The organism is Streptomyces sp. NPDC047108 (assembly GCF_040643575.1).
Taxonomy (GTDB): Bacteria; Actinomycetota; Actinomycetes; order Streptomycetales; family Streptomycetaceae; genus Streptomyces.
On the sequence record NZ_JBEYUP010000003.1, the window covers coordinates 1 to 115,343 of the forward strand.

Here is a 115,343-nt window from a genome sequence, read left to right on the forward strand (position 1 = left end):
GGTTGATAGGCCAGATATGGAAGCGCCGTGAGGTGTGGAGTTGACTGGTACTAATAGGCCGAGGGCTTGTCCTCAGATGCTCGCGTCCACTGTGTTGGTTCTGAAACAACGACCCCGGCCCCACCCGTGTGTGGGGTGACGGTGATGGTTGTGTGTTTCATAGTGTTTCGGTGGTCATTGCGTTAGGGAAACGCCCGGTTACATTTCGAACCCGGAAGCTAAGCCTTTCAGCGCCGATGGTACTGCAGGGGGGACCCTGTGGGAGAGTAGGACGCCGCCGAACAATCGTTGCAGAGAGCCCTGTCGGGAACTTCGGTTCCCGACAGGGCTCTCTTGCGTTTGGGGCGTTTTCTCTCCGCCGTAAAGGCAGTTCCGAATACGTGTGACAGCGGAGTGGAGCCAGGGCGTCGTCGTCAGAGCCGGCCTGCGGCCTTGAGCGACAGATAGGTGTCGGCGAGCGCGGGAGCCAGGTCGCCCGGAGTCTCGTCGACCACGGTCACGCCGTGACGGCGCAAGCGGTCCGCCGTACGGAGACGCTCCGCTTGAGCGCGGGCCCCCGCCGCCGCTTCGTAGACGCTGTCGAGCGTGCCGCGGGACCGGGTCATCTCCTCGACGCGCGGATCGGCCACGGAGGCCAGGAGCACCGTGTGGCGATGCGTAAGTCCAGGGAGGACGGGCAGCAGGCCCTCTTCGACGGCTGCGGCGTCGAGACCGGTGAGCAGCACGATCAGCGACTGTCGCGGCGCGGAGCGCAGGGCGGTCGCGGCGAGTCCCCGGGCGTCCGTTTCGACGAGCTCCGGCTCGAGTGTTGCCAATGCGTTGACCAGGGCAGGGAGAACATCTCCGGCCGCCCGGCCCTGCACGGAGGCGCGGAGGCGTCGGTCGTACGCGAGCAGGTCGACTCGGTCTCCGGCGCGTGTGGCCAGGGCCGCGAGGAGCAGCGCGGCGTCCATGGAGGCGTCGAGGCGCGGAGCGTCGCCGACGCGTCCGGCCGAGGTGCGGCCGGTGTCGAGCACCAGCAGGATGCGGCGGTCGCGTTCAGGGCGCCAGGTGCGGACGGCGACGGCGGACTGACGTGCTGTCGCGCGCCAGTCGATGGATCGGGTGTCGTCGCCGGGGACGTACTCCCGGAGGCTGTCGAACTCGGTGCCCTCACCGCGGGTCAGGACGCTGGTCCGGCCGTCGAGTTCGCGGAGGCGGGCCAGCTTGGCAGGCAGGTGTTTGCGGCTGGTGAAGGGCGGGAGGACGCGGACGGTCCAGGGGACGTTGTGGTGGCCTTGGCGGGCGGCCAGCCCGAGGGGGCCGTGCGAGCGGACCGTGACGCGCTCGGACCTGCGGTCTCCGCGGCGTGTGGGCCGCAGAGCCGTTGTGAGCCTTCTGCGCTCGCCCGGCGGGACCGTGAGCCGGTGGCGGGACGCGGCGGGTCCGGTGGGAGCCGGCCAGCTGCTGGGAGGCCAGGCGTCACGGAGGTGCGCCCGCAGGGGACGGCTCGACGGGTTCTCCAGCACGAGCTGCACGTGTGCTACTTCTCCGAGTCGAACGGATGTGTCACCGGATCGGGTGAAACGAAGGCTTCGCACTGGTGCGGCCAGTGCCAGATCGCACAGAATTGCGAGTGCGAGGAGGGAGTTGAGGGCGAGGAAGCCGGTCCGGTGGGGGGCGAGGAGACCGGTGAGGAGAGCGCCGAGTGCGGCGATCAGGGCGGTCCGTCCGGTGAGAGCCAAGGTCTTGTTCCTGTCGCCTCAGCGCGGCACGGGCACGTTGGCCAGGACCGACGTGATGACGGAGTCGGCGGTGACGCCTTCCATCTCCGCTTCGGGGCGGAGCTGGATCCTGTGGCGGAGTGTGGGCAGGGCGAGTGCCTTCACATCGTCAGGAGTCACGTAGTCGCGGCCTGTCAGCCAGGCCCAGGCTCGTGACGTGGCGAGGAGAGCGGTGGCTCCGCGGGGGGAGGCGCCGAGAGAGAGCGAGGGGGATTCGCGGGTGGCACGACAGATATCGACGACGTAGCCGGCGATCTCGGGGGAGACCGATGTCTTGGCGACGGCTTCCCGGGCGGCCGCCAGGTCCTCGGGTCCTGCTACGGGGCGCAGCCCGGCTGCTGCGAGGTCCCGGGGGTCGAAGCCCTCGGCGTGCCGGGTGAGGACGTCGACCTCGTCCTCACGGGAGGGCAGAGGCACCGTCAGCTTGAGCAGGAATCGGTCGAGTTGGGCTTCGGGGAGGGGGTAGGTGCCCTCGTACTCGACCGGGTTCTGTGTGGCGGCGACGAGGAACGGGTCCGGGAGTGACCGGGGCGTCCCGTCGACCGAGACCTGACGTTCTTCCATGGCTTCGAGCAGCGATGCCTGCGTCTTCGGAGGCGTGCGGTTGATCTCGTCGGCGAGCAGCAGATTGGTGAAGACCGGTCCGGGCTGGAAGGAGAACTCGGCTGTGCGCGCGTCGTAGATCAGCGAGCCGGTGACGTCACTCGGCATCAGGTCCGGGGTGAACTGCACGCGCTTCGTCTCCAGTTGGAGCGATGCGGCCAGGGCGCGGACGAGCAGCGTCTTGGCGACTCCCGGGACGCCCTCCAGGAGGACGTGACCACGGCACAGCAGAGCGACGACGAGGCCGGTGACCGCGGGGTCCTGGCCGACCACGGCCTTGGAGATCTCGTTTCTCAGGGCCTCGAGCGAAGCACGGGCGCTGTCGGGGGTCGGGGCGCTCACGGAGTGCGGTCCCTTTCGATCGGGGGTGATGCGGGGTGCGGGGCTGACGCGGAGTCGGCGTGGCGGGTGCTGCTCGACGTGATGCGGTGCTCCAGCTCGTCGAGTTCGTCGGCGAGACGGACCAGAGCGGGGTCGTCCGCGGGCGCCGGGCCGAACAGCAGGGCGTCGATGTCCGGTGGCGGGAGTTGTGCTGCGACTGCCGGCACGAGGTCCTGGCGGCTGTGGGCCGTCGCGGCCGGCACGCCGACGAGTGGAGCGAGCCGGGTACGCGTGGCGGAACGCAGGGCCTCGGCGGCACGATCGCGGGCGTTCGCCTGCCGGTAGAGCCGGGCACGGCCCTCGGTGGCCTCCGATGCCCGGATGACGACGGGCAGCCGTTCGGCGACCAGCGGGCCGAGCCTGCGGGCGCGCCAGAGGGCTGCGAGTGCCGCGGCCACGGCGAGTTGGAGCACGGCCCAGTGCCAGCCGTCGGGGATGAGATCGATGAAGCTGCGGTCGCCTTCACCGGCGCCCGCATCGGAGACCGAGGGGAGGTACCAGACGAGATGGTCGCGGGAACCGAGCAGCTGGAGCGCGAGGGAGGCGTTGCCTTCCTTCGCCAGGCGGTCGTTGAGGAGGAGGTCGGGGGAGCCGAGGAGGACGGTGTCGCCGCCGTTCGCCCCTGGCACGCGGAGCAGGGTGGGGAGTCCGCCGCTGCGGTAGCAGGCGTCGGAGCCACGGCCGGTGAAGTGGTAGCGGACACCGCCCAGTTCGACGGCCCCGGCCCGGCGGGCAGCGGGCAGGTCGCAGCCCGGGGAGCGGGTACCGACGTCCACGGGTTCGGCGACGCGTACGCCCGGGGCGAGGGTTTCGGCGGAGGATTCACCGGCGCCGACGAGCACGGCGCGGCCGCCGGACTTCGCCAGGGCGGCGTGCAGCTTCCGTTGCCGGCTATCGGTGAGGCGGTCGGGCTCCGCGATGAGGACGGTCGTGCCGGGGCGGGCGGCTGCGGTGGCGGCGTCGGCGGTCGTGACGACCTCGGTGGAGACGCCGCGGTCGGCGAGGAGTTCGGCGACGGCGCGGCTGCCGTACCGGTCCGCGGAGCGGGGGTCCAGAAGGCCGCGCTGCTCGCCGGAGCGGAACACGGCCAGGATGACACCCGCGACGACGAGGATGGCGAGGCCCAGCAGCAGTCCGCGGGAGCGGGTCCACATCTGGCGTGCGGTGGGGGAGCCGGACGTGGCGACGGTGGCGGACGCGGTCATCGCGCGCCTCCCGCCGTGGCGTTGTCGAAGCGGGGCCTGCTGCGCTGGACGGCGGTGTCGAGTTCGACGAGGCGTGCGTACGCGTCGGGGCTGGAGTGGCGGCCGCCGTACGTGACGTCGTCGAAGGCGCGGGCGGCGGACTTCAGGGCTTCGGCGTGGTCGGGAAGGGAGCGGCCCGCCTCGGTCGCGGCTTCGTCCGCGGTGCGGCCCGGGCGCGGGTCGAGCAGGGCGCGTTCCTCCAGGGAGCGGACGACGGCTCGCATGCGTTCCTGGACGGCCTGGTCCCAGTGGCTCTCGGCCGCGTGGCGTTCGGCCGCCGCACGGTGCTCGGCGGCGCTGCGGGGGCGGTCGTCGAAGAGCGTGCTCCCGGTGGTGGGGGTGCGGCGCAATGCCCCGAGCCTCAGGCGCAGGGCGACCACGAGCAGGAGGACGGCTACGACGATGACGACGACGCCGACTGTACCGCCGGGAGTGGCCCCGGAGGCAGCGTTGAGCAGATCGCCGACGCGTTCCCAGAACCAGTCCAGGGCCCGCTGGAACAGGCCCGGTTCGTGCTCCTGGTACATCGACTTGGAGAGTTCGCGTTCCGCCGCCTCCCGGGCGGGGACGCGCGGGATCGTCACCGGTCCCTCGTCGCCGGCCCGCACGAGGAAGCGCGTCAGTGCGGCCGTGCCCCCCGTCGAGATCACCGCATCAGCTCCCCGGTGCGGTGTCGTGGGTCGGCGAGGCGCTGGGCTCCGGCTCGCCGTAGCCGGGGACCCCGGCGGCACGGGCGAGTTCGAGGTCCAGCGCTTCGCGGCGGATGCGCTGGTCCATGTAGAGGAGGGCCGTGACGCCGGCGCTGATGGGCAGGGTGATCGTGGAGCTGATCACCGCGCCGACGCCCATGACGATCAGGAACGGCCAGGTGGCGACCGTGGATTCACCGGACACCCAGTCCATGGCGCCCTCGCCGCCGGCGAACACGCCGACGATGCCCACCGGCACCTCGATGACCGCCGCGACGACGGTGATCAGGATGACCGTGAGGAGCTGGATGCCGAACACCCGCCACCAGGCGCGGCGTACGAGCTTGGCGGAGCGGCGCATCGAGGCGACCACGCCTTGCTTCTCGAGCATGAGGGCGGCGGCCGAGAGGCTGTAGCGGATCCACAGCCAGATGGCGGCGACCATCCCGGCCAGGCCCCCGATCAGTGCGAGGGCCGCTCCCGCGCGAGTGCTGCCGGCCTGGGAGAGGATCAGTCCAGGTGCGACACCGACCGCGGCGACGCCGAGGATGAGCAGCGGGATCAGGAACAACAGGCCGAAGAGACGCGGCAGTTGGGACTTGGAGCCCTGCCATGCCTCGGAGGTGGACACGGAACGTCCCAGGACGGCACGGCTCACGACGATGGTCAGCATGGCGGTGGCGATGATCGTGCCGAGCATGTTGATCAGCCAGGTCACGCCGGTGCTGGCCATGGTGGAGCCGAGGGCGTCGAGGGTCTCGTTCAGCGTGGGATTCGGGTTGTTCTCCAGGCCCTCGAGGCTGGCCGTGTCGCGGAACCAGAGCCCGGTCGCGAGGGTCGAGACGCCCTGGGTCAGGACGGCGACGACGAGGGAGATGCCCAGCACCGTGCGCCAGTGGGCGCGCATGGTGGACACCGCGCCGTCGAGGATCTCGCCCACACCGAGGGGGCGGAGCGGAATGATGCCGGGCTTGGCCGCCGGGGGCTGTGCCCAGCCCGAACCCCAGCCGCCCTGGCCGCCCCAGCCTCCGGGGTCGCCCTGGCCACCCCAGCCGCCCGGGCCGCCTTGACCGCCCCAACCACTCTGGCCGCCCCAGGCAGGGCCGCCGCCAGGACCGGGAGGAGGTCCGGGAGGAGGAGGGGTGGATCCGGACTTCTCCCGCCCCGGATCGTCCGAGGGGGAGGACCCGGGCGAAGCCCAGCCCGGAGAGTCGTTCATCATCGCTCCTTCACGGTGCCCGTCCGCGGAGTCGGCTGGGCTCCGGTGACGGGGCGACAGCCCCGGGAGAACCACAGCAGCGGCCGGTTGGCTGCCATCGTGCCACGGGCCGTCGGCGTTCGTACCTGGCCCTCTACCCTCGCCGCACCTTCAAATACCTGTGCCGGAGCGTGCAGACTGGGCGAATGGCTGATCAGGACGCGGTACCTCCGGTGGCCGGAGGGCCACCCGCAGTTCCTTCACTCCGCTGGGACGAACCGCCTGAGGGCCCCATGGTGGTGCTCCTCGACCAGACCCGACTGCCCGCCGAGGAGGTGGAGCTGGCCTGCACCGACGTACCGGCGCTGGTCGAAGCGATCCGTACGCTGGCCGTCCGCGGGGCGCCGCTGCTGGGTATCGCCGGTGCCTACGGCGTCGCGCTCGCCGCCGCACGCGGCTACGACGTGGACGAGGCCGTCGAGCTGCTGTCGAACGCGCGGCCCACCGCCGTGAACCTCGGCTACGGCGTGGGACGGGCCCTGGGTGCGTACATCCGGGCCACCGAGGAAGGGGCCGGCCCGGAGCAGGCAGCGGCCGCCGCGCTCGCCGAGGCGCGCGCACTGCACCGGGAGGACGCGGAGGCGAGCGCGCGCATGGCGGAGCACGGTCTCGCGTTGCTCGGCGAGCTGCTTCCCGGCGGCGGTCACCGGATTCTCACCCACTGCAACACCGGCACCCTGGTCTCGGGCGGCGAGGGCACGGCGTTCGCGGTGGCGAGGTCCGCGCACCGCGCCGGTGAGCTGCGGCGGCTGTGGGTCGACGAGACGCGCCCGCTGCTGCAGGGGGCCAGGCTGACGGCGTACGAGGCGGCGCGGAGCGGCATGCCGTACACGCTGCTCGCCGACAACGCGGCGGGCTCGCTGTTCGCCGCGGGCGAGGTCGACGCCGTGCTGATCGGGGCGGACCGGATCGCCGCCGACGGCTCGGTGGCGAACAAGGTCGGCAGCTACCCGCTGGCGGTGCTGGCGCGCTACCACCATGTGCCGTTCGTCGTCGTCGCGCCGGTCACGACCGTGGACCTGTCGACCCCGGACGGGGCGTCGATAGAGGTGGAGCAGAGGCCCGGGCACGAGGTGACGGAGATCGCGGCGCCGTCCGCGCCGGGAGCGGCGGGGGAGCCGGGGGCCGGGATACCGGTGGCGCCGCTGGGGACCCAGGCGTACAACCCCGCCTTCGACGTCACGCCGCCGGATCTGGTGACGGCGATCGTCACCGAGGCCGGGGTGCTGTCGCCGGTCACGGGCGCGGGGCTCAAGGAGCTGTGTGCCAGGTCACGCCAGGTAACGATTAGCTAATGGGATGATGTCGATTATGAAAGGACGCGTCCTGGTCGTCGACGACGACACCGCACTGGCGGAGATGCTCGGCATCGTGCTGCGCGGAGAAGGCTTTGAACCGTCGTTCGTCTCGGACGGTGACAAGGCCCTCGCCGCATTTCGCGAGGTCAAGCCCGATCTGGTGCTGCTCGATCTGATGCTGCCCGGCAGGGACGGCATCGAGGTGTGCCGGCTCATCCGGGCTGAGTCCGGCGTACCGATCGTCATGCTGACCGCGAAGAGTGACACGGTCGACGTGGTGGTCGGGCTGGAGTCCGGTGCCGACGATTACATCGTCAAGCCGTTCAAGCCGAAGGAGCTGGTCGCGCGGATCCGCGCGCGGCTGCGCCGTTCCGAGGAGCCGGCGCCCGAGCAACTCGCCATCGGCGATCTGGTCATCGATGTCGCGGGTCACTCCGTGAAGCGGGACGGTCAGTCGATCGCGCTGACCCCGCTCGAGTTCGACCTGCTCGTCGCGCTGGCCCGCAAGCCGTGGCAGGTGTTCACGCGCGAGGTGCTGCTCGAGCAGGTCTGGGGTTACCGCCACGCGGCGGACACCCGGCTGGTCAATGTGCACGTCCAGCGGCTCCGCTCGAAGGTCGAGAGGGACCCCGAGCGCCCGGAGATCGTGGTGACCGTGCGCGGCGTCGGTTACAAGGCCGGGCCCAGCTGACATGTCCGGGAACGGTGCTGCTCCGGAGGCCGGAGCTCTGGGGGCCGAGCCCTCGGGGGGATCGCGTTCGGGGCGGCCCGTCGACCCGGTGGGCAAGATCTCGTTGTTCGAACGGTTCTGGCAGGGCGGGAATCTGCTGCAGGACGGTGCCCCCGGCGGCCCCGTCCATCCCGTGCTGCGCCTGTTGTGGCGGTGGTTCCGCAGGCCGATGCTGCCGGCGGTGCGGCTGTGGCGGCGCAACATCCAGCTCCGCGTCGTCGCCACCACGCTCCTCATGTCCCTCGGTGTCGTGCTGCTGCTCGGCATCGTCGTCATCGGCCAGGTCCGCAACGGCCTGCAGGACGCCAAGCAGGGCGCGGCGCAGAGCCAGGCCGTCGGCGGCTTCAACGTGGCCCGCGAGAAGGCGGACTCCGACGTCCGCGGCCAGGACGGCCAGGTCCGTGCCCGCGGCGCGCGGAACTCCAGCGAGTGGCTGACCGATCTGGTCGAGCAACTCGCCAGTGGCGGACAGGGCGTCTACTCGGTGGTGGCGCTCAGCTCCGAGACCGAGCAGGCACTGGTCGACGACAGCCGCGGTACGCGGGGGCCGCGCGCCTCCGGCTTCGTGGATCCGGAGAAGAGCGTTCCGGACGAGCTGCGGACGGCGGTCGACGCGGAGCCGGGGACCCACGAGCAGCACACCAGGATCTTCCGCGAGGGAAGCGACTCCGGGGAGCCCGGCCTTGCCATCGGCCGGCAGCTCAACGACGTCAACGGCCACGCGTACCAGCTCTACTACCTTTTCCCGTTCACCCAGGAGGAGAAGTCGCTGAGCCTGGTCAAGGGCACGCTGGCGACCGCCGGCGTGTTCGTGGTGGTGCTGCTCGGCGCCATCGCCTGGCTCGTGGTCCGGCAGGTCGTCACCCCCGTACGGATGGCGGCCGGGATCTCCGAGCGGCTGGCGGCCGGGCGGCTGCAGGAGCGTATGAAGGTCACCGGCGAGGACGACATCGCACGTCTCGGTGAGTCCTTCAACAAGATGGCGCAGAACCTGCAGGTGAAGATCCAGCAGCTCGAGGAGCTGTCGCGGATGCAGCGGCGCTTCGTCTCGGACGTGTCGCACGAGCTGCGCACCCCGCTGACGACCGTACGTATGGCCGCCGATGTCATCCATGAGGCCCGGGAGGACTTCGATCCGGCGACCGCGCGGTCGGCGGAGCTGCTGCGCGGCCAGCTCGACCGCTTCGAGTCGCTGCTGTCGGACCTCCTGGAGATCAGCCGGTTCGACGCCGGCGCGGCGGCCCTGGAGGCGGCCCCGGTCGACCTGCGGGACATCGTCCACCGGGTGATCGAGGGCGCCGAACCGCTCGCGGAGCGCAAGGGCAGCTACATCCAGGTCCGCGGCGACGAGCACCCGGTGATCGTCGAGGCGGACGCGCGCCGCCTCGAGCGGGTGCTGCGCAATCTGGTGGTCAACGCCGTGGAGCACGGCGAGGGCCGTGATCTCGTCGTGCGGCTCGCGACCGCGGGCGGCGCCGCGGCGGTGGCCGTACGCGACTACGGCGTGGGGCTGAAGCCCGGCGAGGCGACGCGGGTGTTCAACCGCTTCTGGCGGGCTGACCCGGCCCGGGCGCGGACGACGGGCGGTACGGGCCTCGGCCTGTCGATCGCCGTCGAGGACGCGCGGCTGCACGGCGGCTGGCTGCAGGCCTGGGGTGAGCCGGGCGGCGGCTCGCAGTTCCGGCTGACCCTGCCGTGCACGGCGGGCGAGTCGCTGCGCGGGTCGCCGATCCCGCTCGAGCCGGAGGACTCGCGGCGCAACCGCGGGCTGATCGACGCGGGTCTGCCGCACGGCCGCCGGATGGCCGCCGTGCCGCCGCAGCCGCGTACCGCGCCGCAGGCGGAGGCGGCGTCGTCGGCGGACGAGGACCGGGAACCGGAGCGGAAGGGCGGGCCGCGTGGGCTCTGACCGGCACACACATCGTCGAGCGAGCTCACTGCGGGGGGCGGTCGTGCTCGGCTCGGCAGCCCTGCTGGTGGCGGGCTGCGCCTCGATGCCGGACAGCGGCGAGGTGAGCCGGGTCGATGCCTCGCCGCGCGCGGAGGCCGAGAGCCAGGTACGGGTCTACGGGGTACCGCCGAGGGCGGGCGAGGGGCCGAACGACATCGTGCGCGGCTTCCTCGAGGCCGTGACCAGCGAGGAAGCGGACTTCAAGACCGCCCAGCTGTACCTCACGGAAGCGGCGTCCAAGAGCTGGCAGCCGTTCTCGCAGACCACGGTGCTCGAGGACGCGCCGAATCCCACCATGGACGGGCCCATCCGGGACCCCGAGCAGAAGACCGCCGTCGCGGAGGTCAGCGGCCACCGAATAGCCACGGTGGACCGGAAGCAGGCGTACAACCCCGCCGAGGGCTCGTACCGGACGACGGTCCACCTGACCAAGGCCAGCGGTGAGTGGCGTATCGACATCCCGCCCACGGGGCTCGTGCTCGGCAAGTCGGACTTCGACCGCCTCTACCGCTCGGCCAACACGTACTACTTCGCGTCGTCGGACCGTGACGACCGGGCCGCGGGGGCGCAGAAGCACGTCCTCGTCGCGGATCCGGTCTATCTGCGGCGCGGGATCGACTCGATCACCTCCAGCGTGAAGGCTCTGCTCCAGGGGCCCACGAGCTGGATGGAGAGCGTGGTGGACTCGCAGTTCCCGACCGGGACCCGGCTCCTCGACTCCTCGCTCTCCCTGGACGACTCGGACGGGCTGAAGGTCCGGCTCAGCGGCAGGGCGTCGCACCTCGGCGGGGTGCAGTGCACACGCATGGCGGCCCAGCTCCTCCACACCGTGCAGGACCAGGCGTCGGCCAAGATCAGCCGCGTGGTGCTGGCCGGCCGGGACGGCTCCGAGCTGTGTTCGCTGACCCCGGGGGAGGCGGCTGTGTACGCGCCCGCGGGGCTGCGCAAGCACACCGAGCGGCAGTACTTCATCGACGGCGAGCACCGGCTGGCCAGCCTCTCCGACGCCAGCGACGAGCCGAGCAGGGTGGAGGGCCCGTTCGGGGACGGCACCGTGCAGCTGGGGTCGGTCGGCGTCGACCGCGCGGAGCGCCAGGCCGCAGGGGTCTCCCTGGACGGACGGTCGCTGTACGTGGCGCCGATGAGCTCGGGCGCGGAGCGCGGGGACGCCAAGCTCCGGTCCCGCGCCAAGAGCGAGAAGGACGCCCTCACCGCCCCGAGCTGGGACGGTGACGGCAACCTGTGGATCGCCGACCGGGACCCCAAGCGGCCGCGGCTGCTGCGGCTCGCGGCGGGCACGGACGAGGCGCAGGAGGTCGACGTGCCGTCGCTCGGCGACGGGCGGATCGAGGGCCTGCGCGTGTCGTCGGACGGCGTGCGGATCGCGCTGCTGGTCACGCGGGACGGGCGGACGTCGCTGGAGCTGGGGCGTGTGGAGCGGTCTGACACCGGTGCGGGGAAGACGCCGCTGGTGGTGAACGATCTACTGTCGGTGGCGCCGCAGCTGGAACATGTGGAGTCCGCGTCGTGGGCGGGCACCAGCCGGCTGGTGGTCGTGGGCCGGGAGCCCGGCGGGGTGCAGCAGCTCCAGTACGTGGAGACCGACGGTTCGTCGTCGAAGACGCCGACGTTGCCGGGTATCAGCGGCGTCGAGGCGGTCGCGGCCTCGGAGGACGAGAGCAAGCCGCTGGTCGCGCACTCCGACGACGGGATCGTGCGGCTGCCGGTCGACGCGAACTGGCGGCTGGTGGCCGAGAAGGGCACGGCTCCCGTCTACCCGGGCTGACACCCGCCGGTGCGCCGCTGACCAGGTCGTACGTGGAGTGGTGCGGCGGGGAGTACGTCGTGCCGTACGGGCCGCCCGGCAGCGTCCGCGAGGCGTTGTCCACAGGGCTGGTGGCCCGCGGCCGCGGGCGGCAGAGTGGCCGTCATGCGGGGGATCCAGAGGTGGTGGCAGGAGATCGCGGGGCTCGTCCTGCCGGTCGGGTGCGCGGGGTGCGGTCGGCCACGGAGCGTGCTGTGCGACCGGTGCCGTGCGGCGCTGAGCGGGGAGGGACCGCGTCGGGTGCGTCCGAGTCCGGAGCCCGCGGGCCTGCCGCCCGTCCATGCCGCGGCGCCGTACGGGGGCGAGGTGCGGGACGTGTTGCTCGCCCACAAGGAGCGCGGGGCCCTGGCGCTGGCCGGGCCCCTGGGCGAGGCCCTGGCCGGTGCGATACGTGCGTGCACGGGCGGGCGGGGCGGGCTGCTGCTGGTGCCGGTTCCGTCGGCGCGGCGGGCGGTGGCGGCACGGGGGCATGATCCGACACGGAGAGTCGCCCGGTCCGCGGCCGCGGGGCTCAGACGCGAGGGCCGGCCGGCGAGGGTGCTCCCGGTACTGCGGCAGCAGCGGGCCGTGGCGGACCAGTCCGGGCTGACCGCTCCGCAGCGTCTCGCGAACCTCTCCGGGGCCCTGGCGGTCCGCGAGCGCGCCGCCGGGCTGCTCGGCGGCGGTGAGGCAGGGCCGGAGAGCGCCTCGGTGGTGCTGGTGGACGATCTGATGACGACGGGGGCGTCGCTCGTGGAGGGGGCGAGGGCGGTGAGGGAGGCCGGTGGCCGGGTCGCGGGCGCGGCGGTGGTCGCCGCTCCGCCGACGGCGTTCTGACCCGCATCGTGCACCGGCTGACCCGGACGTGGTGCCGGGTGGCCAGGAGGCTGATTCCGGGAGGTGAGGACCGTGCTGCGCCGGATCATCTCTGTGCTGAACGGAGAGGGAACTGGCGTGAATCGATCGTCGTTGCTCGTGATGTGAGGGGAAGGAGTTCCGAAGCCCAAGTACGCGCCGGTAGGGGGTGCCGACACCCATCCGGTCGAGCTATGTTCGGTTGTGAGGAAGTGGCGGACCTTTTGCCATGAATGTCGGACAAGCGTGCTTCGGGACTTTTCGCCGTCTCTGAAGTCGATGGGGTTGTGATCTTGTCGACTGGGGAGGAGGACGTGAAAGTCGCAACGCCGCGACTCCGGACGACGCCCGGGTGCGTGGCGATGCAGCAGACGCAGTGCCGGACGGGCCGGCGCCGGAGGAGAAGGCGAGCCCGACCGGTCTCAGGGCAAGTTGGGATGCGCTCCGTGCTCAGCGGAGCCGTCCGGGAACGGAGTTCTGCGTGGACATCGTCGTCAAGGGCCGCAAGACCGAGGTGCCTGAGCGCTTCCGTAAGCACGTGGCCGAGAAGCTGAAGCTGGACAAGATCCAGAAGATCGACGGCAAGGTGATCAGCCTCGACGTCGAGGTGTCCAAGGAACACAATCCCCGTCAGGCCGACCGTTGCGACCGAGTGGAGATCACGCTCCGCACCCGTGGACCCGTCATCAGGGCGGAAGCCTCGGCCGCAGACGCCTACGCCGCACTCGACGCGGCCACCGCCAGGCTCGAAGCGCAACTGCGCAAGCAGGCCGACAAGCGCCGGGTCCACCGGGGCGGCAGCCGGACGCCGACCAGCGTCGCGGCCGCCACCGCGCCGCTCGCCGCACGTCTCAACGGAGACATCGCAGCGTCCGAGACGCGGGTGGAGGAGACCATCCCCACCAAGAAGATCGGTTCCCTCGAAATCCAGGGCGACGGACCGCTGGTGGTCCGGGAGAAGACCCACGCCGCCGCCCCGATGACGCTCGACCAGGCCCTCTACGAGATGGAGCTGGTCGGACACGACTTCTACCTGTTCATCGACTCCGAGACCAAGGCACCCAGCGTGGTCTACCGCCGCCACGCCTACGACTACGGCGTGATCCACCTGGAGTCCGACCCCATGGTCGAGGTGGCCCCGCACGGCGCGGGCGGAGCGCTCGGCGGCTGACGCCGGGCTCACGAAGCCCGCGAAGCCCGTGAGGTCCGCACAGCCGGCGAAGCTTACGGAGGAAGGGCGGCCAGCCGCCGGAAATCGCTGAACAGAGGCCGGATTCGGTGCCCTCGGGAGCGCGGAAGGCGCTCCCGAGGGCACCATTGTGCGACCACGAGGGCCGCGCGGCGGCGTCCGGTCATGGAATCATGGCGGCGCAGCCAACCCGCGCTCTCTTCAGACCGGTTGGCCCGGCAGGCAACCCAGGGCCATGGACTTCAGGGGGAGGAACGATGGCGGACAGCTTCGGGCCCCGACCCGGCGGGTACGACGCGTGCGTCGACCCGGCCGGTGCGGATACGGCCCGGCCACGGAAGGAGCCCATCCGGGTCCTCGTGGTGGACGACCATGCCCTCTTCCGGCGCGGCCTCGAGATCGTCCTCGCTCAGGAGGAGGACATCCAGGTCGTGGGCGAGGCGGGGGACGGCGCGGAGGCCGTGGACAAGGCCGCCGACCTGCTGCCCGACATCGTGCTGATGGACGTCCGGATGCCCAAGCGGGGCGGGATCGAGGCGTGCACGTCCATCAAGGAAGTGGCCCCCAGCGCGAAGATCATCATGCTGACGATCAGCGACGAGGAGGCCGACCTCTACGACGCGATCAAGGCCGGCGCCACCGGCTACCTCCTCAAGGAGATCTCGACCGACGAGGTGGCCACGGCGATCCGTGCGGTCGCCGACGGGCAGTCCCAGATCAGCCCCTCGATGGCGTCGAAGCTCCTCACCGAGTTCAAGTCGATGATCCAGCGCACCGATGAGCGCCGTCTGGTGCCCGCCCCCCGGCTGACCGACCGGGAGCTGGAGGTCCTCAAGCTCGTCGCGACGGGGATGAACAACCGTGACATCGCCAAGGAGTTGTTCATCAGCGAGAACACGGTCAAGAACCACGTCCGCAACATCCTGGAGAAGCTGCAGCTCCACTCCCGGATGGAGGCCGTGGTCTACGCGATGCGCGAAAAGATCCTCGAGATCAGATAGCGGGCGGATGGTGCGGCCGTCCGGATCCCGGCCGCCAGGGCCCGGGGCGCGCACGCCCTGTCCGGCCCCTTACCAGACGCACCAGCCCGAACCAGCAGTACCGGCCGTATCCGAGCGCCTCCCTTGCACCGGCCGTGCCGCCTGGCGACCGGCCCGCGCGGGAGCTGCGGCAGCCTCGGAGGTCCGGCAGCTTCGGAGTCCGGCAACCTCGTAGCCCGGCCGCACCGGAGCCCCGGCCGCCTCGGATCCGCTCGATCCGATCCGGCCAACTGCCCGCTCCTTGACGGCCGTTCCCCAGCTGCCGATTCACATGAAACCTCCCGGGGTCGGCACGTCTCAGCCGTCGGCCAGCGCCTCCGTCAGCGCGACCGTGAGCTCCGGCTGCATCACCCGCTCCACGCGCACCGATGTGCAGTCCACCCACGCCGCGGCCTCCCGCAACGCATACGCCATCGGCCGAACCGCCTTCCGCCCGTCCAGCGACACCTGCCGCGCCACGAGCGTCCTTCCCTCCCGCGCGGGGTCGACGCGGCCCATCAGCCGCCCGCCGGAGAGCAGTGGCATCGCGAAGTAGCCGTGTATGCGCTTGGGCTTCGGTACGTACGCCTCGAGCCGGTGGGTGAAGCCGAAGATCCGCTCCGTGCGCGGCCGGTCCCAGATCAGGGAGTCGAACGGTGACAGCAGCGTCGTACGGTGCCGCCCGCGCGGCTCGGACGCGAGAGCCTCCGGATCCGCCCACGCGGGCTTGCCCCACCCCTCGACCTCGACGGGGACCAGACCCGAGTCGGCGATCACCGCGTCGACCTGCTCGCCCTTGAGCCGGTGGTAGTCAGCGATGTCCGCCCGCGTCCCGATCCCCAGCGACTGCCCGGCCAGCCGCACGAGCCGCCGCACGCACTCGGCGTCGTCCAGCTCGTCGTGCAGCAGCGCACCGGGGACGGCACGTTCGGCGAGGTCGTACACCCTCTTCCAGCCACGTCGCTCGGTGCAGACCACCTCGCCGTACATCAGCGCCCGTTCGACGGCGACCTTCGTCTCCGACCAGTCCCACCACTCGCCGCCGTTCTTGGCGCCGCCCAGCTCGGTGGCGGTCAGCGGCCCCTCCGCGCGCAGTTGCTGGATCACGGCGTCGTACGCGCTGTCGGGCAGGTCGTGGTGCCAGTGCGGCCGGTCACGGTACGCACGGCGACGGAAGGCGAAATGCGGCCATTCCTCGATGGGCAGGATGCAGGCCGCGTGGGACCAGTACTCGAAGGCGTGCGTCCCGGTCCAGTACGCCGACTCGACCGAGGGGCGCCCGACGGGTCCCAGGCGCGCGTACGGCACGAGCTCATGGGACCGGGCCAGTACCGAGATCGTGTCCAGCTGCACCGCACCGAGATGACGCAGCACCCCGCGCGCCCCGCCGCGCCGGTCCGGGGCGCCGAGCAGGCCCTGGGCGCGCAGAGCCGTCCGCCGCGCCTCGTCGGCGGAGAGTGCGGTCACTGGCCGTGGCGTCGGAGTCGGCATCGTCGTCATGCGCGGCACCCTAGACCCGGGCACTGACAATGACCCGGGCCCGGACGACCCGTCCCGGCACCGGAGGGGGCCATCGCCCGCCGCCACCGCCTCCCCCGGCGGCGCGCCACCACCGCCACCCGGCGCCCCGGGTCGCGGCCCCGGCGAGCTGTCCCTCCACGGTCTCCGGACCGGTGATCCGGAAACCATCCGCGCCGGTCGCCCGTTCTCCTGAGGGTGACACCGGTCCTTCGTACCCACGGACCTCCCGGCACGGAGGTGTCCTGACTTACGATGGCCGTTGCGGTGGGGGCTGACCCCGCCGTGCCCGCGCACCCCGACCGTGCCAGGCCCGACCGGCAAGGAGACCAACCTACGTGTCCGTCTTCAACAAGCTCATGCGTGCAGGCGAAGGCAAGATCCTGCGCAAACTGCACCGCATCGCGGGCCAGGTCAACTCCATCGAAGAGGACTTCGTCAACCTCTCCGACGCCGAGCTGCGGGCGCTCACCGACGAGTACAAGGAGCGGTACGCCGACGGTGAGAGCCTGGACGACCTGCTCCCCGAGGCCTTCGCCACCGTCCGTGAGGGCGCCAAGCGCGTGCTCGGTCAGCGCCACTACGACGTCCAGCTGATGGGCGGCGCGGCCCTCCACATGGGGTATGTGGCCGAAATGCGCACCGGTGAGGGCAAGACCCTCGTCGGCACCCTGCCCGCCTACCTCAACGCACTCTCCGGCAAGGGCGTCCACCTGATCACGGTGAACGACTACCTGGCCGAGCGTGACTCCGAGTGGATGGGCCGCGTCCACAAGTTCCTCGGTCTCGATGTCGGCTGCATCCTCGCCAACATGACCCCGGCGCAGCGCCGCGAGCAGTACGCCTGCGACATCACGTACGGCACGAACAACGAGTTCGGCTTCGACTACCTCCGCGACAACATGGCCTGGTCGCAGGACGAACTCGTCCAGCGCGGCCACAACTTCGCGATCGTCGACGAGGTCGACTCGATCCTCATCGACGAGGCGCGCACCCCGCTGATCATCTCCGGTCCGGCCGACCAGGCCACCAAGTGGTACGGCGACTTCGCCAAGCTGGTCACCCGCCTGACCAAGGGCGAGGCCGCCAACCCGCAGAAGGGTCTGGACGAGACCGGCGACTACGAGGTCGACGAGAAGAAGCGGACCGTGGCCATCCATGAGTCCGGCGTCACCAAGGTCGAGGACTGGCTGGGCATCGACAACCTCTACGAGTCGGTGAACACCCCGCTCGTCGGCTACCTCAACAACGCGATCAAGGCCAAGGAGCTGTTCAAGAACGACAAGGACTACGTCGTCATGGACGGCGAAGTCATGATCGTCGACGAGCACACCGGCCGTATCCTCGCGGGCCGCCGCTACAACGAGGGCATGCACCAGGCCATCGAGGCCAAGGAAGCCGTCGAGATCAAGGACGAGAACCAGACACTCGCCACGATCACCCTGCAGAACTTCTTCCGCCTCTACGGCAAGCTCTCCGGCATGACCGGTACGGCCATGACCGAGGCGGCCGAGTTCCACCAGATCTACAAGCTCGGCGTCGTCCCGATCCCGACGCACCGCCCGGTCGCCCGCGTCGACCAGTCCGACCTGATCTACCGCACCGAGCCCGCGAAGTTCGACGCGGTCGTCGAGGACATCGTCGAGAAGAACCGCAAGGGCCAGCCGGTCCTGGTCGGCACCACCTCCGTCGAGAAGTCCGAGTACCTCTCGCAGCAGCTCAGCAAGCGCGGCGTCCGGCACGAGGTCCTCAACGCCAAGCAGCACGACCGTGAGGCGCAGATCGTCTCCGAGGCGGGCCGCAAGGGCGCGGTCACGGTCGCCACGAACATGGCCGGCCGTGGTACGGACATCAAGCTCGGCGGCAACCCGGACGAGCTGGCCGAGGCCGAGCTGCGCGGACGCGGCCTGGACCCGGCCGAGCACCCCGAGGAGTGGGCGGCGTCCCTGCCCGCGGCGCTGGAGAAGGCCGAGGCTGCGGTCAAGGCCGAGTTCGAGGAGGTCAAGTCCCTCGGCGGCCTCTATGTGCTGGGCACCGAGCGGCACGAGTCGCGCCGGATCGACAACCAGCTCCGCGGTCGTGGCGGCCGTCAGGGCGACCCGGGCGAGTCCCGCTTCTATCTGTCGCTGGGCGACGACCTGATGCGTCTGTTCAAGGCGGCCATGGTCGAGCGCGTCATGGCGATGGCCAACGTCCCCGACGACGTGCCGATCGAGAACAAGATGGTCACCCGCGCCATCGCCTCCGCCCAGTCGCAGGTCGAGCAGCAGAACTTCGAGACGCGTAAGAACGTCCTGAAGTACGACGAGGTCCTCAATCGGCAGCGCGAGGTCATCTACGGCGAGCGCCGCCGCGTCCTGGAGGGCGAGGACCTGCACGAGCAGGTGCGCCACTTCATGGACGACACGATCGACGCGTACGTCCAGGCCGAGACGGTCGAGGGCTTCGCCGAGGAGTGGGACCTCGACCGTCTGTGGGGCGCGTTCAAGCAGCTCTACCCGACCAAGGTCACCATCGAGGAGCTGGAGGACGCGGCGGGCGACCGTGCCGGGATCACCGCCGAGTTCATCAGCGAGTCGATCAAGGACGACATCCACGAGCAGTACGACGCGCGCGAGAAGCAGCTCGGCTCGGACATCATGCGTGAGCTGGAGCGGCGCGTGGTCCTGTCGGTCCTGGACCGCAAGTGGCGCGAGCACCTCTACGAGATGGACTACCTCCAGGAGGGCATCGGCCTCCGCGCGATGGCCCAGAAGGACCCGCTGGTCGAGTACCAGCGCGAGGGCTTCGACATGTTCACGGCCATGATGGAGGGCATCAAGGAGGAGTCGGTCGGCTACTTGTTCAACCTGGAGGTCCAGGTCGAGCAGCAGGTCGAGGAGGTCCCGGTCTCCGAGCCCGCCGAGAAGGCCAGCCTGGAGAAGGCCCCGCAGGACGCCGTCCCGGCCGCGGCCGGAGGCCGCCCGGAGATCCGCGCCAAGGGCCTGGAGGCCCCGCAGCGCCCGGATCGGCTGCACTTCTCCGCGCCCAAGGTGGACGGTGAGGGCGGCATCGTCGAGGGCGACTTCACCACCGACGGCGTACCCGCCCGCTCCGAGGCGGACGGGATGACCCGGGCCGAGCGTCGCAAGGCGCAGAAGTCCGCGGGGCGCCGCCGCAAGAAGTAGCGCGAGCGTCGCGCGCGACGCAGCCCACCGCGTAACGGGCCGGGCCACCTCGGGGAGGTGGCCCGGTCCGTTGTGTCGGTCCCGGCTGTTTGCGCGGGCACCCCGGTGCGGGCGCGGTCGGCTCGGCGGGGGCCCGTCCGCCGCGCCGGCGGGTCGCCGTACGGCTGACTGACGGGCGGCCGCTGCACGGCCGGGCCGCGCCGGTCCGCCTGGCCATGCCGTGCCGTGCCGTGCCGGAGCCGCTGGGCGGTGACGGCCGCGCGTTGCGGTCTCCTACGGACAGGCGTGCACTGCCGCCGTCTGCAGGGGGAGTGGTGCCGGCCCGGACCGTCGTGCCGCTCCGGCCGACCGTCGCGCTGCGCCGGGGCTGTCGTACGGCCCGGCCGCGTATGTAGGGCCAGAGCTGCGGCAGGCCTCCGCCCGGGCGCTCGTCACGCACCCTGGGGCGGTTGCAGGCCGGAGGCCGCCCGCCGGGCCGCCCGCATGCCGGGCCACCCGCATGCGTGCCGGGCCGCCCGCATGCCGTGCCGGGCGACCCAGCACGCCGCCGCTGGGTTCAGTACAGCGGACGGCTGCGTGCCGGGGGCGGCCGCGCAGAGTTGGGCTGCCCCGCCGGGCCCCGACCGTCATGCCGCACCGGAGCCGCCGTAGGGCCGGAGGCCACGTCGGGCCGCCGTACGACCGGAGCCGTGTCAGGTGGTCCGTCACGCCGGGCCAGGGGCGCCGTACGGCGGCCCCGAGGCGCCGGGCCGTCCGCATGGCGCGGCGGCCCGTAGGCGACCGAGCACCGGTGCCGTCGCAGAAGCCGGAGTCGTGCCGGGTCCGGCCGTCGTGCCGCGCCCGAGCCGTCGTAACGGCCGGAGCCGCCCCCGTCCCCGCCCTCACTCGCGCCGGGGCCCCGTCGTGTGTCCCCAGTGCCCGCCCGGCCAGCCGCGGCCCTGTCCGCGCACCACGCCTGTCAGGCGCGTTGGCAGGTTCCGCTCGGCTGCGTGGGCGGGCCGCCCAGTTCCACGGCTGAGCAGCGCCAGCGTTCGTCCCGCCCGCGCTCCAGCCGGAAGGCCACGGCACGCAGCCGGTCGCCGGACCGGACGCGGGCGAAGGCCTCGATGACCCCCGGTGCCGGCCGGTACTCGCCGCAGCCGGTCACCACGGGTGTCGCCGAGCGCCCGCCCGGACCGGTTGTCGGGCGCAGGGGCATGAGCGGCGCGAGCTGTACGAGCTGGTCGTACGCGGCGCCGAGTGTGTGCCCCAGCATCCAGTGGACCGGCTTCGCGCCGCTCAGTACGAGCAGCAGCCGGTGGGCGAACCAGTAGCGCGGCTGCCGGTCCCGCTCGCGCCTGCGCAGCGCGGCCGCCGCCCCGCCGGACGGCGGCCCGCCGCCCGGGCCCGGGCGGCCCGGTGGTCGTACCGCATCGCCCCGCCTCGGCGGTGCGACTCCGGCACCCGTGACCGGCCCGCGGCCCGGTCCCGCGAGGGGCCCGCGGCCCGGGCCCTGCCGACCGGCGGCGCGGCGGCTCTCGGTACGGCTCTCGGTACGGCGGTCGGTCGCGCGGCCCGGCGGCCGCCTCCTGGTGTGGTCCATGATCATGCCCCCGCGGTCTCGGCCGGTTCCAGGTTCGGTACCGGGCAGTAACTTCGCTGCGCAGACTTCTACGGGGGCGGGCCATCGGCGTGCAACGACCGCACCCCTCGCCGGGAGCCCTTCGACAGGTTCACCTATCCGGGTGACGGTCCGGGCGGAAAGCCCCTCGGACCGGGCCCGTAGGCCGAAATGGCGCCGGAGGAGCGGGCGTTGGCGGACGTCCGGAGCGGCGCCGGCGTGGGCCCGCTTCACCCCGAAGGGGGACCCGGGCCCCGTATGCTGCAGCCATGCGCGTCTACGTCCCCACGACACTTCCCGGTCTCGCAGCGATCTCCAAGGCGGGCGAGCTGGGGCCCGGCCCGTTGGACGCCTTCGCCGTCACCCCGGCCCTGCGCGAGTGGTACGTCTCCGACAACATCGAGGAGCTGGAGTACGCGGCGCTGACCCGCGCCGCCCAGGCCTCGCTGCGCATGCTCGCGGGAGACCCGCAGTCCCCGCGCCGCAGGGTCGTCGTCGCCGTGGACGTGCCCGACGGGACCGCGCCGGCCGACCCGGACCGCGGGCTGGACGCCTCCTCGCTGGGTGCCGTGCGCATAGCGCGTCCGGTGCCGTTCTCCCGGATCGCGGCCGTGCATGTGGACGCAGGCGACGCCGAGGCGGATGTGGCGGCCGCCGCGGCCGCGCTGGGCGCCGCGGACGTCGGCGACGACGACGCGCAGTTCACCGTCGACGGCGCGGACGACCACGAACTGCTCTGGTACGCGACGCAGGAGATCCCGAACCTCGTCGGCGGAGACGCCTGAGAGCCGCCCTGTCGTACCCACTGGGTACGGTCTCTCCATGGGGACGCACGCTGCTCGCGGGACGCACATCGTCTGGGACTGGAACGGGACGCTGTTCCACGACATCCACGCGGTGATCGAGGCGACCAATGCCTCGTTCGCCGAGATCGGCCTGGCGCCGATCACGCTCGACCGCTACCGCGAGCTGTACTGCGTTCCCGTGCCCCGGTTCTACGAGCGCCTGCTGGGGCGGCTGCCCACGGAGGAGGAGTGGGAGGCCATGGACGAGACCTTCCACCGCCACTACTGGATGCGGGCCGAGACCGCCGCGCTGACCGACGGCGCCAGACAGCTGCTCGCCGACCGGCAGGACGCCGGGCTCACCCAGTCCCTGTGCTCACTGGCCCCGCACGACCGCCTGCTCCCGATCGTGCGGACCCACGGCATCGAGCAGCACTTCATCCGGGTCGACGGGCGGATCGGGCCCTCCGACACCGGAAAGGCCGCGCACATGGCCCGCCATCTGACCGCCCTCGACGGAGCCGCCGTCCCGGACCGCGTCGTGGTCATCGGTGACGCGGTGGACGACGCGGTCGCGGCGGCCCACGTCGGGGCACGGGCCGTGCTCTACACGGGCGGCTCGCACAGCCGCGCCAGCCTGGAGACGGCCGGGGTGCCGGTGGTCGACAGCCTGGCCGAGGCCGTCGAGGCGGCCGAGGACCTCTACGGCGGCGGAGCCTGACCCGTACGGCGACGCAACGGCCCGTACGCCACCCGCACCCGTACCCAACCCGCACCGGCCCCCGGCACCCGTACGCAAACCCGCTCCCGCTCCGTCCGCTCGCCCTCGCCTACGCGCCCCGCGTACCGGCCCCATGCACCCGAGCGCCCGCACCGCCCCCTGCGCCCCGTGCGGCACTCCCGTGGTTCCCGGGAGGCCGGGCCGTCCCGACCCGTCAGGCCAGCGGGGCCTTGTCCCGCAGCACCGTGAGGAATTCGCGCATCCACGCCGGGTGGTCCGGCCAGGCCCGGGACGAGACCAGCGACCCGTCGACCACGACCTCCGCGTCCCGGTACGAGGCGCCCGCCGCCTGCATGTCCAGTTCCAGCGCCGGATACGCCGTCACCCGCCGCCCGCTGAGCCCGTCGATCGCCGCCGTCATCAGCGGGCCGTGGCAGATCTGCGCGACCGGCTTGTCGGAGTCGAAGAACGACTTGAGGACCTTCCGCAGCTCGGGGTCGTTGCGCAGATACTCCGGAGCCCGCCCGCCGGGGATCACCAGGGCCACGTACTGCCCCGGGTCGACATCCGCGATGGCCAGGTCGGCGGGCCAGGTGTAGCCGGCCTTCTCGGTGTACGTGTCGAAGCCGTCCACGAAGTCGTGGACCACGAACTGCAGCTTCTTCCGGCTGGGGGCGGCGATGTGCACCTCGTAGCCCTCTTCGCGCAGCCGCTGGTAAGGGTAGAGCACCTCCAGCGACTCCGCGGCGTCCCCGGTCACCATCAAGATCTTGGGCGCCATCGCTCCCACCTCCGCAGTGTCCGATTTGTACCCCCAAGGCCAACCAACACCGCGTATCCCGGTTTGCCAAGAGCCGCCGCGTCGCTGTCCAGAACGTCAAACTTCCAGGCCAGGTTTTGTACGCGGATGGCCCATGACGACCCCGGGGGAGGGGGCGATAGCCTTGTCCCGTGATCAGCGCGATACGTCGCGGGGGCGCCGAGGCCCCTGCCCTGCGCCCGGAGAGCCGTACGGCCCCGGACGTCGCTGGTCCCTCGCTCCGGGAGCTGACGGCCAACACGCCCGTGGACGCCCCGGCCATCTCTCATCGAGGCATAACGTCGACTACGACCGGAGATCCCGCGTCACGGCCCACTGCCGCCTTCATCACCACCATCACCACCGACGTCACGCAACGGCGCGCGACAGGAGCTAGAGGACATGCAGACCAAGCTGGACGAAGCCAAGACCGAGCTGCTCGCACGGGCGGCCCGGGTAGCTGAGAACAGCCCTGCCGGGGGGCAACATCCGGTGCAGGGCCTCGAACCGGAGGCTCTCGCGACGTTCCTCCAGCGCTACTACCTGCACACGGCACCCGAGGACCTCGCCGACCGGGACCCGGACGACATCCTGGGAGCCGCGCTCTCGCACTTCCGTCTCGCCGAGACCCGTCCCCAGGGCACGGCGAACGTGCGCGTCCACACCCCGACCGTCGAGGAGAACGGCTGGACCTGCAGCCACTCGGTCGTCGAGGTCGTGACCGACGACATGCCCTTCCTGGTCGACTCGGTCACCAATGAGCTGTCCCGGCAGGGCCGCGGCATCCACGTCGTGGTGCACCCGCAGATCGTCGTCCGCCGTGATGTCACCGGCAAGCTGATCGAGGTGCTGGCCGGGACGTCGGCCCGCGGCGGCGACCTGCCGCACGACGCGCTGGTGGAGTCCTGGATCCACGTCGAGACCGACCGCGAGACCGACCGCGCCGACCTCAAGCAGATCAACGCCGGTCTGCTCCGTGTCCTCTCCGACGTCCGCGAGGCCGTCGAGGACTGGGAGAAGATGCGCGACGCCGCGCTCCGCCTGGCAGACACCCTGCCGACCGAGACCCGCCCGGACGACCTGCCGGGCGAGGAGGTCGAGGAGGCCCGCGAGCTGCTGCGCTGGCTGAGCGACGACCACTTCACCTTCCTCGGCTACCGCGAGTATCAGCTCACGACCGAGGCGACCAACGGCGACGAGGAGGACGTGCTCACCGCCGTCCCCGGGACCGGTCTCGGAATACTGCGCTCGGACCCCTCCCACGCCGAGGCCGACGGCCACCCCGTGTCGCCGTCCTTCAACCGGCTGCCCGCCGACGCCCGCGCCAAGGCGCGTGAGCACAAGCAGCTCGTCCTGACCAAGGCCAACAGCCGTGCCACCGTGCACCGCCCCTCCTACCTCGACTACGTCGGCGTCAAGAAGTTCGACGAGCAGGGCAACGTGGTGGGCGAGCGCCGCTTCCTCGGCCTCTTCTCCTCGGCCGCGTACACCGAGTCCGTGCGCCGCGTCCCGGTCATCCGCCGCAAGGTCGGCGAGGTGCTGGCGCAGGCGGGCTTCTCGCCGGACAGCCACGACGGCCGCGACCTGCTGCAGATCCTGGAGACCTACCCGCGCGACGAGCTGTTCCAGACGCCCGTCGACAAGCTGCGCGAGACCGTCACCAGCGTGCTGTACCTCCAGGAGCGCCGCAGGCTGCGGCTCTACCTGCGCCAGGAGGAGTACGGCCGCTACTACTCGGCGCTGGTCTACCTGCCGCGGGACCGCTTCAACACCACCGTCCGGCAGCGCCTCACCACCATCCTCATGGAGGAACTGGGCGGCATCAGCGCCGACTTCACGCTCATGAGCACCGAGTCGGTGCTGACCCGGCTGCACTTCGTCGTCCGTGTCGAGCCCGGCACCGTGTTGCCCGACCTGACCGAGGCCGACGCCGAGCGCGTCGAGACCCGGCTGGCCGAGGCCGCCCGCTCATGGGAGGACGGCTTCTCCGAGGCGCTGAACGCCGAGGTCGGCGAGGAGCGGGCCGCGGAGCTGATGCGGCGCTACGCACAGGCATTCGAGGAGGGCTACAAGGCGGACTACTCGCCGCGTGCCGCCGTCTCCGACCTCCAGCACCTGGAGCTCCTCACCCCCGAGGGCGGCGAGCGTGACTTCGAGCTGAGCCTGTACGAGCCGGTGGGCGCGGCCCCCGGCGAGCGCCGCTTCAAGATCTACCGTTCCGGCGGCCAGGTCTCCCTCTCGGCCGTGCTGCCGGTCCTCACCCGGCTCGGTGTCGAAGTCGTCGACGAGCGGCCTTACGAGCTGCGGTGCAACGACCGTTCCAGCGCCTGGATCTACGACTTCGGTCTGCGCATGCCCGCGCCGACGCAGAACGGCGGCGACCTGCTCGCCGACGACGCCCGCGAGCGCTTCCAGGACGCCTTCGCCGCCGTCTGGACCGGCCAGGCCGAGAACGACAACTTCAACGTGCTGGTGCTGCGCGCCGGGCTGACCTGGCGGCAGGCCTCCGTGCTGCGCGCCTACGCCAAGTACCTGCGCCAGGCGGGCTCCACCTTCAGCCAGGACTACATGGAGGACACCCTCCGCGACAACGTCCACACCACCCGGCTGCTGGTGAACCTCTTCGAGGCCCGGATGTCCCCGGCGCGCCAGGGCGCGGGCGTCGAGCTGACCGACGCGCTGCTGGAGGAGGTGGACGCGGCGCTGGACCAGGTGGCCAGCCTGGACGAGGACCGCATCCTGCGCTCCTTCCTCACCGTCATCACCGCCACCCTGCGCACCAACTACTTCCAGCGCGACGCGGACGGCCGTCCGCACGGCTACCTCTCGATGAAGCTGGACCCGCAGGCCATCCCCGACCTCCCGGCGCCCCGCCCGGCGTACGAGATCTGGGTGTACTCGCCCCGCGTCGAGGGCGTCCACCTGCGCTTCGGCAAGGTCGCGCGCGGCGGTCTGCGCTGGTCCGACCGGCGTGAGGACTTCCGTACGGAGATCCTCGGCCTGGTCAAGGCGCAGATGGTCAAGAACACCGTGATCGTGCCGGTCGGCGCGAAGGGCGGGTTCGTCGGCAAGCGGCTGCCGGACCCGAGCGTGGACCGCGACGCGTGGCTGGCCGAGGGCATCGCCTGCTACAAGACGTTCATCTCGGGTCTGCTCGACATCACCGACAATCTGGTCGGCGGCGAGGTCGTGCACCCGGGGGACGTCGTCCGGCACGACGAGGACGACACCTACCTCGTCGTCGCCGCGGACAAGGGCACCGCGACCTTCTCCGACATCGCCAACGAGGTCGCCACGGCGTACGGGTTCTGGCTCGGGGACGCCTTCGCCTCCGGCGGCTCGGCGGGCTACGACCACAAGGGCATGGGCATCACCGCCCGCGGCGCGTGGGAGTCGGTCAAGCGCCACTTCCGCGAACTGGGCCACGACAGCCAGACCCAGGACTTCACGGCGGTCGGCGTCGGCGACATGTCCGGTGACGTGTTCGGCAACGGCATGCTGCTCTCCGAGCACATCCGTCTGGTGGCCGCCTTCGACCACCGCCACATCTTCATCGACCCGAATCCGGAGGCGGCCGTCTCGTACGCCGAGCGCCGCCGGCTCTTCGAGCTGCCGCGCAGCTCCTGGGAGGACTACGACACCTCGCTCCTCTCGCAGGGCGGCGGCATCTTCCCGCGCTCGGCCAAGGCGATCCAGATCAACGCGCAGATGCGGACGGCCCTCGGGCTGGAGGCCAAGGTCACCAAGATGACCCCGGCCGACCTGATGAAGGCCATCCTCCAGGCGCCGGTCGACCTGCTGTGGAACGGCGGCATCGGTACGTACGTCAAGGCGTCGACCGAGACGCACGCCGAGGTCGGGGACAAGGCCAACGACGCGATCCGCGTGGACGGCCAGGACCTGCGGGCCAAGGTCGTCGGCGAGGGCGGCAACCTGGGCCTGACCCAGCTCGGCCGGATCGAGTTCGCCTCCCACGGCGGCAAGATCAATACCGATGCGATCGACAACAGCGCCGGTGTCGACACCTCCGACCACGAGGTGAACATCAAGATTCTCCTCAACAAGGTCGTCGAGGACGGCGACATGACCGTCAAGCAGCGCAACAAGCTGCTCGCTGAGATGACGGACGAGGTCGGCGCGCTCGTCCTGCGCAACAACTACGCGCAGAACGTGGCCCTGGCCAACGCCGTCGCCCAGGCGCCCAGCCTGCTCCACGCCCACCAGCGCTACATCCGCCGCCTGGAGCGCGACGGCCGCCTCGACCGTGACCTGGAGTTCCTGCCCTCCGACCGGCAGATCCGCGAACGGCTCAGTGCCGGGCGCGGGCTGTCCCAGCCCGAACTGGCCGTCCTCCTGGCCTACTTGAAGATCACGGTCGCCGAGGAGCTGATCGAGACCGATCTGCCGGACGACCCGTACCTCCAGCGGCTGTTGCACGCGTACTTCCCGAGCGCGCTCAACGAGCAGTTCATGGAGCACATCGACAACCACGCGCTGCGCCGGGAGATCGTGACCACGGTCCTCGTCAACGACACGGTCAACAGCGCCGGTACGACCTTCCTGCACCGCATGCGCGAAGAGACCGGGGCCTCCACCGAGGAGGTCGTGCGTGCCCAGACCGCGGCTCGAGCGATCTTCAAGCTGGGCGACGTCTGGGACGAGGTCGAGTCCCTCGACACCAAGGCCGCCGCCGACGTCCAGACCCGGATCCGGCTGCACTCCCGGCGTCTGGTCGAGCGCGCCACGCGCTGGCTGCTGGGCAACCGGCCGCAGCCGCTGGGGCTCGCCGAGAACATCGAGTTCTTCGGAGAGCGGGTCGCCGAGGTCTGGGCCCAGCTGCCGAAACTGCTCAAGGGCGGCGACCTGGAGTGGTACCAGAACATCTACGACGAGCTGACCGAGGCGGGCGTCCCGGCGGAGCTGGCCCAGCGCGTCGCGGGCTTCTCCTCCGCCTTCCCGACGCTCGACGTGGTCGCGATCGCGGACCGTACGGGCAAGACCCCGCTGGAGGTCGCCGAGGTCTACTTCGACCTCGCCGACCGGCTGAAGATCAGCCGCCTCATGGACCGCATCATCGAACTGCCGCGCACCGACCGGTGGCAGTCGATGGCGCGCGCCGCGATCCGCGAGGACCTGTTCGCCGCGCACGCGGCGCTCACCTCCGACATCCTCGCCTCGGCGAACGGCGGGGCGACGCCGGAGGAGCGGTACCGCACCTGGGAGCAGAAGAACGCGGCGATCCTGTCGCGGGCGAAGACGACGCTCGACGAGATCCAGGGGTCGGACTCCTTCGACCTGGCGAACCTGTCGGTGGCGATGCGGACGATGCGGCAGCTTCTGCGGACGCATCAGTAAGCGGCCTACCGGTACCGATTCAGATTCCGGTACCGGACCGGAGCCCGGCGGCGCGTGGCGGCCGCCGGGCTCCGGCGTGTACGGGCACTGTCCTGGCGGAGCGCCCCGTCAGTCCTTCTCGTACGGGGACCGGACCGGGAAGTACGCCGTCAGGAAGGCGCGGAGCACGCGGTCCTGTTCCTCCGGGGGGACCTCCGCCTCCGCCGAGTCACCGATGCAGAAGACCGCGTGGCTGCGGGCGGCCAGCAGGCGGCCCAGCAGCGCGTGGTGGTCGTAGCGGCCCGCGTTCACGAAGGAGCAGGAGAGCGTCGAGGGGACCGAACGCCCCGTGAGATAGCCGTAGTGATGGTGGAGCGAGGACGTCACCGACAGGTCGGTGTGCGACCGGAACCGGCTGCCCGCGGTGCGGGCGACCTCGTCCGGGAAGCGGTCGGCGATCTCCGTAAGGACGCTGCGTCGCAGCGGGTGCGGCGCGTGCAGGAAGCCGTGCGTGGCGACGCGGCCGAAGGTCTCCCTCAGCAGCTCGCGGTTGTTCTTGCCCGCCGCGATGTAGCCCTCGTCGTCCGGGGTGACGGCGGTCGGCGGGACCGCCGTGGGGGAGCGGAAGAAGCGCGCGGCGCCGTTGCTCTGGAAGAACGTGTCGGGGCGCAGCGGCTGCCCGAGGAACACGTCGTCGTTCAGGTACAGGAAGTGCTCGGCCAGGCCGTCGATCCGGTGCAACTGGCTCTCGATGGCATGGGAGTTGAAGGTCGGCAGTGCGCCGGGGTCGGCGAAGATCTCCCGGTGGTCCACCACGCGCAGCCCCGGCGCCGAGGTGTCCAGCCAGTCCGGCACCTGGTCGTCGGTGACGAGGTGGACGTTCCGGATCCAGGGCGCGTACATGGCCAGGGAGCGCAGGGAGTGGCGGAGTTCGTCGCGGTTGCGGAAGCGGACGTCGCCGCTGTCGGCGTCCCGGCCGCCGCCCGCGCGCTCCGTCCACGCCGCCCGCTTCGCGCGCCAGCGCGGGTCGCCGTCGTCCACCCAGGTGTAGACGGCGTCGACGGGGAAGTCGACGTCCCACATGAGGAGTTCGGTGAACGCCGAGGACGCCGGGTGCTCGCGCTCGCCGACGCGGAGCGTGGCGTCCGGGCGCAGTGAGGGCAGGCGCGCTCCGCGCAGGGTGGTGCCGCGCGGGGCGCGGCGCCAGCCCGCCGCCCAGGGGTCACCGTGTTCGCCCTCGTCCTCCGTCCAGAATTCGACCGTGCAGCCGTACGCGGGTCCGTAGCGCAGCGTCCTGCTCTCGGACGTCACCGGCTTGAAGACGCGCAGCCCCGCCACCTCGCCCGCTCCGCCGAGCCGTTCGGCGAGCAGGGCGCCGGGGGCCGCGCCGCGCGGGCCGATCAGCTCCGCGTACACGGGAAGGCCCTGGAGGGCGGATGCCAGGGCGCCGCACGCCCGCTCCCGGTGTTCGGCGGGGACGGCGACCCGGTGGCCGGTCCGGGTGTCGCGCAGCAGGAGGTACGGGACCGCGCCCTCCTCCAGGGCCCGTGTGGTGATCTCCAGGTTGAGGTCGGCCATGTCCCGGGCGGTGAGGTCGTCGCGCACCTCGGCGAGGCGCCCGGCGGAGCGCACCAGACGTCCCGTGCGGTCCTGGGCCTGGATCAGCACCTCGCGCGCCTTCTGCTCGTCGGCGGAGGCGGCCAGGGTGGTGGCGGGCGCGGCGACGGCGAAGCTGCGGGTGCCGCCGGCGGCGATGCGCAGGCCGGTGCGGTCCGCGCGGGCGGCGAGCCGCTCGGGGGCGTCGCGGCGGGCGGTCAGGCGCCCGAACAACTCCTCCCACAGGGCGGTGACGCGCTCGGCGGAGAACCGCTCCCGCACGCCGTCGCGGGCGGCCCGGCCGTAGGCGCACCGCGTGGCGTCGTCGCCCATCAGCTTGTCCATGGCCACGGCGAGGGAGTCGATGTCGCCGGGCGGTACGAGCAGGCCGTCGGTCCCGTGCCGGACGATCTCGGCGGGACCGGTCACGATGTCGTAGGCCACCACGGGCACGCCCGCCGCGAAGACTTCGAGGAGTACGAGCGGGAACGCCTCGTTGCGTGACGGCAGCAGGCACAGGCTCGCCGTGGCCCACTCCTGTTCCATCTCCGCGGAGCGGCCGAGCAGTTCGACCCGGTCGTGCAGGCCGTACCCCTCGACGAGGCGGCGGAGCGCGACCTCCTGCGGGCCGTCGCCGAAGATCCGCATCCGCCAGCCGGGGTGGTCGTCCGCGACGCGGGCGAACGCGGTGACGGCGTGGTCGAGTTGCTTCTCGGGCGTCATCCGGGCGGCGAGCACGATGGTCCGGCTGCCGAGGTCGGAGCGCGGACGGAAGCCGTCGGGCACGGCGTTGGGGATGACGGCCAGCTCGGGCGCGGACGGGCCGAGGGAGTCGGCGAACCAGTCGTGGGTGCGCTCGGTCAGCGAGACCAGCGCGTCGACGCGCGGCGCGTACACCAGCAGCGGCTCGCCGCTCGCGCCGCGCAACTGGGACGCTCGGTGCTCCTGGTGGACGGTCACCGTACGGGCGGGGGCCAGCTCGGCGGCGGCGGCCAGAAGTGCGGGGGTGGTGGTGACCAGGACGTCGGAGTCCAACGCGCCCAGGGCCGCGGTGAGTTCGATGTCCGAGAGCCGGTCGAAGGTGGACTCCCAGGACGGCCGGATCAGCTCGCTCGGGAGGGAGGCGAGGGTGCGGCAGGCGTCCTCGCCGAGCGCGGTGGGGCGCACCGGACGCTCGTAGGGCCCGGTCCGGTCGACCAGATAGCGGCGCGGTACGGACCGGGCGGCCGCGAAGAACGGCTCGGGCCGGGTCCGGAAGACGCTCAGCACCTCGACGTCGTGGCGCGGCGCGAGGTGGGCGGCCTGGGTGTAGGCGGCCAGCTCGGTGCCGCCCATCTCGTCGCCCCAGGTGAGCAGATACGTGATCTTCATGAGTCCTCGCCGGGTCAGGTCGGGGCGTCCGTGGGGGCCGGGGCGGTGTGCGCGTCTCCGGCCGATGTCCGCGGGGCGTTCGGGCTCTGCGGGTCGTTCGGGCTCTGCGGGGCGGTCGCGCGCTGCAGGTCGATCGAGGTCTGCGGGTCGATCGCGGCGCAGGTCACCGCGAGCGCCCCGGCCGCCGTGACGTGGGCGTGCACCCGCAGCAGGGCGCCGTCCTCCAGGGCGATCACGCGGTACGGGGTGCGGAAGACCCGGCGGGGGTGCCGTACGTCGGTCAGGCGGCGGGCCACCCTGAGCCGGGCACGGCCGGAGCGGAGCTGCACGTCCCAGGTGCGCTGGACGCGTTCGCCCCCGGCCATGGCGGCCAGCGGCAGGTCGAAGGCGAAGCCGTCGCCGTCCCACCGCAGGTCGGCCGGGAGGGCCCGGCCGGTCGCGCCGGCGCCGCGCCGTACGGCCTCTGCGGTGTACGCGGCCCGCACCAGGTGCGGCTCGCCGCCGCCGACGAGCCTGCCGCGGACCGTCACCCCGTCCCAGCGCAGGTCGAGCGCGGTCAGTTCGGCCTGGCGGCGCGGGGGCGTCACCTTGAGCATGGCGTGGCCGTCGACCGACCGTACGGGCCGGAACAGCGTGCCGCACTCCGGGCTCGGCGACCCCGGCAGGGTGGGCCCGTCGGCGGGGAGCGGTGCGGGCGCGGCGAGGGAGGCGCGCAGTTCGCGGCCGGTGCCGTCGGTCACCACGACCGCGATCCGCCACACCCCGGCGCTCAGGACCAGGCCCGGTGCACGCGGTGCAGGGGTAGGAGCCCCGGTCGTACGGGGAGCAGCCGTAAGGGGATCGGGTCTGCCGGGCCCGGGCGTGCGGGACCCCGCGCCGTACGGCGAGAGCAGGGCCGTCGTCGCGGCGAGCAGCACGCCGCCGTCCCCCTGCGCCGGGGCGGGCTCCTGCTCCAGCGGCACGGTCTCCTGGTGCCCGCCGCGCCGCAGTTCGAGCCGTGCGGCGGCGATGCCGGAGGCAGGGCGGGGGAAGGGGACGGCGGCGTTGAGGGTGCGTCCGCCGAGCACGGAGAGGTGGACGGGGACGAGCAGTGGCCGGCGCAGGCCGTGGCCGCCGAGCGCCGGGACCGTGTTCATGCGCTCCACGCGGCGGCGCACCCGTACGGCCGTGGTCCGTGCCGTCCGCGCAGCGCCGACGGCACGGGTCAGCAGGGTGCCGCTCATCGGGGGCACGTGTCCGGGCATGGCCAAAGCCACCTTTTTCCTGTCATGAGGTGATTCAGGTCACCGAGGCGATGCACAACAGATGTCGCGATTCCTCCGTCTGTCCGTTAGACGGCCGCCTCGGCGGCGGGGTTGCACGACAGATCGCAACGAGACGCAACGAGACGCAACGAGACGCCATGAGCCGGGCTTATCGCGAACTGATGCCTCAATGCGCACAACTCGGCCCCGGGGTGGTGAGTCCAACGAGATGCCGGTGGCTGACGGATCGGTTCGCGTCGATCGCGGTGGCACCGGTGGCGGTTCAGCTATGGAGGGGGAGTCGGATGCAGGGGCAGAGCATCGCCGGGCCCCGTCCGGGCGCGGCGGATCCGCGGACCGGGCGCGCCGCGACCGGACTGCCGGTCAATCCGGAGGCGTCGGCGCTGGTGTCGGCGTACCGCAGGGCCGTGCCGGTGGGGGTCCGCCGGGCCATCGCCGGGCGTTCCTCGCCCGAGCTGCGGCGCATCGTCAAACAGCGCATCGGCGCCCTCACATCGGGCCGCCCGGTGCACCGGCTGCGCGCCGCCCATCTGGCGGGCCGCCACCAGGAACTGCTGGTGGCCGCCGGGCGCACGGTCGCCCTGGTGGCGGGGCAGCCCCGGATCGCCCTCGTCGAGCGGGACCTGTCGCCCGTGCGCGCCCGTACGGGCAATCTGACCGCCGTCACCGGAGCCCTGGAGGAGGCGGGGGTCCCGTACTTCTGCGTACGGGGCCGGGCCCGCGGTGCGGCCGTCGTGGCCGTGGCGCGGGACGACCGCGACCGCGCACTGGCGGCGCTCGCCCGGCTGTGCCGCACGCTGCCCGGGTACGTGAGTGCGCTCGCGCACGGCCGCCGCGACCCCGTGCACGCCGTCCCGGGCTACGTCCCGGGCGTCTGGCGCCGGTTCGCGGGGGCGGAGGCGCTGCGCCTGACCTGGTTCCGTACGGATCCGCGGCAGCGGCAGGTGCTCGGCACGCGGTACGGCTGCGACGTGGAGTTCTGGGTCCGGGAGGACGACCGGCTGACCGCGCCGCGACGGAACGCGGTCACGGAGTCGGTGCCGGTGGACGGCGCCGCGGTGCGGGTCCCCGCTGTGCTGTTCACCACCCCGTACGGGCCCGGTGGCGCGCCCGCCGTCCCGGCGCCGGACACCGAACGACCCTGCACCGAACAGCCCGGCACCGAACAGCCCGGCACCGAAAGCACCGCCGCCCCCGTCTCCGGCACCGCACGGTCCTCCACCCCCGAACCGTGCGGTGCCGGTCCCCGTGCAGCCGTGCTGCCCGCCGCCGTGTCGCCGGCCGCGGGCCCGCTGACCGTGCGCACCCGTGAGGAGTTCACGCATCCCCTGCCCGGCGACATCGCCTTCCCCATCGACGCCGTCTACACCTGGGTCGACGGCTCCGACCCCGCCTGGCTGAGCCGCCGCGCCCGGTTCACCGACCGCGCCTACCACGACGAGGCCGCCAACGCCGCCCGCTACGCCAACCGCGACGAACTCCGCTACTCCCTGCGCGCGCTGGAGACGTACGCCCCCTGGGTGCGTCACATCTATCTCGTCACCGACGACCAGACCCCCGCCTGGCTCGACATCGCGCACCCGCGCATCACGGTCGTCGCCCACCGCGAGATCTTCCGCGACCCCCGGGTGCTGCCGACGTTCAACTCGCACGCCATCGAGAGCCAGCTCCACCACATCGAGGGCCTGTCCGAGCACTTCCTCTACTTCAACGACGACGTCTTCCTCGGTCAGGAGGCCGTGCCGGAGGACTTCTTCCTGGCCAACGGGCTGACGAAGTTCTTCCCCTCGCCCGCGCTCGTACCGTTCGGCCCGCCGTCCGAGGCGGACGTGCCCGTCTCGGTCGCCGGCAAGAACAACCGGGCGCTGATCGAGGCCCGCTTCGGCACCACGCCCGTGCAGAAGATGAAGCACGTGCCGCACGCGCTGCGGCGCAGCGTGCTGGCGGAGATCGAGGAGGAGTTCGCCGAGCAGCACCGGGCCACGGCGGGTCACCGCTTCCGCAGCCGCGCGGACATCGCCGTCCCGTCCTCGCTGCACCACTACTACGCCTTCCACACCGGGCGGGCCCTGCCCAGCGATCTCGACTACGCCTACATCGACCTCTCCCGGCCGAACGCCGCGGCCCGGCTCGACCGGCTGCTCGCCGACCGCGACCGGGCCGCCTTCTGCCTCAACGACACCCAGTCGGACGAGGCGGACATCACGGGGCAGGTGGCGCTGCTGCACCCCTTCCTCGACGCCTACTTCCCGCTGCCCGCCCCGCACGAACTGCCGGGCTGACCGGGACCGGCCCGCCGCCCCACCCCGGCGCCGTTGCTCCGGGCGCCCCGGGGCCCCGGCCTTCCGGGGTCCCGTACGGCACCCATCGAGGCGATATGTCGACTTTGCCGCGCTATGATCGGCTTTGGTCTCGGCCGATCGGAGGGGCGGATGGGCGCCACGGACACGACAGGAAAGCCGGTCACGGACACCCCGGCTCCGGCCCCCGACGTATCGGTGATCGTGATCGCCTACAACGACGCCGCCCGGCTCCCCACCGCCGTGGGCTCCGCCCTCGCCCAGACCCTGCGCTCCACCGAGATCGTGATCGTGGACGACTGCAGCACCGACGGCACGTACGAGGTCGCGCGGGAGCTGGCCGACGCCCACCCCGGCCGGGTCCGGGCCTTCCGGCTGGAGCGGAACAGCGGCGGCTGCGGGGCGCCGCGCAACCACGGCATGCAGGAGGCCCGCGGCCGCTACCTGATGTTCCTCGACAGCGACGACGAGCTGGAGCGCAACGCCTGCCGCAACATGCTGGAGGCCGCCGAGGAGACCGGCGCGGACCTCGTCTCCGGCCTCTGCGTGCGGGTCCATGTCGACAGCCGCCACCACAAGACCGTCGAGTGGTACCCGTGGCTGTACTCCGAGACCCGCACGCTCGACTCGGTCGCCGAACTCCCCGATCTCTTCGTCTACGACACGCTCTCCACCAACAAGTGCTACCGGCGGGACTTCCTGCTGCAGCAGAACCTGCTCTTCCCCGTCGGCATCCACTACGAGGACCTGCTCTTCTCCGCGAGCGCCTATCTCGCCGCAGGCCGCATCACGCTCGTCCCCAACCACGTCTACTTCTGGAACGTCCAGGAGAAGACCGCCGCCGACGGCGCGCGGTCCATCAGCAACCGCCGCCATGAGATCGCCAACTTCGCGCAGCGCATGGAGATCCACCGGCGGATCGACGAACTGCTGGAGCGGCGGCAGCTGCCCGAGCTGAAGTTCCACAAGGACGTGAAGTTCCTCAAGCACGACCTCGTCCTCCATCTGCGCGACCTGCCCCTGCTCGACGCGGAGTACCGGCGCCGCTTCGCCGAGCTGGTCGGCGGCTATCTGGAGTCGATCGGGCCCGAGGCGTACGCCGAGGCCCAGCCCATCCAGGCCATCTGCGCCTATCTGCTGGCCCGCGAGGACTGGGACAACCTCCTGCCCGCCGCCGACACCCTCACCAACCGCGACAAGATCTCCTCGCCCCTCGCCGAACGCGACGGGCGGATCTACTGGTGCGCCGAGCACCTCGACGACCCCGAGGGCCGCCGCGTCCTCGACGTCACCGCCCTCGGCTACCACACCGCCGAGCTGCGCACCCTCTTCCTGCGCAACCGCCTCACCGACTACGCGGACGACGGCCTCGGCACCATCCGCCTCTCCGGCCGCGTCGTCAATCCGCTCGGCCGGATCCGCCCGGACGCCACCGTCCGCGGGCAGCTGGAGTTCCGGGCCCGGCGCCGCAGCCTGCAGACCTTCCGCTTCCCCCTGCTCTCGCTTCGGCACGCGGGGGACCACCTGGAGTGGACGGGCGAGGCCGACCTCGGGCGGCAGCTGCGGCCGCTGGGAGTCGTCGACGCGGTGTGGGACGTACGGCTGCTGCTCGACGTGGACGGCGAGCGGCTGCGCACCCGGCTCAGCGCGGACGGCCTCGCCCTCGAACGCGCCCGGCCCCTGCACGTACGGCCCCGCCTCACCCGGCTCGTCGCCGACCGCCTCGAACCGCGGATCTCCCGGCGCGGCCACCTCTCCTTCGTCCTGGCCGCGCGGGGACCGGCGGCCGAGCGCACGCGCCGGGCCGTCGACGCGGCCGTGCGCAGCAGGGCGGGCGGCCTCGCCAAATCCGGTTTCCGCACGGCCCGCACGGTCAGGCGCAGGCTGGACTCGGGCGACACCAAGATCCGCGCCTACCATGCGGTGCTCTGCAAACTCCCCGTCCGCAAGGGCCTGGTGGTCTTCGAGAGCCACCTCGGCAAGCAGTACAGCGACAACCCGCGCGCCATCTACGAGGAGATGCGGCGCCAGGACGTCGTCTTCGAGCCCGTCTGGTCCTACGCCGGACGCAGGCCCCAGGGCTTCCCGGACAGCGCCGTGCTCGTACGCCGCTGGAGCTGGCCCTATCTGCGGGCGCTGGCGCAGGCCGAGTTCTGGATCGACAACCAGGGCTTCCCGCTGAAGCTCACCAAGCGCCCCGGCACCACGTACATCCAGACCTGGCACGGATCGGCGCTCAAGCGGATGGGGTTCGACGAGCCGGGCAAGAAGCTGATGAGCCGCACGGAGCAGGAGGAGTACGAGCGCGTGCTCGACCGCTTCGACCACTTCCTCGTCCGCTCCGAGCACGACGTCCGCACCCTGGCGCGGGCCTTGCGGCTGCGGGAGGAGGTGCTGCTGCGTACCGGCTACCCGCGCAACGACGCGATCGTCGCCGCCCGGCGGAGGGCGGAGGAGACCGGGAATCGCGAGCGCGGTCCGCTCGCCGCCGAGCTGGGCATCCCCGACGACCGGCAGGTGCTGCTGTACGCGCCCACCTTCCGCAGTTCCGCCTCCGGACGGGTACAGCGTTTCGAACTCCCCTTTGACGTGGAGGAGTTCGCGCGGCGCTTCGGCGACCGCTTCGTGCTGCTGATCCGCTCCCACTACCTCAACCACGTGGTGCTGCCGCCCTCCGTCCGCGGCGCCGTCCTCGACGTCAGCGGCCGGCACGACGTCACCCCGCTGCTCACCCTCGCCGACGCGCTGATCACCGACTATTCCTCGGTGATGTTCGACTACGCGCTGCTGGACCGGCCGATGATCTTCTACGCGTACGACTGGGACGAATACGCGGGCGAGGCCCGCGGCACCTACTTCGACCTGCGTGAGAAGGCGCCGGGGCCGGTCGTGGAGACCGAGGACGCGCTCTTCGCCGCGGTCGCCGATCTCAAGCGCGCGGACACCGAGTACGCCGACGCCCGCCGCCGCTTCGCCGCGGAGTTCGGCGAGTACGACCGGGGCGACGCGGCCCGCACCGTCGTGCGGACCTTCTTCACCACCGGAGGGGGCGCGTGATGGGCCGTATGACGAGCCGCGACATCTTCTTCGTCTCCAACAGCGTCGACGAGCTGGGCGGCGTGACGAGCTGGTCCCACCAGATGGCCCGGCTGTTCACCGAACACGGCCACCGCGTCCACGTCGTCGGCATCACCGAGCCGGACGTCCCGCAGGACCTCGGCGGCGACCTCCCGTACCCCACGACCACGCTCTACGACGCCAAGCCGCAGAAACTGCGCCCGGTGAACGGGGTGCGCGGGCGGCTCGACCCGGTGGCGGCCTGGCACCGGCGCGCCCGCGCGGCGGGCATGCGCGACCAGGCGGCGAAGCTGAGCGCGATGTTCCGCGCGGCCCGTCCCGGCGCGGTCGTCATCGTCACCCAGGTGTGGGCCATGGAGTGGGTGGTCCTCGCCGACACCGCGGGGGCGAGCGTCATCGGCATGAGCCACGAGAGCTACGAGTACACCCGCAGGACCTCCCGCTATCCGCGGGTGCTGCGGTACTACCCGGAGGCCGACCGCATGCTCGTCCTCACCCGCGAGGACGCCGACCTGTGGATCCGCCACGGCCTGGACAACACCGGCTGGATGCCGAACCCGCTGCCCTTCATGCCCGGCGAGCCCTCGCCGCGCACCGAGAAGACCGTCGCCAGCATGGGCCGGCTGACGGACCAGAAGGGCATCGACATGCTGCTCGACGCCTGGGCCGAGACCGCACCCCGCCACCCCGGCTGGACCCTGCGGATCTACGGTGCGGGGGAGGACGAGGAGGCGCTGCGCCGGCAGTGCACGGACCTCGGCCTCGACGGGTCGGTGGCCTGGATGGGGCGGACGAACGACGTGCCGGGTGCGCTGCGCCGCAGCTCGCTGTTCGTCCAGTCATCCCGCGGGGAGGGGTTTCCGCTCGCGCTGATGGAGGCGATGGCGACGGCCGTGCCGTGTGTGGCGTTCGACTGCGCTCCCGGCGTGCGCGACATCATCCGGGACGGCGAGGACGGTCTGCTGGCGCCTCCCGGCAACACCAGTGAACTGGCCCGGCGGCTCGGGCAGTTGATGGCCGACCAGCCGCTGCGTGACCGGATGGGGGAGGCGGCGCGGGTCAACGTCCAGCGGTACGTGCCCGCGGAGATCGTCCGCCGCTGGGAGGAGTTGTTCGCCTTCCTGGAGCGCTGACGCGCCGGGCGTGCCCGGGGCTTTCGAACCGACCGTGCCCGGGGCTTCCGAAGCGGCCCGGACCCGCGTACGGACTCAGGCGCGGCGGGCCTCCGGGTGGAGGCGGCACCAGCCCTCCCACGCCGAGGAGACCATGGAGCGGACGTCGTGGTGCGCCTTCCAGTCCAGCTCGCCCTTGATCCGGGAGGACGCTGCGACCACGCGCGCCGGGTCGCCCGCGCGCCGCGCGGTGACCTCGGGCGCCGGCTCGCGGTAGCCGGTGACCTCCGCGATGAGGTCGATCATCTCGCGGACCGAAACGCCTTCCCCGCGGCCGATGTTGACCGTCAGGTCACCCGTCCGCCCCGGCTCGGCCAGCCGCCGGGCCGCACTCAGATGGGCGTCGGCCAGGTCCTCGACGTGGATGTAGTCGCGGATGCAGGTGCCGTCCGGGGTCGGGTAGTCGTCGCCGAAGATCCGCGGCGCCTCACCGGCCGTCAGCCGCTCGAAGACCATGGGGACGATGTTGAACACCCCGGTGTCGGCCAGTTCGGGTGCCGCCGCGCCCGCCACGTTGAAGTAGCGCAGGCACGCGGTGGTGATGTTGTGGGCCCGGCCGACCGCCCGGACCAGCCACTCCCCGGCCAGCTTGGTCTCGCCGTACGGGTTGATCGGCACGCACGGGGTCTCCTCGGTGACCAGGTCCGCGTCCGGCATGCCGTAGACCGCGGCGGAGGAGGAGAAGACGAAGCGGGGCACGCCCTGCGCGACCACGGACGCCAGCAGCGTCTCCAGGCCGTGGACGTTCTCGCGGTAGTAGTGCAGCGGCTGTTCGACGGACTCGCCGACCTGCTTCTTCGCGGCCAGGTGCACCACACACGTCACGCCGTGCTCGGCGATCGTACGGTCCAGCAGCTCGCGGTCCAGGACCGAGCCGACGACCAGCGGGACGCCCTCGGGCAGCCGCGCCGCGTCGCCCGACGACAGGTTGTCGACCACGACGGCCCGCTCGCCCGCCTGCGTCATCGCGCGTACGACATGGGCTCCGATGTACCCGGCGCCACCTGTGATCAAGAAGGACATGCCTCTCCCCAGTCTTCCGCGTCTTCCGCATTCGTCCGTCCGCCGGCCGTGGCCGGCCGGGCTCCGGTCACCGCCCGTCGCGCCCCCGGCGGGAACCCGGCCGTCGCCGGCCGCGCGCCGCCATGCGTCGCAGCCTACGTCGCACGACGGCGGTCGCGGCGCTCGGCCCCGCGGCGACCCGCAGCGCGAGCGATCCGCCCGCGGTGGCGTACGGCTGGACGAGCACCAGGCCGCGCCGCCCGCCCGGGACGGCCGCCCGCCGCAGTCCTGGGCCGGTGGCGCGGGCCGCGGTCCACAGCGAGGATCCGTCGGAGCAGCGCAGCCGGACCCGTACGTCCCACACGTCCGGGCCCGCGCGGCCCTCCCTGCGCCCGCCCGCGAGTGCCACGGCCGGGAGATCCAGCAGGACGTCGGCCGTCCACATGCCGTCCTCCGCGACGACCTCGGCGTCACGGGCCACGCCGAGGCGGCCGTCGTCGCGGTGGCGCAGCTCCAGGTCCACGGCGACGGGACCCGCGGCGGCCAGGCGCCCGTACAACTCGTGCACGCGCACCGTCACGCGCAGCCGGGCCGGGCGGGAGGGGCGGGGATCGCGTTCGAGGCGCGGCTCGGCGTCCACCGTGACCGGCAGGCGGTGCATCGGCTTGGTGTCGAGGCCGTCGAGGACGACGGCGGGCAGGTCCGCGTCCCAGACCGGGCGCCCCGCGGCGCGGACGTACGGCGGCAGCAGCCGGGCCGGGCGGTTCGCCAGGCCGGCCATCCGCTCCAGGTCGCGGGGGCCGTCCGCGGCCGTGACGACCCGGGCGATCCAGCGTGCGGGGGCGCGGGCCGCCCGCAGCGCCGCCTCGTCGACGTCCGCCAGGTGCTCCTGGGTGAGCCGCCACCACGCGGAGCGGTACTCCGGGTCGCGGGCGGGGAGTTCGCGGGCGTACATCCGCAGATCGTCGTCGAGGAACTTCACCTGGGCGGCGTGCGTCAGCTCCTTCAGCCCGGCCTCCTCGAAGATCTCGACGGTGCGGCGGTGCGCGGCCAGCCGGCTGCGCCAGTTGCCGATGTCGCCGCGGGCGAGGGAGATCGAGGGCCGGTCCGCGCGGCGGACGTGCCAGATGTAGACGGTGTCCGGGACGAGGGCGAACCGGGGGGCCGCGGCGAGGACGCGGGCGGTGAAGACGAAGTCCTCGTAGCGGAACGCCCCGTCGGGGAAGGCGATGCCGTGCTCCTGGAGGAACGCGCGGGAGTACAGCTTGTTGACGCACACCGTGTCGTGGACCAGGCGGGGCAGCTCGGCCGGGGAGCCATGGGCGGTCTCCACCGTGAACAGCGCCCGCTGCCAGGGCACATCGCGCCCGCCGGGCAGTTCTCGCCGGACGCACCGGCCCGCGACGACCTGCGCGTCATGGCGGACGGCCCCGCGGAACAGGGCCTCGACGGCGCCCGCCTCGAGGACGTCGTCGCTGTCGAGGAACATCACGTACGGCGCGGTCGCCAGGCGCATTCCGTCGTTGCGCGGGGTGCCGCAGCCGCCGCTGTTGGTCTCGCGGCGCACCACACGGATCCGGGCGTAGCGGGCGGCCAGCTCGCGCAGCACCCCGGGCGTGGCGTCGGTCGAGGCGTCGTCCACGACGATCACCTCGGCGACCGCCGTGCCCTGGCGCAGGGCGGAGTGGACGGCGCCCGCGATGTGCTCGGCGTCGTTCCAGCCGATCACGACGATGCTGACCTGCGCGGCGGGTGACGGGGGAGGAGTCCTGGGTGTCATAGGTGACATCAGTCTATTTCTCGCCGCGAACAGTTCATAACTCCCAAAACTGTGCTTTTCATCGGAGCCGCGGAAGGCGCCGGGCCGCCCCGCCCCGGGTGCCCCCATGACCGCTGTGAACTCGCCGCGCCCCGCCTCCGCTTCACGCCGTCAATCGGCCGCCCGGCCCATGACCGGATCGGCGGCGCCGGGCGTCCCACGCGGGTGGGACGCCAGTTCAAGCCACACCTGGCTGATGCCGAACCAAGGAGCGGACAGCCGACGCCAACGACAGGAGCACGCCGATGGTCACAACCGAGGTGAAGATCCCGCTTCGGCCCGTCCCCCTGGTGCGCCGCACCCCGGTGGCGATCCTGCTGTTCCCCGCCGCCACCATGGCCCTCCTCGGGCTGTGGGACCTGGGCCGCCGCGGGATCTGGAGCGACGAGGCCGCGACCTGGAGCGCCGCCCGCCGCACCCCGTCCGAGCTGTGGCAGCTGCTCAGCAGCATCGACGCCATCCACGGCCTCTACTACCTGCTGATGCACGGCCTGCTGTCGCTGCGCCCCGACGCGTTCATGCTGCGCCTCCCCTCCGTCATCGGCATGGTGCTCGCCGCGGCCCTCGTCGCGGCGATCGGCGCGCGGCTCGCCGGGGCTCGGGTGGGCCTGGTGGCGGGGATGCTCTTCTCGGTCCTGCCGCTGGTCAGCCTGTACGCGCAGGAGGGCCGCAGCCACGCGCTGGTGGTGGGGGGCGCGACGGCCGCCACGTACTTCCTGGTCCGCGCGCTCGAGACCGGCGAGGGACGCTGGTGGCGCTGGTACGCCGTGGCCACCGCGCTCACCGTGCTGCTGCACGCCTTCGCCCTGCTGCTGCCGGCCGCGCACGCCGTCACCCTGCTCCTGTCCCGCAGCAGCGCACGCCAGTGGCGCTGCTGGAGTCTGTCGGCGGCCTTCGCCGTGGTGGCCGTGACACCGGTCGCCTGGATGGCGAGCGGACAGAAGGAGGACGCCCTCGCCTGGATCCCGGAGCCCGGCTGGGAGGCCGTGACCCGGCTCGTCCGGTCCTTCGCCGGACCCTCCGGCTGGATCGCCTGCCTGGTCCTGCTGCTCGCGGCGGCCGCGCTCGTCGCCCCGCGCCGCCCCACGCTCGACCGCCCGCCGGTCTCGGTCGTCACGGTCGCGCTGCCGCTCCTCGTGGTCCCGCCCGCGCTGCTGATCGCCGTCTCCCAGATCGACCCGGTCTACGACCAGCGGTACGTGCTGTACGCGCTGCCGGGCCTGTGCCTGCTCGCCGCCTCCGGGCTCGACCGGCTCACCGGGCTCGTGCTGTTCCGGGGAGCCATGCCGCTGGCGATGCCGGCGGCCGCCGCGCTCATGGTGTCGCTGGTGCTGGGCGGGCAGCTCGGCGCCCACCACCATGTACGGGCCGGGGAGAGCAGGCTGGACGATCTGCTGCCGATGGCGGAGATGGTCCGGCAGGAGGCGAAGCCGGGGGACGCGGTGCTGTTCCTTGCCAGTCCCCGCCGGAAGGTCGCCGTGGCCTACCCGGAGAAGTTCGCGGGGCTGCGCGATGTGGCGCTGGCGAAGTCGGCGGCCGCATCCGGCACGCTCTACGGCACCGAACTGCCGCCGCGGGAACTGAAGGAAGCGCTGTCGAAGGCCCAGCGGGTGTGGCTGCTGGACCGGGAGGACTCCGACCAGCGGCGCGTCTTCCGCAGCGCGGGGGAGCGGGCCAAGCAGGAGGTGCTGTCGGACCGGTTCCACCGTGAGGGCGTGGAGCGGCTGCACGGCGGCAGCGTGCATCTGTACGTGCACAACTGACCGACGTGCACAACTGACCGCGTACGGGCGGCAGGTGAGGGGCGGGCGTGACCGGCACGGGCGCCCGCCCCTTCGCGTACGCCCGTCCCTCCACGAGCGCGCTACTTCACCGCGCCCGCCATCACGCCCGTGACGAACTGCCGCTGGAAGGCGAAGAAGACCGCGAGCGGGATCACCATCGACACGAACGCGCCGGGCGCGAGGACGTCGATGTTGTTGCCGAACTGCCGTACCTGCTGCTGCAGGGCAACCGTGATCGGCGGTGACCCGGAGTCCGCGAAGATCAGCGCCACCAGCATGTCGTTCCAGACCCACAGGAACTGGAAGATGCCCAGCGAGGCGATCGCGGGCCCGCCGAGCGGCATCACGACCCGGGTGAACAGCCGGATCTCGTTCGCCCCGTCCAGCCGCGCCGCCTCCAGCAGTTCCCGCGGGATCTCGGCGAAGAAGTTGCGCAGCAGGAAGATGGCGAACGGGAGCCCGAAGGCCGTGTGGAAGATGACCACACCCGGCGTCGTCTCGAAGAGGCCCACGACGCCGAAGAGCTTGGCCACCGGGATCAGCGCCACCTGCACCGGCACCACCAGCAGCCCGACGACGAGCAGGAACCACCAGTCGCGGCCGGGGAAGTCCATCCAGGCGAAGGCGTATCCGGCGAGCGAGCCGATGACGACGACCAGGACCGTGGAGGGGACGGTGATGAGCAGGGTCGTGGGCAGCGACCCCGCGATCACGTCGTTGTCGAGCAGACCGGAGTAGTTGCTCGCGGTGAGCTGGGCGGGCTGGGTGAAGACCTCCCACCAGCCCGACGTCGCGATGTCGGTCGGGTCACGGAGCGAGGAGATCAGCAGCCCCAGGGTCGGCATCAGCCAGAGCAGGGCGACGAGGATCAGGAAGACCTGCACCACGCCGCCGCTCGCCCGCGCGACGAGGCGGGAGCCGAGGGACGGCCGGGCGTCCTTGGTGTCCGCCGCGGCGGTCCCGGGCGGCGGGGGTGCGGGCAGCGCGTCGGTCGACGTCGATGCGGTCATCGCCGGCCCTCCCTGCGTATGCGGCGGACGTTGACGATCATCACGGGGGTGACGAACAGCAGCAGCAACAGGGCGATCGCGCTGCCGACGCCCTGATCGCTGTCGGTGCCGAAGGAGGTGAGGTACAGCTCCAGCGCCAGCACATTGGCGTCCGCCTGCGTCGGCCCGAGCGCGATGATGTAGACGAGGTCGAAGATCTTCAGCACATTGATCATCAGCGTGACCAGGACGACGGCCAGGACCGGTGCCAGCAGCGGCACCGTCACCCGGCGGAAGACCTGCCACTCGCTCGCGCCGTCGCACCGCGCCGCCTCGAGCAGTTCGCGCGGTACGCCCGCCAGCCCCGCCGCGATGAGCACCATCGCGAAGCCCGCCCACATCCACACGTAGGAGCCGATGATGGCGGGGGTGACCAGGGAGGGTCCCAGCCAGTCGATGCCCTGGTACTGCTCGGTGAAGTTCGAGGCGGGCAGGCGGAGTTGTGCCCCGTCCGCCCGGTCGGCGGGCAGCACGTACGTGCCGTCGGGGCCCGCCTTCGCCGTGGCGACGACCTTGCCGTCCTTGACCGCCTCGATCGTGATCCCGGACAGCGCCTTCTCGCCGGGGTCGATGACGTTGGGCCGGCCGCCACCGCCCTTGACGAAGTCCAGCCAGACCGTGCCGGTGATCTTCCCGTCGGCGGTGGGCGCGGCCTTCGCGTCCGGCGCGTCCGCCGGCATGGACCCGGCCTTGACGCCGACGAGCGGCAGATTCGCGGCGTCCCCGGCGCGTACCGCGGACTGGGTGGTGAACGAGCCGCCGCCCGACTCCTTCAGACCGGACACGGGCAGCGGGTGCGCCCCCGGATAGGCCGACGCCTCCGCGAAGGTGTCGTGCACGCCCACCCAGACGGCGTTGGCCACGCCGCGCTCCGGCTCCTGCTCGTAGACCAGGCGGAAGATGATGCCCGCGGCGAGCATCGAGATCGCCATCGGCATGAAGACGATCAGCTTGAACGCGGTGCTCCAGCGCACGCGTTCGGTCAGCACCGCATAGATCAGCCCGAGCGCGGTCGAGACCGTGGGCGCGACCGCAACCCAGATCAGGTTGTTCTTGATGGCGGTGAAGGTGCCCTGGTCGGAGAAGATCTCGACGAAGTTGTCGAGTCCGACGAACGAGGTGCCGGACGCGTCGTAGAAGCTGCGCCAGACCGTGTACCCGATCGGGTAGACCACGAGCGCGCCGAGCAGCAGCAGGGCGGGCAGCAGGAAGCAGGCGGCCACCCACGGCCGGGTGCCCAGCACGCCTCTGCCACTGCTCTTCGGCGATACGGCGGGGGGCGGCGTGCCGGGCGCGGCCGCGCCCCCCGCGGTCGCTGTCGCCATCTCAGTGACGACCCGTCAGTTCTTGTACGCCTTGGCGGCCTCGGCCTCCAGCTCCCGCTGGGCGCCGGCCACGTCCTCGGGGTCCGCCAGGAAGTCCTGGAGCACCTTCCACTCGCCCGCGCCCTTGGTCCCGCCGAAGGACGCCGGTGCCTGGTCCGACATGTCGAAGCGGAAGTCGTCGCCCGCCGCGATCAGGCCCTTGGCGATGTCGCGCTGGACGTCGTTCGGGTACGCCGCGAGGTCGAGGTTCTTGTTCGGCGTGATGAAGCCGCCTGCCTCGGCCCAGATCTCGGCCGCGTCGGACGAGGCCAGATAGGTCAGCAGGGCCTGCGCGGCCTTGCTGTCCTTCATCGCCACGGCCGCGTCACCGCCGCTGACGACCGGGGACTCCTCGCCCACCGCCGGGAACGGGAAGACCTTGGCGTCCGTACCGATCTTCGCCTTGGTGTCGGTGGCGATGTTGATCGAGACGAAGTCGCCCTCGAAGACCATCGCCGCGTCCGGGGAGTCGCCGCCCGCGAAGGCCTGCGTGACGGACTTCGGGAACTCCGTCTGCAGCGCGCCCTTCTGGCCGCCCGCGATCAGCGTCTTCTTGCCGAAGAGCTCACCGAGCGTCTTCAGCGCCTCCTTGACGGAAGGATCCGTCCACTTGATCTTGTGCTGGGCGAGCTGGTCGTACTTCTCCGGGCCCGCCTGGGAGAGATAGACGTTCTCGAACCAGTCGGTGAGGGTCCAGCCGTCGGCGCCGCCGATGGCCACGGGGGCGACACCGGAGGCGGAGACCGTCTCGGCGGTCTCCAGGAACTCGTCCCAGGTCTTCGGCTCGGAGGTGCCGGCCGCCTCGAAGGCCGCCGTGTTGTACCAGACCAGCGACTTGTTGGCGGCCTTGAAGTAGACCCCGTACTGCTTGCCCTTGTGGGCGCCGAGGTCCCGCCAGCCCTTCGAGAAGTTCTTGGCGAGCTCCTTCTCCACGGTGCCGCCGACGGGCTTGATCCAGCCCTTGTCGGCGAACTGCTGGAGCACACCGACCTGGGGCATGACCGCCACGTCCGGCGGCTCACCGCCCTCGACCTTCGTCCCGAGGAACGTGGAGATGTTGTCACCGGTCGGCACGAAGGAGACATCGGCGCCGGTGCGCTTCTCGAACTCCTCGAGGACGGCATTGAAGTTCTTCTGCTCGGCGCCTGTCCAGACGGCGGCGACCTGCAGCTTCTCACCGTCCAGCTTCGGGAGCTTCACCGACGGCGCGCTGTCCTTGTCGCCGCCGGAAGCGCTCTTCCCGTCGTCGCTGCCACCGCAGCCCGCGGCGCTGAGCGCGAGGGCGCCCGCGGCGACGACCGCCAGCGAGGCTCGCGTGGTCCGGCTCCATCTGCCGGAGCCAGGTGATCGGGTGGTGTGTGTGGTGGCTGTACGCATCCCTGGGTCCTCCCCGCTGCGCCTCGACGCGGACCCGGCTTGACGGCCGCGCACAGGTGCTCCGTACGTCCCGTGCGGACAGTCCTACGCCCGGATCGTCACCACCCGCAATACCGCCATCTACCCCAATGTGGGATGTGACCGTGCTGTGATCCTGCCACTGCCACCTGCGCCGGGAGGCCACGGCGAGGGGCCACGGCGAGGGGTGCGGGGCTCCGGGGGGCCTCCGCGGGGGCGGGGGGCGAGGGTGCGTGGCCCGGGGGCGGCGAGTGCCGCGTCGCTCAGGCGGCGATGCCGTGGTCCCGGAGGATGTCGTTGAGCGCGAGCTTGTCGTGGGCGCTGCCCTCGGGCAGGCGCTTGAGCACCAGCAGGCACGGCATGCCGAACTCGCCCCCGGGGAACGTCTTCACCCGGGTCGAGCTGACGCAGACCGACCAGGCCGGGGCCTCGCCGCGCGGCAGTTCGTCACCGGTCTCGGCGTCGAAGACCCGCGTCGACCGGGTGAGGATCACTCCCGCGCCGAGCTTGGCGCCTCGGCGGACCCGGGCGCTCTCGACGACCATCGAGCGCGACCCGATGAACGCGTCGTCCTCGATCACCACCGGCGCGGCGTTCGGCGGCTCCAGGACGCCGCCGATGCCCGAGCCGCCCGCCAGGTGGACATTGCGCCCGATCTGCGCCGCGGACCCGACCGTGGCCCAGGTGTCCCCCATGGAACCGGCGTCCACGTAGCCACCGATGTTGACGAAGGACGGCATGAGCACCACCCCCGGAGCCAGATAGCTGCCCCAGCGGGCGATCGCGCCGGGAACGACGCGGACGCCGTCGAGCCGCTCCTTGAGCGGCATCCGGTCGTGGTGGTGGAACCCGCCGACCGTGCTCTCGGTCATCTCGAGCACCTTGAACGACAGCAGGATGGCTCGCTTGGCCCGCTCGTCGACCACGACCTCGTCGGTGGCGGGATCGACGGCGGCGACGCGCGCGACGCCGCTGTCCAGCAGGTCCACCGCGTCGACGACCTCGGCACGGGCTTCACGATCGGCCGGGCCGAGGGCGTCGCGTCGCTCCCACAGTTCGTCGATCCGGGGCGAAAGGGGGCTCTGCGCAAGGGTCATGGGCCGAGCCTACTGATCGTCACGATCGCTGCAGCCTGCCGGGGCCACCGCTCGTACGGGCATGGGCGGGGGGCGTGTGCGGAGACACGGGTACCGGTGCGGTGCGCGGTCGTGTCGCGCGCGTCCCGGGCGCCCGTCTTCGCGTAGCTCCGGGCGTGGGTGTCGGCGAAAGCGCGGGCGAGCGGGACCACAACTGCGCCGGGGGAACATCGAGTTGACCGCAGCCCCCCGAAGGAACACGACCTGACGCGCGCGGGCCGAGCCGTCCGTGCCGCGCGAGGTCCCGCACTGCTGACGCCGTTCACCCGGCTTCAGGACCGGCTCGGCGCGACCGCCCGACACGACCGGCCGACACGACTGCCGTACGTTCGCTCGCCGGTTGCCACGGACACGATCTCAACGGCCTCTCGATGAAAGGAAGTTCGCCTTCGCTTGCATCCAGATAGCCGCGGCAAGGGTCGACCCGGGGATTCCCCCGTCAGAGCAGCCGGAGCGGTCTGGACGGGGGAGTGGACTGTTCGGCCGCCCGCTGGAGGGCGCTCGCCAGGAGAGCGAGGTCCGTCGGCCCGTTGCCCAGCTCGCGCAGCGGTCGCCGAGCGGGCGGGTCGCCCATCCGCTCCCAGTCCAGCGTCACGACCGTAGGCCGCTGCGTCGCGGTGCGCGGGATACGGCCCGTCACCCGCCCCGCCTGGAAGACGGCCTGAGAGCCGTCGCCGCGCACCAGCCGGCCGCGGCCCGCCGACGCCTCGCCCGCGTCCGGGCCTTCGGCCCGCGCGGGCAGCAGGTCCAGGGTGATCCGCAGACCGGCGCGGGCGGCCGTCGTTGTCTCCGCCGTGCGGTCCGGGCGGCCGACCGCCGCGACGAGGTGCACCCCCAGCCGTGCGCCGTCCCGCGCCACGGCCTCCAGCGCCCGTACGACCGAACCGGCCGAGGGGCGGCCGCGGCTTCCCAGGGCGGGGTCCACCAACTCGTCGAAGTCGTCGACGAGAACGACCAACCGGGGCAGGACGTCCGCGCGCGGCGGAGCGTCCTCGGCCGCCGGCACGGCTGCCCGCAGCTTCAGCGTCCCGCTGCGCGTGGACTCCACGTCGCCGAGGTCACCGCGACGGTCCACCCCCTGCGGATCGCCCCGCTCGCCGTCCGGGCTCCGCGCATCGAGCGCGTGCCTCTCGCCCTGCGCACCGTCCGCGCCGTACGTGCCGCGCTCGGCGGAGCGCCGTGGGGCGACCAGCCGCCCCGCCACCGCCTGCCGCCGGTGCCACTCGGCGAAGTCCAGCTCGCCGAGCAGCTCCGCCCGCCGCTTCAGCTCCGTGCTGAGCGCCTGGGCGAACTCCCGCATACGGACGGGGTCCGCGGCCGCCAGATACGTCGAGACGTGCGGCAGGTCCGTACAGATGCGCAGCCCTTCGCCGCGGTCGGTGCCCCCGCCGTCGACCAGCGCCAGGGACAGCCGGTCGGGGCGGTCGGCGGCGGCCAGGGATGCGGCGAGCGACCGCAACAGCTCGGTCTTGCCCGCCCCGCGACCGCCTTCGATCAGCAGATGCGGTCCCTCGAGCGCGAGGTCCACGGAGAGCGGTCCGTGCTGCCCGGCGCCCAGAACGGCGCTCGCCCGGCCGTGCGGCGCCGCGTCCGTGTCCGCCGCCGCGGCCCAACGGGCCGTCAGGGACGCGGGCGTGGCACGGGCGAGGCCCAACTCGTCCAGCAGCCGGGCCGTACGCGGCAGGGGCGCGGCGATCCGGCGTGAACCGCCCGCGGGGGCCGCGCCCGGGACGTCCGCGGCGCGCAGCGGTGCCAGCGCCCGCGCGAAGCGCTCCGCCCACGCGGCCGACACGGCGTCGACGCTCGCCACCACGCCGTTCCCCGCCGGGCCCGACGGGGACAGTGGCGTGACGCGGAGTGCGGTCGCCACGTCGCCGCTCAGCAGACCTGCCGCGCCGCACTCGGAGAAGGGCGGGGACGCGGTGCACGCGGCGTCGAAGGTCGCGGCGAGCGGGGACGCGGGGGTGGCCGCGGGCGCTTCGGCCAGACAGAGGAGGTGGACGCCGGCCGCCGCGCCGCCCGCCGCGAGCCGCGCCGTCGTCCCGCGCAGCGCGGAGGACCCCGGGTCGCCGTCGACGATCACCAGCGTGTGCGGACCGTCGTACCGCTGGGCGGCGTCGGCCACGGCCGCGCGGTCCGCTGTGACCCAGGAGGGGCCGAGCGGGCCGTCGTCCAGCCTGCGGACGAGTTCGTCCGTACGGGCCGTGGCCTGGTCCCGGTCGTAGGCGAGCAGCAGGCGGCAGTCCTGGCCGTGGGCCGGGCGCACGTGCGGGAGCCAGCCGAGCCAGGACCACTCGGCGAGCCGCTCGGCGGCGCCGCGCGACCGGTCCGTGGAGATCAGGACGATCTCCAGGCCGTCCGCGCCGCCGGGGCCCGGGGGAGCGTGCAGCGCGGCGAGTTGGGCCACGACCGCGCGCGCGAGGCCGGACAGCCGCGCCCGCGGCCCGGCGAGTCCCAGCGAACCGGTCTCGCGCAGGCCGACGGTGACGGGGGTGTTGGGGGCGCCGGACCGGTCCGTCGTGCCGAGCCGTACGACGAGGGCATCGGGGTGTCCGGAGCCGCGCTCCCACAGACGGGGGCCGGGGCCGAGAGCGGTCAGCAGTATGTCGGCGGGGTCAGGCCATCGTTCGAAGGCCGTGGCGGCGGCGCGCGCGGCCTCGACGGAGGGGCGGAGCGCGGCGGACCCGTCGGCCACGGCGGGTCCGTCAGGGATCTCGGCGTCCCGTCCCGCGGCGAACCGCCGGGCCCAGGCGCCTATGCCGCGCCCCCACCGCGTCGGGCGTCGGGGTTCGTCGTCCACGGGGCCGTCGGCGTTCTCGTCGCCCCCGAACGGCGACGGCGGTGACGGCGGTGAGACCTGCGACGACGGTGCGGGGTGTTCGGCGCGGTAGCCGGCGCCGTGGGTCACGGCACCCGGGCCCGCCCCGGGGAACGGCCCGTCAGGAGCGGGCGCCTGGTGCGGAAGACGGAGCCCCGTCCGGCCGTCATGGGTCGGGTCGGAGGCGCCGGCCGGTCGCTGCGGCGGCACGGATCGCGGCGTACTGGACAGGCCGCCGTGCTCGCCGGCAGGGGGTGCTGCGCGGCCGGGTGAGGCCGTGGGGCCGTCCTCGTCGTCGTACGGGCCCGTGGCCCACGAGGGACGCCGGGGCGTGCCGGGCCTGTCGTGTCCGGCCCCCGGGTGTCCGGCCGTGGTCACTGCCGGTCCTGCCGGTGCTCCCGTGCCCCAGCCGTTGGTGGTGGGACCGGCATGGTCCGCGCCCGGAACGGAGTGCTGACGGTCGCTCGGGAGCACAGCGCCGAGTCGGGGCGCCGCGGTGCCCGCTGCGGCGGCGGTCCCGGTGCCCGCCGAGCCCAGATGCGCCCGGAGCGATACGCGGAGATGGCCCTCGCCGTCCGCGGCGGTCGGCAGTACGTCGTGCAGCGGGGATCCCTTCGTACCCGGCTTCGTATTCGTATCCGGCTTCGTACCGGGCCGCGCACCCGCTCCCGCCGCACCCCCCGCGCCGCGCCCGCTCGCGCCGGACGGGGCCTCTTCCGCGCCCACCAGCCGCAGCGTCGACTCGCCCAGCCGGAGCAGGGAGCCGGGAGGGAAGGGGAGAGCCCCCGTGGCGAGCGGAGCGCTGTCGAGGGAGGTGCCGTTCGTGGATCCGAGGTCGGCGATCGTCACCTGTCCGTCGTCGGCGACCGTGACCGCGCAGTGCAGGCGCGAGACGTCCGGGTCGTCGAGGGGGACGTCGGCGTCGGCGGACCGGCCGATCTGGATGCGCCCGCTGTGCAGCAGGTGGACGCCACCGGCGTCCGGACCCGAGACGACGTGGAGTTGTGCCGACGCGTCGGACGGCGCCTCCTGGGGCACACCGGGGTGACGGCCGGGATCGGCCGGGGAGTTGAGGGACAGCACGGCGCCGTCGGTCAGCGGCGGTTCCCCCAGCGCGCAGCGCTGCGGGTCGAGCCGCTCGCCGCCCGCGAAGAGCACCACCGGGCCGGTGGAGCCGCCGGGACCGCCTGACGCCGCCTCACTTCCCGGCGCGCCGGACGCACCCGGTCCCGAGGTGGAGGGTCCCGTCGGCGCGGTGCCTGCGCCCACGGAAGGGCCCGACGCGGCAGCGACGGCAGCGGCCAGCCCGCTCGCGACCGCGGCGAGCGCGGTCCCCGCGGGGGCCGTGACCAGCACGTCGCAGGCGCGCGCGGCGTGGCCGCCGCGCGGCCCGAGGACGGTCAGCCGGATCTGCATCGCCGTCAACGGTCCCTTCTGCCCCGGCCACGCTGCGGGAGAAGCCGTCAAACCCCCGCCGCGTACGGGCACTTCGGCACGTACAGGTCAGCACGTCGCGCGGGGAGTCCCCGCCCCGGCCGCTTCCGTGCTGGGAGGCATCCTCGCACCTGCGGCCGACACTTCGCCGGGAAACCACAGCTCATTGATCTTGATTGGACCGGTAACCGCACGAATAAAGACGAGAAACTTGCTGGAGGCGACCCAGTTCCGACACCGCGGTCCCCCGTACGAGTCATCCAGGGACAACTCCGAGGACCACGCGGCACCGGGACGGACACCTCGTCCGCCGCCCAGCCACGGAGCCCGTGGACGGAGCCGACGCCGCGCAGGCGCGTACGACCCTGCACGGGACGCCGTGCACGGAACGCCGCCCGCGGAACGCCGTGCGGCGAACGCCATGCACCGAACGCCGCCCGCGGAACCGCTCGGGCCGGCGCAGAAGTTGTTCCTACGCCCCCCCCGGGGCGAGAAGCCCAACGCACCCGTCTCTGTCGCGGACATGGCACACGCCCGGCCCCGGATCCCCCTGAACGGCCCATCAGGCGTCCCTCGCCGGGACCGGCCGTGTCCGTACCGGGAAAACACCGGGAAAGCAGGGTTGGCGACGGGCCGTCCGTGGGCCGCGGCGTGACCGGATCCCGGTACGCCGCGGGCGGCCCGGGGCTGTGCCGGTGTTACCGGCGGGAATGAGGCGCGGGTCACAACTGCCGTTCCCCTACGGACATCCGCTCCCCAGGGCGTATGCCCGTAGGGGAAGCTCCAGGAGGCCCCAGGAGACCCCCGGCGGATCCCTCCCCGTGGTCCACTCCGACCGGGATCCGGTGCCCGCCCCGCAACCATCCGCCCGTTGCGAGCGTCTTCCCCACGAGCCGCGGGGTGGTCCGCGATCGGCCGTCGACCCGGTGGTCCCCGAGCGTGCGCACTACAGTGGGTCGGACGGGTCCGCGTCCTTCCGGCGGCCCAGGAACACCAGGACCACGATCAGGGAGCGCATGACGTGCGGCCGGTAGGCAGCAAGTACCTCCTCGAGGAGCCGCTCGGACGAGGAGCCACGGGCACCGTGTGGCGGGCTCGCCAGCGCGAAGCCGCGGGCGCCGAGGCGGCCGTGCAGGGGCAGCCGGGCGAGACCGTCGCGATCAAGGTCCTCAAGGAGGAGCTGGCGAGCGACCCGGACGTCGTGATGCGCTTCCTGCGCGAGCGGTCCGTCCTCCTGCGGCTCACCCACCCGAACATCGTGCGGACCCGCGACCTCGTCGTGGAGGGCGACCTCCTCGCCCTGGTCATGGACCTGGTCGAAGGACCGGACCTGCACCGCCATCTGCGGGAGAACGGCCCGTTCACACCGGTCGCCGCCGCGCTCCTCACGGCCCAGATCGCGGACGCCCTCGCCGCCAGCCACGCCGACGGCGTCGTGCACCGAGACCTGAAGCCCGCCAACGTCCTGCTCGCGGGTGCGAACGACGAGCTGCACCCGATGCTGACCGACTTCGGCATCGCCCGGCTGGCCGACTCCCCGGGGCTGACGCGGACGCAGGAGTTCGTGGGCACGCCCGCGTACGTCGCGCCCGAGTCCGCCGAGGGCCGTCCGCAGACCTCGGCCGTCGACGTCTACGGCGCGGGCATCCTGATGTACGAGCTGGTCACCGGCCGTCCGCCGTTCGCCGGGGCCACGGCCCTTGAGGTCCTGCACCGGCACCTCAGCGAGGAGCCCCGCCGCCCCACGACCGTCCCCGAGCCGCTCTGGACGGTCATGGAGCGCTGTCTCCGCAAGAACCCGGACGAGCGCCCCAGCGCCGAGAACCTCGGCCGCGCCCTCCGCGTCGTCGCCCCGGGCATCGGCGTCCACGCCTCGGCCGCGCAGGCCGAGGCGGCCCTCGGCGTCGCGGCGCTGCTCGCCCCGGACCCGGCACCCGCACCCGTACCGGACACCGGCGCGGCCGCAGGGCTCGCGGGGAACGGCGACCCGACCCAGGTCCTCCCGTCCGGCGCCGGTTCCTACGACCCGAACGCCGCGACGAGCGTGATGCCCTCGACCGGGGCGCCGCAGGGCGGCGGCCCGAACGCCGACCCCACCCAGGTCATGCAGCACGGCAGCGGGCCTGGCGGAGGCCCCGACGCCGACGCGACGCGCGCCATGCCGCCCGTGCCCGGCTCCCCGCCGCAGGGTGACGGAAATCACCCGTGGCAGAACCAGCTCCGCGCGGCCCGCGACCGCAACGAGCAGACCCAGGTCCAGTACCTGGACCCGAGCCAGGACCCGCTGCGCCGCCGCCCGCAGCGCCAGGCCCCCGCGCCCCAACCGCCGTACGGGCAGCAGCAGTACGGGCCCCAGGGCGGCTACGGCTACGCCGAGCCGCAGGCTCCGCCGCCCCAGCAGCGGCCCCGGCGCCGGCAGGCCGAACGCCCGCCGCAGCGCTACGCGCCGCCGCCCCCGCCCGAGCCGGCGCCGCGCCGTGAACCGCGCCGCCGCAGCGCCAATCCCATGCGGATCCCGGGGCTGGGCTGTCTCAAGGGCTGTCTGTTCTCGATCGTGATACTGATCGTGGCCGCCTGGCTCATCTGGGAGCTGACGCCGGTGCAGGGCTGGATCGCCGACGGCAAGAGCTTCTGGGACCAGATGTCCGACTGGGCGAGCGACGTCTCGGACTGGATCTCCAAGATCGGCGACTCGACCGGCAGCGGTTCGGGCACCGGCCAGTAGCCGCCGGCGGGCACCGAGCGGAGACGCCTGGCCCCTGCCGGTAGCGCCCACCCGCCGCGCGCACCAGCCGCACCCGCGGTGGCGCGGAATCAACACCCGTACGGCCCGGAGGACTTGTCGCGCACCCGCGCGCAGGCCCCCCGGGCCGTTCGCGTCATGCCCTCTCCGGTCCGGCGCCCGGCCGCCGGTGCCTGACATCCCGGGCGGTCGAGCATCCGTTCCCAACTCCCCCCAATTCCCGGTCCCCAATTCCCCGCTCCCGCCCCCGCAGGACCCGAAAACCCATGCCAGTCTGGGGATTTGTCGACTTCTGACGGGGGATTTCCCCCGCAGAAGTGACGGTCGGCGTCGCTCGGGGCGTAGTTTTGTCGGCAACGCCAGCCCCTGGAGGCCCCTGGCAGCGCTGGGGGCACGACACGTCGGAGCAGTCTTGGCACGGAACATCGGCAGCCGGTTCACCGCCCATCAGGTCCTGGGACGCGGGTCCGTCGGCACGGTCTGGCTCGGCGAAGGGCCCGAAGGCCCCGTCGCCATCAAGCTGTTGCGCGAGGACCTGGCGTCCGACCAGGAGCTGGTCGGACGGTTCGTCCAGGAGCGGACGGCCCTGCTCGGGCTCTCGCATCCGCAGGTGGTCGCTGTCCGCGACCTCGTCGTGGACGGCAACGACCTCGCGCTCGTCATGGACCTCGTCCGCGGTACCGATCTGCGCACCCGTCTCGACCGTGAGCGCCGCCTCGCGCCCGAGGCCGCCGTCGCGATCGCCGCGGACGTCGCCGACGGCCTGGCCGCCGCGCACGCCGCCGGAATCGTCCACCGCGACGTCAAGCCGGAGAACGTCCTGCTGGACATGCAGGGCGCCCTCGGCCCCGGCGGAGCCCACCCCGCCCTGCTGACCGACTTCGGCATCGCCCGCCTCGTCGACGCCCCCAGCCGCTCCCGGGCGACGAAGATCATCGGAACGCCCGACTACCTCGCCCCGGAGATCGTCGAGGGCCTGCCGCCCCGCGCCGCCGTCGACATCTACGCCCTCGCGACCGTCCTCTACGAGCTGATGGCGGGCTTCACGCCCTTCGGCGGCGGCCACCCTGGCGCCATCCTCCGCCGCCACGTCACCGAGACCGTGGCCCCGCTCCCCGGCATCCCCGACGAGCTGTGGCAGCTCCTCGTCCAGTGCCTGGCCAAGTCGCCCGCGTCCCGGCTGCGGGCGGCCGAGCTGGCGGGCCGGCTGCGCGAGCTGCTGCCCGACCTCGCGGGCATGCCGCCCCTGGACGTGGACGGGCCCGGAGCGGAGCACGAGGAGGAGGATCCGGACCCGTACGAGGAGCAGCCGTACGGGGCCGCCCCCGCCGCTCCCCGCCGCGGCGCCGTGCCGCTGGTGCACGGCTCGGTGCCCGACTCGGGCCGGGACACCCACACGAGCATGCGCGTCCCGGCGCCGGACGAGCTGGCCGGCGGCGCCCGGGGCACGGCCCGCGTGCCGCGCCCAGCCGGCGGTCACCGGCCCGGTTCCGCCCGCCACCGCGCCGCCTCCGAGGCCGTGCGGCGCCGCAGGATCAAGCTGGGCGTCGCGGGGGTGGCCCTGGCGGCCGTGGTGGGGATCGGGGGATGGCTGGCGGCAGGCGGTGACGAGGGGGACGGGAGCAGCCCCGGCGTCGAGCAGTCGGACGGCCAGTCCGACGGGGCGTCCTCCCAGCCGTGACAGCACAGGCGGGGCTGCCCTGACGGCACCGCCGTGACTGCCGTGACGGCCGGACGTCCGTGAGACCCGCAGGGTCCTGGGGTGCGTACGGGACCGCCCTGATGTCCGTACGATTTTCAAGCACCGTGCGACCGGGACCGCGCAACCGTGTCCGCGCAGCCCTCGGAGCCGGCTGCCGGTTCGGGGACGGCTCGGCCGGCCGCGGAGGGTCCGGAGGGCGGGGGAGGGGGCTGGACGCCCGGGCTTCAGGACGGGCCAGGAGGCCCGGGGTCAGGGGAGTCCTCAGGGGAGGTAGCGTTCGGCCGCGGCCGGGCCCTTCTCCTTCAGCAGGCGCTCGGCCCATGCGAGCCGCTCGGGCGTCACATCGCGTCCGGAGACCCGCACCAGGTCTTCCGCGTCGATCGCTGTCTCGCAACCGGTGCGGAGCTGGAGCGGGCGCTTGCCTGCGATCGGCTGCTCGTCCTCGTTCTTTTCCGTCACGGCGACCCTCCTCGTCTCGGATGACCTCGGGTCCTGCCGGGGGAGTCGGTGCTCCCTGTGCCCCCATTGTGCGGCACGTCCGGGGCGGCCGCGCGCAGCCGTTACGCTGGACCCGTGGCAGTCGTCGATGTATCCGAAGAGCTGAAGTCCCTCTCCTCGACCATGGGGTCGATCGAGGCCGTCCTGGACCTCGACAAGATGAGGGCCGATGTCGCCGAACTCGAGGAGCAGGCGGCGGTCCCCTCCCTCTGGGACGATCCGGAGAACGCCCAGAAGGTCACGAGCAAGCTGTCCTATCTCCAGGGGCATCTGCGGCGTGCCGAGGAACTGCGCAGCCGTATCGACGATCTCGAGGTGCTGTTCGAGCTCGCCGATGCGGAGGGCGACGAGGACGCCCGCGCCGAGGCGGAGTCCGAGCTGACCGCGGTCCGCAAGGCCGTGGAGGAGATGGAGGTCCGTACGCTCCTCTCCGGTGAGTACGACGCCCGCGAGGCCGTGGTCAACATCCGCGCGGAGGCGGGCGGTGTGGACGCCGCCGACTTCGCCGAGCGGCTGCAGCGGATGTATCTGCGCTGGGCTGAGCGGCACGGCTACAAGACGGACGTCTACGAGACCTCGTACGCGGAGGAGGCCGGCATCAAGTCGACCACCTTCGCCGTCCAGGCCCCGTACGCCTACGGCACGCTCTCCGTCGAGCAGGGCACCCACCGGCTGGTCCGTATCTCGCCGTTCGACAACCAGGGCCGCCGCCAGACGTCGTTCGCGGGCGTCGAGGTGCTGCCGGTCGTCGAGCAGAGCGACCACGTGGAGATCGACGAGTCCGAGCTGCGGATCGACGTCTACCGCTCCTCCGGCCCCGGCGGCCAGGGCGTGAACACGACGGACTCGGCGGTGCGCATCACGCACATCCCGACCGGCATCGTCGTCTCCTGTCAGAACGAGCGCTCGCAGATCCAGAACAAGGCGACCGCGATGAACGTCCTCCAGGCGAAGCTGCTCGAGCGGCGCCGCCAGGAGGAGCAGGCGAAGATGGACGCGCTCAAGGGCGACGGCGGCAACTCCTGGGGAAACCAGATGCGTTCGTACGTCCTGCACCCGTACCAGATGGTCAAGGACCTGCGGACGGAGCACGAGGTGGGAAATCCGGACGCGGTGCTCGACGGCGACATCGACGGTTTCCTCGAGGCGGGCATCCGCTGGCGCAAGCAGCAGGAGAAGTAAAGCCCATCAAGCCCATCGCGTGGGATTACGGACAAGCTCGGACAAGGTAACTCCGTTGAAGTGAGCGGTAGTTGCCTTGTCCTTTGCAAAATTCGTCACAGTCTTTTGTTCAACCCCCGGTCAAGGGTGCACAACTCGGACATATCGTGCGCAATGACCTTGACGCTGCTGTGAATTGTGGGAAAGCTGAAGCGCAGCATGCCCATGACTGGAGATGCGCGCGAACGGGGTGGGGCGGGGCGGGACATGAAGTCCCGGTAGTGCGAACTCCCCCCATGTGGCCGCCGCTCGGAGCATGGCTGCTCACCACACGAGAACAGCTACTGGGGGTAGCAGGCAGATGACGAAGAAGATGCGGCTGCGGGTTGCGCGGATAGCCGCCGGCGCGGTGATCGCCGCCGGTGCGTCGCTGACCGCCGCCGGCGCCGCTCAGGCCGTGGGCGTCGACGTCGAGGTCGGTGGCGTCGGCGTCAAGGCGAACGCGGGCAAGAACGGCGTCGGCGTGGGTGTCGGCGTCGGCGACGACGACCCGACCGGGGACCCCACGGACATCCCGACGCCGCCCACGGGTGAGCCGACGGACATCCCGACCGAGCCCACGGACGAGCCGACGGAGCCCACGGACGAGCCGACCGAGCCGACCGACGAGCCGACGGAGCCCACGGACGAGCCGACCGAGCCCACGGACGAGCCGACGGAGCCCACGGACGAGCCGACCGAGCCCACGGACGAGCCCACCGACGGCACGGGTGGCAACAACCCGGGCCCCGACGGCGAGACCGGCACGGGCAGCGAGACCGACACCGACGCCGCCGGTTCCACCCCGGTCCAGCAGGGCGAGTCCAAGGAGGAGCTGGCCGAGACCGGTGCCTCCGAGACCGCGTTCCTGCTGGTCGGTGCCGCGACGATGATCGCCGGTGGCATCGGCTTCCGCCTGATGCCCCGCCTGATCAACCGTGGCGGTGGCGCGGCCGCCTGACGGCTGCCGCACCCCTCACGCTGAGTGAGCGAAAGGGCCCCGGAGCGTCATGCGCTCCGGGGTCCTCGTGCATGCGCCTGCAGGGGCTCAGCGGGATTCTCGGCGGTATGGAGGTGGTGCGGGGGGTACGGGCCCTGCACGCGGGCCATCAAGACCCTGGGGGGGGCTCCGGCAAGACCCTGGGGGTCCGGCGCGTACGCGAAGCGTGATCAGACGGGGGCGGGGCGTGCGCGGGCCGTGGAGGCGGCGACTACGCCGCTTGGTGAGCCAGTACGGCCACGGCGGCCAGAACGATCAGCAGGGCCAGGAGTGCCACAGGGGAGAGCCCGGAGAGCAGCCCGGCCAGGCCGCCTTCCTGGTGGAGCCGCTCCCTGCTGGCCCGGCAGACCGGGCAGCGGCCCTCGCTCACCGGGGCAGCACAGTTGGCGCACACCAGACGGTCGCATGTCATGCGATCTCCTCCTCTACCGTGGCCAACGCGGGGGGAGGGTGTTCGGTTCCGCTCTCCCCCTACCACTGTGCCAGCTTCCGTACGATTCGGCTCGTCCCGGCTGCCGGCCGCGCATCGGGCCCCGGACACCAATGCCTGGTTTGTACCTGATGGTGCCGTGAATAAACGCTCAACCCGGACCGACAACTGCGCGGTCCCTCCCGGTTCGCGTATGGTCACGCTCACTGGCGGGATCCCGGGCTCCGGGCGTCCCGCACTCCCTTACAGGTCGACCCTGGTGCATCCGTGATCCGATTCGACAACGTCTCCAAGACCTACCCCAAGCAGACGCGCCCCGCCCTGCGGGACGTCTCGCTCGAAGTCGAGAGGGGGGAGTTCGTCTTCCTCGTCGGCTCCTCGGGGTCGGGCAAGTCCACCTTCCTGCGGCTGCTGCTGCGCGAGGAGCGGGCCAGCCACGGCGCGGTGCATGTGCTGGGCAAGGACCTGGGCAAGCTCTCCAACTGGAAGGTGCCCCAGATGCGCCGCCAGTTGGGAACGGTCTTCCAGGACTTCCGGCTGCTCCCCAACAAGACGGTCGGCGAGAACGTCGCCTTCGCCCTCGAAGTGATCGGCAAGCCGCGCGGTCAGATCCGCAAGACCGTCCCCGAGGTCCTCGACCTCGTCGGACTCGGCGGCAAGGACGACCGCATGCCCGGTGAGCTGTCCGGTGGTGAGCAGCAGCGCGTGGCCATCGCGCGGGCTTTCGTCAACCGGCCCATGCTGCTGATCGCGGACGAGCCGACCGGCAACCTCGACCCCCAGACCTCCGTCGGCATCATGAAGCTGCTGGACCGGATCAACCGGACCGGCACGACCGTGGTGATGGCGACCCACGACCAGCAGATCGTCGACCAGATGCGCAAGCGCGTCATCGAGCTCGAAAAGGGCCGACTGGTGCGCGACCAGTCGCGCGGTGTGTACGGCTACCAGCACTGAGTGACCACCCGTAGCCGCTGCCCCGCACCCTGAAAGGACATCATGCGCGCCCAGTTCGTCCTGTCGGAGATCAGCGTCGGTCTCCGTCGCAATCTCACGATGACCTTCGCGGTCATCGTCTCCGTCGCCCTGTCGTTGGCCCTGTTCGGGGGTTCCCTGCTGATGCGGGAACAGGTCAACACGATGAAGGGCTACTGGTACGACAAGGTCAACGTCTCCGTCTTCCTGTGCAACAAGAACGACGCGGAGAGCGACCCCAACTGCGCCAAGGGCGCCGTGACGGCGGACCAGAAGGACGAGATCAAGACGGATCTCGACAAGATGCCGATCGTCGACCAGGTGCAGTTCGAGACGGCGGACGAGGCGTACACGCACTACAAGGAGCAGTTCGGCGACTCCCCGCTCGCCGACTCCCTGACGCCGGACCAGATGCAGGAGTCCTTCCGGATCAAGCTCAAGGACCCGGAGAAGTTCGAGGTCATCACCAGCGCCTTCTCCAGCCGTCCCGGCGTGCAGGAGGTCCAGGACCAGAAGGGCCTGCTGGAGAATCTCTTCAACCTCCTCAACGGCATGAACTACGCGGCGCTGGGCGTGATGGCGCTCATGCTGGTGGTCGCGCTGATGCTGATCGTCAACACGGTGCGGGTCTCGGCGTTCAGCCGTCGCCGTGAGACCGGGATCATGCGGCTGGTCGGCGCGTCCAGCTTCTACATCCAGATGCCGTTCATCATGGAGGCGGCGTTCGCCGGTCTGCTCGGTGCGTTCGGCGCCTGTCTCATGTTGCTCGGCGGGCGCTATTTCCTGATCGACCACGGACTGGCTCTGTCCGAGAAGATGCAGTTGATCAATTTCATCGGCTGGGACGCGGTGCTCTCCGTGCTGCCGCTGGTGCTCGCGATCGGCCTGCTCATGCCGGCGCTTGCCGCCTTCTTCGCGCTCCGCAAGTACCTCAAGGTGTGACGTATGCCCCGTGCGCCGTACGGTCAACCTGCCGTACGGCGCCGTGGCGTTGTCCTAGACTCACCGGCATGTCGGGACCGTCGATGTTCGTCCGCCCCCGCAGCATTCGCCGAGGGGCGGCCCTGACATTCGTCTTCGCGACCGTGGTCGCGGGCGGTGCCGCGGCTGCCGGTTCCTTCGGCGCCGGGACCGCCAACTCCGCAGGTGCGGGCACCCGTTCGGCCGCTGCCGCGGACCGGCGCAGCGAGGTGGCCGAGGCCGCGGCGGCAGCCATGGCCGAGGGCAAGTCCGGCTCGGAGGCCGCGGAAGAGGTGGTCAGCCGCAGCGGCGACCGCTGGAGCGCCGTCTACAGCGCGGGCGAGTACGAAGGCGTCCAGCTCGCCCTGGACGGCGAATACGTCGGCGTCGGCCTGTGGGTCCGCTGCCGCCAGGGCGGCAGGATCGAGGTCGACCGCGTCCAGCCCGGCAGCCCCGCCGAACGCGCCGGCATCGCGCCGGGCGACCGGCTCCGCACCATCGACGGCCTGCGGATGACCGGTGAGCCCGTCACCGACGTCGTCTCCCGGCTGCGCGGCGCCGCCCCCGGGCAGGCGCGCGAAGGCCGCCCGGCGGGCGCCGGCACCCCGGTCCGGCTCGGCCTGGAGCGCAGCGGCAGGGCCTGGGACGAGAAACTGCGCCGCGCCAAGCTCCACGCGGAGACCGTCACCACCGAGCGGACCGCCGCCGACCGCGCCACCCACATCAAGGTCGCGTCCTTCGCGAAGGGCACCGGCGACGCGGTGCGGCGCGCGGTGCGGAAGGTCCCCGAGGGCGACGGCATCCTGCTCGATCTGCGCGGCAACTCCGGCGGCCTGGTCACCGAGGCCGTCACGGCCGCCTCCGCCTTCCTCGACGGCGGCCTGGTCGCCACGTACGACGTGCGCGGCGAGCAGCGCGCGCTCCACGCGAAGAGCGGCGGCGACCACCGCAGCCCCCTCGTCGTCCTCGTCGACGGCGGCACCATGAGCGCGGCCGAGCTGCTGACCGGGGCCCTTCAGGACCGCGGCAGAGCCGTGGTGGTCGGCTCCCGGACCTTCGGCAAGGGCTCGGTCCAGATGCCCAGCGAACTCCCCGACGGCTCGGTGGCCGAGCTGACCGTGGGCCACTACAGGACGCCCGCGGGGCGTGGCGTGGACGGCGCCGGCATCGCTCCCGACCTCGAGGTACGGCAGGGCGCCGAGGAGCGGGCCCGCAGAGTATTGAGTGGCCTCGGTGGCGGTGCGTAGTGCGAGAATGACCTCGCTATGGCTAAAGAGACGGGTCGCAAGCTGATCGCGCAGAACAAGAAGGCGCGACACGATTACCTCATCCTGGACACCTACGAGTGCGGTCTGGTGCTGACCGGCACCGAGGTGAAGTCGCTGCGCCAGGGCCGCGCGTCGCTGGCGGACGGCTTCGCGCAGCTCGACGGTGGCGAGGCGTGGCTGCACAACGTCCACATCCCCGAGTACAGCCAGGGGACGTGGACCAATCACTCCGCACGGCGCAAGCGGAAGCTGCTGCTGCACCGGGCCGAGATCGACAAGCTGATCGGCAAGACGCAGGAGAGTGGGCACACGCTCGTCCCGCTGGCCCTGTACTTCAAGGACGGCCGGGCCAAGGTCGAGGTCGCCCTCGCGAAGGGCAAGCGGGAGTACGACAAGCGGCAGACGCTGCGGGAGAAGCAGGACCGCCGCGAGGCCGATCGCGCGATCTCGGCGGCCCGGCGCCGGCAGCGGGCCTGACGGCCGCGGTCACCGTCCGGTCGTGATGCCCGGTGGCCGTGCGGGCCGGAAGGGCGGCAGAGGTGCCCAGGAGGTCGGCCGGGGGCCGTGCGGCCGGGCCTGCGTCCCGGGGCCCGCGGCCGGGCCTTGAGGCCCTGACGGCGCCCGGGACGCCGGGAACAGGTTGGCAGGGGTCCCTGTTGATCGCGTACGATGGCACGTGCACCTCACGGGGTGCGCACCTTGAAAACACCACATGGGGATGATCGGTTTCGACAGCGGATGTCGAGGCAGGGGAAGCGAGCCGAGGAAGCGGCAATGATCTCGTAAACCATATGTCGCAAAAAATAATCGCCAATACCAAGCGCGATTCCTTCGCCCTCGCTGCCTAAGTAGCGACTTGCGAAGTGTCAGCCCGGGGGTGTTCCCGACCCGGATCCTGGCATCAGCTAGGGAACTCAACCACTGAGCCCGGCCACGGGGGTCAGTGGGAAAACAAACAGTGGCTGAGCCCGTCGGCAGCTTGTCTGCGTGACTGCCGGGGCTGAGAAAAGCACAGCAGACTGCGCTCGGAGAAGCCCTGTTTCCGCACCGTTGGACGCGGGTTCGATTCCCGCCATCTCCACTCATCCCATGTACGAGAACGGCCCCGCCACGGCGGGGCCGTTCTCGTTGTGTCAGCAGGCTCCCGGCTCCCCGGCCCCCTCCCGGCGCTCCGGCTCATGCGGCCGCCGGGCGAAGGCGCGGGGAGCCCGCGAGTGCCAGCAGGAAAGCCAGGGCGCCGGCGGCGACCGCGGGCCAGTAGGCCGCGCCCACGCCCGCGTGCTCCACGGTGCGCCCCGCTGCTGCCGCGCCCGCCGAGATCCCGACGAGCAGCCCGGTGTAGACGGTCGTCATCCCCTCGTTGAGCCTGCCCGCCGGGACCAGCGCCTGTACGAGGGACATGCCCGTGACCATGGTCGGGGCCGTGGCCATGCCCGCCAGGAAGAGGAGTACGGACAGCGCGGTCAGGCTGTCGGCCGCCGTCAGCGGCACGACGGCCAGAGCCATGGCCGCCACCCCCACCGTGAAGCGGCTCGCCGGGGCTCCCCGCAGCGGCAGGGCCCCGAAGACGAGACCGGCCACGCAGGAGCCCGCGGCCTGGAGCGCCAGGACGACGCTGCTCGCCGGTCCGCCGCCGAGCGCGTCCACGGTGGCGACCGTCGCGACCTCCATGGAGCCGAAGAGCGCGCCCGTCGCGAGGAAGGTGGTCAGGACGACCGGCAGCCCCGGGATGCGCAGGGCCGCGGTGGTGCGGCCCCCGGACCGGGGTCGTACCCCGGGCTCGGTGGAGCGCTGGGCGGCGAAGAGCAGCGTGCCGGTGGTGAGGAGCACGGCCGCGGTGAGCAGCCCGGTCGCGGGGGAGACCAGCGTGCACAGCAGCAGGGCCAGCACCGGTCCGAGCATGAAGCAGATCTCGTCGACGACCTGCTCGAGCGAGTTGGCGGAGTGCCGCAACTCCTCACTGTCCCGGTGGAGTTCGGCCCACCGGGCCCGGGTCATCGCTCCGGCGCTCGGTACTCCCGAGGAGCCCGCGCACGCCAGGAACAACGCCCAGTCGGGGGCGCCGAGGCGTATGCACAGCAGCATCGCCGCCGCGCCCGCCGCGAACAGCGCGACCGCCGGGACGGCCACCCGCGCCTGCCCGTGCCGGTCGACGAGTCTCCCCAGCAGCGGTGCCGTGACGGCCGTGACGGCGATCCCGGTTGCGGAGACCGCACCGGCCAGCGTGTACGAGTCCCGCACCTCGGCGATCATCACCACGTTGCTCACGCCGAGCATCGAGACGGGCAGGCGCGCGAGGAACCCGGCGAGGGTGAAGGCGAGGGCGCCGGGCGGGGCGAGGACACGGGTGTACGGGGCCAGGAAGCGGATCACGTGATCACCCTGGTGGTCGGCGACTGCACCGGGCCAGCGGTTTTCCCGCAGCCAACGGAAGGTGCCCAGCGACCGCGGGGTCGAGCCCTCGTCTCTCACAGACCGCGCCCCGCGCCCGTGAGTGCACGGTTTCGTCCGCGTCACCTGGCGCCACGGAACGGAAACCCGGTGTCTCTAGCGTCGGCCGCACGAGGCTCGCTCCGGTCTCGGCCCGACACCTCTGGAGGCGCGATGACTGCCCCGACGACCGCATCCCGTACGGGAGGCCGCTGGATCGAGCAGTGGGACCCGGAGGACGAGACGTTCTGGCGGGAGACCGGTGAGAAGGTCGCCCGCCGCAACCTGCTGTTCTCGGTCCTCTCCGAGCACATCGGCTTCTCGGTGTGGTCGCTGTGGTCGGTGATGGTGCTCTTCATGGGCCCCGAGTACGGCATCGACCCGGCCGGGAAGTTCTTCCTCATCGCCGTGGCCACTCTGGTCGGCGGGATCGTCCGGGTCCCGTACACGTTCGCCGTCGCCCGCTTCGGCGGCCGCAACTGGACGGTGTTCAGCGCGGCGATGCTGCTGTTGCCCACGGTCGCCGCGGCGGTCGTGATGGAGCCGGGCACCTCGTACGGGACGTATCTGCTCGTCGCCGTGGCCACCGGGGTCGGCGGCGGCAACTTCGCCTCCTCCATGACCAACATCAACGCCTTCTTCCCGCTGCGGAAGAAGGGCTGGGCGCTGGGCCTGAACGCGGGCGGCGGCAACATCGGCGTCCCCGTGGTGCAGCTCGCCGGGCTGCTGGTCATCGGTACCGCGGGCGCCGCGCACCCGCGGATCGTGCTGGGCGTCTACATCCCGCTGGTCGTTCTCTCGGCGGTGTGCGCCGCGCTGTTCATGGACAACCTCGCCCCCGTACGGAACGACACCGGCGCCGCCAAGGAGGCCGCGAAGGACGCGCACACCTGGATCATGGCCTTCCTCTACGTCGGCACGTTCGGGTCGTTCATCGGCTACAGCTTCGCCTTCGGCCTGGTGCTGCAGACCCAGTTCGGCCGTACGCCCCTGCAGGCCGCGTCACTGACCTTCATCGGCCCGCTGCTGGGCTCGCTGATCCGGCCCGTCGGCGGCTCGCTCGCGGACCGCTTCGGCGGGGCCCGCATCACGCTGTGGAACTTCGCGGCCATGGCGGTGGCCGCCGGGGTGGTGCTCGCCGCGTCCGTGCAGAAGTCCCTGGCGGTCTTCCTCGTCGGCTTCATCGCCCTGTTCGTCCTGTCGGGGCTGGGCAACGGCTCCACGTACAAGATGATCCCCGGGATCTTCCAGGCGAAGGCGGTCGCCCGCGGGATGGGCGGCGAGGAGGCCGCGGCGTACGGCCGCCGGCTGTCCGGCGCCGCGATGGGCCTGATCGGGGCGGTCGGGGCGATCGGCGGGCTGGGCATCAACCTCGCCTTCCGCCAGTCCTTCCTGACCGCGGGCACGGGCACGGCGGCCTTCGTCGCCTTCCTGGCCTTCTACGCGGCCTGCTCCGCGGTCACCTGGGCCGTATACCTGCGGACCGCGACGCCGCGCGCGGGGCGGGCGGGCCGGGAGCCGGCGGCCGAGCGGCCCGCCCCCGTCTACGCCGAGGTCTGATCGCGGACGCGCGGCAATGATCGCGGGGGGAGGCCCATGGCCCATGGCCAACGGTCGGCGGTCCGTGGCCGACGGCACGGCCGCCCGGGGCCCTCCCCGCCACCACCTGCCGTAACACTGGGGTAATGCGGGCGAACCGCGGACGACACCGGGCGTTGTCACCATCCAGGAACGCCGGGCGCACGCGCACCACCTACCCGAAACGGGACGAGAGCCATGTACGGAGAGCAGAAACCGGCCCGGCCGGCCGCCTCGGCGGCAGCCGGAGGGCGGGCGACGCCGCAGCCGCTGGCCGGGTTCACCGTGGGCGTCACCGCGGCGCGGCGGGCCGAGGAACTGGGCGCGCTGCTGCTGCGGCGCGGGGCCGTCGTGCAGCACGCGCCCGCGCTCCGTATCGTGCCCCTTCCCGACGACACCGAACTGTTCGCCATGACCCGGGAGTTGATCGAGCACGCGCCGGACGTGGTGGTCGCCACCACCGCCATCGGCTTCCGGGGCTGGGTCGAGGCGGCCGACGGCTGGGGGCTCGGAGAGGCGCTGCTGGAGCGGCTGCGCGGTGCGGAGCTGCTGGCCCGCGGGCCCAAGGTGCGCGGCGCGATCCGGGCCGCGGGGCTGACCGAGGAGTGGTCACCCGCCTCCGAGTCGATGGCCGAGGTGCTCGACCGGCTGCTGGAGGAGGGCGTCGACGGGCGGAGGATCGCGGTCCAGCTCCACGGCGAACCGCTGCCCGGTTTCGTGGAGGCGCTGCGCGAGGGAGGCGGCGAGGTCGTCGGCGTCCCCGTGTACCGGTGGATGCCCCCGGAGGACATCGCGCCCGTCGACCGGCTGCTGGACGCCACGGTCGCGCGCTCGCTCGACGCCGTCACCTTCACCAGCGCCCCGGCCGCGGCCTCGCTGCTGGAACGCGCCAAGGAGCGCGGCCTGCTGGACGAGGTGCTGGACGCCCTGCGCCACGACGTGCTGCCCGCCTGCGTCGGCCCCGTGACCGCCATGCCCCTGGAGGCGCACGACATCGCCACCGCCCAGCCCGAACGGTTCCGGCTCGGGCCGCTCGTGCAGCTGCTGTGCGTCGAACTCCCGGGGCGGGTGCGGCCTCTGCCGGTGGCCGGCCGGAGGCTGGAGATCCGCGGACACGCGGTCCTGGTGGACGGCGAACTGCGCGCCGTACCGCCCGCGGGCATGGCGCTGCTGCGATCCCTGGCCCGGCGGCCCGGCTGGGTGGTCTCGCGCGCCGAACTGCTGCGGGCGCTGCCGGGTGCGGGCAGCGACGAGCACGCGGTGGAGACGGCGATGGCCCGGCTCCGTACGGCTCTGGGCGCCCCGAAACTGATCCAGACGGTGGTCAAGCGGGGTTACCGGCTGGCGCTGGACCAGGGCCCGGAGACCAAGTACGGGAACGACTAGCCCGATTCCGTCGCGTCATATACGGCAGTTAGTCCTGTATTGCTCTGCTCTGATCTCATAGAGCTGCGATGTGGCGTTCTGTGTGCATAAATCCTGGGCCTCGGCCTGCCCGTCCGCATACAGCCGGTGCCGCCCGTTCCCCTTCGCGCATGCGAAATAGATCACACCAACTCATCTGAACGGCACGCCACTTCGCCCCGTTCCCGCCGCAGCTCACAGCGGATTCCCGAAGTTTTTCGCGAGCCGTTGAGCAACTCCGCGCCCACGCCCGTACTCAGGGGGGACGCGGCTCCTCGGGCCGCTGACTGTCCCCCACGCCAGTGGGTCCGAGGGACGGGCGGGAGTCCGCAGCAGACGAGGGCTGCGGACTTCCGCCCTACTCCTGCCATTTCGTCCCAAGACCGTCCCCGTCCTTCGTTCAAGCGGGGACTCGACCAGGAGGTTCGGGTGCGCAAGGATGCGGCCGTGGTCGAACACCGTCCTTCCAGAACGCGGCACAGGGCCGAAAAACCCCGGGCCGGCAGCGACGTGCCGGACGAGGAACTCATGCGAGTCCTCTACCGAGAGCACGCGGGCCCCTTGCTGGCCTACGTCCTCCGCTTGGTGGCCGGAGACCGCCACCGCGCCGAGGACGTCGTGCAGGAGACCCTGGTCAGGGCCTGGCGCAACGCCGACCAACTGAACCGGGCCACCGGTTCCGTTCGTCCGTGGCTCGTGACCGTCGCCCGTCGCATCGTGATCGACGGCCACCGCAGCCGGCAGGCGCGTCCTCAGGAGGTCGACCCTTCGCCCCTGGAACTCATGCCCGCGGAGGACGAGATCGACAAGGCGCTGTCGCTGATGACGCTCTCCGACGCCCTGAGCGATCTCAGCGAGGCGCACAGGGAGGCGCTCGTCGAGACGTACTTCAAGGGCCGTACGGTCAATGAAGCTGCGGAAAAACTGGGTATACCCAGTGGGACCGTACGATCCCGTGTGTTCTACGCGCTGCGCTCCATGAAGCTCGCGCTCGAGGAACGAGGAGTCACGGCATGACAGCGCATGAGCGCTCTACGGAGCACGAGGCCGTCGGGGCCTACGCGCTCGGTGTGCTCGACCCCGCGGACGCGGCGCGCTTCGAAGACCACCTGGCGTACTGCGAAGCCTGCGCGCAGCAGCTCGAGGAGTTCATGGGCCTCGAACCGCTGCTTGCCACGCTCGCCGAGACCCCCGCGGCCGTCCCGGACCCGGCCGCGCTCCACGCCCAGCCCAGCCCGCAGATGCTGGACCGGCTCGTGGACGAGGTCGCGGTGAAGCGGCGGCAGAAGCACCGGCGCGGGCTCTACCTGGTCGCGGCCGCCGCCGCGTTGATCATCGGCGGGCCCGTGGTCACCGGTGTCGTCACGGCCGACGAGGGCCGCACGGACACCGCGCAGCCGCACGCGCACTCCACCAGCCCCGCCGAGGACTCCTTCTTCAACCACATGACCAGCAAGGTCAACGCCACCGACTCGGTGAGCAAGGCCACGGCCACGGTGGGCACCGAGGAGAAGATGTGGGGCACGCACGCCGTGCTGGAGCTGAAGAACGTCAAGGGCCCGCTCAAGTGCAGTCTGATCGCCGTCTCCAAGAGCGGTGACGAGGAGGTCGTCACCTCCTGGTCGGTCCCCAAGTGGGGCTACGGCATCCCCGGCACCACCAACGAGAAGGCCAAGCACCCGCTGTACGTGCACGGCGGTGCGGCCATGGCCCGCGGCGACATCGACCACTTCGAGGTGCGCACCTTCGAGGGGAAGCGTCTGGTCTCCGTCGACGCCTGACCGGTCCCGCCCCGGCATGGGCGGACCCCCCGGCGGCCACGGGCGATCCGGTCCTCGCGACCGGGTCGCCCGCTTCCGTCTCCCTCGCGACAACCCCTAAAAGATCCCTGATCACAGATGCGCGGTACGCCCCGTTCGCGTACGGTTGACGGCTGCCCAGCACGTCAGAAGGGGGCCGTGGGTGACCGCGCAGGAATCCACTGTCGACTCGGTACGCGACCGCGAGATCGGTACCGAGCAGGATCACCTGGACCGGGTGTACCGGCGCCTCGAGGAGAAGATCCACGAGGCGGAGTTCCTCATGACCGACGCCGCCCGGCGCGGCCAGGTCGGAACCCCGGGGGCGCTCGCCGAACGCGACGTCCAGGTCTACCGCGCCGGGGTCCACCTCAACCGGCTGAACAGCGAGTTCGAGGACTTCCTCTTCGGCAGGATCGACCTGCTGAACGGCAAGGACGGCGCGCGCGGGCCGGACGGGGCGTACACCTCGGTCGAACCCGCCGACGACGCCGTCCAGGACGGGCGCGCCGACGTCGCCGAGACCCTGCACATCGGGCGGCTCGGCGTCCTGGACGCCGACTACTCCCCGCTGGTCATCGACTGGCGTGCCCCCGCCGCCGCCCCCTTCTACCGCGCCACCCCCAAGGACCCGGGACGGGTGGTCAGACGCCGCGTCATCCGCAGCAAGGGCCGGCGCGTCCTCGGGGTCGAGGACGATCTGCTGCGCCCCGATCTGATCGCGTCCCTGGACGGCACCGAGCTGCCCGTCGTCGGCGACGGAGCCCTGATGGCCGCGCTCGGCCGGGCCCGCAGCCACGCCATGCGCGACATCGTCTCCTCCATCCAGGCCGAGCAGGACCTGGTGATCCGCGCCCCCGCGGCCTCGGTCGCCGAGGTGGGCGGCGGCCCCGGGACCGGCAAGACCGCGGTCGCCCTGCACCGCGCCGCCTACCTCCTCTACCAGGACCGGCGCCGCTACGCCGGGGGGATCCTCGTCGTCAGCCCCACACCGCTGCTCGTTGCCTACACCGAGGGCGTGCTGCCCTCGCTCGGCGAGGAGGGGCAGGTCGCGATCCGCGCCGTCGGCTCGCTGGTCGACGGGGCCGAGGCCGTGACCTACGACGAGCCGCACGTCGCCCGGATCAAGGGCTCCTCCCGCATGGTGAAGGTGCTGCGCAGAGCGGCCCGCGGAACCCTCGAATCGGCCCAGCCCGCCGACGCCCGGCTGCGCGCCGTCGCCTTCGGCGAGCGCGTCGAGCTGGGCGCGGAGGAGCTGAGGAGCATCCGGCAGGCCGCGCTGGGCGGGACGGCGCCGGTGAACCTGCTGCGCCCGCGCGCCCGCCGGCTGATCCTGGACGCGCTGTGGAACGCCTCGGGGTCCTGCCGCCGCTACACCGACCCCGAACTGGCCGCCGAGGCCCGTGCCGCGTTCGACGAGGACATCTCCACCGAGACCTACTTCACCGACTTCCTCGACGCCTGGTGGCCCGAACTCACCCCCCGCCGCGTGCTCGCCTCGATGGCCGACGAGCGACGGCTGTCCCGGTGGTCCCGCCGGGTGCTGACCCCGCGCGAGGTGCGGCTGCTCGCCCGGTCCCTGCGGCGGCGGGCCACCGCGGACGGCCAGGGCCCGCTCTCGGTCCACGACATCGCGCTGCTGGACGAGCTGCAGCTGCTGCTGGGGACGCCCGCCAGGCCCCGTCGGCGTGAGGCCGACCCCCTCGACCAGCTCACCGGGCTGGAGGAGCTCACCACGTTCGCCGACCGCTCGGGCGGCGGCCGCCGCAGCCGCGAGGAGCGGCTGGAGGAGGAGCGAGCCGACTACGCCCACGTCATCGTCGACGAGGCGCAGGACCTCACGCCCATGCAGTGGCGCATGGTCGGCCGTCGCGGCCGGCAGGCCACCTGGACCGTCGTCGGCGACCCGGCGCAGAGTTCCTGGCCGGATCCGGAGGAGGCGGCCGCGGCGCGGGACGAGGCCCTGGGGCGCCGCCCCCGCCGCCGGTTCGCGCTGACCGTGAATTACCGCAACCCCGCCGAGATCGCCCGGGTCGCCTCCCGCGTCCTCGCCCTGGCCATGCCGGGCATGGAGCCACCGGACGCGGTCCGCTCCACCGGTGCCGAGCCGCGGTTCGCCGTGGCCCGCGACGGGCTGGGGAAGGCCGTACGGGAGGAGGCACGCCGGCTGCTGGCCGAGGTGGACGGAACGGTCGGCGTGGTGGTCTCCATGGACCGCCGCGAGGAGGCGCGTACGTGGGTGGAGGGCCTGGGCGACAGGGTCGTACCGCTGGGCAGCCTGGAGGCCAAGGGGCTGGAATACGACGCCACGGTCGTGGTTTCGCCCGCCGAGATCGCGGGCGGCACGACGCCGGATGAGGTCGCCGCGGGCGAGTTCCCGGCCGGGCTGCGCGTGCTGTACGTGGCGCTGACCCGGGCCACCCAGCGGCTGACGGTCCTCTCGGGCGAGCGGGACGCGCCGGACGGGGACGGGGTCCCGAGCCTGCTCAGGGGCTGACCTGCCCCCGGCGCTGAGCCGTGAGAGGGCCGGCCGGGGACGGTTTTGCGTCAACTGCCCGTCCAGGAATGACTTCTCGGGACCGTTTGTTAGCCTGAGTGTGGCACCGGCCCGATCCAAGCCCCCGGGCCCAACCTTCGTCGCTACGAGCGACCACTTGCCGCGAGGCGAGCATGGCGGGTCGGTGCCACCTGAGACATCAACCGGACAGGCGCCCCTCGGCGGAGGGGCGCCTGTCGCGTTGGTGGCCGCGACCCGGGCGGGGCGCCGCGTCTGCGCAGCAGGGTGCCGCGTCTGCGCGGTGGGCCCGACCGCACCGGCGGAACAATATTTCCGAAACCCGGACGCGACTAACGCGTACTGGCAGGTAGGTGCGACGATCGGACGGCGCGTCCGCCGACCCCGGGGCCGCGCATCACGCGGAAAGAAAGCAGAGGAAGTCGGCCATGGCAACGGCGCCCAGCGTCTCCTACTCGATGACGGTCCGGTTGGAGGTCCCGGCCGGTGGCACCGCCGTCAGCCAGCTCACCACTGCCGTCGAGTCCTCCGGCGGGTCGGTGACCGGCCTCGACGTCACCGCGTCGGGCCACGAGAAGCTGCGCATCGACGTCACCGTCGCGGCCTCGTCCACCTCGCACGCCGAGGAGATCGTCGGCAAGCTGCGGACCATCGAGGGCGTCACGCTGGGCAAGGTCTCCGACCGTACGTTCCTCATGCACCTCGGCGGCAAGATCGAGATGGCGTCGAAGCACCCCATCCGCAACCGTGACGACCTCTCCATGGTCTACACCCCGGGTGTCGCGCGCGTCTGCATGGCCATCGCGCAGAACCCCGAGGACGCCCGCCGCCTGACCATCAAGCGCAACAGCGTCGCCGTCGTCACCGACGGCTCGGCGGTGCTCGGCCTGGGCAACATCGGTCCCAAGGCGGCGCTGCCCGTCATGGAGGGCAAGGCGGCCCTCTTCAAACGCTTCGCGGGCATCGACGCCTGGCCGCTGTGTCTGGACACCCAGGACACCGACGCCATCGTCGAGATCGTCAAGGCCATCGCCCCGGGCTTCGCCGGCATCAACCTCGAGGACATCTCGGCGCCCCGCTGCTTCGAGATCGAGGCCCGGCTGCGCGAGGCGCTGGACATCCCCGTCTTCCACGACGACCAGCACGGCACGGCCATCGTCGTCCTCGCGGCCCTCACCAACGCCCTGCGCGTGGTGGAGAAGGCCATCGGTGACGTACGGGTCGTCATGTCCGGTGCGGGCGCCGCCGGTACGGCCATCCTCAAGCTGCTCATCGCGGCCGGCGTGAAGCACGCGGTCGTCGCCGACATCCACGGCGTCGTCCACCAGGGCCGCGAGGACCTCGTGGGCGCCGACCCCGAGTCGGCCCTTTGCTGGATCGCCGAGAACACCAACCCCGAGGGCATCACGGGGTCGCTCAAGGAGGCCGTGGCGGGCGCCGACGTCTTCATCGGCGTCTCGGCGCCCAACGTCCTGGACGGGGACGACGTCGCCGCCATGGCCGACGGCGCGATCGTGTTCGCCCTGGCCAACCCCGACCCCGAGGTGGACCCGGCGGTGGCTCGCCAGTCGGCCGCGGTCGTCGCGACCGGCCGCAGCGACTTCCCCAACCAGATCAACAACGTGCTGGTCTTCCCGGGTGTCTTCCGCGGTCTGCTCGACGCTCAGTCACGCACGGTGAACACCGACATGATGCTGGCCGCCGCGGCCGCCCTCGCCGATGTGGTGACCGACGACGAGCTCAACCCGAACTACATCATCCCCAGCGTCTTCAACGACCGGGTCGCCGGAGAGGTCGCCGGAGCCGTCAGCGAGGCCGCGAAGGCGGCCGGACCGGCTGTGACGGCCGCCACGACGGGCTGACCACGGCGCGTCGCGAGACTCGGGCTCCCACTTGGCCCCATAGGGTGACGGGCAGAAATACGGCCGCGAAACCCGCCGCAAACCCGGAAGTCAGCCGTGCGGTGCGCTGCCAGGAGCAGACAGAGCGTCACCAGAACGAGCCCGTGGCGCTTTTCGTGTGACTCTCGGGGGTGCCGGATTGGCTTTCCCGCCACGGGTGGGGGCAGGATGCGTAATCGGGCGCGAGGGTCTGTGACCAGACCCGGGTCCGGGGACTGTCCGAGGGCCCTGGCAGCATCGGCTTCGATCTCACGCCTCAATGGCAAGTTGAACACGGGAGTAACTATGAACCGCAGTGAGCTGGTGGCCGCTCTTTCCGAGCGTGCCCAGGTGACCCGTAAGGACGCTGACGCCGTCCTGAACGCGCTCGCCGAGACCGTCGGTGAGATCGTCGCCAAGGGCGATGAGAAGGTCACCATCCCCGGCTTCCTGACCTTCGAGCGCACCCACCGTGCCGCTCGCACCGCGCGCAACCCGCAGACCGGCGACCCGATCGAGATCCCGGCGGGCTACAGCGTGAAGGTCTCCGCGGGCTCCAAGCTCAAGGAAGCCGCCAAGGGCAAGTAAGCATCCGAGCGGAGGGCGGCCACTTCTGGCAGGTGGCCGCCTTTCGTCATGTCCGGGGCCCGTACGCCGCCCTGACGCCCCGTTTCCCTGACACCGCGGCCCTGATGTCCTGTCCGTCCCGTCCGCCCCGAGCGGCGCCACGGACAGCCCCTCGACGCACAACGCCTCCGTGACGCGGGAGGCGTCGCGGAGGCGCTGCAACGGGTGTTCGGGGCCGCGGTGTTGCGGACCGCGGGGATGTCAGACCTTCTTGGCCGCCTTCGGGAGCTCGACCTTGCCGCCGAGCCCCTCCAGCTTGTCCATGAAGTTCTCGTAGCCGCGGTTGATCAGGTCGATGCCGTGGACCCGGGAGGTGCCCTGGGCCGCGAGAGCCGCGATGAGGTACGAGAAGCCGCCCCGGAGGTCCGGGATCACCAGATCGGAGCCCTGGAGCTTCGTGGGGCCGCTGACGACCGCGGAGTGCAGGAAGTTGCGCTGCCCGAAGCGGCAGGGCGTGCCGCCCAGGCACTCGCGGTAGAGCTGGATGTGCGCGCCCATCTGGTTGAGCGCGCTGGTGAAGCCCAGCCGCGACTCGTACACCGTCTCGTGGACGATCGACAGGCCCGACGCCTGCGTCAGGGCGACCACGAGCGGTTGCTGCCAGTCGGTCTGGAAGCCCGGGTGGACGTCGGTCTCCAGCGCGATGGCGTTCAGCGGGCCGCCGGGGTGCCAGAAGCGGATGCCGTCGTCGGCGACCTCGAACGCCCCGCCCACCTTGCGGAAGACGTTGAGGAAGGTCATCATCTCGCGCTGGCTCGCGCCGCGGACGAAGACGTTGCCCTCGGTGGCGAGCGCCGCGCAGGCCCAGGAGGCCCCCTCGAGGCGGTCCGGCAGGGCGCGGTGGTTGTAGCCGCCGAGCTTCTCCACACCGGTGATCTGGATGGTGCGGTTGGTGCCCATCGTGATGATGGCGCCCATCTTCTGCAGGACGCAGATGAGGTCCTCGATCTCCGGCTCGATCGCGGCGTTGCGGAGCTCGGTGATGCCCTCGGCCAGGACGGCCGTCAGCAGCACCTGCTCGGTCGCGCCCACGGACGGGTACGGAAGTTCGATCCTCGTGCCGCGCAGCCGGTGCGGGGCCTCCAGGTACTGCCCCTCCGGCCGCTTCTCGATGACCGCGCCGAACTGGCGCAGCACGTCGAAGTGGAAGTCGATCGGCCGGCCGCCGATGTCGCAGCCGCCCAGGCCCGGGATGAAGGCGTGGCCGAGGCGGTGCAGCAGCGGGCCGCAGAAGAGGATCGGGATGCGCGAGGAGCCCGCGTGGGCATCGATGTCGGCGACGTTGGCGCTCTCCACGCGGGAGGGGTCGAGGACCAGCTCGCCCGATTCGTCGCCGGGGCGGACCGTGACGCCGTGCAGCTGCAGCAGCCCGCGTACGACACGGACGTCGCGGATATCGGGCACATTGCGCAGCCGGCTTGGTTCACTGCCGAGCAGAGCGGCCACCATGGCCTTGGGTACGAGGTTCTTCGCGCCGCGGACATGGATCTCGCCCTCGAGCGGTGTGCCGCCGTGGACAAGCAGGACGTCGTCGGTCATGGATCTCGCGTTCCTGGAGTTGGGCAGGGACCAGAGTGAAATGGTACGGGCCTCATCGCCCCCCTTCGTAAGGGCGAGGGCCGAAAGAACACGCCCCGGAGGCGCGCCCTCACCCTGCGTATGCCCCGTGCGCCGCCATGTCACCGCGGCGCGCCCCCGCTGCCGCCGTACGCCCCGCCCTCTCGCCTGCCCCGTCGCCCCGTTGACTCCCCGCGCGGGGCGATCGTGCGGGATCATGTCGTCATGACCGAGGTGTCCTCCCTCACAGGACGTCTGCTAGTCGCGACACCGGCGCTGGCCGACCCGAACTTCGACCGTGCGGTGGTACTCCTTCTCGACCATGACGACGAGGGGTCGCTGGGCGTCGTCCTCAACCGGCCCACCCCGGTCGGAGTAGGGGACATCCTCGAATCCTGGGCCGGGCTCACCGGGGAGCCCGGTGTCGTCTTTCAGGGCGGCCCCGTGTCGCTGGACTCGGCGCTCGGCGTGGCCGTCGTCCCCGGGGAGGCCGGTACGCCCGTGGGGGAGGGGCCGCTCGGCTGGCGGCGCGTGCACGGCGCGATCGGCCTGGTCGACCTGGAGGCGCCGCCCGAGCTGCTCGCGGCGGCGCTCGGCTCGCTGCGCATCTTCGCGGGGTACGCGGGCTGGGGGCCCGGCCAGCTCGAGGACGAACTGGTCGAGGGCGCGTGGTACGTGGTGGAGTCCGAGCCCGGTGACGTCTCCTCGCCCGACCCCGAGCACCTGTGGCGCTCGGTGCTGCGGCGCCAGCGCAACGAGTTGGCGATGGTCGCCACCTATCCGGACGACCCGAGCCTGAACTAGGGCGTGTCTTCTTCCCTCGACCGCACCGGCGCGGCACGGTCCGGGCCCCGGAACGTGGCGCGGTAGGCGCTCGGGGAGACGCCGAGGGCCGCCTGCAGATGCTGGCGCAGCGAGGCACCCGTACCGAAGCCCGCGTCGGCCGCGACCCGGTCGACCGGAAGGTCGGACTCCTCCAGCAACTGCCGGGCCCGCTCGATGCGCTGCTGGGCGAGCCACCGCATCGGCGTCATCCCCACCTCCTCCCGGAAGCGGCGGCTGAAGGTCCGTACGCTCATGGCCTCCTGGCGGGCCAACTCGCCCAGGGTGAGCGGCCGGTCGAGGCGGGCCAGGGCCCAGGCGCGGGCCGCTCCCGTGGAGGAGCGGCGCGGCTCGGGGACGGGCCGCTGGATGAACTGGGCCTGGCCGCCCTCCCGGTGCGGGGCGACGACCGTGGAGCGCGCCACCTCGTTGGCGACCGCAGCGCCGTGGTCGCACCGGATCATGTGCAGGCACAGGTCGATGCCGGAGGCGACCCCGGCCGAGGTGAGGATGCGTCCGTCGTCGGTGTAGAGGACGTCCGGGTCGACCGTCACCGCCGGGTGGATCTCCTTCAGGTGGTCGCAGGAGCGCCAGTGGGTGGTCGCGCGGCGGCCGTCGAGCAGCCCGGCGGCGGCCAGGACGAAGGCGCCGGTGCAGATGGAGGCGATCCGCGTCTCGTGCCGGATGAGGGCGAAGGCGTCCGCGAGGGGGCCGTCGAGGCGGCCGGTCTGCGGCTCGTAGTCGACCTGGGCGGAGGGGACGACCACGGTGTCGGCCTCGGCCAGGGCCTCGGTGCCGTGCGCGACGCCGAGGGTGACGTCGGCGCTGGTGCGGACGGGGCCGGGGGCCAGGGCGCAGGTGACGACCTCGTACAGCGGCTCGGCGCCGCGCACCCGCGCGGCCTGGCCGAAGAGCTGGTGGACGATCCCCACCTCGATCGGCAGCAGACCGTGGCGGGCGAGAACGGCCACCCGGTGGCGGCCGGGGTGGCGGAAGACCGTGGGCGCCGGGGCCGCGGATGCCGCCGGGGTGCGGGCCGGTACGGGCGCCTGTGCCGTGGCCGGGACGGTCGTCCCGGTACCGGATCCGTTCATGGCGAGATTCTTTCACATGCTGTCCATCTGGCCACTCGTCGCGCGATGCCCGGGCTCGCAGGCTCGAAGGCATGGATGACATGGAGGAGAACGCGACACCGGTCCGCACGGCCGGAAGAACCCCGCACCGCGCCTGGTGGGTCGCCGCCGTCTCGGGTCTCGCGATCGTCGCCGCGGGCGCCTTCACCACGATGTCGGGTCTGCTGATCGGCCCGCTGCACGCGGAGTTCGGCTGGTCGCGCTCCACCATCGGCATCGCCGTCTCGGTGAACATGGCGCTCTACGGGCTGACCGCGCCGTTCGCCGCCGCCCTGATGGACCGCTTCGGGATCCGCCGGGTCGTCCTCGCCGCGCTGACGGCCGTGGCCGCCGGCGGAGGGCTGACCACGGTGGTGACGCAGACCTGGCAGCTGGTCCTGCTGTGGGGCGTCCTCGTGGGCCTGGGCACCGGATCGCTCGCGATGGCCTTCGCCGCGACCGTCGTGGGCCGCTGGTTCGTCCGGCGCCGCGGTCTGGTCCTCGGGATCCTCACGGCCGCCGGAGTCGTCGGCCAGTTCGTCTTCCTCCCCGTTCTGTCCTGGATCGCCGACCACCATGGCTGGCGGCCGGCCCTGCTGGCGCCCGCGCTGGCGGCGCTGGCGGTCATGGTGCTTGTACGGCCGCTGCTGCGGGACCATCCGGCGGACGCGGGCGTAAGGCCGTACGGGGGCACGGTCTTCGTGGAGAAGCCGGCCGCCGTCCCCGGGGCGGCCCGGCGGGCGCTGCGGGTCCTCGCGCGGGCGGCCCGCACCGGCCCCTTCTGGCTGCTCGCCGGGACCTTCGCGATCTGCGGGGCGTCCACGAACGGCATCATGTGGACCCACTTCACGCCCGCCGCGCACGACCACGGCATGCCCGTGACCGTCGCCGCCTCCCTGCTGGCCCTGATCGGGATCTTCAACGTGGCCGGCACCGTCGGATCCGGCTGGCTCACCGACCGCGCGGACCCCCGCAGGCTGCTCGCCTCGTACTACGCGGTGCGCGGTCTGTCGCTGATCTTCCTGCCGCTGCTGCTGGCCCCGGCCGTGCACACGCCCCTGGTCCTCTTCGTCGTCGTCTTCGGGCTGCTGGACGTGGCGACCGTGCCGCCGACGGTCGCGCTCGCCCGGGAGTACTACGGCGAGGACGGCGCCATCGTCTTCGGCTGGGCGAACGCCGCGCACCAGCTCGGCGCGGGTCTCGTGGCGTTCCTCGGCGGTGTGGCACGGGATGCCTCGGGCTCGTACGACGTGGTGTGGACGGCGGTGGGGGCCCTGTGCGCGGCGGCGGCGCTCCTGGCCCTCGTGCTGCGACGCCCGGGCCCCCGGACGGTGACCGGCGCCCGCCCGGGGACGGGCGGCGCCACCGCTCCCTGCTTTCCGCGCGCGTGAGTACCCTTGGCAGACATGAGCACTCTCGAGCCCGAGCGCGGGGCAGGCACCGGAACCCTGGTAGAGCCGACGCCGCAGGTGTCGCACGGCGACGGCGACCACGAGCGCTTCGCCCACTACGTCCAGAAGGACAAGATCATGGCGAGCGCGCTGGACGGCACGCCCGTCGTCGCGCTCTGCGGCAAGGTGTGGGTCCCGGGTCGTGACCCGAAGAAGTACCCCGTCTGCCCGATGTGCAAGGAGATCTACGAGTCCATGGGCGCCGGTGGCGACAAGGACAAGAGCGGCAAGGGCGGCAAGGGCGACAAGAAGTAGCCCGGGCAGCATCCTTCTCCGCGCACCTGCACCACCGTGGGCCGTGCCCGCGGTGGTGCCTGGGTGAAGGGCCCCGGCGTGCGAGGCGCGCCGGGGCTTCGTGCTGTCCGGGGCCGGCGCCGTGCACGGGGTCCGGAGCGCGGGTCCGGAGCGTGCATGAGGCTCGAGCCTCAGCCGTGTCCCAGGCCTGAGCGGCGCTGGGCATCGGCCGTTCCGGGGCCCAAGCCGCCTCCGGGGGCGGCCGGTTGGCGTCGGCGGGGTCCATCGGTGGGTCGTGCCGACGTGGTGCGGACCCCTTGCCGGTGCGCCGAAATCCCCATAATCTCCTGCGTGTTGTGCAGTGCGAAACGCGCATTGCGAATGCTGCAACATCGGCGCCGGGGGTCCCATGCGTTCCATGAGGAGTACCTCGCGCCTCGCCGTTCCCGCCGCGGCCGCGTCGGCGCGTTCCGGTTCCGTACGACGCCGCACACGCCGCACATCATGTTCCTCATCGCGCAGTTGGTGCCGGTCGAGGCGCTGAGGATCCCGTCGTTCTTCCTCATGCGGCATCTGGGGAGTCGTACGCCGTCCGGTCATCGGTCTCGGCGGCGCGGTCAAAGCTGACGGCACGGACGCGGACACCGGCGCGGCACCGGCACCGGTAGCAGGCGAAGGGCGGTACCCATGGACCTCATTCCGGCCCCGCGCGCGGTACGGGCGTACGACGGCGGCCCGGCTCCGTACGGCGGCCCGGCTCACGGCGGCCCAAATCCGCACGGCGGCGGTCCGCGCCCGGAGGTGCTCGCGCTCGGCCCCGCCACCCGTCTCGCCGGCGGTGCGGGAACCGAGGACACCGAGCGCTGGCTGCGGGCCGAACTCGGCGCCGCCACCGGCCTGGCCCTGCCGCCCGCGTGCGCGGCCGGCCTGCGCGAGGAGGACGTCGTCCGCCTGGCTCTCGACCCGGACGTGAGGGCGGAGCTGGGCGAGGAAGGGCACCGGATCGCCATCGGCCCCACCGGCGTACGCCTCGAAGGAGGCGGCCCCGCCGGGTTGTTCCTCGCCGCACAGACCCTGCGGCAGCTCCTCGGCCCGGACGCGTACCGGCGGGCACCGCTCCCCGGACGGTCCTGGTCCCTGCCGCACTGCCGGATCGAGGACGCCCCGCGCTTCCGCTGGCGCGGTCTGATGCTGGACGTGGCGCGCCACTTCATGCCGAAGGACGGGGTGCTGCGCTACCTCGATCTTCTGGCCGCCCACAAGCTCAACGTCCTGCACCTCCACCTGACGGACGATCAGGGCTGGCGCGTCGAGATCGCCCGACACCCCCGGCTCACCGAGGTCGGTGCGTGGCGCGAGCGCACCCGGTACGGGCACCGGGCCTCGCCGCTGTGGGACGAACGCCCGCACGGCGGCTACTACACCCGGGACGACCTCCGCGAGATCGTCGCCTACGCGGCGCAGCGCCACATCACGGTCGTCCCGGAGATCGACATTCCCGGCCACTCCCAGGCGGCCGTCGCGGCCTATCCGGAACTCGGCAACACCGACGTCCTCGACACCTCCGCGCTCGGCGTCCGGACGGACTGGGGCGTCAGCCCCAACGTCCTGGCCCCGGCGGATCACGTGCTCCGCTTCTACGAGGGGGTGCTGGAGGAGGTCCTGGAGCTGTTCCCCTCCCCGTTCGTGCACCTCGGCGGGGACGAGTGCCCCAAGGAGCAGTGGAAGGCGTCCCCCTCCGCGCAGGCGCGCATCCGCGAGCTGGGTCTCGCGGACGAGGACGCCCTGCAGGGCTGGTTCCTGCGGCACTTCGCGGACTGGCTCGCCGAGCGGGGCCGCCGCCTCATCGGCTGGGACGAGATCCTGGAGGGTGCGGGGACGGCGGCGGCGGGCCCGGACGGCGCGTCGGGAACGGCGCATTCCGGCCTTGCGGAAGGAACGGCGGTCGCGTCATGGCGCGGGTACGCGGGCGGGATCGCGGCCGCCCGCGCGGGCCACGACGTCGTCATGTGCCCTGAACAACAGGTGTATCTCGACCACCGGCAGGCCGCGGGCGACGACGAGCCGATGCCCATCGGCTGGGTCCGCACCCTCGAGGACGTCTACCGCTTCGAACCCGTGCCGCCGCAGCTCACCCCCGCCGAAGCGGCCCGGGTGCTCGGGACGCAGGCCAACATCTGGACCGAGGTGGCGGAGGACCGCGGACGCGTGGACTACCAGGTCTTCCCGCGCCTCGCCGCCTTCGCCGAGGTCGCCTGGTCCGCCCTCCCGCCGCCCGCCGAGCGGGACTTCGCCGGCTTCGCCTCCCGGATGACCGCGCACTACGCGCGCCTGGACGCGCTGGGCGTCGGCTACCGGCCGCCGGGCGGGCCCCGTCCGTGGCAGCGGCGTCCCGCACCCGAGGGGGTCGGCCTCGGACGTCCGATCGAGGGGGCGCCCCCGATCGTGTGAGCCGCGAGCAAAGGCGGACCGTTCGAGTCGCGCCCCTGGAAGCGTGAGCCCGGTACGGCAGAACACGCACAAGGCTCCCCGAAGCATGGCAATCCGCACTCACGGCCAACACGGATTGAAAGTGGACCAAACGCCAATTCGGGACGTACTGGCCCTTCGTGGACCCTCGCACCGGGGGCCGGTGAAGATGTGCCAGAGTTGCCACGTCCGGCCTGTGAGCACGTACCGTACGGCGAACAGGCGGGACATCGGGAAGGGGCTGGGTTGACCACGCACGCACCGCAGGCGGCGCAGACGGTGATGCTGCCGGTCTCGCTCGACGAGGCCGTGGCGGCGCTCACCGCCATGCCGGCCGCTGTGCCCGTAGCGGGCGGGACCGACCTCATGGCCTCGGTCAACTCCGGCCTGCTGCGGCCCGCGGGGCTCGTCGGACTCGGCCGGATCAGCGAGATCCGCGGCTGGCAGTACCAGGACGGGCACGCCCTCCTCGGAGCCGGCCTCACCCACGCCCGGATGGGACGGCCCGACTTCGCTGCCCTCATCCCGGCGCTGGCCGCCGCCGCCCGCGCCGCCGGACCGCCGCAGATCCGCAACGCCGGAACCCTCGGCGGCAACATCGTGACCGCGGCGCCCACCGGTGACGCCCTGCCCGTACTCGCCGCCCTCGAAGCCACGTTGATCATCGCGGGGCCCGAGGGCTCCCGACGCGAGATCCCGGTCAGCCACCTGCTCGCGGGCATGGAGATGCTGCGGCCCGGCGAGATCGTCGGCTTCGTGCGCGTCCCGCTGCTGCACGCGCCGCAGACCTACCTCAAGGCCACGGGCCGCACCGGCCCCGGCCGCGCGTCCGCCTCCGTCGCCCTCGTACTCGACCCCGCCCGGCGCAACGTGCGCTGCGCGGTCGGGGCCGTCGCCCCCATGCCGCTGCGTCCCCTGGAGGCCGAGCGCTGGGTCGCCGGACTCATCGACTGGGACGGCACCCGCACCCTCGCGCCCGAGGCGTGCGCGGCCTTCGGCGAGTACGTCGCGGCCGCCTGCATCCCCGACCCGCAGCCCGCGGACGGGTCCCAGGCGCCCGACGGCCAGGGGGCCGAGCCGCAGCCCTTGCCGCCGGCCGTCCTGCATCTACGCCGTACGGTTGCGGCATTGGCCCGCCGAGCACTGGGGAGGGCGCTCGCATGAGTGCACAACCGTCCGCCGACCCGGCCACCGTGCCGCACGCCGGGGGTACGGTGGCGGCAGCGGCTCGCCGCCGCGTGGGGAGGGGGCTCGCATGAGTTCCGATCAGCAGCCGCCATCGGGTTCGCAGGGGTCGCACCCCCAGCGCGGGCCGCACGGCTGGGAGCCCCTGCCGCAGGGCGAGTACGACTCGGACACCACGGCCTTCGTGCGCCTGCCCGACAACCTGCTCGACCCCTCCGCCGTACCGCCCGGGGCCGACCCGCTCGCGGCGCCCGGCCACGGCTACGTACCGCCGCCGCTGACGCCCGAGTCCGGCGCGTCCGGTGCCCACGGGCCCGCCGGCGGCCACGGCGCGAACCCCTCCGCGTCCGACGACCCGCGCGCGACGGGGCAGTGGACGATGCCCTTCGCCGACACCCATGGGGGACAGGGCGGCTGGGGCGACGCGGGCGGCGCCGCAGCCGGGCAGTGGAGCGTCCCCATCGCGCCGGACGACCCCGTGGGGGAGTCGGGCGAGTACCTGGTCGAGGGCCGGAGCCGTCCATCCGCGCCCTACGGCGGTCCGCCGGCGCCCGACCCTCAGTGGTACGGCCAGGGCGGGCCGGAGAGCGGCCAGGGGCCGACCGGCCTCACCCAGCAGTGGAACTTCCCCCCGGCCGGGGAGCAACTGCCCGATTCCGCCGTGCAGTCGACGCCCCCGCCGCACTCGGCCGGCCCGGGCGCGCACGACACCCGCGGCGGACAGGGACAGCAGGGCGACTGGCACGCCCCGGCCGCGCCGACCGGCCAGTGGTCGGTGCCCACCACCGATGTGCCGGGCACCGACGAGTCCGGCACGTACCGCCTGGACGGGAACGCACCGGCGGGTCCGCGGCCCACCGGCGGCGACACCGGCTCCTCGCCGTGGCAGCAGAGCGGCAGCGGGACGGCTGTGGGCCACGACACCGGCACGCGCGGCCCGTCCGCACCGTCCGCCGGCAGCACCTCCGGCGGGTGGACCACCGAACAGCGACCCGCGGGCGGACCCGAGCAGCCACGCCCCGCGCGCGGCGGCACCGGCCGTCGCAAGCTCGCCGGAGGACCGGGCGGAGCGGCGACGGACGGCCGCGGCGAGGCACAGGAGCAGGCTCAGGCGCAGGAGACGGACGGGCGCGGCGGCTGGCAGCGCGCCTCCGGCCCCTGGCCGACCCCCTCCGGCGGCACCGAACTCCCGGGCCGCGCGGGCGGGGAGACCCGGCGGAAGATCGGCAACGGCTCCGGGGCCGCCGACGAGCCCGCGGGCGACCCGGCACCCGCGGAGCAGGGCGGCAGGCAGGAGCGGACCGACGACCCGGGGACCCCGGGCGACACCGGCTCCGCTCCCGCCGCGTCGTACGGCGCCACGGACGCCGCACCGCGCCCCGCCGCCCCGCGTCCGCCCGATGGCGGCTCGCTGCCGGGCCGCGCCGCCGAGGACGTGATCAACCGCCTGACGGGTTCGGTGTCCGCGGCCGCGGGCGGCTTCGTCACCGCGCCCGGCGTGGGCGCGCCCACGTCGGCCAACGGCCGCCCGGGCACCAGCACGCCGCGCAACGGCGCGTCCCCCAACGGCGCGTCCCCCAACGGCGCGTCCCCCAACGGGGCCGCGAACGGGACCGCTCCGGCCCCCGCCGACGACGCCGCCCCCTCCGGCACCCGGCCGTCCGTCACCGGCCGGGCGGCGCCCGGCCCCACCGCCGGCCGCCCCGCCCCCGCCGCCCCGGCGCCCACCGAGCAGGGCGAGGCGCCCGAGGACCGGGCCGCGGCGGAGGCCGAGCCCGAGCAGGACGCCGCGGCCGACGAACACAGCGAACACCCCCACGCCTCGTACGTCCTGAGCGTCAACGGCACCGACCGGCCCGTCACCGACGCCTGGATCGGCGAGTCCCTGCTGTACGTCCTGCGCGAGCGCCTCGGCCTCGCCGGGGCGAAGGACGGCTGCTCGCAGGGCGAGTGCGGTGCGTGCTCCGTCCAGGTCGACGGACGGCTCGTGGCGTCCTGCCTCGTGCCCGCCGCGACCGCCGCGGGCAGCGAGGTCCGTACGGTCGAGGGGCTCGCCGCCGACGGCGTCCCCTCGGACGTGCAGCGCGCCCTCGCCGAGACCGGAGCCGTCCAGTGCGGCTTCTGCGTGCCCGGACTCGCCATGACCGTGCACGACCTGCTCGAGGGCAACCACGCGCCGACCGAGCTCGAGACCCGGCAGGCCATCTGCGGCAACCTGTGCCGCTGCTCCGGCTACCGCGGGGTGCTCGACGCCGTGCGCGAGGTCGTCGAGAGCCGGGTCGACCCGGCCGACGCGGAGGACGAGGACGGCGCGGACACCCCGCGCATCCCCCATCAGGCGGCCCCCTACGACGGCGACGCCGCACCGGGAGGCCCCGCATGACCGCCCGCGCCGGCCGGGGGACCCCGGCCGCGGACCCGTGTCCGCGCGGGGCGGAGCGGGTGAGAGCGACCGTCCCGCACGCGGACCCGGCACGCCGCCCCCGGCGGCCCCGTCGCGTACGCGGCCACCGTGAGGTGGCTCCCCGCAGACTCCCAGCACCCAGCGGTAGCGGAAAGGCAGCGTGATGACCGGTCCAGACGCGGCCACCGCGACCCCGGCCGTCGGCGAGGGCCCGGCACCCGCCGAGGAGGGCCCGGCTCACGGCCTCGGAGCGTCCCTCACCCCCGCCGACGCGCTCGCGAAGACCACGGGCACCTTCCCGTACGCGGCCGACCTGTGGGCCGAGGGCCTGCTGTGGGCGGCCATACTGCGCTCACCGCACCCGCACGCCCGCATCGTGTCGATCGACACCGGCCAGGCGGCCGAGATGCCGGGCGTCCGGGCCGTGGTGACCCACGAGGACGTGCCCGGGGACCCCAGCCACGGCCGCGGCACCGGTGACGCACGGGTCTGCGACCGCCCGGTCTTCGCCAAGGACATGGTCCGTCACCACGGCGAGCCCATCGCCGCGGTGGCCGCCGACCACCCCGACACCGCGCGCCTGGCCGCCGCCGCCATCGCCGTCGAGTACGAGGTGCTGGAGCCGGTCACCGACCCCGAGAAGGCGTTCGCCGCCGAGCCGTTGCACCCCGACGGCAACCTCATCCGCCACATCCCGCTCAGCTACGGCGACCCCGAGATCACCGGGGAGGTCGTGGTCGAGGGCCTGTACCGCGTCGGACGCCAGGACCCGGCGCCGATCGGCGCGGAGGCCGGGCTCGCCGTGCCGCGTCCCGACGGCGGCGTCGAGATCTACACCGCCTCCACCGACCCGCACGCCGACCGCGACCTCGCCGCCGCCTGCTTCGGCCTCGACCCCGACCGTGTCAAGGTCGTCGTCACCGGTGTGCCCGGCGCGATGGGCGACCGCGAGGACGCGGGCATGCAACTGCCGCTGGGGCTGCTGGCCCTGCGCACCGGCTGCCCGGTCAAGCTGGCCGCGACCCGCGAGGAGTCCTTCCTCGGCCATGCGCACCGCCACCCGACGCTGCTGCGCTACCGTCACCACGCCGACGCCGAGGGCCGCCTGGTCAAGGTGGAGGCGCAGATCCTGCTGGACGCGGGCGCGTACGCGGACTCCTCCGCCGACTCGCTCGCCGCCGCCGTCGCCTTCGCCGCCGGCCCGTACGTCGTGCCCCACGCCTTCGTCGAGGGCTGGGCGGTGCGCACCAACAACCCGCCCTCCGGCCATGTCCGCGGCGAGGGCGCCATGCAGGTGTGCGCCGCGTACGAGGGCCAGATGGACAAGCTGGCGTCCAAACTGGGCCTGGACCCGGTCGAGCTGCGCCGCCGCAACGTCCTGGCCACCGGCGATCTGCTGCCCACCGGCCAGACCGTGACCTGCCCGGCACCCGTGGCCGAACTCCTGGACGCCGTACGGGACGCGCCCCTGCCCCCGCTGCCCAAGGACGCCCCCGAGGAGGAGTGGCTGCTGCCAGGCGGCCCCGAGGGCGCGGGCGACCCGGGCGCGGTCCGGCGCGGCGTCGGCTACGCGCTCGGCATGGTGCACATGCTCGGCGCCGAGGGCGCCGACGAGGTCTCCACGGCCACGGTCAAGGTCAACGGCGGTGAGGCCACGGTGATCTGCGCCGCCGTCGAGACCGGCCAGGGCTTCTCCACCCTCGCCCGGCAGATCGTCCAGGAGGTGCTGGGCGTCGAGGAGGTGCACGTCGCCTCGGTCGACACCGACCAGCCGCCGGCGGGCCCGGCCTGCCACGGGCGGCACACGTGGGTGTCCGGCGGCGCGGTGGAGCGCGCGGCCAAGATGGTCCGTACGCAGCTGCTCCAGCCGCTGGCGCACAAGTTCGGGATGTCCACGGAGCTGCTGTCGATCGCCGACGGCAAGATCACCTCGTACGACGGGGTGCTGTCGACGACGGTCGCCGAGACGCTCGACGGCAAGGAGCTGTGGGCCACGGCGCAGTGCCGCCCGCATCCGACGGAGCCGCTGGACGAGACGGGCCAGGGCGACGCGTTCGTCGGCCTCGCGTTCTGCGCCGTGCGGGCCGTGGTCGACGTCGACATCGAACTCGGCTCGGTGCGCGTCGTGGAGATGGCCGTCGCGCAGGACGTCGGCCGGGTGCTCAACCCGCGGCAGCTGAACGCCCGTATCGAGGCCGGTGTGACGCAGGGGCTGGGGGCCGCCCTCACCGAGAACCTGCGGACCGCGCGCGGCGTCGTCCGGCGCCCGGACCTCACCGGCTACGCCCTGCCGACCGCGCTGGACGCACCCGACATCCGCATCGTGAAGCTGGTCGAGGAGCGGGACGTCGTGGCGCCGTTCGGCGCGAAGGCGGCGAGCGCGGTGCCGGTGGTGACCTCCCCGGCGGCGGTCGCCGCGGCCGTCCGGGCGGCGACAGGACGCCCGGTGAACCGCCTCCCGATCCGGCCCCAGTCCGCGGTGGCGACGCCTCCGCGCTGAGACCGCCGACGACGGATCACGGACCGGCCCCCGCACTCCTGGTGCGGGGGCCGGCGCTTGTCCGGGCGCGGCTCGGCGCGGGCGGCCCGGGTGGGCACGCCCGGTGCGGGACGGTGCAGGTGGGAGCGGGGTTCGAGAGGCGCGGTCCGGGTGGGAAGTGAGTAACCCGGCCTCATGAAGCGACCGGTCGGACCGGCCTAGGGTCTCGGGTGTCGGCGGATCGAGGAGACACCGGAACGTGAACCACAGGCCGCTCTCGCGGGCCCGTAAGGCCTGGCTCGCAGGAGCCGTCGCTCTCGGCGTGCTGTTCGGCGCGTCGGCCTGCGGCGGCCCGGAGGGGTCCGGCGGTCCCGCGGCGAGCAGGACGCCGAGGGAGCTCACCGCCTTCGAGGAGCGGCAGGTCGAACTCGTCGACACCGCGCTCAGGAACCCGGATCCCGAGGGCACGTTCGCCGACGAGGAGCGCGTCGGCCTGGCGGTGGCCGCGAGACGGCAGGGCACCCTGCGGCGCGCCTACGACACCGAGGTGAAGCCCGGGCAGTCCGTCAAGGTCGACGCCGCCTGCACCGGCGGCGGGGCGGTGACGCTGGCGATCGACACCGGAGACCGTACGGAGACGGTGCGGACGCGCTGCCCCGGCGACGGGTACTGGCCGCAGCCCTTCGTCTTCACCGTCCAGGACCCTCGCGTGCGGATCACCGCCACCGCGCACGGCACGAAAGGCGCCATGGGAATCGCGGTCCAGGGGCTGCGGGAAGAGGCCGCCGTCGTACGGGACTTCCTCGCGGCGGACCGGGCGCACGCCGTCCTGCCGGACGATGGGGGCGAGGAGGGCGAGGGGGACGACGGCTTCATCGCGTCGGCGCGGGGCAGCCTGCGGGCGGGGATCCCCGGCTCCGAGGTGACGGTGACGGAGGGGAAGCCCGTCACGGTGTACGCGGCCTGCGTGGGCAGCGGCAGCATCAGGCTCTCGGCCGCCGCGGGTCGGAAGAAGGCCGACACGCGCATCGCATGCGGCCGTAAGGCCGCGTCGGGCAGTGTCCGGCTGACACCCTCCGGCTCGACGGCCGTCGTCACGCTCGCCCGTGACGGGAACGCCACGGGCGGCGCGACCTACACCGTCCGCAGCCCGTGGTGACCGCACAGGTGCGGCCCGGCGCGGGGGCGCTCGGAGAGGCCGTGGCGGGATTCGAACCCACGTAACTCGCTTTGCAGGCGAGCCCCTGAACCACTCGGGCACACGGCCGTGTGCTGCGTCGTTCCCGACCGTAGGCCTGGCCCGTGCCGCGCGGCAACGGAACCGGACGGGCTGCCATACGACTGCCATACGGCGTTCATGAACCGGCGCCGCGAGCGCCAGGACCGGCTCGGAACCGAGGCCGGAAACAGCAGGCGGCGCCCGCGCGAGGGACACCGTCCCCGGCGGCCCCCGCTGACCCAAAAGCATCGGTACAGGGATTCTTGGGCCACCCGAAAATCTGCTTATGATGCAAGGGTGTTCGACTCGCGGCATCTCAAGACGTTCCACGAAGTGGTGCGCGCCGGATCGTACTCGGCGGCTGCCCGCTCTCTCGGCTACACCCAGCCCGCGATCACCCAGCAGATGAAGGCGCTCGAACGGTCCGTCGGCACGCCGCTGTTCACCCGTGTCGGCCGCCGGATGCAGCTCACGGAGGCGGGTGAGGCGCTGTCCCGGCACGCCGACGTGATCCTCGACAACCTCGCCACCGCGCGGGCCCAGCTCGGCGCCATCGCCCGGCTGCGCTCCGGCCGCGTACGGGTCTGCGCCTTCCCCAGTGCCAGTGCCACCCTCATCCCGGAGGCCATGGCCCGGCTGTCGGCCGAGCATCCGGGGGTCCATCTGGAGCTCCAGGAGGGCGAGCCGCCCGCCTCGCTGCGGCGGGTCGTGCGCGGCGAGTGCGACATCGCGCTGGCCTTCACCTATCCCGGGCTGCACGCCGACATACCCGCTGAGCTGGCCGAGATCCGGCTGATGGAGGACCTGCTGACGGTGCTGCTGCCGACCGGCCACCACCTGGCGCGGCGGCGGTCGGTCCATCTGCGGGACCTGCGGGACGAGCGCTGGATCGCGGGCTGTCCGCGCTGCAGCGCCAACTTCCTCCATGCGTGCGCGGAGGAGGGGTTCGTCCCGGACATCGCCTTCACCACGGACGACAACCTGGTCGTCCAGAGCCTCGTGGCGGCCGGGGTGGGGGTCGCCATGATGCCGGCACTGGTGCTGTCCTTCCTCTGCCACGAGAGGGTCACCGGCCGGGCCGTGGAGCCGCACACGCGGCGGCAGGTGTCGGCGTACGTCCACCGGGACCACCTGAGGATCCCGGCCACCGCGCTCGTGCTCGACGTACTGCAGGCCGTGGCGGCGGCCCGTACCGGCTGCTGACCGGAGGCCGTCCGGGCCGCATGATCGCGACCCCCGCGACCCTCATCCATTAGCGGAAGTTGGGGGTGGACGAAACAACTGTCGTTGGACGTGATGGATCCGGCGGCCGCACGCTGCCCGTATGAACCCCCCTGCCACTCCCACCAGTTCCGCTCCGGCCGCCGGGCCGGGAGCCTCCGGCGGCTGCACGGCGCCGCGGCTCGACGCACTCGTCGACGGCATACGGGAGGCCGTCGGGCGCGGCCTGCCACCGGACCTGACGGCCTATCTGGTCGCCGAGCGGCTCGTCCCCTTCCTCGGCGCACCGGATCTGCTGAACGATGCGCAGCGCGAGGGCTACCCCGACCGCTACCGCCAGCACATCCTGCACTCCGAGAGCGACGGCAGCTTCTCGGTCGTCGCGCTGGTGTGGCTGCCCGGCCAGTGCACGCCCGTGCACGACCACGTGTCGTGGTGCGTCACCGGCGTCCACGAGGGCGAGGAGAGCGAGCGCCGCTACCGGCTCGTGCCGGACGGCACCCGCGCCCACCTGGTCGCCACCGAGGACGTCTTCAACCCGCAGGGCGCGGTCTGCGGGTTCGCGCCCCCCGGCGACATCCACCGGGTGCGCAACGCCGGTACCACGAAGGCCATTTCGATCCATGTCTACGGCGCGGACGTCTCCCGTCTCGGCTCCAGTGTCCGCCGGGTGTACGCCGCGCCGGACGGCGAGTGATGGCGGCCGGCCACCCGCCCGCCCCGCCCGTCCTCACCCCGGCCGCCGTCCCCGCTCCGGCGCGGGCGGGCGGGGCCCCCGGCCGCGCCGCCGGCCTCGGTCTCGCCGCGCTCGGCGCCGCCGCGGCCTGGGGCGTGCACCGGCTGGTGCCCGCCGTACCGATGCTGACGGCCGCCGTCGTCCTCGGCGTGGGCGCGGCGCATCTGCCCGGCGTACGCGCCGTCGTGCGCGGCGCCGCCTCCTCCGGCCTCTCCCTGGCCGCCAAGCGTCTGATGCGCCTCGGCATCGTCCTGCTGGGCCTGAAGCTCAGCCTGAACGACGTGCTGGGCCTGGGCTGGGGCACGGTGGCGATGGTCCTCGCCGTCGTCGCGGTCACCCTTCCCGCCACCTGGTGGCTCGGCCGTCGCCTCGGGCTCACGGGCGACCAGCCGCTGCTGATCGCCACCGGGTACGCCATCTGCGGTGCCTCCGCCATCGGCGCGGTGAGCGAGGTGCGCGGCAGCAACAAGGAGGACGCGGCGACCTCCGTCGCGCTGGTCACCCTGTGCGGCACGCTCGCCATCGCCGTACTGCCGCTGCTGCAGCACCCGTTGGGGCTCACCGACCCGCAGTTCGGGCGGTGGGTGGGCGCCGGGGTGCACGACGTCGGGCAGGTCGTGGCCGCCGCGCAGACCGCCGGGCCGGGCGCCCTCGGCGAGGCGGTGCTCGTGAAGCTGATGCGGGTGATGCTGCTCGCGCCGCTCGTCGCGGGGATGGTGCTGTCCGTCCGGCGCCGCCGCCGTACCGCCGGCGGGGCGGAGACGGGGGAGCGGCGGAGGCCGCCGATCGTGCCGCTCTTCGTCCTCGGCTTCCTCGCGGCGGCCGCCCTGCGGAGCACGGACGTGCTGCCGATGGCGGCGCTCGACGCGGCCGCGGTGTCCCAGGAACTGCTGCTGGCCTGCGCCCTGTTCGCCCTCGGCAGCGCCGTCCACCTGCCCACGCTGGCGCGGACGGGCGCGCGGGTCGCGGCGCTCGGGCTCGGCGCGTGGGTGGTGATCGCCGGACTGTCGTACGCGGGGGTGCTGCTGACGACGGGCTCGTAGGCGTCGTGGGGGCGGGTGGTCGCCGCCGTCCGCCCCCGGGCGCCGGCCCGGAACGCGCGTCCGGGCGCGGGAGATCGGGGGCGTCCGCGGCCTCGCGGCGCTCAGCACGGTGATCCTCCACGTCCGGCGGATCCACCGCCGCCACGGGGCTCCCGGGCACCCCCCACCGCAGCCACGTCCGTCCCCGGACCAGGACCGAGGGAGGAGTCCTGCGCTGCCCCGCGACAGGTGCCAGATTGCGTCAAGCCCCTTACCCTGGCGCAATGACCGCTCCCGAGCCGCGCGACGCCAGCCCAGGATCCTCTCCGGTCCCCCCGCTGTCCGACGGGCCCGGGTCCCCTGGAGCCGCCGCCTCCGGTCCCGCCGCCCGCGAAGCCGCCGCCCGGGACGACGACGGCGACGGCGGTGTCCTGAGCCGCCGCTTCCGCGCGCTGACCCTCGGCATCATCTCCGTCGTCTCCCTCATCGCCTTCGAGGCGAGCGCGATCGGCACCGCGATGCCCGTCGCCGCACAGGCTCTCCACGGCGTCGAGTCCTACGGGTTCGCCTTCTCCGCCTTCTTCACCGCCAGCCTCTTCGCCATGACCCTCTCCGGCGAGTGGTGCGACCGCAGCGGCCCTCTGGTCCCGCTGTTCGCCGGGATCGGTGCCTTCACGGCGGGCCTGCTCATAGCCGGCGCGGCACCGGCCATGCCGGCCTTCGTCGCGGGCCGTGCCGTCCAGGGCGCCGGCGGCGGGCTCGTCATCGTCGCGCTGTACGTGGTCGTGGGCCGCGGCTATCCCGAACGGCTGCGGCCCTCCGTGATGGCGGCGTTCAGCGCCGCCTGGGTGCTGCCGCTGATCATCGGCCCCCTCGTCGCCGGTACCGTCACCGAACAGTTCGGCTGGCGCTGGGTGTTCCTCGCCATCCCCGTGTTCGTCCTCCCGCCGCTCCTCGTGATGCTGCCCGCGCTGCGCAAGCTGCCGGCCGACGCCCGTACGCCCGCGATGGACCGCCGCCGCATCCTCCTCGCCCTCGGTGTCGCCGCGGGCGCGGGCCTGTTGCAGTACGCGGGCCAGGACGTGGACCTTCTCGCGCTGCTCCCGGCCGCCGCCGGGCTCGCCCTGCTGGTGCCCTGCGCCGTACGCCTCCTCCCGCCTGGCACGTTCCGGGCGGGGCGCGGGCTGCCGGCCGTGGTGCTGCTGCGCGGGATCGCCGCCGGGTCGTTCTTCGGCGCGCAGGCGTTCGTCCCGCTGATGCTGGTCACCGAGCGCGGGCTCTCGGCGACCCTGGCGGGGCTCTCGCTCACCAGCGCCGGACTGGCGTGGTCCTGCGGCTCGTACGTGCAGAGCAGGCCGCGCCTGGAGCCGTACCGGGAGCGGCTGATGACGCTCGGGACGAGCCTGTCGGCGGTCGCCGTCGGCGGGGTGTCGCTGGCGCTCGTCGACGGGGTCCCGGCGTGGATCGTCGCGCCCTGGTGGGTGGTCGGCGGCTTCGGCATGGGGCTGACCATCGCCAGTGCCACGGTGCTGCTGCTGAAGCTGTCCCGCCCCGAGGAGGCGGGCACCAACTCCGCCGCCCTCCAGGTCTCCGACTCCCTCGGCAACATCGTCCTCGTCGGCGGGAGCGGGGTGCTCTTCGCGGCCCTCGGCGGCGGCTCGGTCACCGAGGGCGGGACGGCGGTGGCGGCGTCGGGGGACGGGCGGCCGGTCGCGTTCGCCGCCGTGTTCGCCGCGATGGCGCTGGCGGCGCTGGTCGGGGTCTTCGTCACCACGCGGCTTCGGCCGGGGGCGCGGACGGCCGCCGCGGAGGCGTCCGCCGCGTGAACTCCGTACGCGACGGGGCGAGGCCGTGTGAGGTCCGTCGCACCCACGGGTGGTCCCGGGGCGTACCCCGCAGGCGTGAAGCCCGCCCCCGGTAGGCTGACGCGGCCCCGTTCCCGACCGCCCTGACCGGAGACCGTGAGTACCACCACCTCGCACCACCTCTCACCTGCCTTCCCCGGCCGCGCCCCCTGGGGCACGGCGGGCAAGCTGCGCGCCTGGCAGCAGGGCGCCATGGACCGCTACATCCAGGAACAGCCACGGGACTTCCTCGCGGTGGCGACCCCCGGCGCGGGCAAGACGACCTTCGCGCTGACCCTTGCCTCCTGGCTGCTCCACCACCACGTCGTGCAGCAGGTGACGGTCGTCGCGCCGACCGAGCACCTGAAGAAGCAGTGGGCCGAGGCGGCGGCGCGGATAGGGATCAAGCTGGACCCGGAGTACAGCGCGGGGCCGCTGGGCCGCGAGTACCACGGTGTCGCGGTCACCTACGCGGGCGTGGGCGTACGGCCGATGCTGCACCGCAATCGCGTCGAGCAGCGCAAGACCCTCGTCATCCTCGACGAGATCCACCACGCCGGTGACTCCAAGTCCTGGGGCGAGGCGTGCCTGGAGGCGTTCGAGCCGGCGACCCGCCGTCTCGCCCTCACGGGCACGCCGTTCCGCTCGGACACCAACCCGATCCCGTTCGTCGCGTACGAGGAGGGCAACGACGGCATCCGCCGGTCCGCCGCCGACTACACGTACGGCTACGGGAACGCGCTCGGCGACGGCGTCGTCCGCCCCGTCATCTTCCTCTCCTACAGCGGCAGCATGCGCTGGCGGACCAAGGCGGGCGACGAGCTGGAGGCCCGTCTCGGCGAGCCGATGACGAAGGACGCCGTCTCGCAGGCGTGGCGCACCGCCCTCGACCCGCGCGGCGACTGGATGCCCAATGTGCTGCGCGCCGCCGACCAGCGGCTCACCGAGGTGCGCAAGTCGATCCCGGACGCGGGTGCCCTGGTCATCGCCTCCGACCAGGACGCGGCCCGCGCGTACGCGAAGCTGCTCCGCGAGATCACCGGCACGGGGCCGACGGTGGTGCTCTCCGACGACAGCGGCGCCTCGCAGCGCATCGACGACTTCAGCCACTCCGACGACCGCTGGATGGTGGCCGTCCGGATGGTGTCCGAGGGTGTGGACGTGCCGCGCCTCGCGGTCGGGGTCTACGCCACGACCATCTCCACACCGCTGTTCTTCGCGCAGGCGGTCGGCCGTTTCGTACGGTCGCGGCGGCGCGGCGAGACGGCGTCCGTCTTCCTGCCCACCATCCCGATGCTGCTCGGCTTCGCGAACGAGATGGAGGTCGAGCGCGACCACGTCCTCGACAAGCCGAAGAAGGACGGGGAGGAGGACCCGTACGCGGAGTCCGAGAAGGAGCTGGCCGAGGCCGAGAAGCAGCAGGACGAGGACACCGGCGAGCAGGACGCCCTGCCCTTCGAGGCGCTGGAGTCGGACGCGGTCTTCGACCGGGTCCTGTACGACGGCGCCGAGTTCGGGATGCAGGCCCACCCCGGCAGCGAGGAGGAGCAGGACTACCTCGGCATCCCGGGCCTGCTCGAACCCGACCAGGTGCAGATGCTGCTGCAGAAACGCCAGGCCCGGCAGATCGCGCACAGCCGCAAGAAGCCGGACACGGAGGCGGACCTGCTCGAACTGCCCGCGGAGCGGCGGCCGGTGGTCACGCACAAGGAGCTGCTGGAGCTGCGCAAGCAGCTCAACTCCCTGGTGGGCGCGTACGTGCACCAGAGCGGCAAGCCGCACGGCGTGATCCACACCGAGCTGCGCCGCGTCTGCGGCGGCCCGCCCAGCGCGGAGGCGACCGCGGGCCAGCTCCGGCAGCGGATCGCCAAGGTCCAGGAGTGGGCGACCCGTATGAAGTGACGCGGGGCGGCGGGGAGTTCGGCCGCGGGGTGCCTCGCGGTCGGACGGTCACGGCGGGACGCTGAGCGCCAGCACCGCCGAGTCGTCCTGCAGCCCGCTCCCGAAGCCGGTGAGCAGGTCGGAGACCGCGGCGATCGCGTCCGATGCGCAGGCGGGCGCCAGGCCGGCGCCGAACGACAGCAGCGCCTCGTCGCCGTAGCGTCCCCCGCGCTGGTCGGTACGGGCCTCGGTCAGCCCGTCCGTGTACAGCAGCAGGCAGTCGCCGGGTGCGAGGCGCAGGTGCGCGGTGGAGAATTCGGCGGCCGGAAGGGCGCCGACCAGCATGCCGCCGTGGGTGAACTGATAGGCGGCCGTGCCGTCGGCGCGGAGCAGCAGGGCGGGCGGATGCCCGCCGCTGGCGAGATCGACGCGGAACCCCGGGCCGTCCCGGGTGAGTTCACCGTAGATCACGGTGCAGTGCCGGGCGCTGTCGTCGCCCGGGTCCTCCCGGTGGAGGACGGTGTTGAGGTGGTCGAGCACGCTGACCCCGCCGGGGGCGTAGACGGCGGCTGCCCGCAGGGTGTAGCGGATCAGGGAGGTCAGGGTCGCCGCCGAGGGGCCCTTGCCGGAGACGTCGCCGAGGAAGAATCCCCATCTGCCGCTGCTCAGCGGGAAGAGGTCGTAGAAGTCGCCGCCGACCTGGTCGGTGGAGGCGTTGCGGTAGTGGGTGGCGGACTCCAGGCCCGGGACAGGGGGAAGGGCCGGGGGCAGCAGGCTGCTCTGCAGGGTGGAGACCAGGCGGACGAGGCGCTCGCGTTCCTGCTCGGCCTCGTGACGGGCGCGCAGCAACTCCTGTTCGTAGCCGCGGCGGTCGAGGGCTTCGAACAGGGTCGTGCGGACGAGCAGGGGGCGGCCTTCGGCGTCGGTCTTGAGCACGGAGGTCGCCAGCACCGGCAGGCGGGTGCCGTCGGCCCGCCGCAATTCCAGGGCCACTCCGCTGATGCGGCCCTGCAGGCGCAGCAGGGGCGCGTAGTGGGTCTCGTGGTAGAGCTTGCCGCCGACGGTCAGGAGGTCGGGGAAGCGGCGGCGGTGCACCAGTTCGGCCCGGTCGTAGCCGAGCCAGTTCAGCAGCGTCGCGTTGACCTTGACGATCCGCCAGTCCCGGTCGGTGGAGAGGAAGCCGCAGGGTGCGTACTCGTACAGCTCCTCGGCGGGGTCCTCCTGCAGGTCGGGGCGGCGGCCGAGCTCCGGCCCGCTCTCCGCGCCCTTCGCGGCGCTCTCCGGTTCGGGGAGTTGATCATCAGGGTGAGTCATCCGCCCGACTCGGTGACGAAGGAAGTGATCGCCTCGGCGGTCTGCTCAGGGTCGCTGAGCTGGGGGCAGTGCCCCATGGAGTCCAGGGTCACCAGGCGGCTGCCCGGGATGGACGCGTGGACGAACGCCCCGACCTCCCGCGGGGCGATGACGTCGATGGCGCTCTCGACGATGAGCGTGGGGACGGTGACCTTCCCCAGGTCGGAGCGGTTGTCGGAGAGAAAGGTCGCGCGGGCGAAGACGGCCGCCTTCCTCGGGTCCACGCGGGCCAGGCTGTCGATCAGCTCGGAGCCCAGATCGGGCCGGTCCGGGTTGTTCATGATCACCGGAACCATGGACGTCGACCAGCCCAGGTAGTTGCTGTCCAGCGACTCCAGCAGCTCGTCGATGTCCGCGCGGGTGAAGCCGCCGCGGTACTCCTCGTCGTCGATGTAGCGCGGGGAGGGCACCAGGAGGAGCAGCTTGGAGAACCGTTCGGGTTCGCGTACCACGGCCAGCACGCCGATGATGGCGCTCACCGAGTGACCGACGAAGACCACGTCGTGCAGGTCCAGTTCGCGGCAGATCTCGAGGACGTCGTCGGCGTAGCCGTCGAGCGTCGAGTACCGCTCCTCGCTCCACGCCGTGGGGTCCGACCTGCCCGACCCCACGTAGTCGAACATCACGACGCGGCTCACGGCCGCGACCTCGGGTGTCACCAGGTGCCAGAGGTTTTGGTCGCATCCGAACCCATGGGCCAGCATCACCGTGGGTCCGTCACGGCGTCCGGTGACCGTCACATGGTTCCTGGTGCGGACGTCCATGCGAACATCCTTGCACCGGCCGCCGGGCCGTGCGACCTGTGGCGGACACGGTTCCCGGGCATTCCGCGGCCATGATCGTCCGCTGGGCGAACCACGTGCGCGGAGTCCATGCAATGCGGATAAACCATCCCTGTGCTGCCCGGATTCTGGACGAAGTCTTCCGCTGAGCGGACCGGCTCGCTAGCCTCCCCGTTACCCCACACACACGCCCCGTGGCAGATCGGCCGCGGAGCGCAGCCGGATTCATGCGACCGGCGGCTTCTCCGTGCGCTGCCGCCGGGACCGGCAGCGCACCCCCGCGGACAGCCGCCCGTCAAACAGACGAGGAGGGGCGTCGTGACCGCCGAGACGTCTCAAACGCTCGACCGAGGGCTGAAGGTCCTCAAGCTGCTCGCCGACACCGACCACGGGCTGACGGTGACCGAGCTCGCCAACAAGCTCGGCGTCAACCGGACCGTGGTCTACCGGTTGCTCGCCACCCTGGAGCAGCACGCACTCGTACGCCGTGACCTCGGCGGCCGTGCACGCGTCGGGCTCGGCGTGCTGCAACTGGGCCGCCAGGTGCACCCGCTCGTCCGCGAGGCCGCGCTGCCCGCGCTGCGCTCACTCGCCGAGGACCTGGGCGCCACCGCGCACCTCACGCTCGTCGACGGCTCGGAGGCGCTGGCCGTGGCCGTGGTCGAGCCGACCTGGACCGACTACCACGTGGCCTACAGGACCGGTTTCCGTCACGCCCTGGACCGGGGCGCCGCGGGCCGCGCGATCCTGGCCGCCCGCCGCCGTACCGAGGACGACCCGGGCTTCGCCCTCACCCACGGCGAGCTGGAGGCGGGCGCCTGCGGCGCCGCGGCGGCGCTGCGCGGAGTGACCGGCGTCGAGGGCAGCGTCGGGGTCGTCATGCTCGCCGAATCGGTACCGGAGCGGGTCGGCCCGCGCGTCGTGGAGGCGGCCATGGAGGTCTCCGACGCACTGCGGTAGGCCGGTCCACTAGATTCACTTCCATGCCATCCGTCTCGTCCCCCGCTGCCGGCGGTGGGGATGCCCCACGCCCGGCGCGGAGGTTGTCCTCCCGCCGCACGCGCGTCCTGGCGCTGTGCGCCGTACCTGTCGTCTCCCTGTTCGCCGTGGCGCTCCTCGCCCCGCTGCCGTTCTCGGTCGCCCAGCCCGGCATGACCGCCGATGTGCTGGGGTCCCATGACGGCAAGGCCGTCATCAGCGTCTCCGGCACGGAGACCCGCCGTACGACCGGGCAGCTCCGGATGACGACGATCGCGGCGACGGGACCGGACGCGGACGTACGCTTCGCCGACGTCGTGGACGGCTGGTTCTCCACCGACCGTGCCGTGCTGCCCCGCGAGGCGGTCTACCCGGTGGGGGACACCACCAAGGAGATCGAGCGGTACAACGCCAAGGAATTCCGTAAGTCGCAGTCCACGGCCACCTCGGCCGCCCTGGGCTATCTGCACCGCTCGCCCGACGACGTGAAGGTCACGCTGCGCCTGGCCGACGTCGGCGGGCCGAGCGCCGGGCTGCTGTTCTCCCTCGGCATCGTCGACAAGCTCGACGGCGACGGCTCTGGCGGGGATCTGACCGGCGGCCGTACGGTCGCGGGCACCGGCACGATCACACCGGACGGGAAGGTCGGCGCGGTCGGCGGCGTACCGCTGAAGACCCAGGCGGCCAAGCGGGACGGGGCGAGCGTCTTCCTGGTCCCGGAGGCCGAGTGCGACGACGCAAAGGCGGAGCTGCCCGACGGCCTCAGGCTGGTCCCCGTCACCACGCTCGAGGGCGCGGTGAACGCCCTGAAGGCCCTGGACAACGGCGGCCGCGTACCCCGTTGCTGACACCGGCGGGGGGCACGTCCCCCGCTGGTGTCAGACCCGTGCCCTACGGTCGCGGGACCGGCGATCGTTCCCTGCGATCCGCGGGTCCTCACACCGACGGGAGTCCCGATGGCCACCTTCACCATCAGAACGGCGCGGGAGAGCGAGCTGGAAACCGTACGGGAGCTCCTCGCGGTCTCCGAACGGCGGCTGCGCTCCCATGGGGTGGGGCAGTGGGACCTCCCGATGCCGGACGAGCAGCTCCTTCCCAGCATCCACAGCGAGGAGACGTTCCTCGTCCATGACGGCACCCGTGACGTCGCGACCGTGACGCTGAACCGGGGCGGGGTGCCGTTCTGGCCGGCCGACTGCACCGACGCCCTGTTCGTGCACCGGCTGGTCGTCGTCCCGCGGGGCACGGGGCTGGGTGTCTCGATACTCGACTGGGCCGGGGAGCAGGCCCGGAAGGAGGGGAGGTTCTGGCTCCGGATCGACGTCTGGAAGACCAACCGGCGCCTGCACGCCTACTACCGGAACCTCGGCTTCGAGCCTCGCGGCGTCACGCACGTCCCCGGCGCCGGTTCGGGTGCTCTCTTCGCCCGTGCCGCTGATGTCAGGGTGGGGTCCGGGCCGCCGGTCGTCGCGCACGACTGCGACGTGTCCGCCGCCTGTCCCGGATAGGTCCGGACGATGCCGAGCGGATCAGAGCTCCTTGGCCATGAAGACGCGGCTGGCTCCGGCGGGCCGGCACGCGACCTCTCCCAGCCGCCGCCAGCCGTGCCGTTCGTAGAACCCGGGAGCCTGGAAGCTGATGGTGTAGAGGACGGCGGCCTCGCACCCGCGGGCCCGTCCCTCGTCCTCGGCCCGGCGCAGGACGGCGCTGCCCAGTCCCTTCCCGCGCAGCTGCGGGGGAAGGTGGAGCAGGTCGACGAAGAGCAGCCCCAGCGAGGTCCGGCCGGTCAGGCCGCCGAGCACCCGGCCGGTGCCGGGCTCGCGCACGAGGACGGCCAGGGGCCGCCGGTCCGCGATGCCGGTCACGTCGGTGTTGAAGCGGTCCAGATCGTCCGAGACGGCGGCCACCTCGCGGGGGTCGGGCGCGTCGGTGAGGTGCAGCTCCAGCGGGCCGTGGGTGGTGTTCATGGGCGGGGAGCGTACGGCCGGCACGGTTCGGCGGGTGCCGAACGGTGCGGAGGGCATCATGGCGGGCTCCGTGCCTGACGGCGGGGAGCGGGACGTCGGCGTCGGCCTCGCCACGGTCGCGCGGCTGCTGTCCGACCCCACCCGGACCACGATGTGCCTGGCCCTGCTCGACGGCCGGGCCTGGACCGCGCGGGAGCTGGCGCGGCATGCGGGCGTCGCGCCCTCCACGGCCACCGGACACCTCAACCTCCTGGTGGGCGGCGGCATCCTGGCCGACGAGCGGCACGGCCGCCACCGCTATGTGCGCCTGGCCGGTCCGCGGGTGGCGGCGCTCATCGAAGCGCTCGCCGAGTTCGCCCCCCACCGGCCGCCCGAGGTCCGGTCGCTCGGCGCCGCGAGCCGGAACCGGGCCCTGGCCCGCGCCCGGCTCTGCTACGACCACCTCGCGGGAGCCCTCGGCACGGCCGTCACCGACGCGATGCTCGCCGGAGGTCTCCTCGTATGGGACCCGCGGCCCGAACTCACCGCGGAGGGGCGGGCCGTGCTCGGCGCCCTCGGCGTCACCTGGCCCGCCGCGTCACGCCGGCCCGCGGTGCGAGCGTGCCTCGACTGGACCGAACGGCGCCCGCACCTGGGCGGTGCCGTGGGGGCCGCGCTCTGTTCCCGCGCGCTGGCCGCGGGCTGGGTCACCAGGATCGGCACGGGACGGGCCCTCGCGCTGACGGAGGTCGGCCGCGCGGTCCTCGTACGGGATCTCCGCGTCCCGGCGGACCGGATCCCGACGGCCGGGACCACGGCGCGTCATCCCGCGCCGCCCGCCGACGAGGGGCCGCCCGTGCCCGACGGTGCCGGCCGGCCCCCGCCCGAGCCCCCTGCCTGAGCCGAGCCGTCCTCGTCCTGCTGTGACGCCTGCCGGACCAGCGGGATGATCCGCAGCGGCACCGGGTTCTCCATCACGATCGCCGTCGAGGCCCGCATGATGCCCTCGAACCCCACGACCCGGTCGATGACCCGCTGCAGATCGGCGTTCGAGCGCGCCACCAGACGGCACAGCATGTCGCCGTGACCGGTCGTGGTGTGCAGCTCCAGCACCTCCGGCACGCCCGCCAGATGCGCGCGGACGTCCGCGCCCTGGCCCTGCTTGATCTCCAGCGTCGCGAACGCCGTCACCGGGTAGCCGATCGCCGCCGGATCGACGTCCGGTCCGAAGCCGCGGATGACCCCGCCCCCCTGGAGCCGGTCCAGCCGCGCCTGCACCGTGCCGCGCGCGACGCCCAGACGCCGTGAGGCCTCCAGGACGCCGATGCGCGGTTCGCGCGCCAGCAGCTCGATCAGCCGCCCGTCCAGCCCGTCGATGCCCATGCTCCCGCCTCCCGATGGTCATCATGTACAGAACGACCCGCCTGTCCCCGTGATTGCTGTGCAAGATGCGCAGCGTTTTCCACAACTATTGCGCACCTTGTGGGCCAGGGGGAGCCTTGATTCATGACTGAGACCATCCACCACACCCCGGACACCGCACGGCAGGCCGACCCCTTCCCGGTCAAGGGGATGGACGCGGTCGTCTTCGCGGTCGGCAACGCCAAGCAGGCCGCCCACTACTACTCCACCGCGTTCGGCATGCAGGTCGTCGCCTACTCCGGGCCCGAGAACGGCAGCCGGGAGACGGCGAGTTACGTGCTGGAGTCCGGCTCCGCGCGCTTCGTCCTGACCTCCGTCGTCAAGCCCGTGAGCGAGCGCGGCCGCTTCCTCGCCGGCCATGTGGCCGAGCACGGCGACGGCGTCGTCGACCTGGCCATCGAGGTCCCGGACGTCCGCGCCGCCTACGCGTACGCCGTCGACCACGGCGCCACCGGCCTGGAGGAGCCGCACGAGGTGAGCGACGAGCACGGCACGGTCGTGCTGGCCGCCATCGCCACGTACGGGCAGACCCGGCACACCCTCGTCGAGCGCTCCCGCTACGACGGCCCGTACCTGCCCGGCTTCCAGGCCGCCGCCCCGATCGTGGCCCCGCGCGAGAAGCGCACCTTCCAGGCGATCGACCACTGCGTGGGCAATGTCGAGCTCGGGAAGATGGACGAGTGGGTGGCCTTCTACAACAAGGTCATGGGCTTCACCAACATGAAGGAGTTCGTGGGCGACGACATCGCGACCGAGTACTCGGCGCTGATGTCGAAGGTCGTCGCCGACGGCACCAAGAAGGTGAAGTTCCCGATCAACGAGCCCGCGATCGCGAAGAAGAAGTCGCAGATCGACGAGTACCTGGAGTTCTACGGCGGGCCGGGCGTGCAGCACATCGCCCTCGCCACCAACGACATCGTCTCCACCGTCCGCGCGATGCGCGCCGCCGGCGTGCAGTTCCTGAACGTCCCGGACTCGTACTACGACACCCTCGGCGAGTGGGTCGGCGACACCCGGGTGCCGATCGACGAGCTGCGCGAGCTGAAGATCCTGGCCGACCGCGACGAGGACGGCTATCTGCTGCAGATCTTCACCAAGCCGGTCCAGGACCGTCCGACGGTCTTCTTCGAGATGATCGAGCGTCACGGCTCGATGGGCTTCGGCAAGGGCAACTTCAAGGCGCTCTTCGAGGCGATCGAGCGCGAGCAGGAGCGGCGCGGCAACCTCTGATCCGAGCGCGCGGCCCAGGTCTCCCGGCCCCGGTCTCCCGGGGCCGGGCGTCCTGTTTCCCGGCGCCGCGTCGGAACACCACCGGCGGTACAGCCCCACGGGACCTGACACCCGTGGGGCCGTACCGATCGTGTCCCGTCCGGTACGGGGTCGTTGGCCCGGTATGCGGATCCAGATCATCACCGCGGGCACCTACGGCTCGGTGGCCCCCTACACCGGTCTCGGTCACCGCCTGCTCGCCGAGGGCCACCGCGTCGAGCTCGTCACCCACGCCCGGTACACCGAGGCGGCCGGCTGCTGCGGACTCCCCACCCGCGCCCTGGCCACCGACCCCTTCGAGCAACTCCTCGCCGTCTACGCGGGGTTGGGCCCGTCGCCCGGCTCACTGCGGGGCCTGTACGCGATGGGGCACGCCTCGCGGAGCGCCGTCACCGGTCTCGTCGACGCGGTCATCGAGGCGGTGGACGACAAGGCGGACCTGATCCTGCTCTCCACCCTCGCCGCGCCGATCGGCAACGTCGTCGCCGAGTACCACCGCATCCCCAGCGCCGGGGTCTACCTCCAGCCGGAGGAGCCCACCACGGCCTTCCCGCCCTGTGTGATGCACCTGCGACCGGAGGCGCGCGCCAACCGCGTCCTGGGGCGGGCCGTCAACCTGGGCTTCGACACCCTGTACGGCGCGGCGAACCGCCGGGTCCACGCCCGTCTCGGGCTGCCCCGCCGCTCCACCGCCCGGCTCCGGCGGCGCCGCCACGGCATCCAGTGGCCCGTCTGGCACGGCTTCAGCCCCGCCGTCGTACCGCGCCCGCCGGACTGGCGGCCCGGCCTGTACGTCACCGGTTACTGGTGGCCCCACGTGTGCCCGGAGTGGACCCCGCCGGCCGAGCTGACCGACTTCCTGGACGCCGGTCCCGCCCCGGTGTGCGTCGGCTTCGGCAGCATGATGCCGCGCCCTGCGGAGGAGCTGGGCGACATCGCCGTACGGGCGCTGCGGCGGGCGGGGCTGCGCGGTGTGGTCCAGTCGGGCCGGGCCGGGCTCTCCGTGGCCGGCGACGACATCGTCACGGTCGGCGGCATGCCCCACGCCTGGCTGTTCCCGCGGATGGCGGCCGTCGTGCACCACGCGGGGGCAGGGACGACGGCCGCCGGGCTGCGGGCCGGTGTCCCGGCCGTCCCCGTACCGGTCATGACCGACCAGCCCTGGTGGTCCTCCCGCCTCGTCCGGCTCGGCGTGAGCCCCGGGGTGCTGCCGCACGCGCGGCTCTCCGCGGAGCGGCTGGCGGCCGCGCTGCGGCGGGTGACGGACGATCCCGGATACCGGCAGCGGGCCACCGATCTGGCGGAGCGGATCGGACGCGAGGACGGCAGCGGCCAGGTGGCGCGTGCGATCGCGGCCCGGCTCGGCTGAGCGCCCGGCCGCGGCCCGCCCGGCGACGCCGGGTGCGCCGTGGCGGCCGCCGGAGCCGGACGAGGACCTTCCCGGCGGGCCCATGCCGCCCGTCGACGCCTGGCTGTACCGCCACCAGGCCGACGGCGCGATCTGCATGACCTTCGGGATGCTCGCCCGGTTCCAGGGTCCGCCGCCCGCCCTCGGCGCGCTGCGGGACCGTGTACGCGAGCGCTGGTGCGGACTGCCGCGGTTGCGCGCGGTGCCCCTCGAACACCCTTGGCCCCACTGGACGTCCACCCGGAAGGCGCCCGACCCCGGCGTCCATGTGGTCGACCACACCGGCCGCGCGCCCGGCCGCCTCCCCGCGCAGCCCGTGCCCGTGCCCGCACCCGTGGCCGACCGGGCGGACGCCCTGGCGGCCACGCTGCTCGCCCAGCCGCTCGACAGCGACGACGGCGGCACGGGCGGTGCGGGCAACAGCCTCAGCGGCAACGGCCTCAGCCGCGACGGCAGCCACCGGACCGAAGGGGCCGGCGACGGCGCCGCGGGCACCGCCCCCGTACCGCCCTGGCGGCTCCATCTCCTCCCCGCCGCCGACGGGTTCGCGCTGCTGCTGCGCGCCCACCACGCCCTGCTCGACGGCAAGGCCCTGATCACCCTGTTCCGCATCCTCCTCGACGGCCCCGGCTCGTACCCCCTGCCGCCGGCCGCCGCACACCTCGCCGAGCCCCTCGCCCTTCCGCCCGCCCCCCTCCCCGCCCAACTCCGCGCCGCGGCCCGGCTGCTGCCCACCGGACGCCGGCTGCCCTTCCACACACCGGTGGACGAGGGCCGCGCCCTGGCCCGGAGCGAGGTGCCCGTCGCCGCGCTGCGCGCCGCCCGGCGGGCCCTGCCCGGCGAGCCCGCCTCCGTCAACTCCGTGTTCCTCGCGGCCGTCGCCGCCGCCCTCGGCGCCACCGGGGCACTCGGTTCCCGCCCCGGACGGCCCGGTGTCCATGCGATGGTCCCGGTCGACCTCCGCTCGCCGCTGGACGAGGCGTTCCTGGGCAACCACTACGCGACCGTCCGCCTCCCGCTCCCCACGGCTCCGGCCCTCGCACCGCCGGACCGCCTCGCCGCCGTCGACGCTTCCTCGCGCCGGGCCACGCGCCACCGCCTCGGCGCCGCCCAGGCCCTGATGGTGAGCCGGAGCCCGCGCCGCCGCGGCGCCGTACGCGACGCGTTCGCCCGGTACGCCGACTCCCCGCGCCACTCCTCGCTGCTCTGCACCAACGTGCGCAGCGGAGCCGCCGCCCTGTCCCTCGGCGATGCCACGCTGGACCGGCTGGCCCTCGTACCGGCCCTCAGCCCCGCGCATCCGCTCGCCCTCTCGCTGACCACGCACGGCGCGACCGCGGTCGTCGCCGCCCTCACCGACGCGGCGCACGCCCCCCTCGGGGCGTCGCTCGCCGACGGGGTGCGGGACGCGGTCCTCGCCCTGCGGGCCGCGTCCCCGTAGGCCGCCGGTAACGCTGAGCCCGGCCGCGTACGGATCCCCGGCCAGGGCGCGCCCGTAGTGCCCGTAGTGCCCGTACCGCCCGTACCGCCCGTACCGCCCGTACGGCCCGTACCGCCCGTACCGCCCGTACGGCCCGTACGGAGGAACGCCCCCTTCGTCCGGATGAACTTCGCCTGCTCACGGGATGCCGCACGGGCCCGCGCGACGGCGCAGACCTGATAGTGCTCAAATGCGACGACGTGGGGAATCCGGGGGAGCGGGGGAACGGGACGGCGGCCGGCGGTCACCGGCGGCACCGAGCCGCCGTTCACTGCTCGGCCTCGGCGGCGCGATGGCCGCCTCCCTGGCGACGGCTCCGCGGGCCGCCGCCGGGCCGCGGAACACCCTGGGCGCGGCCCCTCGGAGCCCGCAAGCGCCCACCGCCGACGGTCCGTTCGACCTGAGCCTCCCGTCCACCCGCCGGATCGCCGAGCAGCCCCTGCACCACACGACCGTCATGCAGTCCTTCGCGTTCGACGAGAGCAACCGCCACATCTACGCGGTGCAGGTGATCTCGGGCAACGTCCAACTGCCGGGCGAATCCCGCGCGTACACCCACGCCGAACGGTCGCTCGCCGGTGACCTGTGCATGAACCGGCTCACCTGGGACGGCACCCTGCTCGACCGCATGTACCTCAAGGGCTTCGGCCACGGCACCGTGATGGCCGTCGAGGACGCACCCGCCGGCGCCGCCCCCGTCATGCTGTGGACCGAGTGCGACGTCAACCCCGAATCCGGCTACGGCCGGGCGGTCGGCCGCTTCCCGTACGCCGCGGACACCGTGCTCCACAGCGGCGACCCGTCCGTCACCGCCTACTGGCCCCTCCCGGGGACCACCAACAACGCGGCGGCGCTCGACCAGGACGGCCGCCGGCTGCTGCTGCGCTACGGGCTCCCCGGGCTGCGCCGCTACGCCCTGTACGACCTGGACGCCTTCGTCGCCGGACGCTTCGTGCGGCAGGCCGACTTCGCCCAGCCGGGCACGGAACTCGCCCTGCCCTTCCAGGGCATGACGCTCCACGGCGACTACGCGTACCAGATGCTCGGCCACACCCACGACCCCGACGTCCCGCCCCCGGACCGCGGCGACACCCAGCTGTTCTGCATCGACGTCCGCACCGGAGAGGTCGTCCAGCAGGTGCTCTCCGACACCGTGTACGCGCTCAACCTGCGCGAGCCCGAGGGCCTGTCCGTCCTGCGGGGCGAAGGGCCCCGGCTGTACATGGGCTACGCCTCGGGGCCGGTCGGCGGACGCAAACTCTCCCTCTACTCCATCGAGTAGCCCGGTGGGGCGGGCGCCGCCGGGCTGCCGCGGGCCTCGCCTGTCGATCTTCCCAGCGGGGCCCGCCGGTGCGAGGCTGGGAACATGGCTGACCTCATCGAGCGACTGCGCGACGGGCTCCCGGACGAGGCCGTTCTGACCGACCCCGACGTCACCGGTTCCTACGCCAACGACATGGCGAGCTTCTGCGACGCGGGCGCCCCGGCCGCCGTCGTCCTGCCGCGCACCGTCGAGCAGGTCCAGCACGTCATGCGCACCGCCACCGAACTCCGCGTCCCGGTGGTGCCCCAGGGTGCGCGGACGGGCCTGTCCGGCGCCGCGAACGCCTCGGACGGCTGCATCGTGCTCTCGCTCGTCAAGATGGACCGGATCCTGGAGATCAGCCCGGTGGACCGGATCGCGGTCGTCGAGCCGGGCGTCGTCAACGCCGTCCTCTCCCGCGCCGTCGCGGAGCAGGGGCTCTACTACCCGCCGGACCCCAGCAGCTGGGAGCAGTGCACGATCGGCGGCAACATCGGCACCGCGTCGGGCGGCCTGTGCTGCGTCAAGTACGGGGTGACGGCCGAGTACGTGCTCGGGCTCGACGTCGTCCTCGCCGACGGGCGGATGCTGACCACCGGACGCCGCACCGCCAAGGGCGTCGCCGGGTACGACCTGACGCGCCTGTTCGTCGGCTCCGAGGGCAGCCTCGGCATCGTCGTCCGCGCCGTGCTCGCCCTCAAGCCCGCGCCGCCGCAGCAGCTCGTCCTCGCCGCCGAGTTCCCGTCCGCGGCCGCCGCGTGCGAGGCGATCTGCGAGATCATGGCGCGCGGCCACGCGCCCTCGCTGCTCGAACTGATGGACCGCACCACGCTGCGCGCCGTCAACGCCATGGCCTCCATGGGCCTGCCGGAGTCCACCGAGGCACTGCTGCTCGCCGCGTTCGACACCCCGGACCCGGCGGCGGACCTGGCGGCGGTCGGAGAACTGTGCGCGGCGGCCGGCGCCACCGAGGTCGTCCCCGCCGAGGACGCCGCCGAGTCCGAGATGCTGCTCAAGGCCCGCAGGCTCGCCCTCACCGCGCTGGAGCAGGTCAGCACCGCCACGATGATCGACGACGTGTGCGTGCCCCGCTCGAGGCTCGCGGAGATGCTCGAGGGCACGGCCGCCATCGGCGAGGAGTACGGCCTGACCGTCGGCATGTGCGCGCACGCGGGCGACGGCAACACCCACCCGGTCGTCTGCTTCGACGCCGCCGACCCGGACGAGTCGCGCCGCGCCCGCGCGTCGTTCGACCGGATCATGGCGCTCGGGCTGGACCTCGGCGGCACGATCACCGGGGAGCACGGCGTGGGCGTGCTGAAGAAGGAGTGGCTGGCGCGGGAGCTGGGGCCGGTGGGGCTGGAGCTGCACCGGGGCATCAAGCAGACCTTCGACCCGCTGAACCTGCTCAACCCCGGCAAGATCTTCTAGCTCCGCGCCCTCTCCTCACCCGTACCCCCCCTCGTCACGGGGCCGCGCGGATGCCGTCCCCTCCGTTCCTGGGCGTCTTGTCGTGCATCCGGGTGGAGGGGTGCACTTCGTCTGGATAGGGTGCGCAGTGAGGCGGTTGAAAAGGCCGGTGCGCCCGATCGGGGCCGCGGCCGGAGGTCGACAGGGGCCCTCGTATGAGTGAAGCCGTATCCGCACACGACACCGCGACGAGCGGTTCCGATCCCGTGGAGCTCCGCCTGGAGCAGCACCGGACGGAACTGACCGGCTACTGCTATCGCATGCTCGGCTCGGCCTTCGAGGCCGAGGACGCCGTGCAGGAGACGATGGTGCGGGCCTGGAAGGCGTACGACCGCTTCGAGGGCCGGTCCGCCCTCCGCTCGTGGCTCTACCGCATCGCGACCAACGTCTGCCTGGACATCCTCGGCGGCAAGGAGCGGCGCACCCGCCCCATGGACCTCTCCTCCCCGCAGACGGCCGCGTCCCCGCTGGGCCCGGCGCTGCCGGAGGTCACCTGGATCGAGCCGATGCCCGACAGCCGCATGCTGCCGACGGACGGGGACCCGGCCGAGGTGGCCGTCGCCCGGGAGTCGGTGCGGCTGGCGTTCATCGCCGCGCTGCAGCACCTGGCGCCCCGGCAGCGGGCCGTCCTGATCCTGCGCGAGGTACTGGCCTGGAAGGCCGGCGAGGTCGCCGAACTGCTGGACACCACCGTCGCGTCCGTCAACAGCGCCCTGCAGCGGGCGCGCGCCACGATCGCCTCCAGCGACATCACCTCCACGGACACGGCCAGGCCGATGGACGAGGAACAGCAGGCGCTGCTCGCCCGCTACGTCGACGCGTTCGAGCGCTACGACCTCGACTCGCTGACCTCGCTTCTCCACGAGGACGCCACGCTGTCCATGCCCCCCTACGAGCTGTGGCTGCGCGGCCACCCCGACATCCTGGAGTGGCTCACCGGCCCCGGCCACGGCTGCCGCGGATCGCGGCTGGTCGCGGTCACCGCGAACGGCTCACCGGCCTTCGGCCAGTACCGTCCGGACGCGGTGAGCGGCGGCCACGAGCCGTGGGCCCTGCAGGTGATCGAGGTCTCCGACGGCCGCATCGCCGCGCTGAACTCATTCCTGGACACCGCCCGCCTGTTCCCGCTCTTCGGTCTGCCGCCCCGGCTCGACCCGTAAGCCCGGGCACACGGGCAGCACCCCGTCCAGGCCGGAGGCGGCAAGCAGGCACCGCAGTTCGTCACCGGCGTGACGGATCCGGATCCGGCGGCCCAGGCGCCGTGCGGTGAGCTGCAGCCGTGCCAGGGTCTCCAGTGCGAGCGTGTCCGGGGCGACGAGCGGACCCACGTCCAGGGTCACCGTCTCGGCGTCACTGCCGCGCAGGAGCACTCCCAGACGTTCGCAGAGCCAGGGCACGTGAGCGGCCGTGATCGGACCGTCAAGGGCCAGGACGATCGTACGTACCGTCGGCTTGTCATCAGGACCGGCCAAAGCCCGCCTCCCGTCGTGGTCTTCCCTAGTGGAGACCGGGCGGCGTCACTAAACTCATCGCCGCCCGGCCCGCGGAAGCGGGACACGGGGACGCCCGGGATACCGCACCGATGAATTCCGTGCCGACGCGCCGTCCAACTCCTCACCAGCACACCGGAACGTGAACGCCACCGGAGGAGCCCACGATGACCGATGCGACAGCGACGACACCGCGGCGTACGCACATCGCCGTACGAATCCTGGAGATCGTTTCCGCCCTCTTCTTCGCCCTCAGCGCCGTCCCCAAGCTCATGGGGCAGGACCCGGTGAAGGAGACCTTCGACAAGATCGGCTTCGGCGACGGGTTCCTGTACCTCGTCGGCGGGCTGGAGTTGGCGGGCGCCGTCGCCCTGCTGATCCCCGCATTGACGGGTCTGGCCGCGCTCGCCTTCGTCGGCCTGATGGCGGGCGCGGCGATCACGCACATCGCCGTCCTCGACGGTGAAGGCGTCCTCGTCCCGGTGGTCGCGGCGGTTCCGGTCGCCGTCATCGCCTGGGTGCGGCGGGAGCGCACCGCGGAACTGCTGCGGCGCGTCGTGGGCCGGGCGTAGGGCGCGGCACGATCGCGGCGCGGCGAACCCCCTTGTCCCGGGCGGGAGTCGAGGCTCCCGCCCGGCGGCCGGGCGTGACCGCTCGGTGTCCTGCCGCGCGCGTGACAGGCCGGGCCGTTCGGGCCGGGAGCGCGGGGGTAGGCGGAAGGAGACCGGCCCGCACGACGAATCCGGGCCCCCTCGGGGGTCTGGTATGTGTGGACGGTGCGCTCCGGCCCGCGTCCGCAGGAACGCGGGCGGTCGCGGAGCCCAGTACACCCCACCGTGCGTGTGCGGCAGACTGCTCCTGCCCAACCGCACAGCACGGCAGAGCAGATACGACGGGACACGGTCAATGAGCGCCCCTACCTCAGGTTCCGCCGGCGGCAGCCCCGCCCCCGGCTTCTACCCCGACCCGTCCATTCCCGGCTACATCCGGTACTGGAACGGTGCCGCATGGGTTCCGGGGACGAGCCGGCCGGCCCCGGCCGACGGGGAGGCCATGCCCGGCGCGCCCGGCGGGGCACCGCCCGCGTCCCCGGCGCCGGAGCCGGCACGGGAGGAGGCGGGGCCGGTGTTCCTCGACGAGGGTGACGACGGCGGGGCGCCCCAGGCCGGACCGGGCCCCGCGCTCCCCGAGTTGAGGCCGCGCGGCGAGATGGACGTGCGGTCCGCCGAGGGCATCGACTGGAGCGACCCCCAGCGCCTTCACGGCTCGCGCCCCGAACCCGCCTCCGCCTGGGGCGCGGACGCCTCCCGCCAGGCCGGTTTCGGCGAGCAGGGCCGTATCTCCTGGGGCGCGGACCGGCCTGAGGGCGACCCGCGCGCGGGCGGTGACCCGCGTACCGGTGACGCGCGTACGGACGGCGGTGCGGCGTCCGGCGAGGGCGGCGCGCAGGGCACCGTGGACCTCGGTGCCGGCTCGTCCTCCGTCGAACGCGACCGCGAAAGCGACCGCGGCCCCGGCGCCGAGGGCGACCGCCCCCGCCGCGACGGAACCCTCACCCTGCGCACCGGCTCAGGCGCCTCCGCACCGGCCGATACGGACCCGGCGAGCGGCGAGGCCGGGGCCGACGGCACGATGGCGATCCGCGCCGTACGGCCCGGTGCCGGCCCGAGGACGCCCTCGGTTCCCCCGGCGCGGGACGGCGGCTCGGCCCCCGGGCGGTCCGGGAGCGGAGGGCAGTCGGACCCGGTGCAGGCACCGCAGGACGGGACGATGACGATCCGCGCGACGCCCGGCCCCTCCGCGGGGTCCCCGGCGGACGGGGAGCGGACGGACGGCACGATGGCCATCCGCCGTGCCCGGCGGACCGGCACCCCCGGCGGCGGCATCCCGGCCCAGCCCGGCCCGGCGCAGTCCGCTCACGGCCCGGCGCAGGCCCAGGCGCCCGGCCCGAACGCACCGGCGGCCGACGCCCAGGCGCCCGGTCCCGCGGCGGCCGCATCCGCTGCCGCGACCCCCAACGCCCAGGCCCCGCAGCCCACTTCGCCCCGCCCCGCCGGCCCCGTCACCCAGGGCCCCGGCGGCGGCCAGGCCTCGTGGCCCCAGCAGGCGCACCGGCTCGCGCAGCCCGAGGACGGCCGGTCCGAGCCCGTCATCCCCTGGCGGCCCCCGGTCGACGACCCGTTCCAGCAGGCGGCGCGGGCCCAGGCGTCCGCCCGTCCGGCCGGGCTCGGCCGCCGGCTCGCCGCCCGGCTGATCGACACGCTGCTGCTGGGCGGTGCCGTCGCGGCCGCCGCCGTACCGCTGTGGACGCAGGCGGCCGGCCACATCGACGACAAGATCGAGCAGGCGAAGCTGAGCGGCGAGACCGTCACGGTCTGGCTGATCGACGGCACCACGGCCGTCCATCTCGGCATCGTCCTCGGCGTCCTGCTCCTCGGCGGAGTGCTGTACGAGGTGCTGCCCATGGCCAAGTGGGGCCGCACGCTGGGCAAGCGCCTGTGCGGTG

The 115,343-nt window shown here is 72.9% G+C and carries 82 protein-coding genes, 1 tRNA gene, 1 rRNA gene, 1 other RNA gene and 2 pseudogenes (1 of these 87 running past the window's edge); 59 read left to right on the forward strand and 28 right to left on the reverse strand.

The features are described from left to right. Positions 1 to 166: 166 nt before the first annotated feature. Positions 167 to 283, forward strand: a 5S ribosomal RNA gene (rrf, locus tag ABZ822_RS08375). 130 nt (positions 284 to 413) lie between these two features. Here rrf and ABZ822_RS08380 read toward each other — a convergent pair. Genes ABZ822_RS08380 through ABZ822_RS08400 form a run of 5 tightly spaced genes read right to left on the reverse strand, consistent with a single transcriptional unit; the run spans position 414 to position 5,902 of the window. Beyond that, positions 414 to 1,724 (reverse strand): DUF58 domain-containing protein, encoded by a 1,311-nt coding sequence (locus ABZ822_RS08380; RefSeq protein ID WP_360848901.1) that lies wholly within the window; start codon positions 1,722 to 1,724, stop codon positions 414 to 416. Positions 1,725 to 1,742: 18 nt separating this feature from the next. Beyond that, positions 1,743 to 2,708, reverse strand: coding sequence for a MoxR family ATPase (locus ABZ822_RS08385; protein ID WP_360848904.1), 966 nt, complete (start codon positions 2,706 to 2,708; stop codon positions 1,743 to 1,745). After that, on the reverse strand, positions 2,705 to 3,952 hold the full coding sequence (locus tag ABZ822_RS08390) for a DUF4350 domain-containing protein (protein ID WP_360848907.1): 1,248 nt from the start codon (positions 3,950 to 3,952) through the stop codon (positions 2,705 to 2,707). The genes ABZ822_RS08385 and ABZ822_RS08390 overlap by 4 nt, the downstream gene beginning before the upstream one ends. Continuing rightward, positions 3,949 to 4,638 (reverse strand): DUF4129 domain-containing protein, encoded by a 690-nt coding sequence (locus ABZ822_RS08395; RefSeq protein ID WP_360850419.1) that lies wholly within the window; start codon positions 4,636 to 4,638, stop codon positions 3,949 to 3,951. The genes ABZ822_RS08390 and ABZ822_RS08395 overlap by 4 nt, the downstream gene beginning before the upstream one ends. A 7-nt stretch (positions 4,639 to 4,645) precedes the next feature. Next, positions 4,646 to 5,902 carry a hypothetical protein gene (locus tag ABZ822_RS08400; RefSeq protein ID WP_360848910.1) on the reverse strand — a complete coding sequence of 419 codons (1,257 nt, stop codon included), beginning with the start codon at positions 5,900 to 5,902 and terminating at the stop codon, positions 4,646 to 4,648. A 182-nt stretch (positions 5,903 to 6,084) separates the two neighbouring features. Here ABZ822_RS08400 and mtnA point away from each other — a divergent pair, with 182 nt between their 5' ends. From mtnA to ABZ822_RS08435, 7 genes are all read left to right on the forward strand, one after another. Then, positions 6,085 to 7,233, forward strand: a complete 1,149-nt coding sequence (gene mtnA, locus ABZ822_RS08405) for an S-methyl-5-thioribose-1-phosphate isomerase (RefSeq protein ID WP_360848912.1) — start codon at positions 6,085 to 6,087, stop codon at positions 7,231 to 7,233. Between the two features lie 4 nt (positions 7,234 to 7,237). Next, a complete protein-coding gene (gene mtrA / locus ABZ822_RS08410) occupies positions 7,238 to 7,927 on the forward strand; it encodes a two-component system response regulator MtrA (protein ID WP_360848914.1) in 690 nt (229 codons plus the stop codon). A gap of 1 nt (position 7,928) precedes the next feature. Continuing rightward, positions 7,929 to 9,875 carry an MtrAB system histidine kinase MtrB gene (gene mtrB, locus ABZ822_RS08415; RefSeq protein WP_360848916.1) on the forward strand — a complete coding sequence of 649 codons (1,947 nt, stop codon included), beginning with the start codon at positions 7,929 to 7,931 and terminating at the stop codon, positions 9,873 to 9,875. A gap of 43 nt (positions 9,876 to 9,918) precedes the next feature. Continuing rightward, positions 9,919 to 11,703 carry an LpqB family beta-propeller domain-containing protein gene (locus ABZ822_RS08420; protein ID WP_360848919.1) on the forward strand — a complete coding sequence of 595 codons (1,785 nt, stop codon included), beginning with the start codon at positions 9,919 to 9,921 and terminating at the stop codon, positions 11,701 to 11,703. Between the two features lie 279 nt (positions 11,704 to 11,982). Then, positions 11,983 to 12,558: a phosphoribosyltransferase family protein gene (locus tag ABZ822_RS08425; RefSeq protein WP_360848922.1), complete on the forward strand. Its 576-nt coding sequence runs from the start codon at positions 11,983 to 11,985 to the stop codon at positions 12,556 to 12,558. A gap of 499 nt (positions 12,559 to 13,057) precedes the next feature. Continuing rightward, positions 13,058 to 13,747 carry a ribosome-associated translation inhibitor RaiA gene (raiA, locus tag ABZ822_RS08430; RefSeq protein WP_360848925.1) on the forward strand — a complete coding sequence of 230 codons (690 nt, stop codon included), beginning with the start codon at positions 13,058 to 13,060 and terminating at the stop codon, positions 13,745 to 13,747. A gap of 275 nt (positions 13,748 to 14,022) precedes the next feature. Further along, positions 14,023 to 14,766 carry a response regulator transcription factor gene (locus tag ABZ822_RS08435; protein WP_360848928.1) on the forward strand — a complete coding sequence of 248 codons (744 nt, stop codon included), beginning with the start codon at positions 14,023 to 14,025 and terminating at the stop codon, positions 14,764 to 14,766. A 336-nt stretch (positions 14,767 to 15,102) separates the two neighbouring features. Here the strand turns inward: ABZ822_RS08435 and ABZ822_RS08440 are convergent, their stop codons facing one another. Next, the gene (locus tag ABZ822_RS08440; RefSeq protein ID WP_360848931.1) at positions 15,103 to 16,284 is read right to left on the reverse strand and encodes a crosslink repair DNA glycosylase YcaQ family protein; all 1,182 of its coding nucleotides are present in this window, start codon (positions 16,282 to 16,284) and stop codon (positions 15,103 to 15,105) included. Between the two features lie 356 nt (positions 16,285 to 16,640). Here ABZ822_RS08440 and secA point away from each other — a divergent pair, with 356 nt between their 5' ends. Continuing rightward, positions 16,641 to 19,469 carry a preprotein translocase subunit SecA gene (secA, locus tag ABZ822_RS08445; protein ID WP_360848935.1) on the forward strand — a complete coding sequence of 943 codons (2,829 nt, stop codon included), beginning with the start codon at positions 16,641 to 16,643 and terminating at the stop codon, positions 19,467 to 19,469. Positions 19,470 to 20,427: 958 nt separating this feature from the next. Here the strand turns inward: secA and ABZ822_RS08450 are convergent. Continuing rightward, the gene (locus tag ABZ822_RS08450) at positions 20,428 to 21,057 is read right to left on the reverse strand and encodes an Rv3235 family protein (RefSeq protein ID WP_360848938.1); all 630 of its coding nucleotides are present in this window, start codon (positions 21,055 to 21,057) and stop codon (positions 20,428 to 20,430) included. A gap of 281 nt (positions 21,058 to 21,338) precedes the next feature. Here ABZ822_RS08450 and ABZ822_RS08455 point away from each other — a divergent pair, with 281 nt between their 5' ends. Beyond that, entirely contained in the window at positions 21,339 to 21,854 is a 516-nt protein-coding gene (locus ABZ822_RS08455; protein ID WP_360848941.1) for a hypothetical protein, read from the forward strand. A 37-nt stretch (positions 21,855 to 21,891) separates the two neighbouring features. Further along, on the forward strand, positions 21,892 to 22,575 hold the full coding sequence (locus ABZ822_RS08460) for an HAD family hydrolase (protein WP_360848944.1): 684 nt from the start codon (positions 21,892 to 21,894) through the stop codon (positions 22,573 to 22,575). A gap of 214 nt (positions 22,576 to 22,789) precedes the next feature. On the opposite strand, the gene ABZ822_RS08465 is transcribed toward ABZ822_RS08460, so the two are convergent. Continuing rightward, on the reverse strand, positions 22,790 to 23,356 hold the full coding sequence (locus tag ABZ822_RS08465; RefSeq protein ID WP_360848947.1) for a DJ-1/PfpI family protein: 567 nt from the start codon (positions 23,354 to 23,356) through the stop codon (positions 22,790 to 22,792). Between the two features lie 420 nt (positions 23,357 to 23,776). Here ABZ822_RS08465 and ABZ822_RS08470 point away from each other — a divergent pair, with 420 nt between their 5' ends. Next, the gene (locus tag ABZ822_RS08470) at positions 23,777 to 28,729 is read left to right on the forward strand and encodes an NAD-glutamate dehydrogenase (RefSeq protein WP_360848950.1); all 4,953 of its coding nucleotides are present in this window, start codon (positions 23,777 to 23,779) and stop codon (positions 28,727 to 28,729) included. A gap of 108 nt (positions 28,730 to 28,837) precedes the next feature. Here ABZ822_RS08470 and ABZ822_RS08475 read toward each other — a convergent pair whose 3' ends face one another. Then, a complete protein-coding gene (locus ABZ822_RS08475; RefSeq protein WP_360848953.1) occupies positions 28,838 to 31,675 on the reverse strand; it encodes a stealth conserved region 3 domain-containing protein in 2,838 nt (945 codons plus the stop codon). Between the two features lie 14 nt (positions 31,676 to 31,689). Then, positions 31,690 to 32,919 carry a hypothetical protein gene (locus ABZ822_RS08480; protein ID WP_360848956.1) on the reverse strand — a complete coding sequence of 410 codons (1,230 nt, stop codon included), beginning with the start codon at positions 32,917 to 32,919 and terminating at the stop codon, positions 31,690 to 31,692. 305 nt (positions 32,920 to 33,224) lie between these two features. On the opposite strand from ABZ822_RS08480, the gene ABZ822_RS08485 reads away from it, so the two are divergent. The 3 genes from ABZ822_RS08485 (at position 33,225) to ABZ822_RS08495 (ending at position 39,451) form a co-directional block, all read left to right on the forward strand. Next, the gene (locus tag ABZ822_RS08485; RefSeq protein WP_360848959.1) at positions 33,225 to 35,222 is read left to right on the forward strand and encodes a stealth family protein; all 1,998 of its coding nucleotides are present in this window, start codon (positions 33,225 to 33,227) and stop codon (positions 35,220 to 35,222) included. Between the two features lie 150 nt (positions 35,223 to 35,372). Next, complete coding sequence (locus tag ABZ822_RS08490) at positions 35,373 to 38,297, forward strand: bifunctional glycosyltransferase family 2 protein/CDP-glycerol:glycerophosphate glycerophosphotransferase (protein WP_360848962.1); 2,925 nt, start codon at positions 35,373 to 35,375, stop codon at positions 38,295 to 38,297. A gap of 8 nt (positions 38,298 to 38,305) precedes the next feature. Continuing rightward, a complete protein-coding gene (locus ABZ822_RS08495; protein WP_360848965.1) occupies positions 38,306 to 39,451 on the forward strand; it encodes a glycosyltransferase in 1,146 nt (381 codons plus the stop codon). A 75-nt stretch (positions 39,452 to 39,526) separates the two neighbouring features. On the opposite strand, the gene galE is transcribed toward ABZ822_RS08495, so the two are convergent. Both galE and ABZ822_RS08505 read right to left on the reverse strand, forming a co-directional pair. Then, complete coding sequence (galE, locus tag ABZ822_RS08500; protein ID WP_360848968.1) at positions 39,527 to 40,513, reverse strand: UDP-glucose 4-epimerase GalE; 987 nt, start codon at positions 40,511 to 40,513, stop codon at positions 39,527 to 39,529. 67 nt (positions 40,514 to 40,580) lie between these two features. Then, a complete protein-coding gene (locus ABZ822_RS08505; protein ID WP_360848971.1) occupies positions 40,581 to 42,272 on the reverse strand; it encodes a glycosyltransferase family 2 protein in 1,692 nt (563 codons plus the stop codon). Between the two features lie 284 nt (positions 42,273 to 42,556). Between ABZ822_RS08505 and ABZ822_RS08510 the strand changes: the two genes are divergently transcribed. After that, the gene (locus ABZ822_RS08510; RefSeq protein ID WP_360848974.1) at positions 42,557 to 44,074 is read left to right on the forward strand and encodes a glycosyltransferase family 39 protein; all 1,518 of its coding nucleotides are present in this window, start codon (positions 42,557 to 42,559) and stop codon (positions 44,072 to 44,074) included. A gap of 101 nt (positions 44,075 to 44,175) precedes the next feature. On the opposite strand, the gene ABZ822_RS08515 is transcribed toward ABZ822_RS08510, so the two are convergent. The 5 genes from ABZ822_RS08515 to ABZ822_RS08535 form a co-directional block, all read right to left on the reverse strand. After that, positions 44,176 to 45,105, reverse strand: coding sequence for a carbohydrate ABC transporter permease (locus tag ABZ822_RS08515; protein WP_360848977.1), 930 nt, complete (start codon positions 45,103 to 45,105; stop codon positions 44,176 to 44,178). Beyond that, positions 45,102 to 46,469: a sugar ABC transporter permease gene (locus ABZ822_RS08520; RefSeq protein WP_360848980.1), complete on the reverse strand. Its 1,368-nt coding sequence runs from the start codon at positions 46,467 to 46,469 to the stop codon at positions 45,102 to 45,104. The genes ABZ822_RS08515 and ABZ822_RS08520 overlap by 4 nt, the downstream gene beginning before the upstream one ends. Before the next feature lie 15 nt (positions 46,470 to 46,484). After that, complete coding sequence (locus tag ABZ822_RS08525; protein ID WP_360848983.1) at positions 46,485 to 47,885, reverse strand: extracellular solute-binding protein; 1,401 nt, start codon at positions 47,883 to 47,885, stop codon at positions 46,485 to 46,487. A gap of 281 nt (positions 47,886 to 48,166) precedes the next feature. Further along, the gene (locus ABZ822_RS08530; RefSeq protein WP_360848986.1) at positions 48,167 to 49,000 is read right to left on the reverse strand and encodes a 2,3,4,5-tetrahydropyridine-2,6-dicarboxylate N-succinyltransferase; all 834 of its coding nucleotides are present in this window, start codon (positions 48,998 to 49,000) and stop codon (positions 48,167 to 48,169) included. 478 nt (positions 49,001 to 49,478) lie between these two features. Further along, a complete protein-coding gene (locus ABZ822_RS08535; protein WP_360850422.1) occupies positions 49,479 to 53,273 on the reverse strand; it encodes an FtsK/SpoIIIE domain-containing protein in 3,795 nt (1,264 codons plus the stop codon). Between the two features lie 1,039 nt (positions 53,274 to 54,312). Here ABZ822_RS08535 and ABZ822_RS08540 point away from each other — a divergent pair. Beyond that, positions 54,313 to 56,016, forward strand: coding sequence for a serine/threonine-protein kinase (locus tag ABZ822_RS08540; protein ID WP_360848989.1), 1,704 nt, complete (start codon positions 54,313 to 54,315; stop codon positions 56,014 to 56,016). Between the two features lie 430 nt (positions 56,017 to 56,446). Then, on the forward strand, positions 56,447 to 57,715 hold the full coding sequence (locus ABZ822_RS08545; RefSeq protein WP_360848992.1) for a serine/threonine-protein kinase: 1,269 nt from the start codon (positions 56,447 to 56,449) through the stop codon (positions 57,713 to 57,715). 282 nt (positions 57,716 to 57,997) lie between these two features. Here the strand turns inward: ABZ822_RS08545 and ABZ822_RS08550 are convergent, their stop codons facing one another. Further along, entirely contained in the window at positions 57,998 to 58,195 is a 198-nt protein-coding gene (locus ABZ822_RS08550; RefSeq protein ID WP_360848995.1) for a hypothetical protein, read from the reverse strand. Between the two features lie 114 nt (positions 58,196 to 58,309). Between ABZ822_RS08550 and prfB the strand changes: the two genes are divergently transcribed. Together prfB and ABZ822_RS08560 are read left to right on the forward strand one after the other, a co-directional pair. Beyond that, on the forward strand, positions 58,310 to 59,416 hold the full coding sequence (gene prfB, locus ABZ822_RS08555; RefSeq protein WP_360848998.1) for a peptide chain release factor 2: 1,107 nt from the start codon (positions 58,310 to 58,312) through the stop codon (positions 59,414 to 59,416). A 654-nt stretch (positions 59,417 to 60,070) separates the two neighbouring features. After that, a pseudogene (locus ABZ822_RS08560) lies at positions 60,071 to 60,604 on the forward strand (hypothetical protein); the annotation flags it as partial. Between the two features lie 41 nt (positions 60,605 to 60,645). Here ABZ822_RS08560 and ABZ822_RS08565 read toward each other — a convergent pair. Further along, the gene (locus ABZ822_RS08565) at positions 60,646 to 60,846 is read right to left on the reverse strand and encodes a hypothetical protein (protein WP_360849001.1); all 201 of its coding nucleotides are present in this window, start codon (positions 60,844 to 60,846) and stop codon (positions 60,646 to 60,648) included. A 285-nt stretch (positions 60,847 to 61,131) separates the two neighbouring features. On the opposite strand from ABZ822_RS08565, the gene ftsE reads away from it, so the two are divergent. The 5 genes from ftsE (at position 61,132) to ssrA (ending at position 65,151) form a co-directional block, all read left to right on the forward strand. Next, positions 61,132 to 61,821, forward strand: a complete 690-nt coding sequence (ftsE, locus tag ABZ822_RS08570) for a cell division ATP-binding protein FtsE (protein ID WP_360849004.1) — start codon at positions 61,132 to 61,134, stop codon at positions 61,819 to 61,821. Between the two features lie 42 nt (positions 61,822 to 61,863). Continuing rightward, complete coding sequence (ftsX, locus tag ABZ822_RS08575; RefSeq protein WP_360849007.1) at positions 61,864 to 62,781, forward strand: permease-like cell division protein FtsX; 918 nt, start codon at positions 61,864 to 61,866, stop codon at positions 62,779 to 62,781. 68 nt (positions 62,782 to 62,849) lie between these two features. After that, a complete protein-coding gene (locus ABZ822_RS08580) occupies positions 62,850 to 64,046 on the forward strand; it encodes a S41 family peptidase (protein WP_360849010.1) in 1,197 nt (398 codons plus the stop codon). Between the two features lie 18 nt (positions 64,047 to 64,064). Next, positions 64,065 to 64,544: an SsrA-binding protein SmpB gene (smpB, locus tag ABZ822_RS08585; protein ID WP_360849012.1), complete on the forward strand. Its 480-nt coding sequence runs from the start codon at positions 64,065 to 64,067 to the stop codon at positions 64,542 to 64,544. A gap of 237 nt (positions 64,545 to 64,781) precedes the next feature. Further along, positions 64,782 to 65,151, forward strand: a transfer-messenger RNA (tmRNA) gene (gene ssrA, locus ABZ822_RS08590). A 92-nt stretch (positions 65,152 to 65,243) separates the two neighbouring features. On the opposite strand, the gene ABZ822_RS08595 is transcribed toward ssrA, so the two are convergent. Then, positions 65,244 to 66,440 carry an MFS transporter gene (locus ABZ822_RS08595; RefSeq protein WP_360849015.1) on the reverse strand — a complete coding sequence of 399 codons (1,197 nt, stop codon included), beginning with the start codon at positions 66,438 to 66,440 and terminating at the stop codon, positions 65,244 to 65,246. Between the two features lie 231 nt (positions 66,441 to 66,671). On the opposite strand from ABZ822_RS08595, the gene ABZ822_RS08600 reads away from it, so the two are divergent. From ABZ822_RS08600 to ABZ822_RS08630, 7 genes are all read left to right on the forward strand, one after another. After that, positions 66,672 to 68,057 (forward strand): nitrate/nitrite transporter, encoded by a 1,386-nt coding sequence (locus ABZ822_RS08600; RefSeq protein ID WP_360849018.1) that lies wholly within the window; start codon positions 66,672 to 66,674, stop codon positions 68,055 to 68,057. 216 nt (positions 68,058 to 68,273) lie between these two features. Further along, positions 68,274 to 69,461 (forward strand): uroporphyrinogen-III synthase, encoded by a 1,188-nt coding sequence (locus ABZ822_RS08605; RefSeq protein ID WP_360849021.1) that lies wholly within the window; start codon positions 68,274 to 68,276, stop codon positions 69,459 to 69,461. Between the two features lie 447 nt (positions 69,462 to 69,908). Further along, entirely contained in the window at positions 69,909 to 70,496 is a 588-nt protein-coding gene (locus ABZ822_RS08610; RefSeq protein ID WP_360849024.1) for a sigma-70 family RNA polymerase sigma factor, read from the forward strand. Beyond that, on the forward strand, positions 70,493 to 71,260 hold the full coding sequence (locus ABZ822_RS08615; RefSeq protein WP_360849027.1) for a zf-HC2 domain-containing protein: 768 nt from the start codon (positions 70,493 to 70,495) through the stop codon (positions 71,258 to 71,260). Before ABZ822_RS08610 ends, ABZ822_RS08615 begins: the two co-directional genes overlap by 4 nt. A gap of 181 nt (positions 71,261 to 71,441) precedes the next feature. After that, a complete protein-coding gene (locus ABZ822_RS08620) occupies positions 71,442 to 73,775 on the forward strand; it encodes a UvrD-helicase domain-containing protein (RefSeq protein WP_360849030.1) in 2,334 nt (777 codons plus the stop codon). Between the two features lie 446 nt (positions 73,776 to 74,221). Further along, positions 74,222 to 75,655 carry an NAD-dependent malic enzyme gene (locus ABZ822_RS08625; protein ID WP_360849033.1) on the forward strand — a complete coding sequence of 478 codons (1,434 nt, stop codon included), beginning with the start codon at positions 74,222 to 74,224 and terminating at the stop codon, positions 75,653 to 75,655. Positions 75,656 to 75,979: 324 nt separating this feature from the next. After that, the gene (locus ABZ822_RS08630) at positions 75,980 to 76,261 is read left to right on the forward strand and encodes an HU family DNA-binding protein (protein WP_360849035.1); all 282 of its coding nucleotides are present in this window, start codon (positions 75,980 to 75,982) and stop codon (positions 76,259 to 76,261) included. Between the two features lie 240 nt (positions 76,262 to 76,501). On the opposite strand, the gene murA is transcribed toward ABZ822_RS08630, so the two are convergent. Further along, a complete protein-coding gene (gene murA / locus ABZ822_RS08635; RefSeq protein ID WP_360849038.1) occupies positions 76,502 to 77,839 on the reverse strand; it encodes a UDP-N-acetylglucosamine 1-carboxyvinyltransferase in 1,338 nt (445 codons plus the stop codon). Between the two features lie 243 nt (positions 77,840 to 78,082). On the opposite strand from murA, the gene ABZ822_RS08640 reads away from it, so the two are divergent. Beyond that, positions 78,083 to 78,661 (forward strand): YqgE/AlgH family protein, encoded by a 579-nt coding sequence (locus tag ABZ822_RS08640; RefSeq protein WP_360849041.1) that lies wholly within the window; start codon positions 78,083 to 78,085, stop codon positions 78,659 to 78,661. On the opposite strand, the gene ABZ822_RS08645 is transcribed toward ABZ822_RS08640, so the two are convergent. Further along, positions 78,658 to 79,773 (reverse strand): helix-turn-helix domain-containing protein, encoded by a 1,116-nt coding sequence (locus tag ABZ822_RS08645; RefSeq protein ID WP_360849044.1) that lies wholly within the window; start codon positions 79,771 to 79,773, stop codon positions 78,658 to 78,660. The genes ABZ822_RS08640 and ABZ822_RS08645 overlap by 4 nt on opposite strands. 71 nt (positions 79,774 to 79,844) lie before the next feature. Between ABZ822_RS08645 and ABZ822_RS08650 the strand changes: the two genes are divergently transcribed. The 8 genes and pseudogenes from ABZ822_RS08650 (at position 79,845) to ABZ822_RS08685 (ending at position 91,172) form a co-directional block, all read left to right on the forward strand. Next, positions 79,845 to 81,182 carry an MFS transporter gene (locus ABZ822_RS08650; protein WP_360849046.1) on the forward strand — a complete coding sequence of 446 codons (1,338 nt, stop codon included), beginning with the start codon at positions 79,845 to 79,847 and terminating at the stop codon, positions 81,180 to 81,182. Between the two features lie 15 nt (positions 81,183 to 81,197). Further along, complete coding sequence (locus ABZ822_RS08655; protein WP_360849049.1) at positions 81,198 to 81,497, forward strand: DUF3039 domain-containing protein; 300 nt, start codon at positions 81,198 to 81,200, stop codon at positions 81,495 to 81,497. 447 nt (positions 81,498 to 81,944) lie between these two features. Further along, positions 81,945 to 82,046 (forward strand): annotated as a pseudogene (locus ABZ822_RS08660) (carbohydrate ABC transporter permease); the annotation flags it as partial. A 117-nt stretch (positions 82,047 to 82,163) separates the two neighbouring features. Then, the gene (locus ABZ822_RS08665) at positions 82,164 to 83,927 is read left to right on the forward strand and encodes a beta-N-acetylhexosaminidase (protein ID WP_360849052.1); all 1,764 of its coding nucleotides are present in this window, start codon (positions 82,164 to 82,166) and stop codon (positions 83,925 to 83,927) included. A gap of 264 nt (positions 83,928 to 84,191) precedes the next feature. Beyond that, positions 84,192 to 85,109, forward strand: a complete 918-nt coding sequence (locus ABZ822_RS08670; protein ID WP_360849055.1) for an FAD binding domain-containing protein — start codon at positions 84,192 to 84,194, stop codon at positions 85,107 to 85,109. A gap of 91 nt (positions 85,110 to 85,200) precedes the next feature. Then, positions 85,201 to 87,513: a 2Fe-2S iron-sulfur cluster-binding protein gene (locus tag ABZ822_RS08675; protein WP_360849058.1), complete on the forward strand. Its 2,313-nt coding sequence runs from the start codon at positions 85,201 to 85,203 to the stop codon at positions 87,511 to 87,513. Between the two features lie 184 nt (positions 87,514 to 87,697). Continuing rightward, on the forward strand, positions 87,698 to 90,034 hold the full coding sequence (locus ABZ822_RS08680; RefSeq protein WP_360849061.1) for a molybdopterin cofactor-binding domain-containing protein: 2,337 nt from the start codon (positions 87,698 to 87,700) through the stop codon (positions 90,032 to 90,034). A gap of 238 nt (positions 90,035 to 90,272) precedes the next feature. Further along, a complete protein-coding gene (locus ABZ822_RS08685) occupies positions 90,273 to 91,172 on the forward strand; it encodes a hypothetical protein (protein ID WP_360849064.1) in 900 nt (299 codons plus the stop codon). A gap of 36 nt (positions 91,173 to 91,208) precedes the next feature. On the opposite strand, the gene ABZ822_RS08690 is transcribed toward ABZ822_RS08685, so the two are convergent. Further along, positions 91,209 to 91,280: transfer RNA gene (locus ABZ822_RS08690), tRNA-Cys, on the reverse strand. A 249-nt stretch (positions 91,281 to 91,529) separates the two neighbouring features. Between ABZ822_RS08690 and ABZ822_RS08695 the strand changes: the two genes are divergently transcribed. The 5 genes from ABZ822_RS08695 to ABZ822_RS08715 all read left to right on the forward strand — a co-directional run bounded on the left by ABZ822_RS08695 (position 91,530) and on the right by ABZ822_RS08715 (position 97,957). Further along, complete coding sequence (locus ABZ822_RS08695) at positions 91,530 to 92,435, forward strand: LysR substrate-binding domain-containing protein (protein ID WP_360849067.1); 906 nt, start codon at positions 91,530 to 91,532, stop codon at positions 92,433 to 92,435. A gap of 121 nt (positions 92,436 to 92,556) precedes the next feature. Continuing rightward, positions 92,557 to 93,150 (forward strand): cysteine dioxygenase family protein, encoded by a 594-nt coding sequence (locus tag ABZ822_RS08700; RefSeq protein WP_360849070.1) that lies wholly within the window; start codon positions 92,557 to 92,559, stop codon positions 93,148 to 93,150. Next, the gene (locus ABZ822_RS08705; protein WP_360849073.1) at positions 93,150 to 94,232 is read left to right on the forward strand and encodes a putative sulfate exporter family transporter; all 1,083 of its coding nucleotides are present in this window, start codon (positions 93,150 to 93,152) and stop codon (positions 94,230 to 94,232) included. Before ABZ822_RS08700 ends, ABZ822_RS08705 begins: the two co-directional genes overlap by 1 nt. A gap of 263 nt (positions 94,233 to 94,495) precedes the next feature. Then, positions 94,496 to 96,037, forward strand: a complete 1,542-nt coding sequence (locus ABZ822_RS08710) for an MFS transporter (protein ID WP_360849076.1) — start codon at positions 94,496 to 94,498, stop codon at positions 96,035 to 96,037. 135 nt (positions 96,038 to 96,172) lie between these two features. Continuing rightward, positions 96,173 to 97,957 (forward strand): DEAD/DEAH box helicase, encoded by a 1,785-nt coding sequence (locus ABZ822_RS08715; RefSeq protein WP_360849079.1) that lies wholly within the window; start codon positions 96,173 to 96,175, stop codon positions 97,955 to 97,957. 48 nt (positions 97,958 to 98,005) lie between these two features. Here the strand turns inward: ABZ822_RS08715 and ABZ822_RS08720 are convergent, their stop codons facing one another. Together ABZ822_RS08720 and ABZ822_RS08725 are read right to left on the reverse strand one after the other, a co-directional pair. Next, on the reverse strand, positions 98,006 to 99,250 hold the full coding sequence (locus tag ABZ822_RS08720) for a SpoIIE family protein phosphatase (RefSeq protein ID WP_360849082.1): 1,245 nt from the start codon (positions 99,248 to 99,250) through the stop codon (positions 98,006 to 98,008). Further along, on the reverse strand, positions 99,247 to 100,053 hold the full coding sequence (locus ABZ822_RS08725) for an alpha/beta hydrolase (protein ID WP_360849085.1): 807 nt from the start codon (positions 100,051 to 100,053) through the stop codon (positions 99,247 to 99,249). Before ABZ822_RS08725 ends, ABZ822_RS08720 begins: the two co-directional genes overlap by 4 nt. Positions 100,054 to 100,389: 336 nt before the next feature. Between ABZ822_RS08725 and ABZ822_RS08730 the strand changes: the two genes are divergently transcribed. The 3 genes from ABZ822_RS08730 (at position 100,390) to ABZ822_RS08740 (ending at position 102,557) form a co-directional block, all read left to right on the forward strand. Next, positions 100,390 to 101,031: a helix-turn-helix domain-containing protein gene (locus ABZ822_RS08730; RefSeq protein WP_360849088.1), complete on the forward strand. Its 642-nt coding sequence runs from the start codon at positions 100,390 to 100,392 to the stop codon at positions 101,029 to 101,031. A gap of 23 nt (positions 101,032 to 101,054) precedes the next feature. Beyond that, on the forward strand, positions 101,055 to 101,897 hold the full coding sequence (locus tag ABZ822_RS08735) for a S16 family serine protease (RefSeq protein WP_360849091.1): 843 nt from the start codon (positions 101,055 to 101,057) through the stop codon (positions 101,895 to 101,897). 108 nt (positions 101,898 to 102,005) lie between these two features. Next, on the forward strand, positions 102,006 to 102,557 hold the full coding sequence (locus ABZ822_RS08740; RefSeq protein ID WP_360849094.1) for a GNAT family N-acetyltransferase: 552 nt from the start codon (positions 102,006 to 102,008) through the stop codon (positions 102,555 to 102,557). Between the two features lie 21 nt (positions 102,558 to 102,578). On the opposite strand, the gene ABZ822_RS08745 is transcribed toward ABZ822_RS08740, so the two are convergent. Beyond that, positions 102,579 to 103,016 (reverse strand): GNAT family N-acetyltransferase, encoded by a 438-nt coding sequence (locus tag ABZ822_RS08745; protein WP_360849097.1) that lies wholly within the window; start codon positions 103,014 to 103,016, stop codon positions 102,579 to 102,581. 58 nt (positions 103,017 to 103,074) lie between these two features. Between ABZ822_RS08745 and ABZ822_RS08750 the strand changes: the two genes are divergently transcribed. Beyond that, positions 103,075 to 103,896 carry a winged helix-turn-helix domain-containing protein gene (locus ABZ822_RS08750; RefSeq protein WP_360849100.1) on the forward strand — a complete coding sequence of 274 codons (822 nt, stop codon included), beginning with the start codon at positions 103,075 to 103,077 and terminating at the stop codon, positions 103,894 to 103,896. Here the strand turns inward: ABZ822_RS08750 and ABZ822_RS08755 are convergent. Beyond that, a complete protein-coding gene (locus ABZ822_RS08755; RefSeq protein WP_360849103.1) occupies positions 103,818 to 104,378 on the reverse strand; it encodes an Lrp/AsnC family transcriptional regulator in 561 nt (186 codons plus the stop codon). The two genes, ABZ822_RS08750 and ABZ822_RS08755, sit on opposite strands and share 79 nt — an antisense overlap. 123 nt (positions 104,379 to 104,501) lie before the next feature. Between ABZ822_RS08755 and hppD the strand changes: the two genes are divergently transcribed. The 7 genes from hppD (at position 104,502) to ABZ822_RS08790 (ending at position 112,507) form a co-directional block, all read left to right on the forward strand. Beyond that, positions 104,502 to 105,647 (forward strand): 4-hydroxyphenylpyruvate dioxygenase, encoded by a 1,146-nt coding sequence (hppD, locus tag ABZ822_RS08760; protein ID WP_360849106.1) that lies wholly within the window; start codon positions 104,502 to 104,504, stop codon positions 105,645 to 105,647. 163 nt (positions 105,648 to 105,810) lie between these two features. After that, positions 105,811 to 107,055, forward strand: a complete 1,245-nt coding sequence (locus ABZ822_RS08765) for a glycosyltransferase (RefSeq protein WP_360849109.1) — start codon at positions 105,811 to 105,813, stop codon at positions 107,053 to 107,055. Beyond that, complete coding sequence (locus ABZ822_RS08770; protein ID WP_360849112.1) at positions 107,030 to 108,535, forward strand: WS/DGAT domain-containing protein; 1,506 nt, start codon at positions 107,030 to 107,032, stop codon at positions 108,533 to 108,535. The genes ABZ822_RS08765 and ABZ822_RS08770 overlap by 26 nt, the downstream gene beginning before the upstream one ends. A gap of 57 nt (positions 108,536 to 108,592) precedes the next feature. Continuing rightward, positions 108,593 to 108,754: a hypothetical protein gene (locus ABZ822_RS08775; protein ID WP_360849115.1), complete on the forward strand. Its 162-nt coding sequence runs from the start codon at positions 108,593 to 108,595 to the stop codon at positions 108,752 to 108,754. A gap of 10 nt (positions 108,755 to 108,764) precedes the next feature. Continuing rightward, entirely contained in the window at positions 108,765 to 109,856 is a 1,092-nt protein-coding gene (locus ABZ822_RS08780) for a teichoic acid biosynthesis protein C (protein ID WP_360849118.1), read from the forward strand. 84 nt (positions 109,857 to 109,940) lie between these two features. Next, a complete protein-coding gene (locus tag ABZ822_RS08785; protein ID WP_360849121.1) occupies positions 109,941 to 111,308 on the forward strand; it encodes an FAD-linked oxidase C-terminal domain-containing protein in 1,368 nt (455 codons plus the stop codon). Positions 111,309 to 111,502: 194 nt separating this feature from the next. Beyond that, positions 111,503 to 112,507: a sigma-70 family RNA polymerase sigma factor gene (locus ABZ822_RS08790; protein ID WP_360849124.1), complete on the forward strand. Its 1,005-nt coding sequence runs from the start codon at positions 111,503 to 111,505 to the stop codon at positions 112,505 to 112,507. Here the strand turns inward: ABZ822_RS08790 and ABZ822_RS08795 are convergent. Beyond that, on the reverse strand, positions 112,445 to 112,819 hold the full coding sequence (locus tag ABZ822_RS08795; protein ID WP_360849127.1) for an STAS domain-containing protein: 375 nt from the start codon (positions 112,817 to 112,819) through the stop codon (positions 112,445 to 112,447). The two genes, ABZ822_RS08790 and ABZ822_RS08795, sit on opposite strands and share 63 nt — an antisense overlap. Positions 112,820 to 113,004: 185 nt before the next feature. Between ABZ822_RS08795 and ABZ822_RS08800 the strand changes: the two genes are divergently transcribed. Then, positions 113,005 to 113,409: a DoxX family protein gene (locus ABZ822_RS08800; protein WP_360849130.1), complete on the forward strand. Its 405-nt coding sequence runs from the start codon at positions 113,005 to 113,007 to the stop codon at positions 113,407 to 113,409. Positions 113,410 to 113,743: 334 nt separating this feature from the next. Further along, on the forward strand, positions 113,744 to 115,343 hold the 5' portion of the coding sequence (locus ABZ822_RS08805; protein WP_360849133.1) for an RDD family protein. 209 nt of this gene lie beyond the right edge of the window; only the first 1,600 of its 1,809 coding nucleotides appear in the window; its start codon is at positions 113,744 to 113,746; the stop codon falls past the right edge of the window.

Excerpts from the sequence above, each read along its gene's own strand:
- ABZ822_RS08700 (WP_360849070.1), top strand. The coding sequence starts at position 92,557 with ATGAACCCCCCTGCCACTCCCACCAGTTCCGCTCCGGCCGCCGGGCCG.
- ABZ822_RS08480 (WP_360848956.1), bottom strand. The coding sequence starts at position 32,919 with ATGCCCGGACACGTGCCCCCGATGAGCGGCACCCTGCTGACCCGTGCC.
- ABZ822_RS08785 (WP_360849121.1), top strand. The coding sequence starts at position 109,941 with ATGGCTGACCTCATCGAGCGACTGCGCGACGGGCTCCCGGACGAGGCC.
- ABZ822_RS08505 (WP_360848971.1), bottom strand. The coding sequence starts at position 42,272 with ATGACACCCAGGACTCCTCCCCCGTCACCCGCCGCGCAGGTCAGCATC.
- ftsX (WP_360849007.1), top strand. The coding sequence starts at position 61,864 with ATGCGCGCCCAGTTCGTCCTGTCGGAGATCAGCGTCGGTCTCCGTCGC.
- ABZ822_RS08490 (WP_360848962.1), top strand. The coding sequence starts at position 35,373 with ATGGGCGCCACGGACACGACAGGAAAGCCGGTCACGGACACCCCGGCT.
- ABZ822_RS08645 (WP_360849044.1), bottom strand. The coding sequence starts at position 79,773 with ATGAACGGATCCGGTACCGGGACGACCGTCCCGGCCACGGCACAGGCG.
- ABZ822_RS08800 (WP_360849130.1), top strand. The coding sequence starts at position 113,005 with ATGACCGATGCGACAGCGACGACACCGCGGCGTACGCACATCGCCGTA.
- ABZ822_RS08510 (WP_360848974.1), top strand. The coding sequence starts at position 42,557 with ATGGTCACAACCGAGGTGAAGATCCCGCTTCGGCCCGTCCCCCTGGTG.
- ABZ822_RS08435 (WP_360848928.1), top strand. The coding sequence starts at position 14,023 with ATGGCGGACAGCTTCGGGCCCCGACCCGGCGGGTACGACGCGTGCGTC.
- ABZ822_RS08735 (WP_360849091.1), top strand. The coding sequence starts at position 101,055 with ATGCCATCCGTCTCGTCCCCCGCTGCCGGCGGTGGGGATGCCCCACGC.
- ABZ822_RS08390 (WP_360848907.1), bottom strand. The coding sequence starts at position 3,952 with ATGACCGCGTCCGCCACCGTCGCCACGTCCGGCTCCCCCACCGCACGC.
- mtrB (WP_360848916.1), top strand. The coding sequence starts at position 7,929 with ATGTCCGGGAACGGTGCTGCTCCGGAGGCCGGAGCTCTGGGGGCCGAG.
- ABZ822_RS08740 (WP_360849094.1), top strand. The coding sequence starts at position 102,006 with ATGGCCACCTTCACCATCAGAACGGCGCGGGAGAGCGAGCTGGAAACC.
- ABZ822_RS08780 (WP_360849118.1), top strand. The coding sequence starts at position 108,765 with ATGCGACGACGTGGGGAATCCGGGGGAGCGGGGGAACGGGACGGCGGC.
- ABZ822_RS08665 (WP_360849052.1), top strand. The coding sequence starts at position 82,164 with ATGGACCTCATTCCGGCCCCGCGCGCGGTACGGGCGTACGACGGCGGC.
- ABZ822_RS08580 (WP_360849010.1), top strand. The coding sequence starts at position 62,850 with ATGTCGGGACCGTCGATGTTCGTCCGCCCCCGCAGCATTCGCCGAGGG.
- ABZ822_RS08615 (WP_360849027.1), top strand. The coding sequence starts at position 70,493 with ATGACAGCGCATGAGCGCTCTACGGAGCACGAGGCCGTCGGGGCCTAC.
- ABZ822_RS08460 (WP_360848944.1), top strand. The coding sequence starts at position 21,892 with ATGGGGACGCACGCTGCTCGCGGGACGCACATCGTCTGGGACTGGAAC.
- ABZ822_RS08790 (WP_360849124.1), top strand. The coding sequence starts at position 111,503 with ATGAGTGAAGCCGTATCCGCACACGACACCGCGACGAGCGGTTCCGAT.
- ABZ822_RS08450 (WP_360848938.1), bottom strand. The coding sequence starts at position 21,057 with ATGATCATGGACCACACCAGGAGGCGGCCGCCGGGCCGCGCGACCGAC.
- murA (WP_360849038.1), bottom strand. The coding sequence starts at position 77,839 with ATGACCGACGACGTCCTGCTTGTCCACGGCGGCACACCGCTCGAGGGC.
- ABZ822_RS08565 (WP_360849001.1), bottom strand. The coding sequence starts at position 60,846 with ATGACATGCGACCGTCTGGTGTGCGCCAACTGTGCTGCCCCGGTGAGC.
- ABZ822_RS08440 (WP_360848931.1), bottom strand. The coding sequence starts at position 16,284 with ATGACGACGATGCCGACTCCGACGCCACGGCCAGTGACCGCACTCTCC.
- ABZ822_RS08745 (WP_360849097.1), bottom strand. The coding sequence starts at position 103,016 with ATGAACACCACCCACGGCCCGCTGGAGCTGCACCTCACCGACGCGCCC.
- ABZ822_RS08600 (WP_360849018.1), top strand. The coding sequence starts at position 66,672 with ATGACTGCCCCGACGACCGCATCCCGTACGGGAGGCCGCTGGATCGAG.
- ABZ822_RS08495 (WP_360848965.1), top strand. The coding sequence starts at position 38,306 with ATGACGAGCCGCGACATCTTCTTCGTCTCCAACAGCGTCGACGAGCTG.
- ABZ822_RS08705 (WP_360849073.1), top strand. The coding sequence starts at position 93,150 with ATGGCGGCCGGCCACCCGCCCGCCCCGCCCGTCCTCACCCCGGCCGCC.
- ABZ822_RS08475 (WP_360848953.1), bottom strand. The coding sequence starts at position 31,675 with ATGAAGATCACGTATCTGCTCACCTGGGGCGACGAGATGGGCGGCACC.
- ABZ822_RS08470 (WP_360848950.1), top strand. The coding sequence starts at position 23,777 with ATGCAGACCAAGCTGGACGAAGCCAAGACCGAGCTGCTCGCACGGGCG.
- smpB (WP_360849012.1), top strand. The coding sequence starts at position 64,065 with ATGGCTAAAGAGACGGGTCGCAAGCTGATCGCGCAGAACAAGAAGGCG.
- ABZ822_RS08400 (WP_360848910.1), bottom strand. The coding sequence starts at position 5,902 with ATGATGAACGACTCTCCGGGCTGGGCTTCGCCCGGGTCCTCCCCCTCG.
- ABZ822_RS08755 (WP_360849103.1), bottom strand. The coding sequence starts at position 104,378 with ATGGGCATCGACGGGCTGGACGGGCGGCTGATCGAGCTGCTGGCGCGC.
- ABZ822_RS08655 (WP_360849049.1), top strand. The coding sequence starts at position 81,198 with ATGAGCACTCTCGAGCCCGAGCGCGGGGCAGGCACCGGAACCCTGGTA.
- ABZ822_RS08525 (WP_360848983.1), bottom strand. The coding sequence starts at position 47,885 with ATGCGTACAGCCACCACACACACCACCCGATCACCTGGCTCCGGCAGA.
- ABZ822_RS08465 (WP_360848947.1), bottom strand. The coding sequence starts at position 23,356 with ATGGCGCCCAAGATCTTGATGGTGACCGGGGACGCCGCGGAGTCGCTG.
- ABZ822_RS08650 (WP_360849046.1), top strand. The coding sequence starts at position 79,845 with ATGGATGACATGGAGGAGAACGCGACACCGGTCCGCACGGCCGGAAGA.
- ABZ822_RS08625 (WP_360849033.1), top strand. The coding sequence starts at position 74,222 with ATGGCAACGGCGCCCAGCGTCTCCTACTCGATGACGGTCCGGTTGGAG.
- ABZ822_RS08605 (WP_360849021.1), top strand. The coding sequence starts at position 68,274 with ATGTACGGAGAGCAGAAACCGGCCCGGCCGGCCGCCTCGGCGGCAGCC.
- ABZ822_RS08485 (WP_360848959.1), top strand. The coding sequence starts at position 33,225 with ATGCAGGGGCAGAGCATCGCCGGGCCCCGTCCGGGCGCGGCGGATCCG.
- ABZ822_RS08530 (WP_360848986.1), bottom strand. The coding sequence starts at position 49,000 with ATGACCCTTGCGCAGAGCCCCCTTTCGCCCCGGATCGACGAACTGTGG.
- ABZ822_RS08455 (WP_360848941.1), top strand. The coding sequence starts at position 21,339 with ATGCGCGTCTACGTCCCCACGACACTTCCCGGTCTCGCAGCGATCTCC.
- ABZ822_RS08640 (WP_360849041.1), top strand. The coding sequence starts at position 78,083 with ATGACCGAGGTGTCCTCCCTCACAGGACGTCTGCTAGTCGCGACACCG.
- mtnA (WP_360848912.1), top strand. The coding sequence starts at position 6,085 with ATGGCTGATCAGGACGCGGTACCTCCGGTGGCCGGAGGGCCACCCGCA.
- ABZ822_RS08535 (WP_360850422.1), bottom strand. The coding sequence starts at position 53,273 with ATGCAGATCCGGCTGACCGTCCTCGGGCCGCGCGGCGGCCACGCCGCG.
- ABZ822_RS08515 (WP_360848977.1), bottom strand. The coding sequence starts at position 45,105 with ATGACCGCATCGACGTCGACCGACGCGCTGCCCGCACCCCCGCCGCCC.
- ABZ822_RS08725 (WP_360849085.1), bottom strand. The coding sequence starts at position 100,053 with ATGGACGTCCGCACCAGGAACCATGTGACGGTCACCGGACGCCGTGAC.
- ABZ822_RS08680 (WP_360849061.1), top strand. The coding sequence starts at position 87,698 with ATGACCGGTCCAGACGCGGCCACCGCGACCCCGGCCGTCGGCGAGGGC.
- ABZ822_RS08750 (WP_360849100.1), top strand. The coding sequence starts at position 103,075 with ATGGCGGGCTCCGTGCCTGACGGCGGGGAGCGGGACGTCGGCGTCGGC.
- ABZ822_RS08710 (WP_360849076.1), top strand. The coding sequence starts at position 94,496 with ATGACCGCTCCCGAGCCGCGCGACGCCAGCCCAGGATCCTCTCCGGTC.
- ABZ822_RS08630 (WP_360849035.1), top strand. The coding sequence starts at position 75,980 with ATGAACCGCAGTGAGCTGGTGGCCGCTCTTTCCGAGCGTGCCCAGGTG.
- mtrA (WP_360848914.1), top strand. The coding sequence starts at position 7,238 with ATGATGTCGATTATGAAAGGACGCGTCCTGGTCGTCGACGACGACACC.
- hppD (WP_360849106.1), top strand. The coding sequence starts at position 104,502 with ATGACTGAGACCATCCACCACACCCCGGACACCGCACGGCAGGCCGAC.
- ABZ822_RS08720 (WP_360849082.1), bottom strand. The coding sequence starts at position 99,250 with ATGACTCACCCTGATGATCAACTCCCCGAACCGGAGAGCGCCGCGAAG.
- ABZ822_RS08520 (WP_360848980.1), bottom strand. The coding sequence starts at position 46,469 with ATGGCGACAGCGACCGCGGGGGGCGCGGCCGCGCCCGGCACGCCGCCC.
- ABZ822_RS08675 (WP_360849058.1), top strand. The coding sequence starts at position 85,201 with ATGAGTTCCGATCAGCAGCCGCCATCGGGTTCGCAGGGGTCGCACCCC.
- ABZ822_RS08765 (WP_360849109.1), top strand. The coding sequence starts at position 105,811 with ATGCGGATCCAGATCATCACCGCGGGCACCTACGGCTCGGTGGCCCCC.
- galE (WP_360848968.1), bottom strand. The coding sequence starts at position 40,513 with ATGTCCTTCTTGATCACAGGTGGCGCCGGGTACATCGGAGCCCATGTC.